This is a genomic window from Streptomyces sp. NRRL F-5135 (assembly GCF_000719775.1).
Taxonomy (GTDB): Bacteria; Actinomycetota; Actinomycetes; order Streptomycetales; family Streptomycetaceae; genus Streptomyces; species Streptomyces hebeiensis.
Genome location: NZ_JOHR01000014.1, coordinates 113,776 through 229,118, shown reverse-complemented (window position 1 = coordinate 229,118; position 115,343 = coordinate 113,776). Strand labels below are relative to the sequence as shown.

The window sequence follows — 115,343 nt, the reverse complement described above, 5'->3', positions numbered from 1 at the left end:
CTCGTCGCAATGACCCGTGGCGCCCACCGCGCGTTCGGTCGCCGTGTCGTCCGTCATGGCTGCCATCCTCCCGTCGCTCCTGGCAGGCGCCGGCTCCCTCCAGGTGCCCCCGTGCCTGCCATGTCCCCCCGCATACGGCGTAGTTCGGCCGTCCCCGGACCTTCTCCGGTGCGGTCAGGAGATGATCGCATCGAACGACATACATGTCTTTCCGAATGACGGCACGAGAGGTACCAGTGACAGAGCACGACGTGCGGGACGGCACCGACGAGTTCGGCGGGGAGCGACGGGCCTGGTGGCGGGAGTCCGTGGTGTACCAGATCTACGTCCCCAGCTTCGCCGACGCCGACGGCGACGGCATGGGCGATCTGCGCGGCATCACGGGCCGCCTCGGCCATGTCGCGGAGCTCGGAGCGGACGCGGTCTGGCTCACGCCGTTCTACCCCTCCCCGCTGGCCGACGGTGGTTACGACGTGGCCGACCACCGCGACGTCGACCCGCGCCACGGCACCCTCGACGACTTCCGGGCACTGCTGGCGCGGGCCCGCGCGCTGGGGCTCCGTACGATCGTCGACATCGTCCCCAACCACTGTTCCGAGCGGCACCGGTGGTTCCGGGAGGCGCTGGCCGCCCCTCCCGGATCGGAGGCGAGGGAGCGGTTCGTCTTCCGCGACGGCAGGGGACCGGACGGCGCCGAGCCGCCCGCCGACTGGCAGTCCAAGTTCGGCGGTCCGGCCTGGACCCGGGTGCCCGACGGCCAGTGGTACATGCATATCTTCGCCGCCGAACAGCCCGACCTGAACTGGGAACACCCCGACGTCCTCGCCGACTTCGAGCGGACCCTGCGGTTCTGGCTGGACCTGGGCGTGGACGGGTTCCGGATCGATGTGGCCCACGGGCTGCGCAAGGACCTCGTACCGCCGCTGCGCGACACCCGGGGCGGCGACAGCGCGTCCCTCAACGCCCCGCCCAGCGGCGAGAACCACCCCTTCTGGGACCGGGACGAGACCCACGAGATATACCGGGCCTGGCGCAAGATCACCGATTCCTACGCACCCGACCGGATCATGGTCGCGGAGGCCGGTGTCAGCGCGGCGCGGCTACCGCTCTACACCCGGCCCGACGAACTGCACCAGGCGTTCAACTTCTTCCATCTGCGCTGCCCGTGGGACGCCGCCGCCTTCCGGGACGTCATCGACACCTCGCTCGCGGGGGCCGCCGCCTTCGGCTCCCTGCCGACCTGGGTGCTCTCCAACCACGACGTGGTGCGCCACCGTACGCGCCACGCCCTGCCGCTCGGCACGGACCTGCCGGCCTGGCTGATGGCCGACGGCCGGGAACCGGCGCCGGACGAGGAACAGGGCGGCCGCCGCGCGCGGGCCGCCGCGCTGCTGACGCTCGCGCTGCCCGGCACGACCTACCTCTACCAGGGCGAGGAGCTGGGTCTTCCCGAGGTCGCCGATCTGCCGGCCGAGGCGCTGCGCGATCCGATGTGGGAACGCACCGGGCAGCGGCGCAAGGGGCGCGACGGCTGCCGGGTGCCGCTGCCGTGGACGAGGACCGGGCCGAGCCACGGCTTCGGCCCGGGCGGCAGCTGGCTGCCCCAGCCGGCCGGCTGGGGCGCGTACTCGGTCGAGGCGCAGACCGGCCGGCCGGGCTCCTTCCTGGAGCTGTACCGCACGGCGCTGCGCCTGCGACGCGACTTCGTCGGGGACGAGAGCTTCGCCTGGCTGCCGTCGGCCGAGGGCGAGCTGGCCTTCCGCAAGGGCGCGGGTCTGGTGTGCCGGGTCAACATCTCCGGGCGGACGCTGCCCTTGTCGCTTCCGGCGGGCGCCCGGCTGCTCCTCGCGAGCGAGGACCTGAGCGAGGACCTGGCGGACGGGAGCGCGCCGGGCGGGCCCGTCGTCCTGCCGGCGGACGCCGCCGTCTGGCTGGACACGCGCGGGTGAGCGGTGCCTGACGGGCCGGGCGGGCCGCGCCGTATCGCCGTGAGCCGTGAGCGGCCACCTGGGGGCCACCGGGCCGCCAGGCGGCGAAGGCCGTGGGCCCCGTCGGACATCGGCCGACGGGGCCCACGGGCCGGTGGCAGCGGTGCGCCTCCGCGACGGCGGCGCACCGGTACCGGCGTTACGCGTACTGCTGCGGCGCGTGCTTGGGGTTCGGGCCGTGCGCGTTCGGGTGCTGCTCGCCGTCGGTGGCCATGAAGACGATCAGGATGATCGAGCCGACGAGGGGGATCAGACCGATCAGCAGCCACCAGCCGGACCGGCCGGTGTCGTGCAGGCGCCGCACCGCCACCGCGAGGCTGGGGATGATGATGCCGATGGAGTAGATGGTGGCGATGACGCCGTTCGTCCCCGCCACGCCCTCGATGACACTCAGGGCGATGGTGATGACGAAGTTCGCCAGGACGTACATCCAGTACTCCTTGCGGCGCGCCCGGCCGCTGAAGACGGCGTACTTCTTGAGTACTTCGAGATACCAGTTCACTGTGTTCCCCCGAGGGTTTTACCGATAGATGACCTGTCCATGGCGAGCAGGCCGGACGCTGAAGATAGGTGGCTTGAACTGCGCAGGTCAAATCGACGCATCGTCACAGAAAATTGCCCGTTCCCGTGGTCGCCGGGACGCGGAGCGGGGCTGTTCCGGGGGAGCCGACGCGACGCCCCCGCGGACGCCCGACGCCCGACGCCCGACGCCCGTCAGTCCGTGAGCGGGCCCGTCTCGGAGGCCACCGGGCGGATCAGCTGGGAGAGTTCGGCCCGCCGCCGTACGGAGAGTTTGCGGTAGACGCGGGTGAGGTGCTGCTCGACCGTGCTCACGGTGATGTAGAGGTGGCGGGCGATCTGCCGGTTGGACTTGCCCTCCGAGGCGAGGGCCGCCACCCGCCATTCCGCCTCGGACAGCAGGCGTTCGTCGAGCGCGGCGGCAGCGGGCGCGGGCGCGCGGGCCGGGGCGGGAGGCCGGGCCACCTCGGCCGCCGGCGGGGTACGAGTGGTCCAGTGCGGGGTTCTGGCCCCGGCCTGACGGGCGAGACGCTGGGCTTCCCGCCACAGCGCCCGGGCGCGCTCGGTGCGGCCCGCGTCGAGGTGGACCTCGCTGAGGTCGGAGAGCACCCGGGCGAGACTGAGACGGCTGTCGCAGGCACGCAGGACATGGACGGCTTCGTCGAGCAGGAGCCGGCGCGCCGCCACGGGTCCGGTGGCGGCCAGCGTCCGCAGGGCGTCGCCCCGGGCGGCGCAGACAGCGGTGCCGATCTCGTCGAGTTGGCGTTCCGCGAGGTCACGGGCGCGGTCCCGCTCGCCGAGGGCGAGAAAGGCCTCGGCGGCACCGGTGCGCCAGTCGAAGAGGTGGCGGGACGGCGGGCGCCATCGTTCCGCGAGGGGGGCACAGGCCGTGAAATCCGAGAGGGCCGCGTACGGCCGTCCGGCGGCCAGGGCGTGGTAGCCGCGCCCGACGAGGTGGAACAGGCCGAAGACGGAACGGGACATCGCCTCCGGAACGGGGAGTTCGAGGTAGCGGGCGGCCTCGTCCAGCTGCCCCATGGCGGTGTGTCCGATCACCAGGCTGGACAGCGGGGAGCCGATGGCGACGCCCCAGCTGTGCGGGGGGAGTTCGTCCAGGGCGCCGCTCGCGTGCGCGACGGCGGTTCTCATGTCCCCGCGCTGCACCGCCGTCCAGGCATGGATCCCCCGGAGGAGCGCGTGCCGGGCGGGCGACCCGGCGGGGAACCGGGCCAGCAGCCCCCTGCCCAGCTGGTCCGCCATCGTCAGATGACCGTGCTGGGCCAGCCCCAGCAGCGCGGTGATCTCGCGCTCCCACAGCAACTGCCACTCCGGGAACGGCGCCGGCAGTTGGAGCATGGTCCCGGCCCGGGAGAGTTCCAGGCCGAACTGGACGAGTTCGGCCTGGCCGCCGGGGGCGCCGGCGTGATCGACGGACGGCGGCGCGGGCTGCTCCGGGCCGGTGCCCGTGGCGTCGGCGGTGACTGTGATGATCGGCGAGGCTGTGGTGACCGGAGAGGCTGTAGTGATTGACGAGGCCGTGGCGACCGGAGAGGCCGCGGTGCCCTGGGACATCCCGGCGACTTCGGCGTCGTCCGCCTGCCGTTCGGGTACCGGCAGGTCGGCGAGTGCGTCGGGGCGCAACTGCGCGACCATCGCCCGGGTGGCCGTCAGCCGGTACCCGCCGTGCGGGGCGTCGGGGTCGTACACCTTCCGCAGCCGGGCGATCGCCTCGGTGGCCTCCTCGGACCGGCCGAACCACAACAGCCAGTCGATGAGCCCGTGGAGCGTCCGTTCCTCCGCCGTGCCCGCCCGCACGGCCGCCATCAGCCGGGCGATCTCCGGTTCCGCCGCCGCGGGGTTGACGCACCACAGCGCGCTCACCAGCCCGAGCGTGACGTGCTCGCGTCGATCCGGGTCCAGCCCGGCCCGGTCGGCCAGCCGCAGACAGCGCGACGCCGCGTCGGCGCGGCCCTCCGCCAGCCACTGCCACGCCGCGCGCAGCAGCACGGCCACTCCCGTCTCGTCGGGCACCTCGCCCGCGGCCACCAGGTGTTCCGCCACCGTCGTCGGTGGCGCGCCGTCCGCGCGTAACAGCTGTGCCGCCCGCAGCCGCAGCCGCGCGCGCTCCGTGCCGCCCGGTCCCTCGAGCACCGCAGCCCGCGCGGCCGGATGCCGGAACCGGCCGCCCGTCAGCAGCAGCCCCGCTCCCGCCAGTTCGGCCAGCTCGCCGGCCACGGCTTCGGTGTCACGTGCCAGCAGCCGTGCCACTCTTTCCGTGGAGGCGTTCCGGTCCAGCAGGGCCGCCGCGCGCACACACGACAGCAGCGCGGGGTGGTTCGACAGACGGGACAGATACGCTCCCCGGAACCCGTTGCCCACCGTCATCTCCGCGGAGCCGGTACGTGCGGCCTCCGCCGGCCGGTGGTCCTGGATCAGGGCGAGAGCGAGCGCCGGGCTTCCCCCGCTCACCCGATGGCAGGACTCGTGCAGGCGCTCCGCGGCCTCCGCCCCCCACTCGGCCTCCAGCAGGAGCCGCACCTCTCCCGGGGACAACGGGCTCGCCTCGACCAGCCGGCACCCCGGTACGGTCTCGAACTCGGACCGTTCCACACTCCCCTCGTGCAGCACCCGACCATACGTCAACACCATGACGATTCCGCTGGCACACGCCCGCCGGGCCAGATGCAGCAGGCAGTCCCTGGACGCGTTGTCCGTGTAGTGCAGGTCGTCGACCAGGAGCACCAGCCGCCGTCTGTGCGCGGTCTCGCCCAGCGCGGCGGTCAACTCCCGCAGCCGGGCGACATGACCGTGGTCCCGCGGGTCCCGGGGCGCGCCGTGCGCCACCAGCCGCTCCAGGGCCGAGACCACGGGGCGGGGCGCTCCGGGGCAGTAGCCCAATTGCTCGACGACCGTGAAAGGAAGGCAGCTCTCGTTACGGAAACCCACGGCCGTCAGGCACAGCGCGTCCGCCGCGAGGGCCCGTTCCCTGAATTCCCTCAGCAATGTGGTCTTCCCGGTTCCCGGGCCGCCGTGCAGGACCAGTACCCCGCCATGGAGCCAGGCGTCCGCCAGGAGTTCGTCGAATTCCTTCTGATAAGCATTGCGACTCGCCGAAATCATCGTCCCGCCTCTGCGCTCGGGGGAAAACCTTCCCGGTTCTCGGGCAGCTCGGAATCGCTGAAAACACATCCTCCGGAGCGACAGTGTAGTAGTCGTGCCGCGACTCTCCGGAGTCGACGGGTCCATATCTGGCCATGTCCTGTGCGATTGCAACATCCCCGGTCATTCGCTAGGGTCCGCGCCGCGCCCCGCGGGGTGGGTGGCGCGCGGGCGGCCCTTTGGCCGCTGACGTTCGAGTGGGTCTTCCAAGGGATTCGTCCGGGCGGCGAGGGCGGCCGCGGTTTTGAACAGTCCATGAACATTGCGTAAGCAATGCCGCGTCAAGTGTCCGGCCCCAGGAAGGAGTCGCCGGAAAGTGAGCTCCTGTGCCTCCCGGGCAATTCCTGGTGATTCCTGTCTGTTTTTCGTGTAACTCGATTCCGTCTCGCGCCCGTTCCGCCCGAGGATTCATCGTGACAGTCGCCCGTCGCGTGATCCGCGACGGGCGACTGTTCCGCACCCTGCCGTGGCCGGGAGGCGGGACCGGTGGGGGCTGGTGGCCGGGCGGTCAGGGAGCGGGCGCGGCCGTCACCACGATGCCGGGAGGGAGGTCGGGCCGCGCACGATGGCCTCGGGCGGTCGCCAGCGCAGCGCACCGGGGTCCGCGTCCAGCGCCAGGTCCGGACACGCGTCAGCCAACTCCTCCAGCGCGACACGGAGTTGGAGCCGGGCCAATTGGGCGCCGAGACACACGTGCGGTCCGTGCCCGAATGTGAGATTCCGCGCGGTGCGGCGGTCGATACGGAGATCTTCGGGGCTCGCGTGCTCCTCCGGGTCGAAGTTGGCGTGCAGCAGGGAGACCAGGACGCTCTCGCCCGCCCTGATCCGCTGTCCGCCGAGCACGACGTCCTGCCGCGCCACCCGCGTGAAACTGATCGGGACGACGGGCGCGTACCGCAGCAGCTCCTCGACCGCGCCGGGGATCAGCTCCGGGCGGCGTGCCATCTCCCGCCACTGGTCAGGGCTTTCCAGCAGGGCGAGCACCGCGAGGCCGATCTGGCCGATCGTCGTCTCGTACCCCGCGTTGAGCAGCAGCTCGACCAGGGCCAGCAGTTCCTTCTCGTCCAGAGCGCCCTCCTGCTCATGGGCGAGTACCAGCGCACCGAGGAGGTGTTGCCCCGGCTCGCGCCGGGCGAGCTCCACCAGCGAGCCGACGTACGCGCGCAGCTCGTGCCGCGCCGACTCCGACTCCTCCGGTGAGCAGGGGGTGATGCCATGGGCCCGGTTCGCCAGCCGGACGAAGCGGTCCTGTTCCGCCTCGGGCACCCCCAGCATCTGGCAGATCGTCGACGCCGACAGCGGCTCCGCGTAGCCGGAGACCAGGTCGGCCGTGTGCCGGTCCGCCAGCAGCCCGCGGGCGGTCCGCCGGATCACGCCCTCCAGCGAGGCCACGGCGTCGGGCGCGAAGGCGCGGTTGACGAGCTTGCGCAGCCGGCCGTGCGCGGGCGGATCGAGACTGGTGAGGGCGGCCGGATCGGGCCGCATCGGATGGATGGCCGCCGCGGACTCGGCGACGGCCATGGCGCGGCTGAACCGGGTGCTGGTCAGCACCTCCCGGCCGAGGCCGAACCGGGTGACCAGCCAGAGCCGGTCACCGGTCGGCGCGAGGACGCGCACCACGTCCGGCGCCGGCCGCCGCGGCAGGTAGGACGGCAGCGGCCCCCGCTGTGCCGCGGTGGCGGGGTGGCCGGGCGCGGCGGGGCCGGGTGCGGCGTGGTCGGGTGCGGCGTGGTCGGGTGCGGCGTGGTCGGGTGCGGCGGCGGGCGCGCCGGGCGGTGTGCTCCCGGCGGCCGGCCAGGGGCAGCCGCCGGGAGGGGGCGGGGAGGACGTCTCCGCTTCGTGGGTCGTCATCTGTATCTGTCCGGAACCCTCTATTTGACGCCGACGATCATGTACTCCGGGCCGTCGAGCGGGCTGACCGAGATGTCCCGGAAACCGGCCGCGGCCAGCCAGCTCCGGCACTCGGCGCCCGTGTAACCGAGCCCGCCGGCGGAGACCAGTGAGACATTGAGGCTGGTCAGCATGGACAGGGTGTGGGTCCGCCGGTCGTCGTCGATGAGCGACTCGTAGATGAGCAGCGATCCGCCGGACGGCAGGGCCTCGTACGCCTTGCGGATGAGGGTCTGCTTGATGTCCAGGTTCCAGTCGTGCAGCACGTGGCCCAGCACGATCACGTCCCCGCTCGGCAGGGGATCGGTGAAGAAGTCACCGCCGGCGAACTCGGCGCGGCCGGTGATCCCGGCGTCGCGCAGGTGGGCGGCGAAGCGGTCGCCGACGGCGGGCAGGTCGAATCCGATGCCGCGCAGGTGCCCGTGAGCCCCCAGCACCTGGGCCAGGAGCGCGCCTTCGGAGCACCCCACGTCCACCACCGTACGCACCGGCCGCCAGTCGAACGCCCGGGCAATGGCCAGATTCGCGCCCATGCTGTAGCCGGTCATGGCCCGGACGAAGCCCGTGACCTGCTCGGGGGTGGCGAACGCCTCGCCGAAGGTGTCGCTGCCGGCATCGGCCTCCACCAGGGTGCCGTCGCCCGCGGTGCGGCCGTCGCCGCCGCCGGACTCCGCCAGGGCGTCGGAGAAGTCGAGCCGGTCGCCACTGCGCAGCCCTTCCGTGAGCCGGGACCACCAGCCGAAACCCGAATTCAGAAAGGCCAGATACCCGGAGATGTCCGTGCCGGGCTTGGCGGGGTCGAGATATTCCTCGGCCGCCGGGGAGTTCCGGTAGCGGCCGTCCGTACGCGCCAGCATTCCCAGCGAGACCAGGACGTCCAGGAAATCGGGGGCGCCCCGGCCTTTGATCCCGAGCCGTGCGCACAATTCCTCCCCGGTCAGGGAGCGTCCGGCCAACTCGGCGAAGACACCGAGTTCCACGGCGCTCAGGAGCACCTTCGAACTCCAGAAGGCGGTGGCGACGGAGATGATGGCGTGCGGGGATCCGGCGGCTCCGGAGGATCCGGCTCCGGCCGCGAGCGATCCGGCTTTGTCATGGGGCAGGGTCATGGGTGATTCCTCCCTGAACAAGCGGTTCATCTCTGAACAAGCGGTGCGTCTCTGAACAGCGGGTCCGTCCATGGACAAGGGTCCGTCCATGGCGACCGGGTCTTTCTTCGGGCAACGGCCTTTTCGGTGGAACGGCCTTTTTCGGTGGAACGGTCTTTTCCGGGCGAGCGGACAGAGGGCAGGCCCTCACGCCAGGCCGAGGTCGCGGTACACGGCGTCACCGATGGCGAGCATGCGCTCCTGGTGCTCGTTCTGCGACACCTTGCCGTTGAGGTGCAGGGCGACGGCCAGCCCGGCGTCCGGATCGGCGAAGGCCGCGGAGGTCCACAGCCCGTAGTGACCGAAGGTGCGGTGCGAGGCGTACCTGCTGAACGCCGTGTACGGCTCGCCCAGATAACGGGACTCCACCCGGAACCCCAGCCCCCAGTCGGCGTTGCCGAAGGCGTCCGTGAGCCCGACACGATGGCGTGCCGTCATCGCCATGACCGTCGCCGGCCGCAGCACCCGCCCGCCGGGGCCCCGGCCGTCGGCCAGCAGGGTCTCGAAGAAACGGCCGAGGTCCCGGATCGGCCCGCGCATGTTGAGCCCGTGGATGGGCCGGGTGCACGAGTCCTCGGTGGCGTACCACCGGGTCGGTGCCGTGGGGAAGCCGCCCCCGGCGATGTGGATGAGCGGCAGCCGGTCCGCCCGCTCCCGGTACTCGTCCGGGGAGAGCACCATCCGGGTGTCGGTCATCCGGCAGGGGGCGAGGACCTCTTCGGTCAGATAGCGCTCGTAGTCCCGGCCGTCGACGGCCCGGACCACCTCCGCCAGCAGGAACCAGGCCCACCACGGCGCGTAGTTGATACGGGCCCCCGGTTCGGCACCCGGGGGGAGCCGCATGGCCCTGACCTGCTCGCGGCGGACCTCGACGGGCGCGGCGAACGTGCCGTGCAGCGGGTCCAGCGCCATGGGCACGGGCGTGGTGTGGGTCAGCAGCTGGAAAAGGGTGATCTTCTCCCGGCCCGCACCGTCGAACCACGGCAGGTACGAGGCGACCGGCCGGAGCGGGTCCACCAGCCCCCGCTCCCAGAGCTGTCCGATGCCGACCGCGCCGACCGCCTTGGAGCAGCAGTACCAGATCGGCCAGGACTCGCGGGTGAAGGGGACCGAGGGGCGGCACTCCCCGAGGGCCGCGGACACGGCCGTGCCGGAGGGCGCGTGTGACACGTACAGCTGTGCCCCGGGGGTGGTCCGGCCGAGTTCACGGGTCAGGGCCGCCATGGTCCGGGGCAGCGCGTCATGAGCCGCCGCCACGGCCGACTCCTCCGACTCCTCCGCACCCTCCCCGTCGGCGGCCGTGCCGGGGACGGCGGCCGGCCGGGCGTGCGCGGGTCGCCCGTGCGCGGGCGGGCGGGGCGTCCACCGGGCGGGCGCGGTGTCCGCGCCCTCGGGCAGGCCGGAGGTACTCGCGCGCAGTTCGGCGAGCGCCCCCGACACGTCCTGGCTGAGGATGCGGTCGAGGAAGAACACGAACAGGAACGCGCCTTCCAGCCGCAGGCCGCCGTGCTCGAACAGCCGCGTCCGGTGCGCCTGGTCGCCGAACAGCAGGGTGCCCGCGTCCGCGTACGTGAGGGTGAACGCGAGAGTGGGCCGATCCGTGCCGTGGCCCGCCGTGAACCGGAGCGCGCCCGAGCCGAGGTCCACCAGGACGTCCAGCGCGGCGACCGTACGCTCCGGCGGGTCGACGACGTCCAGCCCGATCCGGATCGTGTCCGCCCCGTCGGCGGGGAGCGCGGCGAACGCGGACTCGGCGGCGCTCAGCCACTCCGCCGAGAACAGCGGGTGCCGGGCAGCGGCGCCCGGTACCCGGGCGCGGGGCTCCCGCGCCGTCGGCACCGGGGTGGCCGAGGCCGGCGCGGCGGCCGCCCGTTCGGTGTCCGGGGCGTCCGCGCCCGCCCTCGCTGCCGCGGCCTCCGAGGCAGCCGTGCCGGCGTGGACGTCCGTCCTGACGGGTGTCCGCCCCATCACTTGCTCCTGGCCACGGTGAACCGGACCTTGGAGACGCTGGTGAGGCTGGAGTCGGCTGCCTTGAGTCTGTCCAGTTCCGCGTTCACGGCCGCCACCGCGTCCTCGCGCGCCTCGTCGGGGACGCTCTCCCAGAACTGCCGGCCGGCGGTCGACCACACCCACGTCCACCACTGTTCGGCGTCGGCGAAGCGGGTGACGCAGTCCTCCTCGACCGTCTCCGCGTCGGCGAAGCCGGCGTCGGAGAGCATCGTGTGGAAGGCGTCGACCGAGCGGAACGGGCTGTTCGCGGGCAGGACGTGCGAGGACGGGCCGCGGCCGTACGGGGCACTGGCGGCGAAGACCGGGTCCCACCGCGGGTCCGGCCGCCCCCACCAGGACACCGCGAACCGTCCGCCCGGCTTGAGCAGTTCGTGGTAGCGGGCCGCGGCCGTCCGCGGACGGGGGAAGAAGAACAGGCTGATCCCGGCGAGGACGGTGTCGAACGAACCCGGTGCCACGGACACCCCGACCGCGCCGTTCGCGCCACTGGTGCCGTTCGTGCCGTCCGCCCCGTCCCCGCCGGCCGGTGTGACGCTCTCCGCGTCACCGACGAGGGCCCGCGCCCGGCGCAGCCCGTGCCGGGCGATCTCCTCCCTGGCCCGTGCCACCATCCCGGGGGACAGATCGACGCCGATGACCTCGCCCTCGGGGCCGGCCGCCCGCGCGGCGGGGACCAGTACGGCGCCCGTGCCGCAGCCGACGTCCAGCACCCGCTCCCCGGCCGTGACCCCGGCACGGGCCACCAGCCGGCGGCCGAGGTCGTCGAAGTGCTCCACCCCGACGCGCTCGTACGTCGGCGCGCTGCGGTCGAAGAGCAGGGCGAGGGCCGCCTTCCGGTCGGCCTCCCCGTCGCGTACGACGCCGCTCATGATGTGTCCTCCTCGTGATGCGTGCCGGTGCCGATGCCGGGGCTGTTGCCAGTGCCAGTGCCAGTGCCAGTGCCCGTGCCGGTGCCGGCACCCGTGTCGGTAGCGGTGCCGGCGCCGGTACGCGGCGGACCGGAGTCGACCCGTACGGGCCGTCCCGTGGCCGCCGAGGTGTAGACGGCGGTGACCACCGCCACCGCCCGCCGGCCGGCCTCCGCGTCCACCAGCGGGGCCCGGCCCTCCCGTACGGCGTCGACGAAGTCCAGCACCTGGTCGCGATGCGGCTGGTACAGCAGGCCGATCCGGTCCCGGCCGCCGTCGCGCTTCTGGGAGGGGGCGTGCTCGGCGGCCTGGTTCGCCGCGCCGAACGCCCCGTAGGCGGGCGCCCGTTCGCCCGCGCGCGCGGCATGGAAGTAGGCCAGTTCGTCGTTGTCGACGACCACCGAACCCCGGTCGCCGTGCACAGAGATCCGGGCGGTACGGCCCGGATAGGCGGCGGTGGTCGCCAGCAGCGCGCCGAGCGCACCGTCGCGGAACCGCAGACTCGCGGTGGCCACGTCCTCCACCGCCAGCCCGTCGTGGGCGAGCACGGCGGTGTGCGCGGCCACCTCCACCACCGGCCCGGCCAGCCACTGCGCCAGGTCCACGGCGTGCACGGCCTGGTTCATCAGGGCCCCGCCGCCGTCCAGGGCGCGGGTGCCGCGCCAGCCGCCCGAGTCGTAGTACGACTGCTCGCGCCACCAGGGCAGCTCGACCAGGACGGAGGTGACGCGCCCCAGCTCCCCGGCCTCGATCGCGGTGCGGGCCAGCCGCACCGCCGGGTCGAAGCGGCGCTGCGACACCACCCCGAGCGTCCTGCCCTCCCGTCGCGCGACGGAGATCAGCCGGGCCGCGGCGGCGGGCGTCACCTCCAGCGGTTTCTCGACGAGGAGGTGCTTGCCGGCGCGCAGCACGGCCGTCCCGAGGTCGGCGTGCGTACCGCTCGGCGTGCACAGCAGGACGGCGTCCACGTCCGGGCGGGCGAGCAGTTCGGGTACGCCGACCGCGTCGCGGTTCAGTTCGGCCGCCAGCTCGCGGGCCCGCGCCGGGTCCCGGCCGGCGACCGCGGTCAGCCGCGCCCGGCCGCGCAGCTCCGGGTCGTCCCGGGTCAGCAGCCGCCCCAGGAATCCGCCGATGGATCCGCAGCCGACGATCCCGAACCTCAGCTCCCCGCGCGGCCGCCCGGGTTTCTCCGGCGGCTTCCCGGACGTACCCGGGCGGGCCGGGGGTCCCTCGACCGGCTCCACGGGCTCAGGCGACCGGGACAATGGCGTTGCCCAGGTAGTTCGACAGCGAGGTGAGGCGCCGCTCCTGACCGTCCAGGTCGGCCGGGTACGCCTCGCGGTAGCGCCGGGTCACCGCCTGGATCTCCTGCCAACTGCCGGGTGCGGCACCGTCGTTGTAGCGTGGCGCCAGCTGGTCGTAGAGGCTCGTCCCGGGCCGCAGGAACAACTGGTTGATGCCGAACCACGCGGGGATCTCCGACGCCCAGTCGACCAGCCAGTCGGCCATGCAGGCGTCGTCGTCGGGCAGACCGAGCAGGATGAACGCGAACGGGACGATCCCGGCGTCCTTGAGCTTGAGCACGGCATCGCGGATCTGCTGCTCGGTGACCCGCTTGTGCACGCCCGTGGTCGCCACGGCGGGCGACTCGGCGCCCAGCCACATGCCCTGGCAGCCGGCCTTGGCCCACTCGGTCACATCGCTCTTGAGCACGATCTCGGCCCGGGTCTGGCCGACCCAGCCCACGCCCTGGCCGCGCAGCCGCCGGCAGATGTCGTTGTAGAAGGTCTTGTTGATCCCGAAGACGTAGTCGAGGAAGAACTGGAACTCCAGGCCCGCCGCCTGCTGCGCCTCCACCTCGGCGATCACCCGGTCCACCGGCTGGGTCCGCATCCGGTTGCCGAACGGGAGATGGCAGAACGTGCAGCCGTACGTGCAGCCGCGGGCGGCCAGCACCATGCCGCAGGGGCCGGGCTGGGGCAGCCCGTCGACGATGACCTCGGCCGTGTAGTCGGCCATGGGGGCCAGGTCGTAGGCCGGCAGCGCGAACTCCTCCAGGGGGATGTTCGGATACGGTTTCGGCCGGGCCCCGATGATCGAGAGCGGGGAGGCGGGCGCGACGTCGCCGGACAGCACCGTGGCCGTGGCGCCCGCGGCCAGGCTCCGGACCGCCCCCACGGCCGCCGAGTCCGCCTCGCCGATCGCGACGTGCTCCACTCCGAGGTCCAGCCGGGTGGCTTCCGGAAGATGGGTGCCGTGCGGTCCGATGGCCACGGTACGGGCGCCCGGGAAGCGCGCCTTCGCCCGGTCCACGGCGGCCTTGACCGGCCCCAGGTCGAGCGGATAGCACTGGGCCCGGTCGGCGATGGCGGAGGAGACGATCAGGATGTCGGCCTCGGAGCCACCGGGGGGCGCGTCCTGGAGACGCTGGTCCCAGAGGGCGACCTCATGCCCCTCGGCCCGCAGCTGACCGGCGGCCATCAGGACGTCCAGGGGCACCTGGATGAAGTACTGGTCGAATTTGTTGCTGGGTATCACCAGGCAGATTCGGCTCATGAGCGCATGACCTCACAGGGACGCGGTGGGGGTGGCGTGTCGGTGTGCGCCGGACGGCGGTCCTTCGAGGGACCGGGCCGTCCGTGCCAGCCGGCCGATGCGGGCGATGGGCCGCAGGTCGACGGCGGGCCGGGCGGGGTCGGTGAGCAGGGCGCCCATCGACCAGCGCAGCGCGTTGTCCATCGGGGAGTCGTGGAACAGCCAGTCGTGCCGCACACCGGGCCCCTCGACGAGGAGCCGGTGCGTGTTGCGCGGCAGCGGGGTGCCGTTCTTCAGGACCACGGGGTCCAGTTCCAGGGTGAAGCGCACCGGTCCGGCGGCGATCTCGACCAGCCGCTGCCGGCTCTCGCCGCCCTCGTGGGCCGGCCCGAGCCATTTGGGCGCGGGCACCAGCGCGTGGGACCCGGCGCCCACGACGGTCGAGTACAGCTCGACCGCGATGCCGTCGACCAGGGTGATCTCATGGGCGGCGGTGCTGGTCAGCGCCGGGTCGAGAGCCACCCGCACGTCGTGCTCGGCCGGGTCGGTGGCCAGATACCGGTCGTACACCCCGGCCGGCAGGACGCCGCTCACCAGCGCCAGCATGTGCAGCCACTCGTAGCCGAAAACCCCGTAGTCGTGGTCCACGAACCGGCCCGCCGCGATGTCCTCCCTGCGGTCCTTGCCGAATCCCACCCGCACCCCGCTCACCGGCTGCCCGGGTGCGAACTCCTGCCGCACCGAGCGCAGGACGGCGACCGCCTGGGCGTGCCGGTACTGGTTCATCACCACCAGCCGGGCGTGTTCGTGGCGGGCCAGCAGCGCGGTGAGGGCGGGACCCTCGTCGGACCGGCACACCGGCTTCTCCACCAGCAGCCGCGCGGCGGGGTCGCGGTCGAGCACCTCCGCCACCGCCGTCAGGTGGTGCGCGGTCGGCGAGCACACCGACCACACGTCGACCGCCGGCCGGCGCGGCACGTCCGCCGTCCGGCGGTACACGGGCACTCCCGGGGGCAGCGTGTCGACGGCCGGGTCCACCACACTGACGTGGAATCCGAGGGCCCTCAGCAACCGCTCGTGCAGCCGGCCCGCGACGCCGTAGCCGATCACGCACACATGTGTCCTGGACATGCGCGGCGTCACCGGACGGTGGCCGGTACGGGTCCGGCCGCGTCGCCCGCGCGCCGCCGCGCGCCCGCCAGGTATTCCTCGTAGTAGGCGTCGAAGAGCCCCGCCTCGTCGACGGCCCGGTCCACCGGCTCCAGGTGGAGGCCCGGTCCGAGCGCGTCGAGGTCGCGGCAGACGGTCCTGGCGGCGATCAGCGTGCCGGCCCGGTAGGCGTCGTAGCCGCGGTTGGCGATGCCCTCGTACTCGAAGAGGTTGAGCGAGCGGCCGTCGCCCAGGAGGGTGGCAGCGGCGCCGGAGGGCAGGAGGTAGCGCACTCCCACGTACGGCACCACCGTCGACTCGACGCCCGGGTATCCCTCGCTCAGGAGGCTGAAGTCCTTGGTGGCGAAACCGGCGAGATACACGCCGTCGGGCAGCAGCGGCAGGTTCTCCTCGGTGACGGCGAGCTCCCCGGTGCCGCCGATGATCAGGAACGGGGAGTGGTCGCGCAGCGCCTCGGTGGCGGTCCGGTACGTCTCGAAGCCGTGCTCCGCGGCCGTGATCAGCGCGAGGACGTCGGTGTCGACGACGCTCACCCGGCAGCCGAGCGACCGCAGCGCGTGCGCGACCCGGGCGCCCAGCGTGCCGTAGCCGAGGACCAGCACGTGCCGGCCGATGAACTTCTCGCCGGGCAGGACGGCCCGCAGCCGCCGGACGCAGGAGTCGGCTATCTCGTTGTAGCCGAGCATCGTCTTCAGCCGCGACCTGGCCATGTTCAGCACCGGGATGGACAGTTCGCCCGGCGCGCCCGCGATCCGCTTCAGGCCGCTCACCGTCAGCTCGACGGCCGCGTCGATGTGCTCGGTGAGGGCGCCGCGCGACCCGTAGCCCTGGGCCAGCAGCCCGCCGTCGTCGATCACCAGCACCTTCCGGCCGGCGGCGTGCGCGCGCCAGATGAAGGCGTTGACGCGCTCGTTGACACCGAGCGCGTACGCCTGGGCCGTCGCGTCGGCGGAGCCGTTGATGACCGAGTTGTCCAGCACGTCGCTGAGGTAGCCGTGCTGGAGGAACCACGAGTGGACCCGGCTGCGGTGCAGGGTCCGGTCCCCCTTGGACAGGGCGAACACCCAGTCCGGGTCGAGCCCGGCGCGCTCCATGCCGAGCAGGAAGCCCACGCTGTTCTCGACGTAGTGGTCCCGGAAGATCAGCGCCCAGTCGGCCAGCGCGGGCTCCTTGGTGGCGTACCGGTCGACCAGGGGCATGGCCCGGACGATGGACTCGATCTCCGCCTCGGTGTAGCACTGGCCGCGCAGGGTCAGCTTCTCCACGAGGCGCCGGAAGACGGCGCGGGCCCCGTCCGACACCGGCGCCGACGTGGTGAGCAGCACCTGGCGGCTGCCCGCGGCCGGGAGGATGTGGTCAAGGGTGTCGGGGGCGACGTCGGGCAGGGGCCTGCTGCGGATCTCCAGGCACGTGCCGTCCACGCAGGTCCGGTAGGTGCCGGGTTTGAGGACCTCGAGCTCCGGCTCGCCCGGCGGCACGCCCTCGCCGCGGAGCACGGACCGTACGACGTCCTGGAGCTGGTCGGGGGTCATCCGGCCGTCGAGCACCTCGTACAGGCCGTCGGTGGTGTCGGCGGACTCGGGGGACCCGGCGGGTCGGCCGTTCAACGCGTCACGCACCGATTCGGTTTCGGAGACTGACACTTTCAACCTCTTCTCAGGCATGGTCAATCGATCGCGTGGGGGCAGGGATGCCAAGGGCAGGGCAGGGCAGGGCAGGGGCCAAAGGCGGCAAGGGGGCCAAGGGGCGGGGCCGCAGGGGCAGCGGGGAGAAGCGGGACGCGGATGCCGGCCGAACGGGAGTCAATACCACGTCAGCACCGTTCCCGCGGCCGTCATGCCACCCCCCACGGCCGCGAGAAGGATTCGCTCACCGCGCCGGAAAGGGCGGCGCATCTGCGCGTCCCGCATGGTGATGGGAATGGAGGCCGCTCCGGTGTTCCCATAAGCGGGAGCGGTCATCGGAACCCGGTCCGGGTCCAGCTTCATTTCGGCCGTCATTCTTTCCAGCAGCCGCACATTGGCCTGGTGGAAAATGAACCGGTCGATGTCCTCGACCGAGAGCCCGCAGTCCGACAGGGTTTCCCCGACGACTTCCGGAAGAACCTTCAGCGCGTATGCGGCGACGGCCCGGCCGTCCATCTTGAACAGATGTTCCCCCGCGGCCCGCGCCTCAGGGGTCAGCGGCTTCCTGGTGCCGCCGGCCGGCACCTCGACCAGGCGGCGCAGACCGCCGTGCGCCACCATTCGTGACGCGCCGATGCCGTAACCCTCCGGTACGGGGCCGAGCAGGGCGGCTCCGGCGCCGTCCCCGAAGAGGCTGACGGTCCGCCGGTCGGTGCGGTCCATGACGGTGGAGAACATGTCGGCGCCCACGACCAGCGCGTACGTGCCGTGGGCGGATCCGGAGGCGAGCAGCGCCGCGGCGGTCGTCACGCCGTAGAGGAACCCGGAGCAGACGGCGTTGATGTCGAACGCCGCCGCGGCCTCCAGGCCCAGTCCACTCTGGAGCGCCACGGCCGTCGCCGGCTGCGGCTGGTCCGGAGTGGCGGTGGCGACGATCACCAGGCCGATGTCCCGCTCGATCCCGGGATTCCTCGCCAGGAGATCGACGACCGCCTCATGGGCCAGATCGGAGGTCGCCGTTCCGGCGGGTGTGTAACGCCGCTCGATTATCCCGGTACGCCGCTCGACCCACTCCTCCGGAATATCGGCCCACTCGCTGATACGCGCATTGTCGACGACGGTTTCCGGAACATGGAATCCGACCCCCAAGATACCGATTGGCACGCCACACTCCCTCGTTCCTCCGAGCCCGGGCGAATTCACCTTACGAAAACCGGAGGCGGGACTTCATACCCTTACCACCCCTATCAGCCCCTACCCGGGTCCGCCGGGGCGGGCGGAGGAACAGGGGGGAGCGGGGGAGAGGACCGGCCGGGACGACAGGGGCACGAGGGGGGCTTCCGCACCCGTGAGCGACGGCCCTCCGGGGGAGACCGGGGCGGCGGGGACGGGGCGGCTTCCCTATCGGACGTGTACGGCCGCGAGCGGCTGGGCCCCTCCTTGGGGGTGTCTGGAGGGGTGGGGCACGGAGACGGCCCTCGGCGGAGAACCGGCTGCTCGGCTGTGTGGTGCCGGCCTTCTCCCTCCCCGCCGTCTCGGTGATCTCCGGCGCCGGGGCACTGGCACTGGGCGCGGCCTGGTACGGGCTGCGGCGAACCGTCACCGGCCGGTAGCCACCAGGCCGGCTCCGGCCCGCAACGCGCGCCGCGGGCCGGCGTGTGGTGCCCTGGGTAGGGAGCACACCAGCCTTCGGGTGCCCCGCCTGACCCTTTCCGGGAGGACCCTATGGCCCGCGGAAAAGCGCCCCGGCTCCCCGCTGTCGCCGCCGCGGCCCTTGCCACCGCGCTCACGCTCACCCCGGGCACCGCCTCCGGCGCCCGCCTGTACTACCTGCACTTCTGGAAGACCGGCGACGCCACCGAACTCGCCCACGCCCTGCGCGCGGGCCTCGACCAGGTCCACGCGCCCCGCGGCTGACCGGATCAGGCCGGGCGACCACACGGCCGGTGCCCCGTCAGCGGAGCTTTCCGGCTCCCGCCCCGGCGTCGACGACACGGGGCACCACGCGCGGGGCGTCGACCGCCGTGCGCAGGACGGGGGTCCAGCCGGCGTCGGGCCGCAGGGTCTCCTCGGGGAGCTCCGCGTTGTGCACGGCGAGCAGGTCGACGTACCGGCCGTTCACGTAGTTGTCCGCCGTGGTGACCGGCGCGTCCTTCCACTTCTTGAGGACCCTGGCCGGGCTCACCCCGGACGGCAGTGTGAACGCGTTCTTCTCCGCGACCAGCTGGGACTCGATGCCGATGCCGAACGAGTACACGTAGCCCGAGGCGGGGACCACGTAGTGGTTGTTGTACGTGTCGACCTTGCCGAAGCGCACCCGGGGCGCCCGCTCCACGATGTTCGTGAACTGGTTGTGGTGCAGGGTCACCCGGAGCCTGCCGCGGTCGTCCGCCCCGGCGCTGTCGCTGTTGCCGATCATCAGTGTCTTGTCGTGGTCGGCGAACACGTTCCAGGAGACGGTGACCAGGTCCGCGCCCCGGACGATGTCCAGCTCGCCGTCGTGCTGCTGGTACAACTGGCCGTAGTAGTAAGGCTGTTCAGTGTCCGGTCGGCGTCCGTCGGTGAAGGTGTTGTGGTCCACCCACACATGCGTGGAGCCGTACACCACCAGGTTGTCGTACTCGCTGTTCCAGGCGCCCAGGTCACCGTCCGTCGGGTCCCACTGCGGGAAGCAGTCGAAGGCGTCCTCGAAGGTGAGATTGCGGACCACGACGTTGTCGACGTCCTTGACCTGGAGACTGCCGCCGAGGATGCGGGCGTTCCGGCCCACGCCCACGATCGTGGTGTTCGCCGGGACGTACGCCTTGACCTGTTCGGCCTGGCGCGCGGCGGACGCGGCCCGCAGATCCTCCTGTTCGCCGCTCACCGGGTTCTCGTACCCCCAGACCGCCGGGTCGTACGTGGCGAGGTACGTGGCGAACGAATAACCGTCGGCGGCGAAGTCGTCGCAGGCCAGCGGGGCGCCCTGGGCGTCGGAGAGCGCGTCCAGCGTGCCCTTGACCCGGATGACCGACGGGGCGCCCGCGGCGGCGGCGAGCGCGGCCCTGAGCTCCGCCCAGGTGGTCACCGTGTAGACGTGCCGGGCATCGGCCGCCCGGCCGCCCGTGGTGCCGCCGTCGGCGGCCGCCCAGCCGTCGTTCGCGGGCAGCGCGGCCCGCTCGAACCCGCCGGACTGCCCCGTCCCGCCGGAGCGGGCCTGGGCGGGGGCGGCGAGTCCGGCCAGGCCCAGGGCCGCGGCGACCGCGCCCGCCGCCACGGCACGCGCCGCGGTGCCGCCGCGCGCCCGGCGCCCCGCGGTGCTCGCGGCAGCCGCCGGGGCGCCGGGCGTGGTCGTGTCGTTCGTGGTCGTCGTACCGGTCGTGACTAATTGATCTCTTCGCATGGGACAGCGACTCCTCAGTCGTCGAGCCAGGTCGGCCGGTGTGCGCGGGACACGGGAAGGGGGAGTGGTGGGGCGGCGGCGGGTGCGGACCCGGCGGGGCCGGCACGGCCCCGCCGGCGACGACGTGGCCGACGGTCCCGGGGGTCCGCCGGCGGGCGCCCCGTCAGCTCTTGGTCTGCTCCTTCCACTCCGCCTGTGCCTCGTTCAGCTCCTTGGCGAGCTTGTCCGCGAACTCCTTCGCGGTCATGTCGCCCAGCAGCACCTTCTGGAAGTTGGGCTCGTTGCCGCTCTTGCTGATGGTGTTCCAGTCGGGCAGGTAGTACGGCAGGTTGACGATCTTCGTCGTGCCGTCGCTGAGCGCCTTCATCGCGGTGGCCGTCGGCACCGCCTTCCGCACCCAGCCGTCCGTCGCCGCGTCCGTGTTCGCGGGGATGGAGCCCGCCGACTCGTTCCACGCGCTGTTGGACTTGTGCGAGGCCGCGAACTCGATGAGCTTCCAGGCCGCCGCCTTGTTCTTGCCGCCCTTGAACAGCCCCAGGCCGTCCACCGGGTTGGACACCTGCACCCGGGTGCCGTTCTCCTGCGCCGGGTAGGGCAGGCCCTTGAACTTCTCCGGGCCGAGCGCCTTCACATGGTCCTGGTAGGAGGCCAGATTGTGGGTCAGCATGCCGATCGAGCCGTTGTCGAACTGCGCGACCATCTTGATGAAGTCGTTGTTGACGTCGGCGGACGGCGTCACCTTCTTGTACAGGGCGACGTACTTCTCCAGGGCCGCCACGTTCCTGGGGTCGTTGACGGTCGTCTTGTCGCCGTCCCAGAACGACGTGATGCCGGACTGCCCGTACATCGCGTCCATGGCCGGCGCGATGGAGCCCGCGCCGCCCCGGATGGTGTAACCGAACTGGTTGCTGCCCGGCTTGGTCAGCTTCTCGGCCGCCTCGTAGAACGTCGACCAGGTCGCGGGCGGTTCGAGACCCGCGTCGGCGAACATGTCGCTGCGGTACCAGAGGGTGCCGTTGTTGGTGGAGGTCGGTACGGAGTACATCTCGTCGCCGCGTCCGCCGGCCGCCTTGACGCTGTCGACCAGCGCGGGCACGAGCTTGCCCTTGAGCGCGCCGTCCTGGACGCGGTCGCCGACCGGGTCCAGGACGTCCCGTACGACCAGGTTGGACAGGTACGCGGTGCCCACGCCGCCGACGTCCGGCAGCCCGCCGCCGTCGATGGCCGTGTCGTACTTCGCCTGGACCTGGTCGATGGGGATGCCGACGTACTTGACCTTGATGTCCGGGTTCTCCTTCTCGAAGTCCTTGATGATCTGAGCCCAGATCTCCCGGCGCTCACCCGTGTTGTTGTCCCACAGTGTGATCTCGCCCTTGCCGGACCCCTCGCTGCCGCTCCCGCCGCTCCCGTCGTCACCGCAGGCGGTCGCCGTCAGGGCGAGCACCGCGGACAGGGAGACGGCGGTGACCGTCCGTGCTCTGTACGTCCTGGAGATCTTCATGGCCGGCTCTCTTCTCTCGTGTCACTGTTGCTGTTGCCGTAGCTGTTGCCGTAGCTGTCGTTGTCACTGTCGAAGCCGACGGAGAGGCGCGCGTCGGGCGCCGCCGCCCTCATGACGCCACCGCTTTCCGTGCCAGCGCGCCCGCCGCCGCCCGGTCCAGCCGGCCGTCCGCGACCACGGTGACGATCCGCCGGGCCACGGTCCCGCCCGCCGGCAGCGGCAGCCGTTCCCGCCAGGCGAGCGACGAACCCACGCCGGGGTAGTCCGCCGTCCGTACGAACCACGGGTCCCGGCGCGTCTCCTCGTTGGCCCCGGCGAAGATCAGCGTCCACTCGCGTCCGGCGAGCGCCAGCCAGCGCGCCCTGCGCCCGTGCACCGTGCCCTCGCCCGAGGCGGCCTCGGTGAAGACCTCCGCCGCCGGCGGACCGGGCTCGGCCGACGCGGGCGCGCGCCAGAAGAAACCGCCGTACCCCGCCCCCTCACGGCCGTTGGTGGCGGGGCTGCCGAAGGACAGCTCCCCGCCCGACACGTTGGTCAGCGCCGAGGTGATGTCGAGGGCCCAGGCGTCACGGGAGAGCGCGAGCACACTGACCGTGCGCCGCTCCCGGAGGAGTTCGCGGCCGGCCCGCCGCCACGACAGCTCCTCTACACAGCCGTCCGGGTCCCGCAGCAGCCAGCCCGTGTGCTCCTGCGTACCGTGGTTGTCCAGCTCGACGGGGCCCCGGCCGCGGACGTAGGTGCGCCCGCCCCAGAAGTTGGCCCCCGAGACGTCCGGCACCGCCACCGACACGCCCAGGTGGTGAGCGTGGTCGGCGGGACGCAGCTCCGTGACCGTGACCCCGCCGAGTGTCCGTACGGGGTGCAGGTACGGACGCGGGGACAGCGCGGCCGGTACCCGGGGCCGGTGGACGTACGTGGCCACCACCCGGCCCTCGCACCGGAGGTCCGTGGCTCCGTCACCGCGCCTCCCGTCCCGGACCCGGGCCCGGGACGCGGCCGGCCGGGCCGCGCCGGGGCCGGTCGGCCCGTTCGCCCCGCCCGCCCCGTTCACTCCCCTCAGTCGTGAGTCGCTCATCGCCGCCGCGTCTCCCCGGGCGGCACGGCCCAGTCCGCGCCCAGTTCGGAGAACGTGGCCAGCGTGCGCGCGCTCGCCTCGACCAGGGCGTCGACGCCCTTGACGACCCGGCGCGGCGCCCGTTCGCCCGGCTCGGCGTACCAGGCGTCGGCGGGCAGCCGGGTGGGCACCGGGGCGGTCCTGACGGCCTCGACGACCCGCATGAAGGCGCCCGTACGTTCCGGCGGTACGAGCAGCGGCTCACCCGCGCGCACATGCCCGACCAGGTTCTCCAGCAGATCCGTCCGGCCGTGGACCACCTCCTGGTCCTGGCCCCGCCCCTGGCGCCGGTCCCGTTCCTGGTACCGGTCCCGTTCCTGGTACCGGTCCCGTTCCTGGTCCCGCCCCGGGGCCGGGCCTTCCTCCTGCGCCCGGTCCGTGCGCCGTACCACCACCCGGTCCTGCTTGTACCAGAAGGTGATCCGGCCACACTCGCCGTGCACCACGACGTACGGCTCGCCCGCCCGCTCCGCGCACAGCGTCACCGCGACCGTGACGGGCGTGCCCCGACGGGTCGTCAGCTTCAGGCACGTGGTGTCGTCCGCCTCGATGTCGTTGGCCCGGAACTGCTCCAGTACGATGCCGCCGACATCGCCCGCCAGGTCGCTGCCGTCGATGCGCAGGGCGGTGGCGAGCGCGTGGGCCAGCGGGTTGGTGAGCACGCCGTCCATGACGTCCCGCCCGTCCAGGGTGCGCCGTCCCGCCCAGGGGGCCCGCGCGTAGTACGCCTCGTCCCGTGCCCAGGCCCCGGCGGCGCCGACGCCGCGCACGGCCCCGATCGCGCCGCTCGCCACCAGCTCCCGTATCGCCTCCACCGCGTGGGAGCCGAGCGACTGGAAGCCGACCTGGCAGGCCGTACCGTGTCCGGCGAGCCCGGCCAGCAGCCGCTCGTACTCCGCGTACGAGGGCGTCGTCGGCTTCTCCAGCAGTGTGTGCACACCGCGTTCGGCGGCGGTGAGGGCCAGTTCGGTGTGCGTGTGGATCGGTGTGCAGATCACGGCGATCCGCGCACCCGTGCGCTCCAGGAGGCCGCCGAGGTCGGTGGACTGCTCGGGCTCCCCGAAGCCGGCCAGCTCGGCCGGGCTCAGCGGGGACAGCTCGCAGACACCGGCGAGCCGTACCAGCCCGGCCTCCTGGAGCCGGCGGATGTTCACCAGGTGCGACCGGCCGTGGCCGCGCGCCCCGGCCAGCACGACCGGCAGCGGCGCGGTCTCCCGCTCGCCCGTGCCCTCGGTGCGGCCGGTCATCCCTTCACCGCCCCCGCGCTGAAGCCCGTGATCAGCCACTTCTGGATGAAGGCGAAGACGATGACGACCGGCACGGCCGAGATCACACCGCCCGCCGCCAGCGCGCCGAAGTCCACACTGTCCGCCCCGATCAGCGTGGACAGCCCGACCGGGATCGTCTGCTTGTCCTGCTCCATCAGGAACATCAGGGCGAACAGGAAGTGGTTCCAGCTGTTGACGAACGCGAAGGACGCCACCGCGATCAGCCCGGGCCGCAGCATCGGCAGTACGACGATGCGGAACGCCTGGAAGCGCGAGCAGCCGTCCACCCAGGCCGCCTCCTCCAGGGAGTACGGCACGTTCCGGATGAAGCCGCTGATCAGGATGACCGACAGCGGCAGCTGGAAGACGGTCTCCGCGATGACCACGCTCCCCAGGGAGTTGATCATCTGGAGGTTCTTGAAGATCTGGAACAGCGGCACCAGCATCAGCGCGCCCGGGATGAACTGCGAGCACAGCAACGCCAGCATGAAGGTCTGCTTGAGGCGGAAGTTGAACCGGGCCAGCGCGTACCCGCCGGCCAGCGCCACCAGCGTCGTACAGATCAGGGTGCAGACCCCGACCAGGGCGCTGTTCTGGAAGAAGACGGAGAAGCTCCGCGCGTTCCAGACCTTGTCGAAGTGGTCGAAGGTCATCGGCCAGGGCACCAGCGAGGTCGAGCCCGCGGGCCGCAGCGCGAACAACAGCATCCAGTAGAAGGGCACGAGGGTGAAGAGCAGGTACAGACCGAGCGGCAGGTAGATCTGCCAGCGCGGCACCTCGTCGAAGGCGCGCTCGCGGCGCCGGCGCCGCACGGGCGGTGTCGCCGGGCCGTCCGGGGCGAGCGGTGCGGAGGTGCCCTTCTCGGCGATGGCAGCGGTCATTTGTCGTCGCCTCCGAACTTGCTCAGGCGCAGATAGAGGATCGAGCAGAAGAGGAGGATCACGAAGGCGACCGTGGTCAGCGCGGTGGCGTAGCCGAAGTCGTGCGCCTCGAACCCGGTGACCGCGACATACAGCGGCAGTGTGGTCGTGACGCCCGCCGGCCCGCCCTCGGTGAGGGTGAGCAGTAGATCCACGTTGTTGAACTCCCAGACCGCGCGCAGCAGCGTGGACAGGATGATCGCGTCCTTGAGGTGGGGCAGTGTGATGTGGACGAACTGCCGGAACCTGTTCGCCCCGTCCACGGACGCGGCCTCGTACAGGTCCCCGGGGATGGACTGGAGGTCGGCGAGGATCAGGATGGCGAAGAACGGTACGCCGCGCCAGAGTTCGGCCAGCACCGCCGCCCAGAACACGGTGCCGGTGTCGGACAGCACGGACGATCCGTACGTCCCGATGCCCGCGTCGGCGAGGTAGCGGCCGACGCCCGTCGACGGGTTGTAGAGAAGCAGCCAGATGGTGGTCGTCAGCACGCCGGAGACGGCCCAGGGCGAGAAGACGAGGGCCCGGGCGATCGCGCGGCCCACGAAGGTCTGGTTGACGATCAGCGCCAGCCCCAGCCCGAGGGCCAGTTGCAGCGAGACCTCGGTGACGACCCACTTGCCGCTGAAGACGAGGCTGTCCCAGAACAGCGGGTCATCGGTGAAGATCTTGGTGAAGTTGTCCAGGCCCGCGAAACCGTTCCGCCAGGGCTTGGTGGCGTTGTAGTTCTGCAAGCTGTAGTAGAAGACGCTGAGCATCGGATAGGCGATGAAGCCCAGCATCAGCAGCCCGGCGGGGGCGATCAGCAGATACGGGAGTCGGCGTGGCGTCGCCCCCGTGCGACGCCTCGGCTTCCCGGGGGCACGGGGCGGGGCTCCGGATGATTTCTGCGCCACAGCTGAAGCCATGACTGCTTCTCCGTTCCTTGGGTGAAGCGCGCGATGCGTGGTGCAGCGGTGTGTGTCTGATGCGGTGTGCGTGCGGTGTGCGTGCGCTGCGTCGTGCGGTGTGCGTGCGGCGTGCGTGCGGTGCGCGTGCGGTGTGGTGCGCCGTGCGGTGTGCGTTGTGTCAGGTGGGCCCGGGAGCGCGGTTCGGAACCGGCGGTCCGGACGGAGCCGGTGGGCCCCGGCCCGGCTCAGCCCACGTACGGGTCCGGAACCTCGCCCGGTCGCGCCAGGAAGGCGAAGTCGCAGCCGGTGTCGGCCTGGGTGATCTGCTCGTTGTAGAGGGCGCCGTACCCCCGCCCGTACCGCTCCGGCGGGACGGACCACTCGCCCCTTCGCCGTGTCAACTCCTCGTCCTCCACGTGCAGATGGAGACTGCGGGCCTCGACGTCCAGGGTGATGAGATCGCCGGTGCGGACCAGGGCGAGCGGCCCGCCGACGTACGACTCGGGCGCGACGTGCAGCACGCACGCCCCGTAACTCGTCCCGCTCATCCGGGCGTCGGAGATCCGGACCATGTCCCGCACCCCCTGCTTGAGGAGGTGGTCGGGGATCGGCAGCATCCCGTACTCCGGCATGCCCGGACCGCCCTTGGGGCCCGCGTTGCGCAGCACCAGCACATGGTCGGCCGTGATCCCGAGCGCCGGGTCGTTGATGGTCCGCTGCATGGTCCGGTAGTCGTCGAAGACCACGGCCGGGCCGGTGTGCTTCAGCAGGTGCCGCTCCGCCGCGATGTGCTTGATGACCGCGCCGTCCGGGCAGAGGTTGCCGCGCAGCACGGCCACCCCGCCCTCCCTGGCGAGCGGCCGGTCGCGCGGCCGGATCACCTCCGGGTTGTGCACGAGCGCGTCGGCGAGCTGGTCCCGCAGGGAGGAGTGTGCGACGGTCGGCCGGTCCAGGTGCAGGACATCGGTGAGCCGGGTCAGGAAGCCCGGCAGGCCGCCGGCCCGGTGGAAGTCCTCCATCAGGTACTGCCCGCCCGGACGCAGATTCGCCAGCACCGGCACGGTCCGGGCGATCCGGTCGAAGTCGTCGAGCGTGAGCCGCACGCCCGACCGGCCCGCCATCGCGATCAGATGGATCACCGCGTTGGTCGAACCGCCCAGCGCGAGCACGGTGGCGACGGCGTCCTCGTACGCGTCCGCCGTCAGCACCGTCGACAGCCGCAGCCCTTCCCGTACCAGGCCGACGATCCGCCGACCGGCGGCGGACGCCATCCGGTCGTGTCCGGAGTCGACCGCCGGGATCGAGGAGGCACCCGGCATGGTGACACCGAGCGCCTCGGCGGCGGCGGTGAGCGTGGAGGCGGTACCCATGGTCATGCAGTGACCGGGGGAGCGGGCCAGGCCGTTCTCCAGCTCGGCCAGCTCGGCGTCTCCGATCAGACCGGCCCGCTTGTCGTCCCAGTACTTCCACATGTCGGTCCCCGAGCCGAGGACCTCGGTGCGCCAGTGTCCCGGCAGCATGGGCCCGGCGGGTACGAACACGGCCGGCAGGTCCACACTGGCCGCGCCCATCAGCAGGGCGGGGGTGGTCTTGTCGCAGCCGCCCATCAGGACCGCGCCGTCGACGGGGTAGGAGCGCAGCAACTCCTCCGTCTCCATCGCCAGCATGTTGCGGTACAGCATGGGGGTCGGCTTCTGGAACGTCTCGGAGAGCGTGGAGACGGGGAACTCCAGCGGGAAGCCGCCGGCCTGCCAGACCCCCCGCTTCACCGCCTGCGCGCGCTCGCGCAGGTGGACGTGGCAGGGGTTGATGTCGGACCAGGTGTTGAGGATCGCGATGACCGGCTTGCCCAGGTGCTCCTCGGGCAGGTAGCCGAGCTGACGGGTGCGGGCGCGGTGGCTGAAGGACCGCAGTCCGTCCGTGCCGTACCACTGGTGACTGCGCAGCTCCTCGGGCCGTACCGGGCCCGGCGCCGTGTCCTCGGGCCGTACGGCTGTCATATCGCCCACCCCGTCACGAGCGCCGCCACCGCGGACCGCTGCTCCTCGGGCAGTTCGCGGCTCGGCGGACGGATGGCGCGGCGGCACAGCCCGAGCGCGGCCAGCGCCTCCTTGACCACCGTCACGTTGTCGGCCGACTGCCGTGCGGCCCGCAGCTCCTCGAAGGGGCGGATCTGCTCCCACACCTTCATGGCCGCCGCGTAGTCGCCGGCCCGCAGCGCCTCCAGCATGCCGAGCGAGACGCCCGGCGCGACATTGACCAGCCCCGAGGTGAATCCGGTGGCACCGCCGGCGAAGTACGACGGCGCGTACAGCTCCGCCAGTCCCGCGACCCAGACGAAACGTTCCAGCCCCGCGTCCCGTGCGAAGGCCGCGAAGCGCGCCGCGTCCGCCACGGCGTACTTCGCGCCGATGACATTGGGGCACAGCTCCCCGAGCGTGGCCAGCGTCTCGCCGCCGAGCAGCGGATTGCGGATGTACGGGACGACGCCCAGCTCCGGTACCGCCTCGGCGATCGAGCGGTGGTAGTCGATCCAGCCGCCCTGCGAGACGTACGGATGCACCGGCTGGTGGACCATCACCATGCCGGCCCCGGCGTCCCGGGCGTGCCGCGCCGCCGCCACCGCCGTCGGCACCTCCAGGCCGACCCCGGCCAGGACCACCGCCCGGCCGCGGGCCTCCTCGACGGTCAGCTCCGTGACCGTGCGGCGCTCCTCGGGGCTCAGGGCGTAGAACTCGCCGGTGTTGCCGTTCGGCGTGAGGGTGCGCACCCCGCCGTCCAGCAGTCTGCGCAGCAGCGCGCGGTGGGCATCGGTGTCGACGGTGTCCTCGGCGGTGAACGGTGTCACGGGAATCGCCACGACATCGGCGAGCGCGTCGCGCATCGATGTCAGATCGGTGCTGTTCATGCGTGGTCTCCCTCGGGGAACGCCCGCTGTACGAACGAGGCGATGTGATCGTGCAGTGCGGTGGCGGCGCCGTCGGCGTCGCCGTCGAGCGCACGGCGCAGGATCTCCCGGTGCTCACCGGCCTCCCGTTCCCAGGACGGTTCGGCGGCCCACGCGACGGTGGAGACCAGGGCCGCCTGGTCGCGTACGTCGTCGAGCATCCGCGCCAGCAGCGGATTGCCGCACGGCAGGTACAGGGCCCGGTGGAACTCCCGGTTGGCCAGTGACCGTTCCGCCCGGTCCTCGGCCGCGTCCGCCCTGATGAGGGCGGCCCGCGCGGGCTCCAGGGAGGCGCCGCGGGCGAGCGTGCGCCGCAGCGCCGCCGGCTCCAGCAGCAGCCGCACGTCGTAGACCTCGTGCGCCATGGCGGCGTCGACCGTGCGCACCGTGGCGCCTTTGTACTGGCTCATCACGACGAGCCCGGTGCCCGCCAGGGTCTTCAGCGCCTCCCGTACCGGGGTCTTCGACACCCCGAACCGGGCGGCGAGTTCGGTCTCCACCAGGGCCTGGCCGGGGCTCAGCCCTCCGGTGAGGATGCCGTGCTTGACCGCTTCCAGCACATACTGGGTGCGGGAAGGGATGGGACTCGGAGCGAAAGCCATGCGCTCTCATCTCTCACGATGGGCGTCATGCGGTACGCGCCGCGTCGTGCCGCGCGTCTCGCGTATGACGTCTCATATATGACGTACGACCGACGACGCGATGAAGCTAGGTCCGCGGCCACGTTTCGTCAATGCTTCGCGCAGAAGTCGTGGGGCGGCCGCGCGTGGCGCGAGTGAAGCGTTTCGATCGATGTCGTCCGAACCGTTGACGTACTCCGCCGGGGTCCTTAACTTCTAGCGGCAAGCGCTTACCTAAAACGATTCAACGAGATCGCCGAGGTGCGCCGAGATTCGATGAACCTTTCGATGGATGACTCTGAGGGGTGAACTGTGCCTGGAACCGACGGCGTTGACCGGCGCGGCCTGCTCAAGATCGCGGGCGGCACGCTGGCCGCCCTCGGCCTGACGGCGGCGGGGTGCGGGGGCGGCAGCGGATCGGCGGACGGGACCGTCACCCTCCGGTACGCGTGGTGGGGGTCGGAGGACCGCGCGAAACGGATCAACGAAACCATCGCGCTCTTCGAGAAGAAGCATCCGAAGATCAAGGTGAAGACGGATTTCCAGCCCTACCTGGACTTCTGGAAGAAGTTCAACACGCAGGCGTCGGGCGGAAATCCGCCGGACGTCTTCCAGAACGCGATCGGCTTCCTGCGCAAGTACGACGCGAAGAACGTGCTTCTCGACCTGAACCAGCAGGTGAAGGCCGGCAATCTGAGCATGGGCAACTTCCGGGCGGGCCTGGAGAAGTTCGGTGAGGTCGACGGCAAACTGCTCGGCGTCCCCGTCGGCAGCAACTCGATGGCCCTGGTCATCGACAAGAAGGTGTTCGCGCGGGCGGGCGTCACGCCCGAGCCCGGCTGGACGTGGGACGACTTCCACCGGGCGATGCGTACGATCCGGCAGACCCAGGGCCGGTCGGGCGACACCGGCTACTACGGCGTGATGTACCTCTACGACCTCTACCTCCGCCAGCAGGGCAAGGCGTTCTTCACCGAGGACGGACTCGGCTTCACCGAAGCCGATCTCACGGACTGGTGGACCACGGGGTACGAGGGCGTGAAGGCGGGCGTCTACGCGGACCCGAAGAAGATCGCGCAGGTCAGACCCAAGTCCGGGGTCACCGCCGAGATCGGGGCCTGTGAGTTCACCTGGGACAACTTCACCGTGCGCTACTCATCGGAGGGGACGAGCGACTACGGACTCGCCCCGATCCCCACCATGGACGGCAGGAAGACGGGCCAGTACCTCGGCTCCCTGATGCTCAGCGCCTCCCGCCGCACCAAGCACCCCGAGGAAGCCGCCCGGTTCATCGACTTCATGGTCCACGACCCGGAGGTCGGCAGAATCATGGGCTACGACCGGGGTGTGCTCACGACCACCGAGCAGTACGCGGCGTTCGAGCCGGCCGACGACGTCAACAAGGAGATCGCCGCGTACGAGAAGCGGCTCGTCGACTCCGGGGTCCTGGAGAAGATCACCCCGCACCCGGCGGGCGCGGACGTCGCGGAGTCGGCCTTCCTGCGCATCGCGGAGGAGATGGCCATGGGCAAGCGGTCCGTGGGCGACGCGGTGGAGCAGTTCTTCACCGAGTCCAAGACGGCACTCGGCGCGTGAGCGGCTGATGGGGACGACTGCGGTGGGCGACGGGAGCGCCGTGGCCCGGCCCGGCGCGGGGCACGGCCCCGTGCCGGGGGCGGGCCGGGCCTTGGAGAAGACCGCACGGGGCGGGGGCACCCGGGGCGGCGGTGGCACCCGGCGCGGTCCTGGCGGCCGGGGCAGCCGGGGCGGCCTCGGGAATCGTGGCGGACTGGGCGGCCGCGGCGGCCGCGGCGGCCGCCGCGGCCGCGGCGGCCGGGGCAGCTGGAGCAGCCGGGAGAACCTGGCCGGCTACCTCTTCATGTCACCCTGGCTCGCGGGTTTCCTGCTGCTCACGGCCGGGCCGATGGTGGCCTCCCTCTACTTCGCCTTCACCGACTACAACCTCTTCGACGCCCCCCGGTGGATCGGACTGGCGAACTTCACCGAGATGTTCGGCGACGAACGCTGGCGCCACTCGGTCTCGCTGACGCTCTGGTACGTGGTGATCGGCACCCCGCTCAAGCTCGCCGCCGCGCTCGGCGTGGCGCTGCTGCTCAGCCGGTCACGGCGCGGCCAGGCGTTCTACCGGGCCGCGTTCTACGCGCCGTCCCTGATCGGCGCCAGTGTGTCCATCGCCATCGTCTGGAAGGCGATCTTCTCCGACGACGCCGTCGTGGACCGTACCCAGCGGCTGTTCGGTGTGGACGCCGGCGGCTGGATCGGCGACCCGGACCTGATCGTCTACAGCCTGGTCGCGCTCACCGTCTGGCAGTTCGGCGCACCCATGGTGATCTTCCTCGCGGGGCTGAAGCAGGTGCCGGTGTCGCTGTACGAGGCGGCGGAGGTCGACGGCGCCGGCCCGCTGCGCCGGTTCTGGAACATCACACTGCCGATGATCTCCCCGGTGCTGTTCTTCAACGTCCTGCTGGAGACCATCCACTCCTTCCAGATCTTCGGCTCCGCCTACATCCTCGGCGGCGCCGGCGGCACGTGCGGTCCCGCCGACGGCACCCTCGTCTACACCTGTTACCTCTACATCCAGGGCTTCGAGAACAGCCGTATGGGGCTCGCCTCGGCCATGGCCTGGATGCTGCTGCTCGCGGTCGGCCTGGTGACGGCGGTGCTGTTCTGGTCCCAGCGGCGCTGGGTGCACTACGAGGAGGCCGCCCGATGAGCTCCGTTTCCCACCTGGCCCCGGCTCAGGCTCCGGCCCCGGCCTCCGCCCGGGCTCCCCGCCGCCGGCGTACCGTGGGGTCCGTCGCCTGGCACATGGGCTCCCTCGCCGTCCTCGCGGTGGTGCTCTACCCGGTGGTGTGGGTGATCGGCGGTTCCTTCAAGCCGAACGACCGGATCGTGGGCAGCCTGGACCTGTTCCCCACCTCGCCGATCACCGAGAACTACAGCCGCCTCGCCGACGGCATCGCGGACATCCCGATCTCCACCTTCTTCGTCAACTCCGCCGCGCTGGCGATCGGTTCCGTGGTGGGAGTGCTGATCTCCTGCTCGCTGGCCGCCTATGCCTTCGCGCGGATCAGGTTCGCGGGGCGGAATCTGCTCTTCACGCTCATGATCGGCACCCTGCTGCTGCCGTACCACGTACTGCTGATCCCGCAGTACGTCCTCTTCCAGAAGCTGGAGCTGATCAACACCTACACCCCGCTGCTGCTGGGGAAGTACCTGGCGACGGACGCCTTCTTCGTCTTCCTGATGATGCAGTTCATGCGGAACCTGCCGCGGGAACTGGACGAGGCGGCGCGGCTGGACGGCTGCGGTCACCCGCGGATCTTCTGGTCGATCGTGCTGCCGCTGTGCCGGCCGGCCCTGATCACCAGCGCGATCTTCACGTTCATCAACGCGTGGAACGACTTCATGGGCCCGCTGATCTACCTCAACGAGCCCGACAAGTACACCGTCTCCCTGGCGCTGAAGATGTTCGTCGACCAGGACGGCGTCGCCAACTACGGCGGGATGATCGCGATGTCCCTGATCGCACTGCTGCCCGTGCTGCTGTTCTTCCTCGCCTTCCAGCGGTACCTGATCGACGGAATGGCCACCTCCGGACTGAAGGGCTGAGCCCGGTATGAGCGCCGGCACCACCACGAGTTCTGGCAGGAGGGACGGGCCCGGGGCGGTCACCGGCGCCCGGCCGGAGTCCGCCCTGGCGCGGGGGTTCGCGGTCTTCGCCGAGTGTCTGCTCACCGGCGTGTGGATCGCGGTGGCCGCGCTGCCCCTGATGACCCTGCCCGCCGCCGTCGCCGCGGGGGCCGCGCATCTGCGCCGGGTGCTGGGCCACGAAGCCTCGGGGTGGCGGCTGTTCACGGCGGACCTGCGGGACGCCGCCCGGCGCGGCTGGCTCGTGGGGCTGGCCGGCTGGGCGGCGGCCTGGCTGCTGTGGGCGGACCTCGTGATCGTACGGGCCGGAGTGCCCGGCGGCGCGTTCGCCGGCACCGTCGGTGTGCTCGCCATGCTGGGGCTGCTCGTCGCGGGGGCGCGGGCGGCCGCCCACTGGGAACGCGGCGCCTCCTGGCGGACGCTGCTGCGGTCGGCGGCCCGCAGGACCGTCCGGGATCCGGCCGGATCGCTGCTGCTGATCTGCGGCCTGGCGGTGGTCGCGGCCTCGGCGTGGTTCGCCCTGCCCCTGGCGGCGCCCGCGCTCGGCGTGGTCACGGCGGGGGCCCTGGCCGTGGAGCGCCGGTACGGAGGGGGCAGCGGCTTGTACCGGGAGGACCGCGCTCCTGGCGACGACTGTCGCCCGGGGCGCTGACCTCCCGCCCGTCCCCGGGCTCACCCGTCCTCCCGTCAGCCGCACCCGTCCGACCGCTCCACCCGCTCGACCCGTTCCACCCGCTCGACCCGTTCCGCCCATTCCGCCCGTTCGGCCGGTTCAGCCGGGTCCGGCGGTTCCACCGTGTCCTTGCGTATGTCATGTGCATGAAAGGAACACGCATGTCTCCGATCCTCCGCAGATCCGTGCTCAAGGCCGCGGCCGTCGCCGGCGCCGCCACCCAGTTCAGCTGGGCCCTCGGCGGGAAAGACGCCTCGGCGGCCGACGGAACCGGCCGGGCCGGCGCGGCCGCCACCGGCGAACCGGTCTCCGTCGAATGGCTCGAGGACGGCGGCCTCGGCGCCGCGCCCGGCAGCACCTTCGGCGTGCCCTGGCCCAAGGGCGTCCACCCGGCGGACACGACGTTCGCCCTGGCCGCACCGGACGGCGAGGACGTCCCCGTACAGAGCTGGCCCACCGCCTACTGGCCGGACGGCACCCTGAAATGGACGGCCCACGCGGTCGGCGGCGCGGCCCGCGGCGCCGACCGCTTCTCGCTCACCGCCGGCACCCCCGCCGCCCCCGCGAAGGGGATCACGGTCACCGAGACCCGTCGGGACATCACCGTCGACACCGGTGTGATCAAGGCCGTCATCGGCAAGGACGGCCACCGGCTCGTCCGTTCCGTGAGCCGTGGCCGCACGGAGATCGCCACCGACGGCCGGCTCGTTCTGCTGCGCCAGGGCGACCTGGACGAGGGCGACCGGGGCGCCGCCCGCTGGGAACGGTTCGACGGGGAGATCCGCGGCACCAAGGTCGAACAGGACGGCCCCGTCCGCGCGGTGGTACGCGTCGACGGCAAACACCGCAAGGACGGCCGTCGCTGGCTGCCGTTCAGCATCCGGCTCTACTTCTACGCGGGTGCCGAGTCCTTCCGCATGGTCCACACGATCACCTTCGACGGCGACCAGCGGCCCGGCCGGGACAAGGGCGACTTCATCCGCGGGCTCGGCGTCCGCTTCACCGTACCCATGCGTGACGCCGCGTACGACCGCCACATCCGCATCGCCGGCGAGGGCAAGGGCTTCCTCACCGAGGCGGTCAAGGGCATCACGGGCCTGCGCCGCGACCCGGGCGCCGCCGTCCGGGCCGCCCAGGTCAGGGGCGAGAAGCTGCCCGACCCCGCCACCTGGGACCAGCGGGTCACCACCCGCCTGTCGTACGTCCCCGAATGGGGCGACCACACCCTCGCCCAGCTCTCCGCCGACGGCTTCACCCTGCGCAAGCGCACCAAGCCCGGCCACGGCTGGATCACCTCGGGCGGCGGCGGCCGGGCCACCGGCTTCGGCTACGTCGGCGGGGTCAGCGGCGGACTCTCCTTCGGTCTCCGCGACTTCTGGCAGAAACACCCCGCCCAGCTCGACATCCGGGGCGCCGCCGGCAGTGAGGCCGAGGTCACCCTCTGGCTCTGGTCGCCCGAGGCCCAGCCCATGGACCTGCGCTTCTACCACGACGGCATGGGCCAGGACACCTACGCCGAGCAGCTCGAAGGGCTCAACATCACCTACGAGGACACCGAGCCCGGCTTCGGCACCCCCTACGGCATCGCGCGCACCAGCGAGTTGCTCTTCTGGGCCAACGAGGCCACTCCCACCGCCGACACCCTCGTCGCACAGGCCGCCGCCGTCCGCACCCCGCCCCAACTGGCAGCGGGGGCGGGCACCCTCAGTCGCGCGGGGGTCTTCGGCGGACTGTTCGCGCCCGTCGACCGCTCCACCGAGGCCAGGGCGAGGATCGAGGACCAGCTCGACTTCCTCTTCACGTACTACCAGGACCAGGTCGAGCAGCGCCGCTGGTACGGCTTCTGGGACTACGGCGACTTCATGCACAGCTACGACCCGGACCGGCACCAGTGGCGCTACGACGTCGGCGGCTACGCCTGGGACAACTCCGAACTCTCACCCGACCTGTGGCTCTGGTTCGCCTATCTGCGCTCCGGCCGCGCCGACATCTTCCGCTTCGCCGAGGCGCTCACCCGGCACACCGGCGAGGTGGACGTCTACCACCTCGGCCAGTGGGCCGGACTCGGCACCCGGCACGGCGTCCAGCACTACGCGGACAGCGCCAAGCAGCAACGTATCTCCACCGCCGTCTACCGCCGCCCGTACTACTACCTCACGGCGGACGAGCGCGTCGGCGACCTGATGCGCGACCAGGTCGACTCGGACGAGACGTTCCTCGTGATCGACCCGCAGCGCAAGGTCCGCACCGATCCCTACGAGCCCGACCGCAACGCCCTCTCGGTCGGCTTCGGCACCGACTGGAGCGGGCTCGCCGCCGGCTGGCTCACCGAGTGGGAGCGCCAGGGGCCGCAGGCCGCGAAGGCGGAGGCCCGGCTGCGCTCCACCATGGAGACCATCGCGGCCCAGCCCAACGGATTCGTCCAGGGCTCCGGCCTCTACGACCTCGACACGGGCAGGTTCGCGGTCGCCGACCGGCCGGTCGTCAGCGTCTCCCACCTCTCGTCGATGTTCGGCCTGGTCGAGATGTGCGCCGAGCTGATCGGCCTGATCGACATGCCGGAGTTCAAGGAGGCGTGGCTGGACTACTGCCGCTACTTCAACGCCACCAAGGCCGAGCAGAAGGCGCGGTACGGATCCGACTTCGGCAGCCTGCTGCTGTTCCAGGGCCACTCGCGCCAGGACGCGTACGCCGCGGCACAACTGGACGACGACGCGCTGGCCGAGCGCGCCTGGCAGAAGTTCTACGACAGCGACGCCTACACCTCGGACATGGACTGGGGCAGAACCCGGATCGAGGGCCCGGACGTCCTCGAACCCGGCTGGGAGAACGTGCGCGTCAACAGCAACGAGACCGCGCTCTTCGGCCTCGCCGCCATCCAGAATCTGGCGCTCGTCGGCGACCGGATGCCCGACAGGACGCCGAAGTGAACCGCCGCGCGCGCGGCGGGCTCGCGCGCCGGGTCCGGACCGCGCTGCTGATGGCGCTCACCGCCGCCACCGGTCTGTCCGCCTTACCGGCCCAGGCCCACGGCGACGCGGCCGGGCCGGCCTCCCGGTCCGGCCCCGCTCCGGGCGTCGACGTCGGAGCCGCCCCGAGCGTCGGTGCCGGACTCGGAGCCCGCGTCGGGGCCGGCCTCGGGACCGAGCTCCGGACCGACCTCGGCCCCGGAGGCGGTCTCGGCCCCGGCCCCGGCTCTGGTCCCGGTCCCATCCACGGGACGGTGCGCGGCGACTGTGCCGGCACGGCCCCCGTGGTCTGCCACTTCGCCCTCCCGCCGGGGACGTACGAGGTGACGGCCCTGCTCGGCGGGGCCACGGCGGGCCGTACCGCCGTCACGGCCGAGAGCCGCCGGACCGTGCTCGCCGAAACGGCCACCGCGCCCGGCCGGACCGTACGGCGCGGCTTCACCGTGGACGTACGGGATCCGGAGGGGGAGCCGACAGGACCCGTCGGGAGCCCCGGCCTCGATCTGCGCTTCGGCGGCGCGGCGCCGCTGCTCGCGGCGCTGCGGGTGACCCCCGCGCCCCGCGCACCGCGCCTGTTCCTGGCCGGTGACTCCACGGTCTGCGACCAGGCGGCGGAGCCCTACTCGGGCTGGGGCCAGCAGCTTCCGCGATATCTGAGGCAGGGCATCTCGGTCGCCAACTACGCCGACTCAGGGGAGGGATCGCAGTCCTTCCTGGACAACCCGGCACTCTTCCCGGCGATCGAGGCACGGGTGCGCCCGGGCGATCTCGTCCTCGTCCAGCTCGCGCACAACGACAAACAGACTCCGGCGGACGTCTACCGCGCGAACCTGACGGCCATGGCCGAGCGCGTACGTGAGCGAGGCGGCCGGCCCGTCCTGGTGACCCCGGTCGTCCGGCGCTGGTTCAACACCGACGGCACGCTCGCCAACGGCACCGCGCTCCACGTCAACGGCCTGGGCGTGGACCTCCCCGCCGAGATGCGCGCCCTGGCGGCGCGCCTGGACGCACCGCTCGTGGACCTCACCGCGCTCACCCGCAGCCGGGTGGAGGAATGGGGACCCGAGGCGTCCAAGGCACTGTTCCTCTACGACGAGAAGCGCGACAACACGCACACCTCGGAGCGCGGGGCCACGGAATTCGCGGCCCTGGTCCTGGGCGAACTGCGCGCCCAGGGACTGGTACGCGCGTCGATGGTGCGCGGGGCGCCCTGATGTGACGCGCGGCGTGCGGCCGCTGTCTGTCGGCCACGCCCTCCGGTTCGCCCGCCCCTCCCGCGCATACCTTGCGGGGAGGGGCCCTCCGCGCCGGGACGGTTCCTCCCTACGATGCGATCATGACGATCACGTACGAGTGGCGCGGTGACTTCGACAACGCGGCCGTCAACGCGCTGCACGCGGAGGCGTTCGGCCCCGCCGGGACGGCCGTCGACTGGCATACGCAACTGCGTCGGCACAGTCTCGGCTGGGTCTGCGCACGAAAGGAAGGCAGACTGATCGGATTCGTCAACGTCGCCTGGGACGGGGGCGCCCACGCCTTCCTCCTCGACACGATGGTCGCTCAGGACCTGCGCGAGTCCGGCGTCGGGACCGCCTTGGTGACCGCCGCCGCCAGAGGAGCCCGCTCGGCGAACTGCGAATGGCTCCACGTCGATTTCGAAGAGCACCTGCGCCCCTTCTATCTCGACGCCTGCGGCTTCAGACCGACCGACGCGGGACTCATCGCCCTGCGGTGAACCCGAACCGGCTTCGCCCGGGCCGCCTCGTCAGCCGCGGCGGGCGCGAGGAGCGGCGGCCTCCAGGTCGGTGATGCTGCCCGACATGATCGTTCGCACATGCTCGGTGATGTGCTCCGCGGGCCAGTCCCACCAGGCGAGTTCCAGCAGCCGGGCGACGTCCCGGCCGCTGTAGCGGGTTCGGATGAGACGGGCTGGGTTGCCACCGACGATCCCGTAGTCCGGCACGTCCGCGGTCACCACGGCGTCGGCGCCGATGATCGCGCCGTGCCCGATCCGGACGCCGGGCATCACCGTCGTGCCGTAGCCGAACCACACGTCGTTGCCGACGACGGTGTCCCCCCGGTTCGGCAGACCGGTGAGCAGATCGAAGTGCTCGGCCCACGAGCCGCCCATGGTGGGGAAGGGGAAGGTCGAGGGGCCGTCCATACGGTGGTTGGCGCCGTTCATGAGGAAGCGCACCCCCGTGCCCAGCGCGCAGAACTTGCCGATGACCAGCTTCTCCGGGCCGTAGTGATAGAGCACGTTGCGCGTCTCGAACGCGGTCGGGTCGTCCGGGTCGTCGTAGTAGGAGTACTCCCCGACCTCGATCAACGGGGACTTCACCAGCGGCTTGAGCAGGACCACCCGCGGCTGCTCCGGCAGCGGGTGGACCACCGCCGGGTCGGCAGGCACGGGCTTCGCGGGAACAGGCATGGTGGCGCTCGCTTCCTCGGGGTTCGGGTCTCGGCGACCGGTATCCGGCTCGTGATGGTCCGTCACCGGGCCACCAGGAACAACCGATTTACGGCTGTGGGGTGTGGGCGGGCGTTGCGGGTTGATGCGGGGGTGCGGGTTTGTGGGTTTGTGGGTGGGGTGCGCGGTTGTGGTGCGGGTTGGTTCGGCGTTGTGTGACCGGCGGGGCATGAGTCCCGGCCGCCCGCCGCTGCACCAGCCCGTCACCGCCCCACACAACTCTCGCGCCCCCACCCCACACACCACCGGCCCACCCCGACTACCCCTCGGGGCGACCGCGACCAGGGAGCCTGGCGGCGGATCGCCGCACGCGGCCTCGCCCACCAGACCAGGACCGTCGTGGACCGTGCCGGCGGCACCATGGTGATCCGCACGGTGGTGGACACGATGGAAGCCAACGCCGTCATCACCGCCACCCCGAAGCCCAGCCGGACAGACCGATCCAAGACCAGCCGGACGGACCGGTCGAAGACCGGCCCCACCCGGCCGCGAACCAACCACCTCACGCCCAGGCGACGTGAGGTTCCCTCCCCGGTACGGCCTCCGGGCCGCGCCGGCCGGCGTCCGGAGGGACACACACCAACGGACCGGACCCGGCTGCCCCGCGCAGCCCACCGGCACCAGAGTGTGACCACGATCAGCACACCCACCACCAGCCGACACCGGCCACGCGGAGCAGCACTCGGCGCGGGATTCCATCTCCACGCTCACGCTGCCCCACCACGGTGGGCAGAACCCATACCGGACCCTACGGTCCGCGCGACCTCTTAGCTGATCAGAGACAATCTGAGGTCTGGTTCTATGAGGGGTGTCAGGGCGGCGTCGGGCTCAGGAAGGGAGAAGGGCGAATGCCCACCTTGGGTGGTATATGTGGCGAGTCCGATTTCTGCCTGCGGTTGGCTTTCGGGCCGCGGGCCGCAGCTGACCGGGGGGTGGATTCCGTACGGGTGCTGACCGGGACGGCGTGGAGCGCCGACCGGCTCGGAGACCTGCGGGACGTGCTCGTGGTGATCGGCGTACCGGGGGCGCGACCCGGGCGGCAGCCCGTCTCCTCCGCGATCGAGGGGCTGCTGCGTGAGATGTCCCGGCAGCGGGCCGCCGGCCTCGCCGTGGCGGTCGAGAGGCAGGGCGCCCGGTCCGTACCGGCGGTGATCCGCAGCTCGGCGGCGAGGCTGAACGTACCGCTGCTGACCACGACGAAGAGCCTGGGGGCATGGAAGGAACTGGCTCCCCGCCTGCGCGAGTACCGCTACCAGCACGCCGAATGGCATGCCGAGCAGCTCACCGCGCTGCTGAACCGGCTCCCGTCCCGGCTCGCCGACGCGGACGGTGACGCGATGCAGCGCGTCACCGACTGGCTGGCCGCCGCGCTGGACGGCGAGGTACTGGTCAGCGACCCGTTGCGGGGCGTTCTCGCCGCGTCGCCGGAGAGCGCACCCGGCACGCTGGCTCCCTTGCTGGCCGGGCATCTCGTGCGTGCGGAACTCCCCGCGTCCGTACCGTCCGTCATACCCCTTCCTTCTGCCACGTCGGGTACGGCGGCCAGGTCCCCGGCCCCCTCCGCACCGCCCGCCTCGACCACGCTGCCGACGCCGTCCATGCCGTCGACGGCCGAATCCGCGTCCATTCCGGACACCACGCCGCACACGCGTTTCCAGACGCTCGCGGCGATGGGCTCGCCTTCGATGCTGTCGGTCGCCTCGCGACGCCCGTTCGACGACGCGGGCGTCGATCTCCTGCGGCACGCGGGCAAGGTGCTGGGCCTCATCGACCAGATCGACCGGCGCCACAGCCAGGTGGCCGAGGCCGAGCACGCCGTGCGCCTGGGGGCGTTCCAATTCCTCATGGTCGGTGAGGAGATCGCCGCCCAGCGGGCGATGGCCGCGCTGACGCCCTGGCTGTTGGCCACGGAGAAGGTCCGCGTCTACGTGATCGACTGCGGAGAGGCGGACCGGGAGATCGCCGCCCGGCGCAGCGACCGTGCCATCGCGGACCGTGCGATGCTGGTGCGCTGCCCGGCGTTCAATCACCTCATCGTGCTCGACCCCGTGCGCGATCAGGACAACGACCCGGCCGGCGTGCGCGATTCGATGCGCCAGGTCGTCGTCTCGCTGCCCGAGCACCGGATGGGCGGCAGCCGTGCGTATGCGCTGAGCGAAGTCGCCGACGCCTACGCGGAGGCGGCCGACGCCCTGTCGGTGGCGCGGCAGCTCCCCGACCGCGTCGCTCTGTCCAACGAACGGGCCGACCTGCTGAGCGCCCTGCCTCCGGTAGCGGCCCGGCGCTGGGCCGCGACAGTCCTGCGCCCCTTGTTGGCGCTCCCCATGGGACAGCGCGATCAGCTCCTGCGAACCCTGGACCTGGGCCTCGAACTCCACCACGCGTCCGCCGCGCGCCTGGTCGGCATCCACCGCAACACCGTGACCCAGCGGATCAGCCGGGCGTTCGGCCTGCTCGGCCTCGACCGGGGCCGGGTCCTGAGCCAGGTGGTCGTCTCGACGGCCGTCAAGGTCGTCATCGCGCACGGGCACGACGAGCCGTCGCCCGACGCCACCGCCGACTTCGTGACGATGCTGGCCACGCCCGAGGTCCATGCCTGGGCGGAGTCCTTCCTCGAGCCGTTGCGGTCCGACCGGCGCGATCTGATACGCACCCTCGCCGCCTGGCTGGAGAACGACACCCACACACAACGGACGGCCACGGCACTCGGCCTGTCACCGGTCACCGTCCGGAGCCGTCTCCGGGCCTGCGCACCGCTGATCGGGCGCGAGCCCGCCGTCAGCCCGAACCCGCACGTCGGCCGGACCCCGCACGCCGAGCCGAAGGGGGACGAGCAGCCTCCCGGAAAGGACGGTCCGGACGGGGGCGGGCACGCGTGGGGTGGCGTTCGCCCGCTCGCGTTCGCTCTCTACGTGACCACGGGCCGCCCTCCGCTGCCCGCCGCGTGGCGCCCGCACCCGTAGGGGCGGGCAGCGGTGAGGGGTCGGTACGTCCCGGCTGTGCGCCGTGACGGTCCGGCGTGCGGTGCGGATGTCCGGGGCCGGTACACCGTGCACGCGTGACCTGGTTCCCATGGGCAGGGCTGCCTAGAGTGTTGTTCGAACGCAGGGGCGGATACGCATCCGCAGGCTGTGTGAGCAGGGCGTCCGTAGCCGAGGGGGAGGGCGGCGGGCGCCCTGCCGAGTTTCGTGCGACGCGCCCGCCGCCGTGCTTCGCGGCCTCCGCCCCCGGCCCGCTTCGCCGTTACCGGAGGTGGCGTTACCGGAGGCGGCCGCGCTTGGCCTCCATCGCCGCGCGGCCCTCGGCGCCCTTGCGCTTCCAGTCCCGTCGGATCTCGCCGCGCAGCCGCGCGTCGGTCTTGGCGACGATGCGCCGGTTCTCGCGCAGCAGTTTGCGGTAGCTCTCCAGCCGCCGGACCGGCAGCACGCCGTCCTCCACCGCGCGCAGCACGGCGCAGCCCGGTTCCGTCTCGTGCGCGCAGTCGTGGAAGCGGCAGTTCCCGGACAGTTCCTCGATCTCCGTGAAGACCTGGCCGACGCCGGACTCGGCATCCCACAGGCCGACGCCGCGCAGTCCCGGAGTGTCGATCAGTACGCCACCACCGGGCATCGCGAACAGGTTCCGGGTCGTGGTGGTGTGGCGGCCCTTTCCGTCCATGTCCCGGACGGCCCGGACCTCCATCGCCTCCTCCCCGAGGAGCGCGTTGGCGAGGGTCGATTTGCCGGCGCCGGAGACGCCCAGCAGCACACTGGTGCCACCGGACAGCACGGCGGAGAGCACTTCGATCCCGTCGCCCGTCGCCGCGCTGACGGCCAGCACCTGCACACCGGGCGCGGCCGCCGTCACGTCCTCGACGAGATGGCCGAGCACGCCGGGGTCGGTCACCAGGTCGGTCTTGGTGAGCACGATGAGCGGCAGGGCCCCGCTCTCCCAGGCCAGGGTGAGGAACCGTTCGACACGGCCCAGGTCGAGTTCGGCGGCGAGCGAGACCGCGATGACCGCGTGGTCGACGTTGGCCGCGAGGATCTGTCCCTCCGACCGCTTGGAGGAGGTGGACCGTACGAAGGCGGTGCGCCGGGGCAGGTACGCCCGAACGTACCGGGGGTCTCCGGCCGGCTCGACGGCCGCCCAGTCCCCGGTGCAGATCACCCGCAGCGGGTCGTGCGGCGTGACGAAGGAGGTGTCGGCGCGGACGGTGCCGTCGCCGGTGAGGACATCGCATTGGCCACGGTCGACCCGTACGACCCGGCCGGCCACCAGACCCCGCGTGGCGTACGGTGCGAACTCGGCGTCCCAGCCCACGTCCCAGCCGTACGGAGCGAGCGGGTGCGGAGCGGACGGGTGAGAAACGAACTGATCCGAGGCGGAGGAAGCCTGCGGAGAAGAGGAAGACAAGGGGGAACCCTTCACAAGGGTGGCCCCGGCGCACGCACACGGGCGCGAAGAAGGGAAAGGTCAGCCGGAGGCCACAGGGGCGGGAACGATGAGCTTCTGAACCTGGGCGGCGCCCAGCGCAATGACAGTCATCAATGTCCTCACCCCCTTGCTTTCTCAACAGACCGACAACGCCCCGGCGGTGAGGTGTCACGCCCACCGCTCCGGCACGCGGACAACCATAGCCACACCCGGTGCGGCGCCGCCACGCGTTTTCCTCGTCCTCGTGGTCCCCCTCGTCCTCCCCTCGTCCTCCTCGTCGTGGCACGCCGGTGGTGACGGCAGTGCGCGCACCCGGGCGGATCCGGTCCGGAAGCGGACCGACATGTCGTACGGTGAATCTCGTACTACAGGGGGCGAGGTGGACGACGTGGACGAGGAGGTCTCCATGGGTACCAGCGAAGACACCGGCGCACCCGCCGGACGCAGCCTGGCCCACCCGGGGCTGGAAGAGATCAGGCTGGAGGCCGTGCTGCACGCCTTGGCGGACCCCGTCCGGCTGCGCATCGTGCGGGACCTGGCCGAGGGCCACACCGACATGTCCTGCATCGCCTTCCAGCTGCCGGTGAGCAAGTCCACCAGTACCCATCACTTCCGGGTGCTGCGCGAGGCCGGCGTCATCCGTCAGCGGTACGAGGGCACCTCCCGCATCAACCGACTGCGGACCGAGGACCTGGAGGCCCGCTTCCCCGGTCTGTTGACCGCCGTCGTCACGGCCGCCCGCCGGACCGTGCCCCGCGCGTGAAGCACGACTCCCACGCCTGAACACGACTCCCACGCCTGAACACGACTCCCACGCCTGAACACGACTCCCACGCCTGAACACGACTCCCACGCCTGAACACGGTTCCCCCGTGTGAACGCAGCTCCTCGAGCCCGTCCTGGGACGCCCTCAGCCCGCCACCACCACGCCCAGCCACGCACCCACCACCAGCAGGCAGGCGAACAGCTCGACCAGCAGTGAGTACCCCGCGGTGCGCATGACCGTACGGGTGGCGGCCAGGCCCGCCCGGTGGCTGCCGAGCCGTACCCGCTCCGCGCCGTAGACGCCCCCGACGAAGCCCAGGATCCCGCCCAGCACCGGCACCACGAAGAAGCCCACGATCGCGGCGATACCGCCGGTCAGCACCGTGCGGCGCGGAGCACCGGTGCCGCGGGCGCGGCGGGCCGGGAGCAGCGGCCGCAGCGCCTGGTTCAGCAGCGACAGAGCCGTCGCTCCGATCAGTACGCCCCAGGCCGGACGGGTGGTGTCGGTCAGCGCCCACCACAGCACGCCGGCCCAGACGATCGCCTGGCCCGGTACGCCGGGCACCAGCACCCCGAGCAGGCCGAGCAGCAGCACCAGCCCCACCAGTACCAGCTGCCACACGTCCATCTGCCAACTGTGCAGGACCCCGCTCGGTCACGCAGATCGCGTGCGGCGTGCGCGTGCCGTGTCAGCGCGTGCCATGTCAGGGACGCGCAGGGGCGGGCGCCTCCCGTGCCACCCAGCCCTTCTCGTACGCGTACCAACCCAGCTGGAGCCGGGTGCTCACGCCACTCAGCTCCATCATCCTCTTCACCCGGCGCTGTACGGTCCGCAGACCCAGGTCCAGTTGTCTGGCGACGCTCGCGTCCGTCAGCCCGGCGAGCAGCAGCGACAGCACCTGGAGGTCGGTGGCGTCGGGGCGGGGCCGGCCGTCCTCCGCGACGGTGCCGTCCCCTCCGAACCGCAGTGGTGAGCCTTCCCGCCACACCGCCTCGAACAGGCCCAGCAGGGGTTCCAGCAGCCCGCCGCCGTGCACCACGAGCGCCGCGGGCTCCGTGCCGCGGCCCGTCAGCGGCACCATCGCCGCCGCACGGTCCGCGATCACCAGCTCGGTGGCGACACGCGCCGTGACCCTCGCCCGGTCCTCCCGGCCGAGCGCGGCGCCGAGACCGGTGACCGCGGCGGGCGACGCGAGGATCTCGCGCCCGATCACGACCCGGAGGCGGACCCCGCGCGCCGCGCGCTCCTCGGCCTCGCCGTCCGCCCTGCCGACGGCCAGGCTCTCGCCCGCGATCAGTGCGCGGACCTCCTCGGCGGCGCCCCGCCGGAGCCGGCGCAGCCGGTCGGCCACCGCGTCCGCACCCGACACGACCTCGACCAGATCGTGTACGGCGGGCTCGACGGCCTCCGCGCGGTACTCCCGGGCCAGGGTGACGGCGGTGAGTTCGGCCCGTTCCAGCTCATGGCGGCGGTGGGCCAGCAGCGCGCCGAGCGCGGCGCCGGGGGGTGCCGCGATCCAGTGGCCCGACCGGGACGCGGGCGACGCGACCAGGCCCTGCCCTTCCAGCACGCGCAGGGCCCGTTCGGTGTCCGGCTCGGTCAGGGACAGCCGGCGGGCCAGCTCCGTGACGTCCGCGCCACCGGTCGCCACCAGCGCCCGGTACGCGGACTCCTGTCTCTCGTCGAGACCTATCGCTGCCAGCACCCCTGCCACACCCCTCCCTGAACGCCGCGCGGCCACCGGACGCACGCCTCCCGGCCCGCGCCGTGGCGGATAGCGGCCACGGCGCAAACCCGCCGCCCACATCATCCCCGTATGAGTCGTCACTCTGCCAAAGTGGGCGCCACCACAGCGGAAACAGTCCTGGGGCATATGCCCCTCGACTGTCCTGGGCCTGGGATGCCCCAGGAGAGCGACATGTCCGGCCGGGCGCCGGCGTTACGCCTCCGCATCCGCCTGTGAGGGCCCGCCGGGCGTCCTTCCCGTGGGGGGTGGGGTCGCCCGGCGGACCGGGCCCTGTCGGAGAAAACGACGCGGGGACGGCACTGCCGGCCGTGGCCGGTGGCCGTGCCCGGGCGCTTTGTGATGGCCGAATTTCGCGAGCGCGGTGTTCTGGCCGCCCCCTGTGTCGACAATGGGGCCATGAGCCAGCAGCGGGACGAGCCGCCCACCGAGGACTGGTGGAACCGGCTGTACGACGAGTCCGCCCCCGACACCGGGCCCACACGGGGGGCGGGGGACACGCTCGACGACCGCTTCGACTCGGCGGCGGACGCGATGGCGGAGGGAAGAGCGGAAGGAAGGGCGGAAGGAAGAGCGGAAGCGAGAGCGGAAGGTCCCGCGGAGGCACCGCGGGCGGACGGGGCCGGCCGGCCATCGCTCGCCTGGTGGGAGCAGGCGCCGCCGTCCACCGTCACGGAGTCGGTCTTTCCGGTGCCGACGACCTCGCCCCCGAACACCCCGGAACCAGCCATTCCGGAGGCAATCGCCCCGGAGACAACCGCCTCGCGGCCCGCCGTTCCGGACCCGCCCGTACCGGAACCGGCCGCTCCGGAACCGGCCGGGCACCCGTCGGCCCGGGCGCCCGCGCCCCGCCGACCGTACGAACCCACCGACGCGCGCCCCTCGCCGGGCACCGTGCCACAGAAGGAAGAATCCCGCTTGGAACGCCAGACACCCGGCTCGACCCTCCCGCAGCGCACGGAGCCCACCCAGCGCACCGAGAACACGGAGCGCACGGAAAGCACGCAGCGCACGCAGCGCACGCAGCGCACCGAGCGCGCAGACGCGCGAGGGCCGCGGCCGAAGCGGCAGCAGAAATCCCCGACGTCCGCCGACGCGTCCCCGGCCACCTCCCCCGAGCCCTCGCCCGCACCGTCCCCCTCGCCCCCGGCCATGACGCCCCGCGGGCCCGTCGTCCCCGTCGCCCGCGCCGGAGACGAGCCGCCCGGTTCCGACCTGGAGCCGGAGCCGGAGCCCACCACCCTGCCCCTCGCCGACGCCGAGCACCTGGACGAACTCGTCCCCGACACCGTCCTGGACGGCGCGCGCTACGGTTCGTACACGCTGCGCGCCGCTTCCGTACGGGGCGACTCGGCCAGGCACCGGGGCGAGCCGCGCGCGGACGTCCTCCTGACCGCCCGTTTCGGGGAGGGGACGGACGCGCTCCTGCTCGTCGCCATCGCCACCGGCACCCCCGGCAGCGGGAGCGCGCAGCGCGCCGCCGCCGACGCCTGCCACTGGATCGGCGGGGCCGTCGGACACAACCACCGCCGCCTGTCGGAGGACATCCGGGCGGGTCGCAGGGGCGATCTGAAGTCCGGGCTGCACCGCCTCACCTACCGGGGTCTCGGCAGGCTGCGCGCCCGTGCCGCCGTACTCGGCCAGGAACCGGGGGAGTACACGGCCGGCCTGCGCTGCCTGCTGCTCCCCGCCGATCCCACCTGCCGGACGCGGGTGTTCTTCGGGGTCGGCGACGGCGGCCTGTTCCGGCTCAGGGACGGTGTCTGGCAGGACCTGGAACCGGCCGTGCCGGGGCCCGCCGCGCTCACCGGCGCCCCCGTCGTCGGCTTCGGCTCGCCACCGGCCGGCACGGCGGCGCCGGACCGTCCCGTACCGGATCGCCCCGCCGCGCCGGACCGCCCCGCACCCGATGGCTCCGCCGCGCCGGACCGCCCCGCGGCACCGGGCGTGCCGCGCCATCCCGGTGACGGGATCACGCACCCGGGGAAGCCGGCGGACGGCCCGGCCCGTGCGGCGGGTGACCCTGCCGGTTCGGCCGCCCGGCCGGCCGAACCGGCCAGGGGGTCCGAAGTCCCGCCCCCGCCGCCGTCCGAGCCGTTCCGTTTCCGGGCCTCGGTCGCCCGCCCGGGGGACACGCTCCTGCTGTGCAGCGCCGGGCTCGCGGACCCGGTGCGCGGCGAGCCCGTCCTGGCGGGTGAACTGGCCGAGCGCTGGAAAGCCGTGGAGCCGCCTGGCCTGGCCGAATACCTCTCGGACGTCCAGCTCCGGGTGAAGGGGTACGCCGCCGATCGCACGGCCGTCGGAGTCTGGGAGGCGTAACCGCGCCCGGCATGGGTTGATGGACACCGGGTACCCGTGGCACTCCGGTTCCGTCCATCGGGTCCGTTCCGCGGGTCCCTTCCGCGGGTCCGCCCCAACGGTCCGCCCCGCGGTTCCCCGGGGGGACCCGTCCGGGCGGGCCTGTCCGGGGGACCCGTTCATACGGGCTCGTCCGCGCGGGCCCGCAGTCGGGACCCGCGCGGGCCCGCGTCGGACCCGTGCCGGACCCGCCGGGCGGACCCGGCGTCCCCCGAGACTCCGGAAAGGGTGCGCTCCCATGGCCAAACAGAACGTCGCGGAACAGTTCGTCGACATCCTCGCCAGGGCCGGTGTGCAGCGGTTGTACGGTGTCGTCGGCGACAGCCTCAACCCCGTCGTCGACGCCGTTCGCCGTAACGCCGCCATCGACTGGGTGCAGGTCAGGCACGAGGAGGCCGCGGCCTTCGCGGCCGGTGCCGAGGCCCAGATCACCGGCAAGCTCGCCGCCTGCGCGGGCTCCTGCGGACCGGGCAACCTGCATCTGATCAACGGCCTGTACGACGCCCACCGCTCCATGGCGCCCGTCCTCGCCCTCGCCTCCCACATCCCGTCGAGCGAGATCGGGCTCAACTACTTCCAGGAGACCCATCCCGACCGGCTGTTCGCCGAGTGCAGCCACTACAGCGAGATGATCTCCAGCCCGCGGCAGATGCCCCGGCTGCTCCAGACGGCGATCCAGCACGCGGTCGGACAGGGCGGTGTCAGCGTGGTCACCCTCCCCGGCGACATCGCCGCGGCGCCCGCCCCGGAGCGGGCGGCGGAGCACGCGATGGTCACCTCCCGGCCGTCGGTGCGCCCCGGGGACGGCGAGATCGACCGGCTCGCCCGGATGATCGACGAGGCGGACCGGGTCACTCTCTTCTGCGGAAGCGGCACGGCGGGCGCGCACGCCGAGGTGATGGAGTTCGCCGAGCGGGTCAAGTCCCCGGTCGGGCACGCGCTGCGGGGCAAGGAATGGATTCAGTACGACAATCCGTTCGACGTGGGAATGAGTGGACTGCTCGGCTACGGTGCCGCGTACGAGGCCACCCACGAGTGCGACCTGCTGATCCTGCTCGGCACGGACTTCCCGTACAACGCCTTCCTGCCCGACGACGTGAAGATCGCGCAGGTCGACGTGCGGCCCGAGCACCTCGGCCGCCGCACCAAGCTGGACCTCGCCGTGTGGGGCGATGTCCGCGAGACGCTCACCTGCCTGATTCCCAAGGTGCGCGCCAAGACGGACCGCCGCTTCCTCGACAGGATGCTCAAGAAGCACGCCGACGCCCTGGAGGGTGTGGTCAAGGCGTACACCCGCAAGGTGGACCGGCACATCCCGATCCACCCCGAGTACGTCGCCGCCGTGCTGGACGACGTCGCCGACGACGACGCCGTGTTCACGGTGGACACCGGCATGTGCAACGTCTGGGCCGCGCGCTACCTCTCGCCGAACGGCCGCCGCCGCGTCATCGGCTCGTTCAGCCACGGATCGATGGCCAACGCGCTGCCGCAGGCGATCGGCGCGCAGTTCACCGACCGGCGCCGGCAGGTCGTCTCGATGTCGGGGGACGGCGGATTCGCCATGCTCATGGGCGACTTCCTCACGCTCGTCCAGTACGACCTGCCGGTGAAGATCGTCCTGTTCAACAACTCCTCGCTCGGCATGGTGGAGCTGGAGATGATGGTGGCGGGACTGCCGGCGTACGGCACCGGCAACCACAATCCCGACTTCGCCGCCATCGCCCGCGCCGCCGGAGCGCACGGCGTACGGGTGGAGAAGCCCAAGCAGCTCGCGGCCGCGCTCAAGGACGCCTTCAGGCACCCGGGCCCGGCCCTCGTGGACGTGGTCACGGACCCGAACGCCCTGTCCATCCCGCCGAAGATCAGCGCCGAGATGGTGACGGGCTTCGCCCTCTCCGCGAGCAAGATCGTGCTGGACGGCGGGGTGGGCCGCATGGTCCAGATGGCCCGTTCCAACCTGCGCAACGTGCCGCGCCCGTAGTCGTCGGGGCACGCTGCGCCTCCGCGACACGCCCCGGGCCGGCGGACGTGGGCACCCGGGACGTACCGGGTGCCAAGCCCGTCGGCTACGCCGGGGTGAGCCGGAGAGTGAGGATGCGGAAGACCGTACCTAGCACAGCGAACCGTTCCTAGAGACTGAGTGGGGGTGAGCCCTGTTGTCAGGGCTCGTGCTCAGCCGAACGCCCCGGACGGTGTTGGGCGTTCTGGTCGACCGCGTTCGCTCCATGTCCGGGCGGCATGGATCGTGTCCGTGGTCCGGGGATACGGGGGCGGTTTCCCTCACGCCCCGGGCTGTCCGGTCGGGCCTGGACGGTCCGATGCCTCGCACGATCGCTCTGGTCGTGTGGGGGCGGTGCCGTCCGACGCCGGATCGGGTGTCCCAGGGCGCGCCTTCCGATCGCCACGGCTGCCGCGTCGTGGCGAGTGGTCCTCCTGATCTTGCCGGTGAGGGGTTTCTGCCAGTGCTGGGCGCCCATCGGCTGGTGTAGGCCGGGTCGACGACGATGACGGGGATGCCGAGTTGGGCCGCCATGCTCACCAGCCGTGACCGCAGCCTGGAGACGGGCATGCCCGAGATCAGGTTCCGGAAGCTTTTACGGCGGCCGTGCTTCTCGCGGGTCTTCTCCCTCTGGAAGTCGAGGTCCTCGACCGCGATGGCCAGGCCGTGGCGTGCGGCCCAGTGCAGCAGCCGAATCAGGGCGTGTCTGACCTGCGCGTCGCGGTGGTCGGCGGTGCCGGTCAGGTCGTAGCCGAAGCGGAGTGGTTCGCCGGTGGGGTTGCCGTGCCGGTCCAGACGCCAGGCGGCAAGGTGGTCGGCGTTGGTGTCGACACCGACCAGACCGTTCTCGCGGGCCGCCTCCAGCGGCATCGTCCTGGCCGGGGAGAGGGTCCAGGACGCGGTCAGATACCAGCGGCCCCGGCCCACGTCCTGGTGGATGCGGTACGCCACGGCCCTGTGAGCGGCGACGCGGTCGGCCCACTGCTCGCCCCGGTGCGCGAACAACACCCTCACGGCCAGGACGTACCGGCCGTGGGGCGCGTTGGCCAGGTGCGCCAGCGGGGCAGGGAGCTTGAGCGAGACCTCGCCGTCAGGCGTGACGCGGATGGTCTCGTTGCCGTGGCGCTTGCCGGACTCGCCGTCAGCCTGCAGAAACCGGCGTCCGGCCTGCCACCGGGCGCGCCACTCGGTCTCGGTGAGCTGGGCGGCCTGAAGGTGGTGGCGGGTGTTCAGCAGCCGTTTACCGCCGCGCACCACATGCACGATGCCGGCCTGCCAGTCGGCCCGTGCCGCTCGGAGCCGGTCTTCGAGGACGTGCAGACGGCGGGACTTGGCGAACCACTCCTGCCTGCCGCGATATCCACCGGGCGCCCGCTTGGTGCCTTTCTCGCCGAGGGGCAGGGACAACCGGTGCCTGAGCATGTCCACACCCGCCTGGAGGCTGTGGATGTGGGCCAACAGGCCGCGCCGGGCGAGCGCCCACTGATCGCGGGTGGCCTTCGTGACCGACCCCGCCCAGGGCGAGGAGGACTCCCCAGTGAGAACACGCTTGCGTTCGGCCCACTGCCCGCTGTCGTGCTTCAGCCCGGACGCACACCGCGCCTTGAGATCACGGGAGGCCAGCGCGCCGAGAAGATCGCCGACCAGGCACAGCACACTCTCGTCCTCGCCGGTCAAATGCTTGAGCCGGGTACGGACCGCGACACCCGAAGGGCCGGGCGCCACGTACGGCGCCGCCACCTCCCGCAGCCCAGCCACCCCCAGACCCATGCCGCAGAAAACCGTCACCACGCCCAACGACCACCACCAGCAAAAGTCACGCATTCGACCCAAGAACTCTCGTTCCCCGCAGGCGGGAGCACACCCGCCACCGTCACGAGACTCACTCGTACGTCTCAGAACGCACTCAAGTACCGCCAACCGGCACCTGTTCGCAACCCCCACCGGTGAGCCGGCGGGGGTTGCGTGCGTTCCGGGGTCAGGCCGCGGCCACGGGTCGGCCGTCCTTCCACAAGGCAGCTACGTGGCCGTCGAAGCGGTCGTACAGCCCGTTGTCTCCCAGTCGTCGAAGATGCAACATGGGCGACTCGTGGCCGAGCAGACTGGACAAGTGCGGGGTGACGAGCATTTCGTCATCGAATGAGAAGACGGACAGGGCAATGTGGTCGTCGGAGAACCGGGTTTCGATGCCGGGAACTTCCCCGAGACGCTTCAGCGCGTCCAGGGTGATCCTGATGCGCGTCCCCACGGTGAGCGGCACACCTTCGATCTCCTCCCGGCGCCGCGTGACGTCGGAGTCAGGATCCCCGATCAGGAAGCGCACCGAACACCCTGACGCCGCCTTCGCCTTCAGCCTTTCGGACAACCGCGGGTGCTCTTGCCAGATGAAGTAGTTGGTGTAGCCGGCGAAGGTGATGGACGACGACGCACCGTCGATCAGCCGCGCCCATACCGCAGTCGGGCACGCGTTCCGGTACGGATAGGCGGAGACGATCTCTCGTTCGGGCCCTACCTTGATAGCGCTACGGATGGCGTTCGGCCATAGCACGTCTGTACTCACTCCCAACGCCTCCGATACATCCCGACGTGTCCCAGGATGGGGGACCCGGGTGGGATCGGAGATCAATCGCTCCACTGAATCACACGTCGATGTGCAAGAACTGCCGCGAGTACGGCACGGACTGCCCAACTGCGCGAAGTCTCCGCCAGGTCTGGAAGCGGGCGGCCGTCGCAGCGGACGCGAAGACGGGGGAGGGCGCGTGACGACGTCGATTGTGGGGTTCCCCGCCGATGGCTTCCGGCTGTCGCGGCCGGCGGCTCGTCCGGGCGCCTGGAGGCCCCTGTGCACGTGTCCCGGGCTCCGGGTCCGCGTCTACCGTCGCGCCCGTCGGGAGGCGGCTTCGTGAGCATGACGATTGGCGTCTACACCCGGCACGCCGACGGCAACCGGACCATCAGGGTTCCGACGTACACCGTCACCGGCGATGAGACAGAGACGATGGACGTGGGGCACCCCTGCTACCGCGACTGCCCGGCGCACAAGGGCGAAGAAATGGGCGACAAGCGCAGAGGGGCTGAGTTCCTGTGATCCGACGTCGCGTCGGCCTTCCGGAGCCTCGTCGGGCGCCCGACTCCGTGGCGGCCTTGCCGGTGTGCTCGGCGGTGGCGGCGCTCCCGACAGACGTCGCGCTGAACCTCCGGGTCGTCGAGTTGCGGCCGGTCCTTGACGGGTTGCTTCTGGCCTGTGCCAACCGGGAGCCGGCACCGCATCCCCATTACGGCCACATCCCCCGTTCCCGCGCGATGTACGTGTGGGACGACTGACAGACTGCCCGGCGTGAACGACACGTTCGGGCCGGACGCACACAGCGCCTTTCCGCGCTGACGGGTCGCTCAAGTGCTTTGCCTGTGGAGCCGCTTGGCCCTGCCCCCGTAGCCCCCCCCGTGTGGCGGAGCGCTCAGCCAACCGCACGGGATGAGGGCGGAAGCGCCAACCTGCGCAACGTGCCGCGGCCATAGTTTTCGAGGCTCGGTTCGCCTCCGGGGCACGGGTGGCGGCTGCGCCGGCGAACGTGGGCCGCCGCGGGCGCCACGGACGCCCGGGACGCAGAACGTACCCGGGTTCTGTGGACATTGTCCGTTGCAATTCGACTTTGCGGGTGTGCCCCGTGACTACCTTGGTGACGAACCTTCGGGCCGCGCATGGCCGGGATCTTGTGTGAAATTCGATCTTGCGTTTCCGGCCTCGGGAGCACCGGTACAACCGTGGTGCTGAGAGCGATCATGGTCGGCCAGTGCACCGGCTGGGGCCCGCTGGGATTTTCGGAGAGCTCGTTGGGCGGGTCTTGGTGCTGGCTACGGTCCGCTTCCTGCCGGTAAGAGTTCTGACTGGTGTTCAGATGCTGACCTGCGGGTGTGCGGGGCTGAGGTAGTGGACGGTGCTCTGAGCGGCGTGGTCGGCGAGCAGGCCGAGCAGTTCGCCGGCGGCTGTCTTCAGGAGGCGGCCGTCGCGGGTGTTGTGGAGGGTTTCGAGGACGAAGGCGACGTGGGTGGAGTCTTCGGTGACGCGGGTGCGGTGGGCGTCGCGGTGGTTCCAGTGGCGGGTCAGTACGTCGGTGGTGTCGGTGTAGATGATCTCGCCGGGCTTGGGGTGTTCGACGGTGTCGGGTTCGCCGAGCGGGGTGAAGGTCTCGGTGCCGTCGGCGTGGCGGATTTCGACGTCGCCGGTGACGTGGTCGAGGTCGAAGGCTCCGGCGGGCAGGCCGTGGCGGACGGAGACGGCGTTGTAGGAGTCGACGGCCGGGTTGATCCGAGGCAGGGCGCCCTTCTTGGCGAGGCGGCGGCCGAGGGCGTCGACGCTGGGGCGGATGCGGCGGGGGTTGGTGCCGAAGCAGCGGTAGGCGGTGTGCCATGCCTCGATGCGCGGGTCGGCCTCGTCGGCGGGGGCCCAGGTGTTGTCCGCGAGCTGCCGTTCCAGGTCCTCCAGGGCGGTCGTGGTGGCTGGCCAGGGTTCGTGGCCGCGCAGGCCGGTGGCGGTGACGACGGCGATGAGGGCGCCGGGGAAGGCGTCCGCGACGGCGGGGCTGATGCGGAAAGTGGTCATCGAAGGGTCCGTTCAGGCAGTACGGGGCGGTGAGGGGTCAGGCCTTCCAGGGGCCGATGCGGTCCAGTCGGCGCAGCTGCTGGGCGGCGGTGGGTGCGTCCAGGACGGTGCCGCGCTCGGTGAGCCGGCGGGCGGTGTCGGCGCGCTGCTCGACGGGCTTGTGGTCGTCGTACTTGAACTTCGCGCGAACGTCGGTGACGTCCAGGCGCAGGCCCCGGATGCCCGGCAGCATCCGCCCGTACGGCGGCTGGTCGGGGTCGATGGGGGCGTGGTCGCCGTCGGGCTGGAAGTGGGCCATCTGCTGGCGCAGCAGCTCGGCCTTGTCCGCCGGATCATCGACGACGGTGGCCCGGCAGGTGAACTGGACGGCGGCGTAGTAGCTGGTGGGGACGCCGTCGGTGGGCGGGATGCCCGGCTTGGCGCGCCAGGTGCCGGGGATGAAGGCGTAGTCGCTGGTGACGGTGAACGTGACGTTCGGATCGGCTTCGATCGCCTTCCACACGGGGTTGGGGCGGGCGAGGTGGACCAGCAGGGCGGCGCCGTCGATGGTGAAGTGGGTGGGCACGACGACGGGCGCGTGCCCGGGGAGGCCGTTGACGCTGAGGAGGCCGAAGTCGTGGCCGTCGGCGATCCAGGTCTGCCATTCGGCGTCGTCCAGGGCGGCGTCCCAGGGCTGGATGAACATCGCGGAGTCCTTCCGGTGCGGGGTGGGGGGATCAGGCGAGGGCGAGGAGGCTGACGGCGACGGCGGCGGTGCCCAGGCCGATCAGCTGGCCGCGGTGGATGCGCTCGGCCAGGACGCTGCGGGCCAGCAGGACGGTGCCGGCCGGATACAGGGCGGTGATCACGGCGACGACGGCCAGGTCGCCGCTGCGGGCGGCGAGCAGGAACAGCAGGTTGGCGACCGAGTCCAGCACCCCGGCCGTCGCCGAGATCGCGTAGGCGGGCTTCTCGGGGCCCAGCCGCCGGAACATCACACCGGCGGCGGCCAGGGTGACGGCGGAGGAGACGGCGCGGCCGATGATCAGCGGGCCGACGCCGCTGTCCGCGGGCGCCTGGTGCAGGAAGATCAGTTGCAGGGCGATGGCCGCGCCGGCGCCGAAGGCCAGCAGCAGCGCGGTGCGCGAGGGCCGGGCGGACTTCGCGCCGTGTCCGGCGCTGACCAGCACCACCGCCGCCAGCGCCAGCGGCAGGCCGATCAGCCCGGCCAGGCCCAGGTGCTCGCCCCGCATCAGTCCGACCCCGACCGGCAGCGTGGCGGAGATCAGCGCGGTGACGGGCGACAGGACGTTCATCGGGCCGATCGCGAGCGTGCGGTAGAGCAGGGCGAACGCGGCGGCCGACGCGACGCCGGAGGCGGCGCCCCAGGCGAGGGTGGCGGGGGCGAAGGAGGCGCCGAGGATGGGCCACAGCAGCAGCTCGACGGTGAGCGAGGCCGGAGCGGCGATCATCACGGTGCGCAGGACGTGGGCCTTGCGGGCGCCGAGACCGCCGAGGAAGTCGGCGCACCCGTAGGCCAGGGAGCTGCCCAGGGCCAGCAGCAGAGCGATCACGGTACATCCCTTACTATCAATGGAGCGACTACACCGTACAACGCACCGACCGGGAGTCGTCAACCGAACGACCGCACGGTGCAGTGCACTGATCCACTGCCTGGAGAGGATGACGCGATGGCCGAGACCGAGGCGGCACTGCGGACGCTCGCGCACAACGTCCGCGCGGCCCGCACCCGCGCCGGACTGTCCCTGGACGAACTCGGCCGCCGCGCCAAGGTCAGCAAGGGAGCCCTCGTCGCCCTGGAGAAGGCCCAGAGCAACCCGAACTTCGCCACCCTGGTCCGCCTCGCCGACACCCTGGGCATCTCGGTGTCCGCGCTGATGGAGGGGCCGGCCGAAGGGCGGGTCCGGGTCGCGTCCGCCGATGCCGTCATGCCCCTGTGGGCCGGAGAGAAAGGCAGCGAGGCGCGGCTCATGCTGACCACCTCGGGGCCGGCCCCGGTCGAGGTCTGGCGCTGGAAACTGGAGCCGGGCGAGGAGTACCCCAGCCACCCGCACCAGAGCGGCGTCGTGGAGACCGTCAGCGTCACCGCCGGACAGATGGTGCTCGTCGTCGACGGCACCGAGCACGTGGTCGAGGCCGGACAGACCGCCACGTTCGACGGCGACGCCCCCCACACCTACCGCGGCTCAGGCACCGACACCTGCCGCCTGATCATGACCGTCCACCTGCCCCCCGGCCCCGCGTAACACCCGCGCGAGACAGGGGGCCGGGCCGGACCAGGTCCTGTTCCCGTATGGCCACGGTCAGGGTGGCGAGTGACGCCGTGCGACGTTCGGGGTGTGGTCGCGCTGCCGTGCCGTGCGGATCAGGCCGTGGGATTTTCCGCCCTGTCCGCGGCTTCCGGGGTCACGGACCGTGCTGTGCCGGTGGTGGCGAAGCGGTGGCGGTAGGCGGTGGGGGTGATGCCGAGGTGGCGGTCGAAGGCGCGACGGAGGGTTTCGTCGCTGCCGAAGCCGCTGTGCCGGGCGGCCGAGGTGACACTGTGCCCATCGAGGAGAAGCTGTTGGGCACGGTCGAGACGGACCCGCTCGACCCAGCGGGCGGGGGTGGTGCCCAATTCCGTATGGAACAGCCGGGTCAGGTGCCGGGGGCTGACGGCCGCGGCGCGGGCCATGGACGGCAGACCGTGGTCGGCGGCCGGGTCGGCCAGCACCGAGTCGATCAGGGTGCGCAGCAGGTCGTTGCGGGCGGGCGGCGTGGCAGCCGTGGTGAATTGTGACTGCCCGCCTGGACGCTGCAGGAAGACCACCAGTTCCCGTGCGATGTGGCGGACCGCATCGGCACCGTGGTCGTCCTCGACAAGGGCCAGGGCCAGATCAATGCCCGCGCTGACACCCGCAGAGGTGATGTACCGGCCGTCCCGGACATGGATCGCGTCCGGCTCGACGTGCACCTGGGGGTGCCGGCGCGCGAGTGCGCCGGCATGCCGCCAGTGCGTGGCCGCCCGGCGTCCGTCGAGCAGGCCGAGGCCGGCCAGGGCGAAAGCGCCGGTGCACACCGAGGCGACCCGCGTCGCTCGCGCGGCCACAGTGCGGACCGTCGCGAGCAGCTCCGCATCCACCGGCCGCTCGGCGAGGCAGTCGCCTCCGGCCACGAGCACCGTATCGATCCGCCGGGCTTCGGCCGCCGTGACGGTGCCGCTCAGCGGCATCCCGGTCGAGGTGGTGACTTCACCACCGTGCGCGGAAATCAGAATCAGGTCGTAGGGGTGGCCGAGTCTGCCCGCTTGGTGCAGGACCTCCGCGGGGCCACTGACGTCCAGCATGGTCACACCGTCGAACACCACGAAGCCCACACGCTGTGTCATGTCCGTATCTGTGGTTTCTTTGTCAGGAAGGACATGGCGCCATGGTACGTGCCGGACCATTCTGGGAGTCGAACCGCCAAGACGAGGAGGGGGACAGACAACATGAGTGAGACAATCGCGGACGTGCAGATCCCGGACAGCGCTCTGGCGCGGGAGGCGACCGAGCTGGTCCGTGAGGCGGCCTCACCGCTGCTGTTCGACCACTCCCGGCGAGTGTTCCTCTGGGGATCGCTGCGCGGGCGTGAACAGGGGCTCCGGTTCGATCCGGAACTGCTGTATGTCGGGGCGATGTTCCATGACCTGGGGCTGACCGAGCGGTTCCGCCGCACCGATCAGCGTTTCGAGATCGACGGCGCCGACGAGGCGCGGCGGTTCCTGCACGCCCACGGTATCACCGGTGAGGCGGCCGACCAGGTCTGGACGGCGATCGCCCTGCACACCACACCGGAGATCCCGCTCCATATGGCACCCGAGATCGCCCTGGTCACCCGGGGAGTGGAACTGGACGTGCTGGGCATCGGCTACCACACCGTCTCGGACGAACAGCGCGCAGCCGTGGTGGATGCCCATCCCCGCCCGGACTTCAAGGATGGGATTCTGGCCGCGTTCACCGAAGGCATCAAGGACCGCCCCGATACGACGTTCGGTAACGTCAAGGCCGACGTACTCGCCCACTGCGTGCCCGGATTCGTCCGCGGCGACTTCGTCGAGGTCATCAAGAACTCCGCCTGGCCCGAATAGTGCCCAGGCCCCTGGCCGACGAGGACCGGCCAGCACCGCGAGCACGGTGACAGCGCCGTCATCCAGCTTGACGTCAGCCAGTCCAACCCCCGCGCACCCGGCCTGCCGCGAGTACGAAAACCGCATCAGCGCGCTCGCACCGACAACCCGGGCGCCCGGTCCCGTCGGCTACGCCGGGGTGAGCCGGAGGGTGAGGATCTGGAACGGCCGCAGCCGCAGCCGCAGCCCCTCCTCGTCCGTCTCCGCGTCGTGCAGCGGCCGTTCCAGCAGGTCCGTCACGCGCGCGCCGGTGATCGGGAAGCCCACGCGCAGCGTGGTCTCCGCCCGGCCGCCGGCCGACTCGTAGAGCCGTACGATCACGTCCCCGCCGCGGTCCTCCGCGAGCTTCACCGCCTCGACGGTCACCGCCGGATGGTCCACCCGGACCACCGGCGGCTGCTCGGGCGCGGGCGACACGCGCAGCGGGAGATTGAGCGCCAGCCCCTCCCGCACGGCGTCCTCGACCCCGGCCCCGGGCAGCAGCGCGTAGGTGAACCGGTGCGTGCCCAGATCCGTCTCCGGGTCCGGGCTGTGCGGGGCGCGCAGCAGAGTCAGCCGCACGGTCGTACCGAGCCCGTCGGGATGCGGGGTGCGCGCCACGTCGTGGCCGTATGTCGAATCGTTCAGCACCGCGACGCCGTAGCCGGGCTCCGTCACCCGCAGCCAGCGGTGCGCGCAGATCTCGAAGCGGGCCGCGTCCCAGCCGGTGTTCTCGTGCGTCGGCCGGTGGACGTGGCCGAACTGGATCTCCGCCGTGGACCGTTCGGCGTGGACGTCCAGCGGGAACGCCGCCTTGAGGACCTTCTCCGACTCCTGCCAGTCGACCTCCGTGACGATGTCGACCCGGCGGCTGTCGGCGGTCAGCCGGATCTCCTGGGTGATGCGGGACTCCCGCCGCGCCCCGAAGGTCCGCACCACACGCACCGCCGCCCTGAGCGGACCCTCCTCGACCAGCTCGACGGAGTCGGCCTCGGTGAGATCGGTGTGCCGGCGCCGGTAGTGCCGGTCGAGGTCCCAGGCGTCCCAGTTGTTGGGGTGGTCGGGATGCAGTTGCAGCAGATTTCCCCGGCCGCCCGGCGTCAGCACCTCACGGCCCGCCTTCCGGTCCCGTACGGACACCAGCAGTCCGTCCGCCGCGCCGACGACCACGTCCAGGTACGCGTTGCTCAGGATGTGGGTGCCCGATCCGGACACGGCCGAGACGGGGTCGGGCGCGAGCGGGGTGAACGTGCCCGGCGCGAGCGCCCGTACGAGCGCCGGGACGAGCACACCGCCGTCGGCCGTCGGCTGCGTCATGACGCCTTCCGCCACGTCCTGGGGCCGGGCGGTGACCACGTCGCGGCGCGCGTACGGCGCCGCGTTCCACACGCCGACGGCGCTGTCCCCGGGCGTCAGCGCCGCCACCGCGTCCGCGACGATGCCCGTCAGCTCGTCCCGTACCGCCTCGTACGTCGCACGGGCCTCACGGTGCACCCAGGCGATCGACGACCCCGGCAGGATGTCGTGGAACTGGTGGAGCAGGACGGTCTTCCACAGCCGGTCGAGAGCGTCGTAGGGGTACGCGTACGAGCCGGAGCCGGAGCCGGAGCCGGAGTCCGGGACGGCGCCGGAGCCAGGGCCGGATCCGGGGCCGGGCGTGGTGCCGGGCGCGGCCGGCGGGTTCCCCTCCGTCGGGCCCGACCGCAGCGCGGCCGCCGTCGCCCACAACTCGGCCTCCCGCAAAAGGTGTTCACTGCGCCGGTTGCCCTGCTTGGTCTTGGCCTGGGTGGTGTACGTCGCCCGGTGCAGCTCCAGATACAGCTCGCCCGACCAGACGGGCGCCTGCGCCCCGTACTCCTCCTCGGCCGCCGCGAAGAACGCCGACGGCCGTTCGATCTCCACCCGGGGCGAGCCCTCCAGGGACCGCAGCCGCCGCGCCTTCTCCAGCATCTCCCGCGTCGGACCGCCGCCCCCGTCGCCCCAGCCGAACGGCACCAGCGACCGGGAGGACCGGCCCTTCTCCGTGAAATTCCGCTCGGCGTGGGCCAGTTCGGACGCGTGGAACTGGGCGTTGTAGGTGTCGACCGGAGGGAAGTGCGTGAAGACGCGGGTGCCGTCGATGCCCTCCCACCAGAAGGTGTGGTGGGGCATCTTGTTGAACTGGTTCCAGGAGAGCTTCTGGGTGAGGAACCACCTGACCCCCGCCAGCCGCGCGAGCTGGGGGAAGGCGGCCGTGTAGCCGAACGAGTCCGGCAGCCAGATCTCCTCCGTCTCCACCCCCAGCTCCTCCTGGAAGAAGCGCTTCCCGTGCACGATCTGCCGGGCCAGCGCCTCCCCGCCCGGCATGTTGGCGTCCGACTCCACCCACATGGAGCCCACCGGTGCCCAGTTCCCCTCCGCCACAGCCCGTTTGATCCGCTCCCAGATGTGCGGCTGGTGATCGCGCACCCAGGCGTACTGCTGCGCCTGTGAGCAGGCGAAGACCAGCTCCGGGTAGTCCGCGGCGAGCGCCGTGACGTTGGCGAAGGTCCGGGACGCCTTCCGGACGGTCTCGCGCAGGGGCCACAGCCACGCCGAGTCGATGTGGGCGTGGCCGGTCGCCGAGACCCGGTGGGCGCTCGCGGCGGCCGGGCGGTCGAGGACGCCGGCCAGCCGGGCCCGTGCCGCCGTGGCCGTGCCGGGCACGTCGTGCAGGTCCAGCGCGTCCAGCATGTCCTCCAGCGCGCGCAGGATCTCGTGTCGCCTGGCCCGGTCGGCGGGCAGCTCGCGCATCAGCTCCGAGAGCACCTCGATGTCCAGCACCAGGTGCCAGACCTCCTCGTCCAGGACCGCCAGGTCGGCGGAGCGGAAGCGGTAGAGCGGCCGGTCACCGGCGGTCAGGACGTCGCCCAGCGGGGTCGGCTCGCCGCCCTGCGGCACGGCCGGGTTGGCCGCGGCCTCCAGCAGGAGGTGGACCGCCTCGCCGCCGGCCGCGGGCGCGGCGACCGGGACGTGCCGGTTGCGTGGGTGGATGCCCTTGAGCGGTACGCCGGCGGCGTCGTGGACCAGTCCCTCGGCCTGGAAGCCCGGCCCTTCGCCGCTGAACCCGGGGTCGATGACGGCCTCCACCCGGCGGCCGGCCCACTCCTCCGGAACGACGCCCTCCAGCCGGAACCAGCTCGTGGACCAGGGCGCGCCCCATTCCGTACCGGCCACGAAGGGCTCGTAACCGCCCTGGAGGGCCTGCTCCACCGGCACCGGCTCGCCCGGCACGTGCCAGACCGAGAGGGCGAGCGGTTCGCGCGCCGTGTACTGCGCCGGGCGGATGAACTGGCGCAGCGCGCGCTCCAAGCGCCCCTCCACCAGTGAGCGGTCGTCATGCATCGGTGACTCCTCGCGTCGGCACTTCGCGTCGGCAGTTCGCATCGGCTCTTCGCCGGAACCCGGCTCTGACGGAAGCTTCCCCGGACGGCCCCGGCGCACCCTCCGGGATACGGGAGGTACGGCGGTACGGATGAGGCAGGCGGCGTGACGAACCCCATGCGTGGCGCTTCCGGGCCGGGGGCATGCATTCCGTGTACGCGTTCGATGGCAGGGGAAACCGTCGGCACGAACTGGGGGGACGGACGTGAAGACCGGGTTACGGCGCAGAGTGGGCGGCGCCGATCTCGCGGCGGTTCCGGAGGTGCGGCACGCGTTACGCGAGATGCTGCGGCACTGGCCGGAGCCGGATTCCGCGGCGGTGGCGGAGCTGTTGATGAGCGAGCTCGTCACCAACGCGCTGGTGCACACGGAGAGCGGAGCGGTGGTGACGGCCACGGTCGCGGACTGGCGGCTGCGGGTGGAGGTGCGGGACTTCAAGGCAGGGCTGCCGAGGCCGGCTGAGCCGGCCCGGCCGGCACCCGAGGAGGCCACGCACGGCAGGGGACTGGCGTTGGTGCGGAGCCTGGCGGACGACTGGGGGATACGCGCGCGGCCGCTGGGGAAGCTGGTGTGGTTCGAGCTGAACGGCGAGAGACCGAAGGCGGCGTAGCCGGCGACCGGACAGGGCCTGGTGTGGCCCGGTGTGGCCTGGTGTTTCCTTCGGCACCGGCGGCCGGGCGCGGGGCGTGGCGGGAGCGCGTCGGCACGGCGGGAGCGCGTCGGCACGGCGGATGTTCGGCGGCGCCCGGAGGGCGGGGTGCAACGGCGGACCGGCGTGACGGTCTTCCGTCACGCCGGTCCGAGTGCCCGGCCCGAAAGCGCCGGGGACGTGCCATGAGCGGCTGTCAGTACGGTCCCGCGTCCGGTGCGGTGTTGTGCCGCTTTCCGCCCGGGCTCCGGGATCCGGGGGCGTCCCGCTCACGCGGCCCGGCCGAGGCGGCGTCAGCCGTACTGCCGCTCCAGGTCCTTCAGCTTGCGCTCCAGGGAGTCCAGCCGGGGCAGCGCCTGCGTGTCGTCCTCGGCCGTGAGGTCCACGGTGCGGGTCTCAGGACCGGACGCGGGCTGGAGCGAGAGGCGGGAGCGCTGGGGGAGCTGCGCCTTCTCCGGTATGGCGGGCTCCGCGGCGGCTTCCACGGCCGCGGGGCTTCCTCCGGCGGCCGCGCCGACGGCGGGCAGCGGCACCTGACGGCCGCCGCGCCTGCCCCAGTTCCGGTGCTGCCGGTTGAGCGCCTTGAGCTGCGCGCGCTCCAGCTTCGCCTGCTCGCGGCGGCGCCGCTGGGTCTCCTCCTTCTGCCGGCGGTCGTCGCGCACCTCGTCCACGGCCTCGTCCAGCGTCCGTACGCCTTCGAGGAGCATCAGCGACCAGGCGGCGAAGGTCTCGCGGGGGGCCCGCAGCCACCGTACGATCCGGATCTGCGGCAGCGGGCGCGGGACGAGGCCCTGCTCGCGCAGCGCCGCCCGGCGGGTCTGCTTGAGCGCGCGGTCGAACAGCACGGCCGCCGAGAGCGACATGCCCGCGAAGAACTGCGGGGCGCCCTCGTGGCCGAGACCCCGGGGCGCGTGCACCCAGTTGAACCAGGCCGCGGCGCCGGCGAAGGTCCACACCAGCAGGCGGGAACCGAGCGCCGCGTCACCGTGGCTGGCCTCGCGCACGGCGAGCACGGAGCAGAACATGGCCGCTCCGTCGAGCCCGAACGGGACCAGGTACTCCCAGCCGCCGCTCAGGTTCAGGTTCTCCTGGCCGAAGCCGACGAGACCCCGGAAGGAGAGGGCGGCGGCGACGGCCGCGCAGCAGAAGAGGAGCGCGTAGGAGGCCATCCCGTAGATCGCTTCCTTGCGCCGGCGGCGCTCCTCGCTGCGCTCCCAGGAGTCCTCGGTCTTGGCCTTGTCACCCGCGCGCTTGCCGCGGGTGATCACTGCCACCGCCACCAGGACACCGACGATCAACACGCCGATGGGTAGCAGCCAGTTCAGCGATATGTCGGTCAGTCGCATGCGGTGTTCCTTGCATCGCAGTAGGGCGTTTCGGGCGCCATAGTGGCGGAAGCACGCTGCCCCTCAGTGGGTTTTGGGACAAGAGAACACCAACGGGGCGGTGAGGCCCACACATTAGCGTGTTTCGCCGGCGCAGCCGTACGGCCGGCCCCTGTCATGTTCGATTAATATCACCCTCGGAGGCGGCACGCGGGCCCCAGGGTGACAGAGGGTCAGATGGGACGGAAGCAGCGTCAGTCGCTTGCGCTCAGCTTCCGTTTACGCTCAGCTTCCGCTCAACTTCCGGATCCGCTCCGCGTCGCACGTACGCGGACAGGTGACACACGTGTCCTCGGGGCGCACCGTGTAGAAGAGGCAGCAGCCGGCCCGGTCCCGGGTGGGCAGGGATGTGCCGTCCGGCCCGGTCAGCTCGCGGAAGCCCGCCGTGCCGACGTACGGGGCGGTGGTCCCCGGCAGCAGCCGTCCCAGCTCGGCCATCGCGCGCCGTTCCTCGTCCATCAGGTGCGCGACGTACCAGAGCCCCTCGACGACCTCGTCGGTGGCCATGCCCCACAGCGCCCGGCGCCCGCGCCGCATCCGCGGGGCGAACCCGTCGAGGACGGGGCCGAGGTGTTCGGCGACGGCCGCCCGCGCGGCGGCGTCGAGGGCGGCCACGTCCGGTACGACCCGGGCGCCGGGCAGCGCCGCCGCCGGGTCGTCCGGCAGACACGCGAACTCCCGTACCCGCACGGTCATCCGGCCGAGCGCCCGGTGGAAGGAGACGTCGGGGACGGGGATCCGGGGCACCCGGCGGTGCAGGAACCAGGGCATGGTGATCAGCAGACAGGCGGGCCAGGCGTACCGGTGCAGTCCGAAGCCCGCGATCACGTCGGGACGGGCCCGCCGGCCGTAGTCCCGCGCCACCTGCTCCACGTCCCAGGCCAGGAACGTGTCCAGGGCGTCACCGCCGGCGGCGAGCTCGGCCGCGGTCACCCAGCCCGCACCGTGCGGTGGGCGCTCGTCTTCGGCGAGCTGGTCGACGCGCAGCGCGGGGAACACCTCGGCCAGCCGGGCGTACGCGTCCGCCAGAACGGCCTCCGGAACGGAGGAGCCCGTCACGGGCGGGTCCGTCCTGGAGAAGTCCGTCACGGTCAGGTCCGTCACGGGGGAAGCGGGAAGGCCGGGCAGCAAGGCGGGCACGGTCATGCGGGGCCACCGAATCGCGATCGTTTGCAGGTAAGCCTTACCTTATCCGATTCGGGGTGTGTGGGAACCGGTCGCCGGTCGGCCTATGGTGCAGGGGTGAAAGGGCTCTCGCGAGCCGGCGGACCGGACCTGATGGGTGGGGTGGACCCGAGTGGAGCAGCGCGGAGCGCCGGGGGCCGCCGGAGGGGGCCCGTACGCGACGGGGCCGTCCGGAACGCCGGCGCCCGGGGCCGGCCGCGTACCCGGGCAGCCCGGGCCGGCGAGCAGCGCGGAGGCGGCGGCGCGGTGGCCCACGGGCGTCGCGGCACGGCCTGCGGAGCGGACCCGCGAGGCGCCGGACGGTCCGGCCCGCCCGGTGCGGCGGCACACCGTACGCGGACAGATCCTCGACGCCCTGCGCGCGGCGCTCGTCAGCGGTGAACTGGCCCCGGGGGAGGTCTACTCGGCGCCCGCGCTGGGCGAACGGTTCGGGGTCTCCGCCACACCCGTGCGCGAGGCCATGCACCAGCTGACGCTGGAGGGCGCGGTCGAGGTGGTGCCCAACCGCGGCTTCCGGGTCACCGAGCGCGGTGCGCGGGACCGCGCCGAACTGGCGGAGATCCGGGCGTTGATCGAGGTGCCGGTCCTGCTCCGGCTGGCCCGTACCGTGCCTCCCGAGCGGTTCGCGGAGCTGCGCCCGCTGGCGGACGCCGCCGGCGCGGCGGCGGCGTGCGGCGACCGGACCGGCTACGCCGAGCGCGACCGGGCCTTCCACCGCGCGTTGCTCACCCTGGCGGGAAACCGGCAACTGGTCCTGGTCGCCGACGAGATGCACCGCCGATCCCAGTGGCCGTCACCCGGATCCACCGCCGCCCGCCGGGCGGCTCTCCGCGCGGACGCGGCCGAACACACCGCGTTGCTCGACGCGTTGACGGCGGGGGACCGGGCGACGGCCGAGGCGCTGATACGGCAGCACTTCGCGGACGCGGACGGCGGCCGAAACACATTTATGTAGTTGACCCTGCCGCCAATTCCGCCCGTGTTGAAGCGCGGCTATAGCCGGGCCAAGGCGATGGGGACTCCGCGCGGAGCACCGGGCCGGATGTCCCCCGAAGTGCGGCCCGCGTTCCTGGTAAGCGTGCCCGCACGAGGTGACCGTCGAGCCACCGTTACCCATTCCGGGACGGCAGACCTCATCCGAGACCCCACGGATGAAAGGAACACATTTATTCCCATGGGTGGACTCATCTAATCCTCGGCATGTTAACGAGCGTTGTGATGTTCAGCTCAAAAAAATCCCCCGGAAGTCCCTGGCTAAAAGTCGCCCCTTGGCATTCAATCGTGTGAGACCTTCCTTGCCAGTGCTAGGTTTCGTATGGAGTTGTTTACCGCCATGCTGACATTTCGGGACAAGGTTCCCTTCTGGAGGGCTGCGAGGACGCAGAACCTCGCGGATAAGGGTCATGAGGCAGCCGATCCTTTTGTGCTGGACCTCACTCACTCACTCTTCGACGGGGCCGATCAGGGACGGATTCACGGGCCCTGGAGAAAACTGCTGGGCACGGAGGAGTTCAGATATCGTCCGGGACTTTCCAGTGAGGAACGAGCGGCACTCTCTTATTCGCGGCTGCGTTCCGTGAATAAGACCCTGGACTCTCCGGAAGAGCTGCCCCTGGACATACAGAGGCTGGCGGCCCTGCACGAGTGGGCGGGGGTGGCGGACGGCGGACTGGGTACCCTCGCGAGCATCCACTACAACCTGTTCATGGGAAGTCTGCTGGACCACAGGGCCGGCAGCCCGAAAGGGCATGACCTGTCCGACTACGTCTCGATGCGCAGGACGGGCACCTTCCTCTGCACCGAGCTGGATCACGGCAACGACGCGGCCGCGCTGCGGACGACGGCGGAATTCGACAGGGAAACGGGCGGGTTCGTCCTGCACACCCCCGCCCCGGGCGCCCAGAAATTCATGCCGAACACCTCGCTGCTCGGCGGACCGAAGACCGCGGTCGTGATGGCACGGCTGGTCGTCGACGGTGAGGACCACGGGTGCTTCCTGTTTCTGACGCCGCTGAGCGATGAAACCGGACATCTGCCCGGAATCCACGTCAGGCAACTCCCGGATCGCACCGGTACCCCGATGGACCACTGTCTCACCTCTTTCGACCGGGTACGGCTTCCTCGCGAGGCGCTGTTGGAAGGAGAGCACGGGCGGCTCGGACGGGACGGCAGCTTCCGCAGCACCCTGGGCAGCGCGCGGCAGAGATTCCTGAGCTCCATCAGCAGGGTGACCAGCGGGAAACTGTGCATGAGCGCGGGCGCTGTCGGAATGGCCCGAGCAGCCCTGGCCATCGCCGTGAAGCATGCGCACGCACGGCACATAAGCGGACCGAAAGCCGGTGAGCGGGTCGCGCTGGTGGCTCACCGCAGCCATGCCGGCAGTCTCCTGGACGGGATCGCGACCGCCTACGCGGCCACCTTCCTGCAGCGTGACATCGTTGCCCAGTGGGCAGGGCACACACCGGAGAACCAGGCCGAGGTCGAACGTCTTGTCGCAGTGGCCAAAGGCTGGATCACGTGGCGGGCCCGCGAGATCACCGTGAACGCGCGAGAGCGGTGCGGCGCACAGGGCCTTTTCCCGGTCAACGGAATATCCGACCTGACATCGACCGTAGAGGGCACGATTACCGCAGAGGGTGACAACTTGGTCATCTGGGTAAAGGCTGCCTCGGAAATGCTCTTCGAGCCCCGCCCCGTCCGCCTCCAGCCGGATCCGCCGGCCGGCGAACAACTGCTGACCAACGTGACGTATCTGCGTGATCTGCTCGTCGAGGTCGAGCTCGACGCGCAGCGCAGGGCGAGCAAGGCCCTGCGCCGAGGTCCCATGGGCGACCCCCTGGGCCGCTGGAACGAGGCGTCCCCCGCGGCCCTGGAGATGGTGTCGGCGCACGCCGGCCGGAAGGCCGCCGATGCGTTCATCGCCGCGGCGGCCCGTGCGGTCGACCCGACGGCACGGATGCTCCTGGAGCACTTGTGCCGGCTCTTCCTGCTCCGTCAGCTCGAGCCCCACACCGGGGTGCTGCTCGCGGACGGCCATCTGACCCCCGACCATGTCCGCGGCGTCCCCGATGCCGTCAATGAGGTCATCGCGGTCCTCGTACCGCACATGAGCGGCCTGGTTGAAGCCTTCTGCCTGCCCAGTGAGTACCTTTCCTCGCTTCCGATCGCCGGCGGTGGCCTGATCGGAGACCAAGAGAGCGGCTGGTCGGCCTGGGGCCCGTAGACCCCCGTCGTGCGCCCGCCGGGGATTACGGGACAGCCCTGAGGGAACGTCGGCGCGGACCCGGCTCGTGTGCTCCCTTCTTATCCCTTCCACCAGGAAAGGAACCCGCTCCAGAATCCCTTCTGCTGGGGAGCGGCGGACGTTTGCTCCCGCTGCGGACCTGAGGAGCCGGGCGCTGCCGCCGCGCGGGGTGTGGGACGGGCTTCCTCGCGAACGGGACGAGTGAATCGGGCGGGCAGTTCCGTGACCGCCACGTGGAAGGGCCCGGGGGTGAACACCAGCTTGTCCTGGTCCACCGCCAGCTCCAGGTCCGGCAGCTGGTTGAGGAGGATTTCAATGGCTCGCGCGGTGATCAGCCGCGCGGGGTCCTTGGCCGGGCAGGCGTGCGGGCCCGCGCCCCAGGCGAGGTGGGCGCGCCTGCTGAGCGTCTGACGGCTCGTGGACAGGCTCGGATCGCTGTTGGCCGCGGCGAAGCTGATGAGCACGGGGTCTCCGGCGTCCAGCTTGCTTCCTCCCAGGTCGACATCCTGGACGGGGTAATGCGCCGCGTAGTTGGCGATGGGAGGGTTGTTCCACAACACGCTGTCGATGGCGTCTTCGACCAGAAGTTCACCGCCGTTCTGGTCATCAGGGCGCAGGATGACCAACAACGCGCTTGCGATGAGATCCGCGAGTGGCTGCATTCCCGCACCCATGAGCTGGATGAGCTGCGGGATCATTTCCTCGTCGGTGAGCGCGGCCGGGTGCTCCAACAGCCAGGAAGTGATGTCGTCCCCCGGCTTGCTGTGCTTCAATTGCACAAGCTCGGCCAGTGCCCCGATCAGGATCTGCTTTGCTTCGTCGGCGTTGGCCCCGTCGAACATTCCTGAGATGCCGTACACCACTCGGTCGCCGATTTCGCCCGGGCAGCCGAAGAGTTCGTTGAAAACCAGGAGCGGCACGAGTTGAGCGTAATCGCCGACCAGGTCGACCCTGCCCTGTGCTTCGAATTGGCTGATCAGGAATTTGGTGGACCTGTCCACCAGGCGAGTCAGCCGGTGGGTGTCGACTCGCGCCAGGCTGTCCGTCATCGCCTGGCGCAGCCTGAGGTGCTCCGCCCCGTCGGCCATCAGCGGGCCGGGCAGGTATTCCATCATGGGCCGCACCGGGCTGTCGGCCGGCACGCGGCCTTCATTGAGGGCGCGCCAGCGTCGTGCGTCACGCGGAAACATGTCGGGGTTCTGCAGCACATGGAGCGCTGCCGCGTAGTCCGTGACCAGCGACGCCTCCACTCCGGGGGCGAGTTCGACCGGCGCGGCCGGGCCGAACTTCCTCAAACGGTCGTAAACGCCTGCCGAATCGGCTGAAAGGGCTCCCGTGTACAGCGGGGTGCGATGGTTCTGTCCGTTTTCGTGAGCGGGGCATCCCGGGGGCGGAGTGGGGCGATCGGCTGGGGACTGCATGAGTCAGGCTCCTATGTCAGGGCGTGCCAAAAGAGAGAATCGGAGGATTTGCGAATGTCGGAGCTGTGCCCGAGCCGCCACGACTCCCACGTGGCCGGCCGCTCCGCGACCGTCGGCCGGAATGACGAGCTCGGGACGCGACCCGGGGTGTGTACGCGGAAAGTGCCTTCCCGCTGTGGTGACAGAAGCCCTGGACAAGCCTCATCATCCCAGTTCAGAAGGCACTTTCGCGTTGCAGCTCAAGATCCGGACACCGGCGTGGGTGAAACGTGCCGGCTAGTTGAGGCGAGACTGGAGATAACGGACAAGGGTGATCAGCGAGTTCGCCGACGAGCGCTGATCGCGAGCGTCACAGTTGACGAGCGGCGTCTCGGGCAGCAGGTCGAGCGCTTCCCGGATCTCCTTGTCGGAGTGGTGTGACGTGTCACCGAACCTGTTGACGGCGATGGCGTAGGGGATGCCGTAGTGCTCGACCAGGTCCATCACCGGGAACGACTCCTCCAGCCGGTCCGGGTCGACCAGCACCAGTGCGCCGAGCGCGCCCCGGGACATGTCCTCCCACACCTGGACGAAGCGCTGCTGTCCGGGCGTTCCGAACAGGTACAGGACGAGCTTCTCGCTCAGGGTGAGCCGGCCGAAGTCCATGGCGACCGTGGTCGTGGTCTTCCCCGGCGTGCCCTTGAGGTCGTCGACGCCGGCGCTCGCCTGGGTCATGACCTCTTCGGTACGCAGCGGCGGGATCTCCGACATGGTGCTGATGAAGGTCGTCTTGCCCACCGCGAAATGCCCCACCACCAGGATCTTGGCAGCGGTCTGCACCGAGTCGCGCAAATAGACGCCGTTATCCAAAACGGGCTTGAAGGCCATGCAGCACCTCCTCGAGTATGCGTCTGTCGACCAGCTTCGCAGGGGGTACGGGAGCCCGGGTGTAGAGGTATCCCGCCTGCGTGAGGTCCGACAGCAGAAGTTTGACGACGCCGACCGGCAGCTCGGTGTGCCCGGCGATCTCGGCGACCGCGAGATAGCCTCCGGAACACAGGTCCAGAAGGCGTCTTTTCTCGGGGTCGAGTTGACCGGTCGGGGGCATGTCCTGAGCCGCCGTCACCAGAGTGATCAGCGAGAACTCGTCGTCCGCCGGAAGGCTTCTGCCATTGGTGATGACATACGCGCGTACTAACGGAGCGGCTTCGAGTTCCAGTTCCGGATCATCTGGTGTTGTCATGCCTTGGTGTCAGCAATCTCTCGAGGGGGGCTGGTCAGGGACTTGCCGAGCTGGCCGACGAGCTGCTGCATACGGAAGGTGATCTCGGCCATGTCGACCTCGGGCGATGCCGAGACGCCGAGATAGGCGCCTTCACCCGCCGATATGAGGAAGACGTAGCCGTGGTCGAATTCCACCAGCGTCTGCCGCCACTGCGGCCGGTTGTGCGGGACCTTGCCGACGAACTCCGAGACGGTACGGCTGAGTGACTGCATTCCGCTCATCGCGGCGGCGACGGTGTCCGCGTGGTCCTTGCCGACGTCCCGCGAACGCGCCATGAGCAGACCGTCGGCCGAAACGAGGATCGCGTGCCGGGCCTCGGGCACTTCAAGAGCGCTGTCAAGCATCCATGACAGGTCGTAATTCACTGAGTCTCATGCCCTTCGGTGAATGCGTTGGGGGAACGTCGGCCCGACCGCGTTCCGCGCTGGAAAGCCCCCATGACGGACGCGGCCTGCTCGCTGGAGCGCCGGGGCACGTCCTCTGTGTCGCCGTCCGTGCCCTGCGCGGACTCCTCCGCCGACGGCACGATGGAGATCGCGCCGCGCCGGCGCCGCTTCGGCAGACCGCCCATCGTGGTCGGGGCCGGCGCCGCGTGGCCCTGGCCGCCGAACGAGATCGGGTCGGGATCCGGGCTCTGGCCGCCGAACGCGGTCGATGTCGTCGGGGCGGGAGCCGCCGGGCCCTGATCGGGCGGCATCGGGGAGGACGCGGCCACGGCAGGGGTCTCCTTCAGCTGGGGGTCCGGCCTGAGTTCCGGTTCCGGCATGGCGGTGAGGAGTTCGTCGGGCAGCAGGACGACCGCGCGTACACCACCGTAGGGGGAGGTGGAGTCCACGGAGACGGTGAAGCCGTAGCGGGCGGCGAGCACGCCGATGACGGTGAAGCCGAACTGCGGAGGATTGCCGAGTCCGGAGACACCGGGCGACCGCTCGCTCGAGAGCAGCTTCGCGGCCCTGTTCTTCTCTTCCTCGTTCATGCCGACACCGGCGTCGTCGACGATGATGCAGACGCCCTTGGGCACCGGCCGGATGTTGATCTCGATCATCGTCTCGGGCGCCGAATAACTGGTGGCATTGTCCAGTAGTTCGGCGAGCGTGAGCGCGACGGGCTCGACCGCGCGGCTGACGATGGCGAAATTACTCTGGGCGCGGATCTCGACCCGGGTGAAGTGGCGGATGCGGCCCTTCGCGCTGCGGACCACGTCGTAGAGGGACGCGGCGGAACGCTGCCGGCCCAGCCAGCCGTCGCAGAGCACGGCGATGGACTGAGCACGCCGGGCGAACTGCGAATTCATGTGGTCGATGTCGAGGAGATCCTGGAGGATCTGTTGATCTCCGTATTTCTCCTGAAGCTTGGTGATCACCAGCTGCTGCTCGCCGGCGAGGCCCTGGAGCGTGCGCATGGCGGACTTCAGGGCGGTCTTCGTGTCCTCTTCCGCCCGGTCCTTGGCCTCTTCCACGGACTCCGTGTAGTGCTCTTCCAGGCTGGTGTAATGAGCCTTGAGTTCCTGTTTTTCCTTCCGTAGTTCGGCGATCGTCTTTCTCCCGCGAATGATCGCGGTCGCGGCCACAGGAGTTCCAGCGGCGATCAGGCCCCAAAGCGCTGGATCCTGGAAGTATTGCGTCATAAGTCTCTCTTAGGCGACTGGGCCACCACGGACTGAATGTCTGCGAAGGGCGGGGCGTTCGAGTCAGCTCGCCGTAATTGACATCTCGCGGTCACAGACATATGGAACGGTCGCGCATACTCGCCTGCCGTGCTGCCTGGAAAGGCCCGGCTAATGGCATAGTTCTCCCCGGGGTGGCGGAATTCTGGGCCGATGCGCTGACTTTTCGTATGCCATAGCGGGTTTGGTGCCGCTTGGCAAGCTCCGCGATCTTATCACCACACGATCGAGTGACGGGCGTATGGTTTGTTCCGATTTTCTCGTATCTGACTGGTACTCAGCGGCCTTCCCAATTTGCGCGCGTTGATGGCCGTTTCTCGCCTGCGGTGAGGCGCTTTCCGCGTACCCCATTGTCTGCCCACGGGTGCTGTGCCCGTCTTTGTTCCCGTCGATGGATCATGCCAAGGGCAAGGTCGTGACGAGTGCGTAACGGGGTTGTGGGGAGCCCGTGGTGAGGGGCGGGGTGGGTGGTATTCGGCCGGAGTGACGCGTGGGACGTCCGGGTGTCCCGCCTCGGACGCGGCGTCGAGCTGGTCCGTCGGGGCGGTGGCGACCAGGGCGTGTCCACGCCGGGGCGCCGCAGCCGGCTCCGGCTCGTTGAGCGCCCGGACGGCGGGCATCCCCGAGGGCCTGTGCGGTCGGAGCGGAAAATAGGCCGGTTCCTGTCCCCGGCCGGCCGGGTCGACGCGCGCCTCCCGATGTCCGCCGAGGAGGTCGACGAGGCCGGCCGGCGCGACTGACGTACGTACGCGCGGAGGCGGTTGACGTGCGGACATGACGCCGTGCCGCGCGTGCCGGGGTGAACGGTCGCGCGGGCGCTTCGGACCGCGGTGCGAGTGGTCAGGCCGCGGGTGCGGGCGGCGGTGCGAGCTGGTCCGCCAGCCAGGTCGGTACGCCGCCCAGCAGCCGGAACAGTCGCCCGGCCTCCGCGCGTAACCGCCCCGCCTCCGGTTCCGGCTCGACGTCCGCGAGCGCGGCGAGCGCGGGTGCCGTCCCCACCAGGTAGCCCAGCTCCTCCCGGATCCTCAAGGACTCCCCGAATCCGTGCCGGGCCTCGGCCAATTCGCCTTCCCGCAGGGCCAGTCCGGCCAGATGGCGCCAGGTGAAGGAGAGCAGCAGAGTCTCCCCGGCCGCCGCGGCGGCCGCGTGGGCGCGGCGGTACGCGGCGCGTGCCGACTGCGGGGAGTCCGAGAGGTGCTCGGCGATCAGCCCCCGGCGGAAGTCGAGAAGGGCGCGGCCGGGGGTGTCCGGGCCGAGCAGGGCCGCCGCCCGGCCGAGCGCGGCGCGGGCCTCGTCGGCCCGGTCGCGGACGCCGAGGACCGTCGAGGCGTACGCGAGATGGCCGCGCTCGCAGGCGGCGGCGCCGCGTTCGTGGTCCTCGCGCGCCGTGGCCTCCGCCGTACGGAGGGCTTCCTCCGCCTCGGACCAGCCGGCGCCGGTGAACAGACAGCGTTCGGTGAGGAGGGCGGCCCGCTGCAGCGCGGCCGCCGGTGCGGTGGCGTGCGGGGCCAGCAGTGCCGCCGCGTCGGTCCAGCAGCCGCGTGAGCGCAGCCGCCACACCGCTGTCTGGAGAGGGTCGTCACCTGTGGTGGTTTCGGTGCCAGACATGGCGGAATACGCCACATTGCCCTCCCCGAGCGCGCCATCGTGCCGTTGGGTGTGGGACGCATCTCAGCATGGATGGGCATGCCGGGCCAATAGGTCAGGTGAAAGATTTCACAAACCCATGACCGACGCCGGTGGTACAGGGGCGTGAGACGGGGGCGCGTGCGGGGTCCGCGTGGGGCGCGTGGTTTCGGGGGGCGGACCCGGCCGGGACTGGGGCGCCCGCGCTGACGTGGGGGTGAGGCGGTGGTGGCGGATGTTCCGGTCTCTCCGGTGTGCTCAATGGACCGTTGATCGTTCCCTCGTGACCGTTTCGGGTGACGGTGGTCAACTGCCGGTCGAGCGCCCCCTTTTTTTCGCGGCCGGACCCCTCCTCCGCGGTCGGGTGACAGCTCGAACGCGTCGCCGCGCCGAGCGGGCGAGTGTCAACGACGGGTTGACGCTCGCCGGGTGTCAACCTAGGGTTGCCTCTATGACGCAACCCACTCGCGTGAATCATCCCGTGCGCCTCGACGACCTGATCGAGGCCATCAAGAAGGCCCGTCCCGACGCTCTCGACCAGCTCTCCGACGCGGTGATCGCCGCCGATCACCTCGGGGAGCTGGCGGACCACCTGATCGGCCACTTCGTGGACCAGGCCCGGCGCTCCGGTGCCTCGTGGACGGAGATCGGCCACAGCATGGGGGTCACCCGGCAGGCGGCGCAGAAGCGCTTCGTGCCGAAGGACCCCGGCGCGACCTCGGACCTCGATCCCAACCAGGGCTTCGGCCGCTACACCCCGCGGGCCAGGAACGTCGTGATCGCCTCGCAGAACGAGGCGCGCGCCGCGGGCAACGACACGATCACCCCAGCCCACCTGGTGCTGGGGCTGCTGAGCGAGCCGGAGGGGATCGCCGTGAAGGTGATCGCCGAGCAGGGGGTGACGGCGGAGGACGTGCGGACGGCGGCCACGGCCGCGCTGCCGGCGGCGGCCGAGCAGGTCCCCGAACTCGTCCCGTACGACGCGGGCGGCAAGAAGGTCCTGGAACTGACCTTCCGGGAGGCCCTGCGGCTCGGCCACAACTACGTCGGCACCGAGCACATCCTGCTCGCGCTCCTGGAATTCGAGGACGGCGGCGGCGTGCTCACCGGCCTCGGCATCGGCAAGGCGGCCGTCGAGGCCCGGATCGTCGAGGCTCTCGAGGTGGTGACGGCGGCGCTCGGCGCGGAGGCCGCCGGGGCGGCGGAGGAGAAGTGACCCCGACCGGGCGGTGACGGGGCGGCCCGGCCCGGCACGGGGGTACGGCCGGGAACCGGCGGGCCGCCGGGGGTGCCGGTGACCGGGGGCTGCCGGGCACGGGGGTACGGCCGGGAACCGGCGGACTGCCGGGGTGCCGGTGGCCGGGGCTGCCGGGCACGGGGGCTGCCGTACCCCCGTGCCCACCGTCGTGCCCGCTCAGCGCATGCGCAACGCCAGGAAGAAGTCCAGCTTGTCCTCCAGGCGGGACAGCTCGCGGCCCGTCAGCTGTTCGATCCTGCCGACGCGGTACCGCAACGTGTTCACGTGCAGATGCAATCTGGCCGCACACCGCGTCCACGAGCCGTCGCAGTCGAGGAACGCCTCCAGAGTGGGGATCAACTCCGCGCGGTGGCGCCGGTCGTAGTCGCGCAGGGGGTCCAGCAGCCGGGCCGTGAAGGCGAGCCGTACGTCGTCGGGGACGAAGGGCAGCAGCAGGACGTGCGACGCCAGTTCGTGGTGGCCCGCCGCGCAGACCGGGCCCGGGCGGGCGGCGGCCACCCGGCGGGCGTGCCGGGCCTCCTCCAGCGCGCCGCGCAGGCCCTCCGCCGAGTGCACGGCCGCGCTGACGCCCAGCGTCAGGCGTCCGTCGTCCCCGAGCCCCGAGGACAGCGGTCCCGCCACGGCCGCGAGCAACGTGTCCGCGTGCAGCGCCGCATCCGTGTCGGCACCGAGCCCGGTGCCGGACGCCGTACCGGCGGCTCCCGTCTCCGGCGCGGTCCCGGTTTCCGTGCGCGATTCGCCGGGAAGCGGCCGGCCGCTTCCCGGCGGAGGCAGGGGGACCAGCGCGATCGCCTCGTCCCCCGACCGTGCCACCGCGATCCGGTCGGCGCCGTCCGTCCCCACCGCCGCCGGGTCGACCAGGATCTCTTCGAGGAGCGCCCGCGCCACCTCGCCGTGGGCGCTCGACGGGCCGCCGCCGGATGCCGACGTGCCGCCGGTCGCGGTCGTCGGGGAGTCGCCCGGGCCGGTGCCGCTCGTGCCTGCCGCCGGCTCCGCCTCGTCGCCGGGCGGGGCCCACTCCGCCCGGGCCACCACGACCTGCCAGCGCGGTGCCGTCGGGAGTCCGGGCAGCAGGACCGGCGCCGCGACCCGGAGGCGGGCGGCGATCTCGGCGGCCGGCGCGCCCGCCTGGACCAGTTCCAGGACCTCCTGGGCGAGCCGGCGGCGTACGGTACGGGCAGCGTCCCGCCGGTCGCGCTCCACCGCGATCAACTGGGTCACCCCCTGGAGCAGGTCGAGCCGCGCCGCCGGCCAGTCGCTCGTGTCCGCCTCGACGGCGAGCAGCCAGTCGGACAGCGCCGTGCGCCGCGTGTCGCGCGCGTCGTGCGGGCCGTGCCGCTCGTGGGGGCGGTGCGCGTCGTGCGGAGGAGGCGCGGTGGCGGCGCCCGGCGCGGCGGCGGCGGCGCGCCGGGCGTCCGTCGCGCGGAAGAGGGCGTACGCCGTTCCCTCCACCACCGTCCGGTACGGTCCGGGGCGGCCCGTGCGCACGGCGGCCAGGTGCTCCCCCGCGAGCGCCGCCGCCCGTGCCGGGGGCAGCGCCTCGGGGGTGCCCGCGATCCGCCGGCCGGTCGGGGAGAGCACCCACGCCCGCAGGTCGAGGTCGGATCCGAGGAGGTCGAGCACGGCGTCGGGGCCGCCGCCGGCCGGGCCGGAGGCCATCAGCCTGCGGTGCCGGTCCACGACCGCCGCCAGGTCCCCGGCCCGTTCACCGGAGACCTGCCGCACCACATGCTCGGTGATCGTCGCGAAGGCGACCTCCTCGCTGACCGCGAAGAGCGGCAGCCGGTGCCGGGCACAGGCCGCGACGAGGTCGTCGGGGACCGGGCCCAGCTCGGCCTCGCCCGCCGCCAGCCCGGCGACCCCGGCGGACGTGAGGATGCGGACGAACGGTTCGGAGTCCTCGGCGCGGTGCCGCCAGGCGAGACCGGTGAGGACCAGCTCGCCCCCGGAGAGGTAGCGGCTCGGGTCACGCAGGTCGGTGGTCATCACCCCGCGTACGGAACGGTCCAGCTCCTCCTCCCCGCCGAGCAGCCGCAGGCCCAGCGCGTCGGTCCCCAGCAGTGCGCGCAGCCGCATCTCGTCGCCGCCGATCTCTCTCGTTCGATGGTGTGGGTGCCGGAGCCGCCCGGTCCCGCAGCACCCCGATCGTTCTCGATCAAGGTTGCCCAGAGCCGCTCGTTCCTGCCCTTGTTGTCGCCCCATATGGGCGCGTCTTGTTTCAAGAGGGAAGCCGCACGGTTACCAGACCCCGTCATTCGTTCGAATCTACAAGACCGGTCGGCCGGCCAGTCAATTCCTTCATGGTTTCGGTGACTGCACCGGGTGGAGCGCGGGCTTGTGTACTGGTGCCGTACGTCTCACACGTCGAGGACCGGCCGTCGCCGCGGGTGGGTGTCGCGGGCGATCCGTACACGGGAGACCCGGTCGCGGAAGATCAAAATGATCAGAAGAGGGCCGCTCATGGACTTCCTTCGCCCCGTCGGCTGGGAGGACGCGCTCGCAGCCAAGGCCGAACATCCCGAGGCCGTACCCATAGCGGGGGGCACCGACATCATGGTCGAGATCAACTTCGATCAGCGACGGCCGCGGTGCCTGCTCGACCTCAACCGCGTTTCCGAGCTGTACGAGTGGAGCGTCGGCCCCGAGAGCGTGGCACTGGGCGCGTCCGTGCCGTACGCCCACGTCATGGCGCATCTGAGGACCGAGCTGCCCGGTCTCGCGCTCGCCTCCCACACCGTCGCCTCCCCGCAGATCCGCAACCGCGGCGGGGTCGGCGGCAACCTCGGGACCGCCTCCCCGGCCGGTGACGCGCACCCGGCGCTGCTGGCCGCGGGCGCCGAGGTCGAGGTCGAGTCGGTACGCGGCTCCCGCCGCATTCCGATCGACGCGTTCTACACGGGAGTGAAACGCAACGCCCTTGAGGCCGACGAACTGATCAAAACCGTGCACATCCAAAAGGCGGACGGTCCTCAGCAGTTCTCGAAGGTGGGCACCCGCAACGCGATGGTCATCGCCGTGTGCGCCTTCGGCCTGGCCCTGCACCCCACGACGCGTACGGTACGGACCGGCATCGGCTCCGCGGCCCCCACCCCGGTACGGGCGAAGGACGCGGAGACGTTCCTGACCGCGGTACTGGACGAGGGGGGCTTCTGGGAGAGCCGGCAGCCCCTCCCGCCGTCGGCCGCCCGGCAGTTCGCGGCCCTGGCCGCGGGCGCCTGCGACCCGATCGACGACGTACGCGGCACCGCCGGCTACCGGAGGCACGCCGTCGGCGTCATGGCGCGCCGGCAACTCGCCTGGACCTGGGAACGCTACCGGGCCGACGACGGCCGTGGCACCCGGCGGACCGCGGAAGGGGCGGCGTGACCATGCGCGTGAACTTCACCGTCAACGGCCGGGAGCAGAGCGCCGACGACGTCTGGGAGGGCGAGAGCCTGCTGTACGTGCTGCGCGAACGGCTGGGCCTGCCCGGCTCCAAGAACGCCTGCGAACAAGGTGAATGCGGTTCGTGCACCGTTCGTCTGGACGGCGTGCCGGTCTGCGCCTGCCTGGTCGCGGCGGGCCAGGTGGAGGGACGCGAGGTCCTGACCGTCGAGGGGCTCGCCGACCACGCGAGGCGCCGGGAGTCCGGCGCGAGGGGCCCGGCACGGACCGCAGCCGGCCCCGGCGACCCGGCGACCGGTGACCCACCGGCCGGCGCCCCGTGGGCCGACGACTCGCCGGCCGGTGACGGCGGCGCGCTGTCGCCCGTCCAGCGGGCCTTCCTCGACGCGGGCGCCGTGCAGTGCGGCTTCTGCACCCCCGGCCTGCTCGTCGCGGCCGACGAGATGCTGGAGCGCAACCCGTCCCCGACGGACGCGGACATCCGCGAAGCGCTCTCGGGCAACCTGTGCCGTTGCACGGGCTACGAGAAGATCCTCGACGCCGTCCGCCTCGCCGCCGCCCGCCAGGAGCGCGGCCGTGCCGCCCCGCACACCACCGGTACGACGCGGGAGGGCGCCGACGGTCCCGGCGGCCCCGACGCTCCGGGCGGCCTTGACGCTACCGGCGGTCCCGACGGCCCTGACCGTCCCAACGGTTTCGACGGTCCCAGGGAAGGCGGTCGCTGACCATGGTCCCCGACCGGCTCCCGACCCGCCTCACCCAGGACTCCCGCACCGCCGCCGGCACCGGCCCGACCTCCGGCACCGGCGGCATCGGCGAGTCCACCCCGCGACCCGACGGCACCCTCAAGGTCACCGGCGAGTTCGCGTACTCCTCCGACCTGTGGCACGAGGACATGCTGTGGGGCCACACGGTGCGCTCCACCGTCGCCCACGCCACCCTCGTCTCCATCGACACGGCCGAGGCCCTCGCCATCCCCGGCGTGCACGCCGTCCTCACCCACGACGACCTCCCCGCCCCGGTGACCCACTACGGGCTGGAGATCCGGGACACCCCGGCCCTGGCCACCGGCAAGGTCCGGCACCACGGCGAGCCGGTCGCCCTCGTCGCCGCGGACCACCCCGAGACCGCGCGCCGCGCCGCCGCCAGGATCCGCGTCGAGTACGCCGAACTGCCCCTGGTCACCGACGAGGACTCGGCCACCGCCCCCGGCGCGCCCCTGGTCCACGAGCACCGCACGGACCACCACAGCGGCCACGTCCCGCATCCCAACGTCGTCCACCGCCAGCCGATCGTGCGCGGCGACGTGGCCGCCGCGGCGGCCCGCGCCGAGGTGACCGTCACCGGCGAGTACGTCTTCGGCATGCAGGACCAGGCGTTCCTCGGCCCGGAGTCCGGTCTCGCCGTACCCGCCGAGGACGGCGGCGTCGACCTCTACGTGGCCACCCAGTGGCTCCACTCCGACCTGCGCCAGATCGCCCCCGTCCTCGGGCTGCCCGAGGAGAAGGTCCGTATGACGCTGTCCGGCGTCGGCGGCGCCTTCGGCGGCCGCGAGGACCTGTCGATGCAGATCCACGCCTGCCTGCTGGCGCTGCGCACCGGCCGGCCGGTCAAGATGGTCTACAACCGCTTCGAGTCCTTCTTCGGCCACGTGCACCGCCACCCGGCGCGGCTGTGGTACGAGCACGGCGCGACCCGCGACGGCAGGCTCACGCACATGAGGTGCCGCATCGTGCTGGACGGCGGCGCCTACGCCTCCTCGTCCCCGGCCGTCGTCGGCAACGCCGCCTCCCTCTCCGTCGGCCCGTACGTCGTCGACCACGTCGACATCGAGGCATTGGCGCTCTACACCAACAATCCGCCCTGCGGTGCGATGCGCGGCTTCGGCGCGGTGCAGGCGTGCTTCGCCTACGAGGCGCAGATGGACCGGCTGGCGGCCCGGCTGGGGCTGGACCCGGTGGAGTTCCGGCGGCTCAACGCCATGGAGCAGGGCTCGGTCATGCCCACGGGGCAGCGGATCGACTCCCCGGCGCCGGTCGCCGAACTGCTGCGCCGGGTCAAGGCCAGGCCGCTGCCGCCGGAGCGGCAGTGGCTCACGGCGGGCGAGGAGCCGGACGTCCGGGCGCTGCCCGGCGGCCTGTCCAACACCACGCACGGCGAGGGAGTCGTCCGGGGCGTGGGCTACGCGGTCGGTATCAAGAACGTCGGCTTCTCCGAGGGCTTCGACGACTACTCCACCGCGCGCGTACGACTCGACGTGCTGGGCGGCGAGCCGGTGGCCGTCGTCCACACCGCGATGGCCGAGGTCGGCCAGGGCGGGGTGACGGTGCACGCGCAGATCGCGCGGACCGAACTGGGCGTCACCCAGGTCACGATCGTCCCGGCGGACACGCGCGTCGGCTCGGCCGGTTCGACCTCGGCCTCCCGCCAGACGTACGTCACCGGCGGCGCGGTGAAACACGCCTGCGAGGCCGTACGGGAGCGGGTACTGGAGCTGGGCAGGCGCCGGTTCGGCACGTACCACCCGGCCTGGGCCACCGCCGGACTGCTGCTGGAGGACGGCAAGGTCGTCACCGACGCCGGGGAGGTGCTGGCGGCCCTGGCGGACGTCCTGGCGGGCGAGGCGGTGGAGGTGGAACGGGTCTGGCGGCACCGCCCGACGCGGCCGTTCGACCGGCGGACGGGGCAGGGCGACGGGCATGTCCAGTACTCCTTCGCCGCACACCGCGCCGTCGTGGAGGTGGACACCGAGCTCGGCCTGGTCAAGGTCGTGGAACTGGCCGTCGCCCAGGACGTCGGCAAGGCGCTCAACCCGCTCTCCGTGCTCGGCCAGATCCACGGCGGCAGCATCCAGGGGCTGGGCGTGGCGGTGATGGAGGAGATCCTCGTCGACCCGGCGACGGCGAAGGTCCGCAACCCCTCCTTCACGGACTACCTGATCCCCACCATCCTGGACACCCCGACCATGCCGGCCGATGTCCTCGAACTGGCCGACACCCACGCGCCGTACGGGCTGCGCGGCGTCGGCGAGGCGCCGACCCTCTCCGCCACGCCGGCGATCCTCGCGGCGATCAGGGACGCGACGGGGCTGGAGCTGAACAGGACGCCCGTACGGCCGGAGCACCTCACCGCGCACCTCACGGGGACGGCGGGAGCAGCGGGGACAGCCGGGACAGCCGGAAACGGTGGGTGCGGAAGAACTCGGTGATGTCCTGGGCCGGCGGGCCGGGTTCCTCATGGGCGGCGCAGTGGCCGCCGCGGGGCTCGCGGTGCTGAGGGGCCCGGCGGGGCCCGCCCGCGCCGTTCCGTGCCGTGTCCCCCACGGATCCGGCACGGAACGGCGCTCTCGCCTGCCGCGCGGCAGGGGGTGCGCTCCCGCTCCGGGATGGGCAGCCCATTGCGGGGCGGCGAGAGAGGAGGCCGCCTCCTCCGATGTGGGAGCGCTCCCATGAGCCTTGTCGAGGCACGGGCACTTGTCAAGGCCGGGTGTACCGGGTGTGCCAGGGGTGCCGGGGCGTCAACCGGACGCCCGCAACGCGAGACCCGGGCGGAAGGGGAGAGGGGGAGCGGCCCGAACGGGTGTCGCGGGCGCGCGACGGTCGGAGGCACGGGCCGGCGGCGACGCCCGTCAGTCGCCCTCCTCGGCGGGGTGGACGGCCGGCGCCAGGGCGGCCACGATCAGGGCGAACGAGACGGCTCCCGCGTCGGGTGTGCCGAGGCTGCGGTCGCCGTGGGTACGGGCCCGGCCCAGGCGGGCCGCGAAGGCGGCCGTGGCCTCCGCGGCCTCGCCCGCGATCAGGGCGGCCTCCGTCCAGGCGGCGGCGAACCCGGCCACCGGCAGCGCCGCCTCCAGCCGCTCCACGAACGGCACGGCCGAGTCCACGAGCGTCTTGTCCCCGGGCCTGGCACCACCGATCCGCACCACCGCGTCGACGGCGGCGCGTACGGCACGGACCAATCGGGCGGCATGGGCGGCTTCCGCGCCGGTTCCGGGACGCGTCGTTCCGGCGACGAGCTCCCGCCCGCCGGCCACGAACTCCCGCTCGCCGGCTCCGAGCTCCCGCCCGCCGGCTCCGAGATCCCGCCCCGCGACTCCCGGGCCCTCCCCGTCAGTCGCCGAGTCCGCCGCACCGGCCGCGGGATCCTCCTCTCCGTCTCCCAGCTCCACGCCGAACGCCGCCAGCGCCGCGCCCCACAGGGCCCCCGACGTGCCGCCGGCGTGGTCGGCCCAGGCGGCCCCCGCCCGGGACAGGAGCGTCCGGGCGCCCGCGCCCAGCGCCACCGCCTCGTCGGCCGCCCGCACGGCGGCCTCCGCGCCGCGTCGCATGCCGATGCCGTGGTCGCCGTCGCCCGCCACGGCGTCGATGTCGCCGAGGCGCCGTTCGTGCGTGACGACCGTGTCCCGCACCGTACGCAGTGCCCGCGCGATCCGTGCCGCCAGCTCCCGCGAGGCCGCCGTGCCCGGGACGACGGGCGGGACCTGGTGGGCCGCGGTGAGGTCGTCCGTACGGGGCGGCCTCGGCCCGAGGCTGCCGCGCCGGAAGGCGGGGGCGGCGGCCGGGGCCCTCCACAGCGCCTCCAACTCGTCGTCCAGGAAGGTCAGGGTGAGGGAGAGCCCCGCCATGCCGAGGCTCGTGACCTGTTCGCCGACGACGGGGGCGACGACCGTGATGCCCTCGGCGGCGAGCCGTTCGCCGACGCGGCGGTGCACGACGTACAGCTCCTCGTAGGTGATCGCGCCCAGCCCGTTGAGCAGGACCGCCGCGCGCTCCGGGCGGCCGGCGGGCGATCCGTCGTGCGGTCCGGCCGCCGCCGCGCGATCCGCCAGCACCCGGTCCACCAGCAGGTCGGCCGTCGCGTCGGCGGTGGGCAGCGGCCCTTCCTCGGTGCCGGTCTCCCCGTGGATGCCGAGGCCCACACCCATCCGCCCGGCCGCCACGGTGAACAGCGGCTTCTCGGCACCCGGCAGCGCACAGCCGCCGAAGGCGACACCGAGGGACCGGGTGGCCGCGTTCGCCGCGCGGCCCACCCGTACGGTCTCGTCCATGCCGTAGCCCGCCTCCGCCGCCGCGCACAGGATCTTCAGCACGGCCAGGCCGCCCGCGATGCCCCGCCGGACGGCGGTCGCGTCCGGCGGCCCCGACACGATGTCGTCGCTGACGGCCAGGGTCCGGGCGTCGAAGCCCTCCGCGCGCAGCCGCTCGGCGGCGTGTCCGAAGTGCAGGACGTCACCCGCGTAGTTGCCGAAGCCGAGGAGCACACCGCCCCCGTTCTCGGCGGCCCGCGCCACCGAGCAGATCCGGTCTGCCGAGGGGGAGGCGAAGACATTGCCGCAGGCCGCCCCGTGCGCGAACCCGGGGCCCACCCAGCCCGCGAAGGCGGGATAGTGGCCGGTGCCGCCGCCGAGGACGACGGCGACCTGGCCGGGCGGCGTGGCCGAGGCGCGGACGACCCCGCCGGGGACCGCGCGGACCTCGTCGGCGTGGGCGGCGGCGAAACCCGCCAGGGCCTCGTCGGCGAACGCGCGCGGATCGTTGACCAGGAACGTCATGGCCGGGCCTGCGGGGTGGGACACATCGTCGTCTCCACGTCTGTCGTGGGAGGGGAGAGGAGTGGGTGTGCGCGGGGGAGAAGGACGTACGCCGGACGTCGGACGCTACAGCGGCAGGGCACAGGCCGCGACCGGGGAGGCGAACGGGTCGCCCATCGGGCGCAGTTCACCGGTGGCCCGGTCGACACGGAAGACCGTCACCGAGTTCGACCGCTGGTTGGCCGCGAACAGCAGATCGCCGGCCGGCGAGAGCGACAGCTGACGCGGCCAGTCGCCGCCCACCGGGACCGTGTCCAGCAGCCGGAGCGCCGCGCCGGACGACTCGATCGCGTAGCGCGTCAGACTGTTGTGCCCCCGGTTGGCGAGGTAGGCGAAGGCGCCGTCGTCCGTGACCACGAACTGGGCCGGGAAGCTGCGGGCCGTGCCGGTGGTCCCCGTGGGGCGCGGTTCGCCGGGGGTGAGACGGCCGGTCCCGGGGTCGTACGCGCAGACCACGACCGTGTTGTCCAACTCGTTGGCCAGATACGCGAACGTACCCGACGGGTGGAACGTGAGGTGGCGCGGACCCGCGCCGGGACGAGTCGTCGTGCGCGCGACCTCGGTCAGGGTGCCGGCCGAGGTGTCGAGCCGGTAGCTGTACACCGTGTCGTTGCCCAGGTCCACGGCGAGCACATGGCCGCGGTCCGGCGAGGTGACGACCTGGTGGGCGTGCGGTCCGCTCCGGCCCGGGCCCGGGGGCGGGGCCGCGTGCGTGACCAGATCCGTACGCCGGCCGAGCGCTCCCGACGGTTCGATGGGGTGGACGGCCACGCTGCCGGACGTGTAGTTGGCGCTCAGCAGCCACTGGCCGCCCGGGTGCACCGACAGGTGCGTGGGGGCCGCGCCGCCCGTGCCGCGAGAGCCCAGGACGGTGGGGCCGCCGGTCCCGGCGCCGCCGGTCGCGATCGCCGTGACCCGGCCGTCCTCCTGCTCGTCGACCGCGTAGAGCGTACGGCCGTTCGGATGGAGGGCGAGGTACGACGGGTTCTCGACGCCCGTGAGCGTGCCGGCGGACGAGATCGCGCCCGTGTCCGGGTCGTACGCCGCCAGGCCGATCCCGGTCCCGGCGCCCGGTCCGGAGGTGTACGTGCCGAGGTAGAGCGGCCGGAGCCCGCCCGGCGGGTACGCCCCGGGGATGCTCCCGTCCGGGCCACGGCCCTCGTACCGCGCGCCGACGGCCCCGTAGCCGCTCGTTCCGCTGCCCGTGCCGTCGCCCATCCTGGCCACCTCTGCTCGTCTCGTATGCCCAATTGACGGCCGGTCAGTGTGTTTTGGCCTCGTCAGCCGATTCTCACTATCATCCGTCGATGATCATACGTAGACGGTCCGCACTCGCCCTGTGCGGCGTGCTGACCACCCTGGCCGTGGGGCTCCTGCCACCCGCCGCGTCCGCCGCCCCCACCGCGGACGAGCCCGCCGGAGCAGCCGCTCCGAAGGTCGACCTCGTCCTCGACGTCAGCGGTTCGATGCGGACCCGCGACATCGACGGGAAGAGCCGGATGGCCGCGGCGAAGCAGGCGTTCAACGAGGTGCTCGACGCCGTGCCGGAGGAGGTGGAGCTGGGCATCCGCACCCTCGGCGCCACCTACCCGGGCAAGGACACCAAGGTCGGGTGCAAGGACACCGAGCAGCTCTACCCCGTCGGGCCACTGGACCGTACGGAGGCCAAGACCGCCGTCGCCACCCTCGTCCCCACCGGCTGGACACCCATCGGCCCCGCCCTCCTCGGCGCGGCCGACGACCTCGAGGGCGGGGACGCCACCCGCCGGATCGTCCTCATCACCGACGGCGAGGACACCTGCGCCCCGCTCGACCCCTGCGAGGTCGCGCGGGAGATCGCGGCCAAGGGAATCCACCTCACCATCGACACCCTCGGCCTGGTGCCGGACGACAAGACCCGACGCCAGCTGACCTGCATCGCCGAGGCGACCGGCGGCACCTACACCTCCGTGCGGCACACCGACGAACTCTCCGGCCGCGTCAAGCAGCTGGTCGACCGGGCGGCCGATCCCGTCGTCACCCCGGTGGCCACGGAGGGCGCCGCCCGCTGCGCCGACGCGCCGCGGATCAAGCCCGGCCTCTACAGCGACCGTGAGAAGTTCTCCGAGCACCGCTGGTACCGCGTGGACGTCCTGCCCGGTCAGGAGCTGCGCGCCTCGGTGAGCGTCGCCGCGGACCGCGCGGTCGACAAGGACTACGGCGTGCTGCTGCGGGCCGTGACCGTCCACGGCCGCGAGATCGTGCGCGGCTCCGAAGCGGGTGACGGACGCACCGACGTGATGTCGACGGGCCTGCGCTACCCGAAGCCCGAGAACGACGACGCCGACACCGACACCGGCGGTGAGGAGAAGCCGGCCGCCGAGACCGTCTGCCTCCAGGTGAGCAACGCGTTCTCCGCGCCCGACTCCGTCAAGACCACCCCGGGTCTGCCCGTCGAGCTCTCCGTCGACCTGGTCGACGCGCCCGACGAGGCGTCCGACGCCGCCGCGTTCGGGCTCGGCCGCGGCTGGTGGCTGCTCGCCACCCTGGTCCTCACCGGTCTGGTGGCCGGGCTGCTGTGGGGCTGGATCTCCCGCCTGCGTGTCGTCTGGGAGGCCAACTGATGCGTACCGTAACCGACGTCACCCGGTTCGCCGGACTCTTCGCCCGCTCCCTGCTGGCGGGGCTGCTGTTGGTGCTCGGCACGGCGGGGGCGGCCCTGGCCGACGAGTCCCCGGCGGCCACGGCGTCCGAGGATTCCGACAGCGCCGAGGCGCCGACCGAGGCGGGCACGTCGTTCCGTACGGCGACGGCCTTCCGGCCCGGCCAGCGCGCGACGGCCGAGGCGTCCTCGGGCGACTACCTCTACTGGGTCTTCCCGGCGGACACGGGGCAGCGTGCCACCGTCTCCGCGAAGGTCGAGTTCCCCGAGTCCGCCGCCGCCCGGAGGGGCGCCCTCACCTGGCGGATCGACGTCTACGACGGCCTGCGCCGCCGGCAGCCGTGCGTCTACGGCGCGCAGACCCGCGCCCTGGCGGCCGACGCCCGGGCGGTGGAGCTGCGCTGCACGCTGCGGACGGTACGGGCCTGGGCCGAGCCGTGGTCCGACGACCCACTGCCCGGCAGCTACTTCGTACGGCTCACCGTCGTCAGCGGGCAGCAGGTGGACCTGGGCCTGCCCGTCCGCGCGGAGGTCGAGGCGGCCATGAAGGACGTGGGCGGCTCGGCGGCCGTCGACGGCACGCTGTCCGTACCGCTGACGCCTGGCCGTACCACCGTCTCGCAGAGCGAGAACGGAGGCGCGTCGAGCGAGGGCGCGCGGCTGGCCGCCTCCGGGGTCGAGCCCGAGGACGGCTGGTCCTCCGGCTGGTGGACGGACCGCTGGCTGTGGACCGTGGCCGGTGGCGTGCTCGGCGCGCTCGCCGGCATCGGCGGCTACACACTGGCACGGCCCGCGAGGCGATGAGGCGGGGGTCGTCATGACCGGGCGGGCGGTGTTCCGGGCTTTCCCCGGAACACCGCCCGCCCGGACGACGGCCGGTCGTGAAGCTGGCTCGCTCGGAACACCGCCCGCCCGGGCACCCGCCCCTCCGGGCACCCGCCCCTCCGGGCACCCGGCATTCACCCGGTGTCCCGGTGCCGGCCCCGCCCGGCTCGCTCGGCCGGCCCCGCTCCTTCGGCCCGCTCGACAGCCCACGGCCCCGCGTGGCTCAGTCGGCCCGGCCCGTCGCCGCGACCGTGACCCCGAGACCGATCATCGCGAATCCGCCCGCGCCGCCCACCAGCGACAGCCGCCGCTCGGACCGGGCGAACCAGCTCCGCGCGGCCGCCGCGCCCAGGCCCCACAGGGTGTCGGTGACCAGGCCGATAGCGATGGGCACCAGTCCGAGGACCAGCATCTGCGCGGCGAGACGGCCCGCCGAGTGGTCCACGAACTGCGGCAGCACGGCCGCGAAGAACACGATCCCCTTGGGATTGGTGATCCCCACGACGAAGCCGTCCACCACGGTACGGAGATCGCTCCGCGCCGGTCCGGCGGGTCCCTCCATGGCGGATGCCCGCAGGTCCCCGCGGTGCCGGAACGCCTGTACTCCTAGGAAGACCAGGTAGGCGGCGCCCGCGAGCTTGACGGCCAGGAAGACGGTGACCGACGCCTCGACCAGTGTGCCCACCCCCAGCGCGACCGCCACGATCAGGGCGTACGAGCCGACCACATTGCCGAACACGGACGCGAGCGCCGTCCGGCGGCCGTGGGCCAGGGCCCGCCCGATCACGAAGAGCACGCTCGGCCCCGGGATCACGATCACCACCAACGACATCGCGGCGAACGCCAGGAACCGTTCCAAGGACACCATGTGCAACCTCTCCCGTGGCCCGGCCGCACCGAGACGCCTCCCGTACGGGGGGCTGGTGCGACGCACCGACTGATTACACGATGCAGGGGAAGGGTCCCGCAACGAGGCAGGACAGAGGAGGACACACATGAGGGCACGGGCGTCGACGGGCTCGACAGGCGCGGCGGGTGGTCCGACCGAGGAGTTCCGGGCGGCCCGGGACTTCCTGCTGGCGCACCGGGAGGACTACGCGCGGGCGTACGAGGGCTTCGTCTGGCCGCGCCCCGAACGCTTCAACTGGGCGCTGGACTGGTTCGACCGGATCGCGGAGGGCAACGACCGGGTCGCGCTGCACATCGTCGAGGAGGACGGCCGCCGCGTCCGCCTCAGCTTCGCCGACATGTCGGCCCGCTCCAACAGCGCGGCGAACTGGCTGCGCGAGCAGGGCGTGCGGCCGGGGGACCGCGTCGTGGTCATGCTCGACAACCAGGTCGAGCTGTGGGAGACGGCCCTCGCCGCGATGAAGCTCCGGGCCGTCGTGATTCCCGCGACGCCGCTGCTCGGCCCGGCGGACCTGCGGGACCGCGTCGAACGCGGCCGGGCCGCCCATGTGATCGCCAGGGCGGAGGACACGGAGAAGTTCACGGGGATCGAGGGGGACTTCACCCGGATCGTGGTCGGGTCCACGGAGGGACTCGGGCCGGGACCGGCGGCGGGGGCGGAGACGCGACCGGCGGCCGGAACGGAGACGCGACCGGCGACAGGACCGGGGCCGGAGTCCGCACCGGAACCGCGAGCGGGACTGGTACCGGGGGCGGGGACCGGATCCCCGACCGGCGGCGGCGCGGCGTACCCGGGCCCGGCCGCCGGCTGGCTGCCGTACGAGGAGGCGTACACCCGCCCGGAGACCTTCGAGCCGCTCGGCATCACCCATGCGGACGACCCGCTGCTGCTGTACTTCACCTCCGGTACGACCGCCCGGCCCAAGCTCGTGGAGCACACGCACGCCTCGTACCCGATCGGCCACCTCGCGACCATGTACTGGATCGGGCTGCGACCCGGCGACGTACACCTGAACATCGCCTCGCCCGGCTGGGCCAAGCACGCCTGGTCGAACCTCTTCGCCCCGTGGAACGCGGAGGCGACCGTCTTCATCCACCACTACACCCGCTTCGACCCGGCCCGGCTCATGGCGGCGATGGACGAGGCGGGCGTCACCAGCTTCTGCGCCCCGCCCACCGTGTGGCGCATGCTCATCCAGGCCGACCTGTCCCAGCTGCGCACCCCGCCGCGCGAGGCCGTGGCGGCGGGCGAACCGCTCAACCCCGAGGTGATCGAGACGGTCCGGCGGGCGTGGGGCGTGACGATCAGGGACGGCTTCGGGCAGACCGAGACCGCCGTCCAGGTCGCCAACCCCCCGGGGCAGCCGCTCAAGACGGGCTCCATGGGCCGCCCGACCCCCGGTTTCGCGGTCGAGCTGCTCGACCCGGTCACCGGCGCGCCCGGCGCGGCGGAGGGGGAGATCGCGCTCGACCTCGCCGACCGCCCGGTCGGCCTGATGACCGGCTACCACGGCGACCCCGCCAGGACCGCCGAGGCGATGGCGGGCGGCTACTACCGCACCGGTGACATCGGCGCGCGCGATGCCGACGGCTACATCACGTACATCGGCCGGAGCGATGACGTCTTCAAGGCCTCCGACTACAAGATCTCGCCCTTCGAGCTGGAGAGCGCGCTGCTGGAGCACGAGGCGGTGGCGGAGGCCGCGGTCGTCCCGGCGCCGGATCCGGTGCGGCTGGCGGTGCCGAAGGCGTACGTCGTCCTCGCCGAGGGCTGGGAGCCCGGTCCCGACACGGCGAAGATGATCTTCGCCCACTCGCGTGCGGTCCTGGCACCGTACAAGCGCGTCAGGCGCCTCGAGTTCGCGGAGCTGCCGAAGACCGTGTCCGGGAAGATCCGCCGGATCGAGCTCCGGGAGCGGACTGCCGGCGGGCGGACCGAGCACGAGTACGACGAGGGGGACGTGCGCTGACGGCTACGCCTACGGCGCCGGCTACGGCTGTGGCTGTGGCTGTGGCTGTGGCCCGCCTCGCCCGGCCGGACGGCGGCGGGCGGGGAGGCGCCGGGACACACCGGGAGACACTCGGGTGCCCGGCGGACCCGTACGGGCCTCGCGCTCGCGCCGCGCGTCGGCGGGCGGCCGGAGCCCGTCCGCGACCGCCGGGCGCACCGGGTGGCGCGCTCCTCCCGCCTGACCGCTCCGGCGGCACCCGCCGCTTGCCTGACAAGTCGGCCGGATCCCGGTCGAACCGGCGGTCGCGCGCTCGCCGTCGTGCACAATGCGGTGCGTGAGCTCTCGCTACGAAGTCGTCTTCACCTGTTTCCTCCGCGACGACACGCCCGCCTCCGTCCTGGCCGCGCTGCGCTGGCATCTGGGCAAGGCGCGGGAGCGGCCCACAGAGCTCGACGGGGAGACGCACGCGTACCCGCTGCTCGAGCCCGACGCGGACAGCCGCCTGCCCGGAGGAGACTTCGCTTCGCTGACGCGGCAGGCGCGCTTCGTCACGGGGGAGGGGGAGGAGCATCACGCGTGGGGGCTGTTCACCCGCAACTACTGGCTGGACGACGACATGGAGGAACTCGTCACCGTCCTCGATCTGCTCGCCCCGCACGTCGAGGACCCCGGCTACGGCGGGTACTTCCGCGAGGAGGACGAGGCCGAGCCGACCGCCTTCACCTTCCACGACCGGACGTACGGGCCGCTCGGCGGCTGACCGTCCCCGCTCACGAGCCGCAACGGTGAGCAGCCGGGAACGGAACGGTACGGGCGGGATGCCGCGGCGGGACCCGGGGGGCTGCTACGCGCCCGCCGAGACCAGTTCGTACGCCGGGCCGTTGACCGGCTGGGGGGCGCCGGTGAGGTCGATGACGAAGAGCGGGAGACCGAGGTCGTCCGCGCGCGCCCGGGCGTCCTCCGCGTAACCGGCCAGCGCGAAGAACACCCCCACCGCCGACGCGCTCAGCCCGTTGAGCCAGAGGCATTCGACGGAGCGCAGTGAGGCCGGGCTGGTGGTGGGATCGACCTGGGCGACGACGTCCGTGCCGCGCAGATCGACGCCGGAGTCAGCCTCGTCCGCCGCCCGGACGACGCTCTTGAAGCCCAGCCAGCGAAGGTAGAGCGCCGCGGCGGTCACGGCGTCCTCGCTCGTACGGATCGTGGGCGGCCGGAAGGACGGACGCGGGGAGGCGGCCGTACGCGGCAACGGGATGTGCGCGGGGTGGCGGGGCTGAGGCCGGTCCGTCGGCCGGTCGGTGAACGGGCCTTCGCCCGACGGGAGTTCGGGGGCGGATCGCCTGCCTCCCGCTTCCGAGCCGCCTCCCCGTTCCGAGGCGCGGTCCGGTCCCGAGCGGTGATCGGGCCCCGAGCGGTGATCGGGCCCCGAGCGGTGGTCCGGTCCCGAGTGGTGATCCGGCCCCGAGCGGTGATCCGGTGCCGGACTCCCGCCCGGCCGGGGGGACGTGTCCGGCGTGCCGCGCCCGTCCGGTACGGCTCCCGTGTCCTCCACGGCTCCCGGGCCCCGTACGCCCTCCGCGCCCGGTGCGAAGCCCGCGTCCGTCCAGTCCTGCGGGCCGCCCGCCGGCCGTACCGGGATCCGCAGCACCGTGCCGCACGGGCAGCCCAGCTCCGGTTGCGGCCAGTGGCCGTGCCGGCCGCACGCCGTGCAGCGCACCACCACCCACTCGTCCACCCACGAGCGGTGGGTGACCGGCTCCGCCGGTATGTCGCGCGCCAGCGGCGGTGCGACCGGCGCCCCGCAGGCGCAGGGGTAGACCGACGCCATGAAGGCGTGATCGACACCGCAGTCCGGGCAGCGCACCGACACGCTCTCTCCCATCACGACCCCTTCATCCCCTCGGGCCTCTTCGGCCGCCTCGTCATCTCCAGTGGCGCGCCGTCGCGCTCCGTGTCCTATCGTCCACCAAGAGCGAGGCTATGGGGAGGGGCTGAGGGTCCCTCGTCCGGACTCCCGTGGTGGGGCCTGGTGATGAGCGACCCGACGAGCGGGAGCGGGCCGGCCCTCATAGGGAGCCGGCCCGCTCGGGGTCACCTCGGCGCCGGTCCGGGCGATCCCGCGTGACTGGCGTGAACAGGCATGAACTGGCCATCAGCAGCCCGCGATCGACGTCCCCGGGGCGAGACCGGCCGGGGGCTACGCCATGGCGGGTTCCGGCGCCGTCGCGGCGGTGGCTTCCGTCGCCTCCCGCGTACGGGCCGCCTTCGCACCGGCCTTCACCGGGCTCCGTTCCGAAGCCGTCTCCTCCGTGGTCCCGCCGGGCTCCTCGGCGCCGTCGGTGCCGTCGGTGCCGTCCGCACCGCCCTCGACGAGCCGCAGGTAACCGCGGACCGTGTCGACGGGCAGTCCGAGCTCCTCCGAGGCGCCCAGATCGCTCCCGAAGACCTCCACCGCTTCCGCCACGGCCTCGGCCAGCTCCGCCTCGGCCTTCCTCAGCTTGGCCTCCGCCTTGTCGACGGCGTCGACGACCGCCAGCTGGCGCTTCTGCTTCTCCTGGAGTCGCTGCTTGCGGGACGGGCTCTTTTCGGGGCTCTGCGAAGTCATGACCAAGATCATAAGCGACCACCGGTGATGCGCGGAATCACCAACTGGCACGTCGGGAGCGGTGGTTGACGGGCCGTCGTTCGAGCGGTGGGCGAGGCCCTGGAGCCGTCCGGCGGACGCGTCGCCGTCAATGCGCCTCGGGGCCGAACCGCCGCCTGTACTCCGACGGGGTGATGCCGGTCTCGCGGCGCATCAGCGCCCGGAGGCTGGCGGCGGTGCCGAGCCCGCTGCGCCGCGCGACCACCTCGAAGCGTGACTCGCCTCGCTCGATCAACCGGCACGCCAGGGCGAGCCGTTCCCCGCCCTCGGCGCGTGAGCCGGTACGGGCCACGGAGCGCGGCGGCGACGGGCGGTGGGGCCGGTCGTGCTCTGTACAACGATGTAAAAAGCCTTCGCACGCCTGTGTACATCGATGTACAAGCGGCTCTACTGTGACGCTCGCGGTCAGCGCGGTCAGCGCGACGCGTCGGCGCCCGTGCGCCTGGCCGGGTTACGGCACGCCGACGGCGCGCGGACGGCGCTGTCCTGCCGTACCGCCCCGTTGTGCACTCAGGAAGGACCCCCGCCTTGCGTCTTCGCCGACCACGTCTCCTCGGACTTCGCCGATCCCCCTCGTACGGCCCGTCCGCCGCTCAGCCGGCCCGCCCCGACACCGGCGGCCGCTTCCGGCGGCGGGCGGGCCGGGCCCTGCTGCTGGGGCTGGCGGGGACGCTGAGCCTCGCGCTGGCCGTGCCCGCCGCGTCCGCCCGGCCCACAGACGCGGCGAGTGCCGCGGTGAAGAGCGCCGCCCCCGCCGCCACGGGAACGCCGCTGCGGAACGGCACGGGGCTGTACCCCCGGGCCATCCGGCTGGCTCACAACGGCGCCGCGAACGGACGCGTGCTCGCGAGCGTGACCACGTTCGACGGCAACAGCGGGATCGGCGCCATCCACGAGAGCACGGACAACGGCTCGGTCTTCCGGGAAGTGGGCAGGATCGCCGACCCGGAGTCGTCCGGGGGCCAAGGCCAGTGCTGCGGCACCCTGTTCGAACTTCCGCGGCAGGTGGGCGCGTTGCCGGCCGGCACCCTGCTGTGGTCGGCGTCCGCCGGGCAGGACGAGCCGGACCGGCGCATGGCCCTGCGTGTCTGGCGCAGCAACGACGTGGGCCGCACCTGGTCCTACCTGTCGTCCTGCGCCACCGCGAGCGGTACGGGCGGGCTGTGGGAACCGGAGTTCTCCGTAGCGGCCGACGGGGCGCTCGTCTGCCACTACGCCGACGAGACCGACCCCGGTCACAGCCAGAAGCTGTCCGCCTCCCGCAGCTACGACGGTGTGCGCTGGCAGGACCGCCGGGACACGGTGGCGAGCACCTGGCAGCCCGACCGGCCCGGGATGCCGGTGGTGCGCACGCTGCCCAACGGCACGTACTTCATGAGCTACGAGATCTGCAACCCCGGCGGTCAGTACCAGTGCGTGGTGCACCACCGGACGTCGGCGGACGGCTGGAACTGGGGCGACCCGGCCTCGCTCGGGTTCCGGCCGGAGACGGTCGACGGCAAGTACTTCAGGGCCGCGCCCACCATCGCCTGGGCGCCCGCGCCGGACGGCGGACCGAACGGCAGGCTCCTGCTGATCGGGCAGATGCTGCTCAACCGGGACGGCACCCCCGCGGCGGACAGCGGGCGCACCATCCTCGCCAACACGGAGAACGGCTCCGGACCCTGGTACGAGATCGAGTCGCCGGTACGGGTCGCGAACCCGAGCGCCAACTACTGCCAGAACTACAGTTCCCCGCTGCTGCCCTCGGCCGACGGGAGGCAGGTCTTCCAGATAGCCACCGACTGGGACGGCGGTGTCTGCACGCCGTACTACGCCACGGGCGGGATCACCGGCAGCGGTGACGCGGCCGGTGTGGCGGACGGTGCCCTGTACCGGCTCACGAACGCGAACAGCGGGCACTGCCTGGACGTGGACAAGGACTCGCGGGAGCCGGGCGGCAACGTGCAGCAGTGGACCTGCAACGGCCTGGGGCCGCAGGACTGGACCCTGCGCGCCCGCGGCGGTGCCCACTTCACCCTCACCGGGCGCAACAGCGGGTACTGCCTGGACGTGAAGGACGGTTCGCAGGCGCCGGGCGCGAACGTCCGGCAGTGGTACTGCAACGGCGCCGCCGCGCAGGACTGGCGGCTGGAGAACGCCAGCCGCGGCTACTACCGGCTCATCGCCAGGTCCAGCGGTCAGTGCCTGGATGTCGCCGAGGGCTCGCGGGAAGCGGGCGCCAATGTACGGCAGTGGACGTGCAACGGCCTCCAGCCCCAGCTCTGGCGGCTGCAACGGGCCTGACGGTTCTCCCGAGGCCCGAAGCGCGACGTGCGACGCGCGATGCGCGATGCGCAAGCTCCGAGGCCCAGGAGACCGGACCCGGCCGACGTGGTACGGCGCCTCCCCCGGCATCCGCCGGGGAGGCGCCGTACCGCTGTCCGCGTGCGGCGGAGAGGCGTCCCTACGCGGGGTCCTGCTCCTCGATCGCGGCCGGACGCGCCTGCGCGGCGCGGATCCGCTCGACGTCCATCTTGGTGCCGCGGTCGAAACGGTAGATGCCGTTGCGCTCCTGGAACACGTCGGTCAGCTGGGTGTAGCAGTAGCCGAACATGGCCGGGTCGTCCAGCAGGACGCCCGTGAGCCCCGCGAACCGCGTCTGGAGCTCCTCCTCGTCGCGCACCCGTTCCCCGTATCCCCAGGACTCCGTCCGGTCCTCGCCGGACTGCGCGGCGGCCGCGGCGGGGTCCCACCAGATGCCGCCGAACTCGCTGACGAAGTAGGGCTGGCCGCGGTACGGCTGTGAGTAGGCGGCGCCGTTCTCGTACGCGTTGACGAACGGGTCGTCCTTGGCGAGGCCGGACATCTGGCGCCGGAAGGCGGCCGGGTCCTGCTCGTAGCTGTGGGAGTCGTAGATGTCGGTCTCGGCGACCCGGTGGGCGTAGCCGGACGCGTCGATCACCGGCCTGGTCGTGTCCATGGCCTTCGTGGCCAGGAACATCGCCCGGGTCACGGCGTCGAGCTGGGTGATGCGGTCGTGCAGCTTCTGGTACGTCTCGTTGAGCGGGCACCACCCGATGATCGACGGGTGCGAGTAGTCGCGCTCCAGCGCTTCGAGCCACTGGCCGGTGTAGGAGGCGTCCGGCTGCTGGTTGTCTCCCGACGAACCGCCGGTCTCGCAGCCCCAGTCGCCGAACTCGCCCCAGACCAGGTAGCCGAGGCGGTCCGCGTGGTAGAGGAAGCGCTCTTCGAAGACCTTCTGGTGCAGCCGCGCCCCGTTGAAGCCCGCCGCCAGGGCGAGTTCGATGTCGCGGCGCAGGGCCTCGTCGGTCGGCGCGGTCATCAGGCCGTCCGGGTACCAGCCCTGGTCGAGCACCAGCCGCTGGAAGAGGGGCCGCCCGTTGAGCGTGACGGCCTTGCCCCGGATGCCGACCGCCCGGAGACCGGCGTAGCTCTCCGCGCTGTCGGTCACCTCGCCCGCCGCGTCGACGAGTTCGATCCGCAGGTCGTACAGGTGCGGGTCCGCCGGTCCCCACTCGCGCCGACGCTCCTCGGGTACCGGCAGGTGCAGGCGCGGTGCGAGGTCGAGGTCGGCGCGGGCCTCCGCGCGGGCGACCTCGCCGTCGGCGTCGAAGAGCACGGCGCGCACCCGGTACCCCGGGCGGTTGCCGGAGAGGGGCAGTTCCAGGTGGAAGGCCGAGCCCGCCAGGTCGGGCGTGATGCGGGGGCGCCGCAGGTGGAGATCGGGGACGGGCTCCAGCCACACGGTCTGCCAGATGCCGGTGACCCGGGTGTAGTTGCAGTCGTGGTTGGCGTACTGGACGGCCTGCTTGCCCCGGGCCTGCGGGCCCGACCGCGGGTCGCGGGCGCGGACGGTGAGGGTGACCTCGCCACCGCCGCCGGCGATGTCACCGAGGTCGGCGGTGAACGGTGTGAACCCGCCCCGGTGGCGGGCCACCTCGACGCCGTCGGCCCACACGGTGGTGTCGTAGTCGACGGCGCCGAAGTGCAGCAGCACGCTGCGTCCCGCCCACTCGGGGGGCAGGGTGAGCACCCGCCGGTACCACACGGCCTCCAGGAAGTCCGTGTCACCGATGCCGGACAGCTCCGACTCGGGCGGGAAGGGGACCAGGATCTCGCGGGTCAGCGGCCGGTCCGTCAGCCCCCGCTCGAGGCCGCTGTCGCCCCGGTCGGTCTCGAACTGCCAGGTGCCGTTGAGATTGAGCCAGTCCTTGCGGACGAACTGCGGGCGGGGGTACTCCGGGCGCGGTACGGCGGGGGTGGGCACACATGCTCCAGTCGGTGTGTGGGCGGGCGGGGCGGCGCGGTGACCGGGCCCCGTGATGTACATCGATGTAAATATGACTCGGACTGATCTGTCGCGCAATGGGGGCGGGGCGGCGGAGACCGCGACGCCCCGCGCTCCCGGCCGCGTGGGACGGACCGGGAGCGCGCGTGCGGAGCCGAGGCCGGAAGCGGCTGTTCCGAGCCGGGTCCGGAGCCGAGCCCGGATCCGGGTTCGGAAGCGGGCCGGGGCCGCGTCCGGCCGGGACATGGTCAGGTGCCGCCGAAGCCCGTGGTGGCCACGGACTTGACGATGCGGCGCTGGAAGAGGAGGAACATGACGATCAGCGGCAGCGAGGCCAGCAGCGCGGAGGCCATGGACTGCGCGTACAGGATGCCGAAGGAGTCCCTGACGGTGGCCAGGCCCACCGGGAGCGTCATGAGGTCGGGGTCGTTGGTGACGATGAACGGCCACATGAAGTTGTTCCAGGCGCCGATGAAGACGAAGATCGCGACGGAGGCCACGATCGGCCGGGACAACGGCAGCACGACCGACAGGAACACCCTGAGCTCGGACGCGCCGTCGATCCTGGCGGCGTCCTCCAGTTCCCGGGGCAGCCCCTCGAAGAACCTCTTGAGGATGAACACCATCATCGGCGCCACCACTTGGGGCAGGATGACCGCGGCGTAGGTGTCGACCAGGTGGAACAGCAGCATCTGTTTGAAGAGGGGGACGACGAGCAGCTGCGGCGGCACCATGATGGCGGCGACGGTGACGGCCAGGAGGGTCCGGCGGCCCCGGAACGTACCCCGCGCGAAACCGTAGGCGGCCAGTGTGGAGAGGGCCACGGTGATCAGGGTGACCAGACCGGCTATGAGAAAGCTGTTGAAGGCCCAGGTCGGAACGTTTCCGCGGGAAAGGATCCGCTCGTAGGACTCCAGCGTGAGCGCGCCCTTGAACGGGAACAGACCGGGCTTCGCCACGTCCTGCTCGCTCTGGAACGAGGTGGCGACCGCCCAGACGAACGGCAGCAGCCAGACGGCCGCGAGGACGACCAGGGCGGACCCGGCCAGCACGCGCGGCAGCCGGCCGTGGCCGAGGAGCATCGGTGAACCGTCGGATGCGCGGGGTGCGCGGCGCCGCGGGCGCACAGCGGTTGCGGTAGCGGACACGTTCAGTCCTCCGTGCGGAAGAAGCGGAGCTGCGCGATGGAGATGACGATCACCAGCGCGAAGAAGACGTATGAGACGGCCGAGGCGTAACCCAGCCGGTACCCGGTGAACCCGACGTCGTAGACGTACTCGAGGATCGGGCGGGTGGTGCCGTTCGGGCCGCCCTTGGTGAGGATGTAGATCTGGTCGAAGACCTTGAGCGACGCCAGGACCTGGAGCATGGCCACCAGCACCGTGGTGTGGCGCAGCTGGGGCAGGGTGATGGACCACAGCCGCCGCCAGGCGCCCGCGCCGTCGAGCACGGCGGCCTCGTCGAGGGCCTCCGGCAGGGACTGGAGCGCGGCCAGGTAGAGCAGGAAGTTGAAGCCGATCGTCCACCAGACGGTCAGGGCGGCGATGGACCACATGGCGACCGACTCGTCCGACAGCCAGCCGACGGGTTCCATGCCGAGCGCGGCGAGCAACTGGTTGCCGAAGCCGAGTTCGGGCTGGTAGAGCCAGGCCCAGATGAGGGTCACCACGGTGACGGGCAGCAGATAGGGCGCGAAGAACGCCAGCCGCCACGCCCACTGGCCGGCCAGCCCGCTGTGGACCAGCAGCGCCATCGCGAGTGCGAGCAGTACCAGGGGGACGCATGTGATGAGGGTGAAGAAGACCGTGTTGCCCAGACTGCGCCAGACGTCCGGGTCACCGAAGGCCTCGGCGTAGTTGGCGAAACCGACGAAGGCCGTGTCGCGCAGCGCGAGCGAGCTGTCGGTGAGGCTCATCCACAGGCCATGGGCGACGGGCCAGATCAGGAAGAGGCCGAAGAACACCAGGAAGGGCAGGACGAAGAGCAGGCCGCTGCTCCCGCCCGCGGTGTCCTTCTTCCGGAAGGGGCCCCGGCCGCGGGGGGTGGTGGACGGTGGCGTGCCGGTGGGCGCGGCGCCACCCGTGGGCGCGGTGGGTGCGGTGGTTGTCACGTCTGTGGCTCCTTGTGCTCCGGTCAGGCCACCGGGTTGGGCTGCTGAAGCAGCGTGTTCGCCTCGCGGACCATCTGCCGCACCGCCTTCTCGGCCGGAATGTTGCCGAGCAGCGCCGCCTGGAGGGGCTGGCACATGCGGTTCTGGAAGTTCGAGGCCGCGCCGGCGAACCAGTTCGGCGGATCGAGGACCGCCACCTCGCCCGCGTCCGCGTAGGACGACTGGGGGCGCAGCTTCCCGTACTCGGGGCGGGACAGGACGGGCTGGTACGCGGGGATGTGCCCGGCGCTCGCCCAGGTGAGGCTCTGCGACAGCATCCGGGCGATGTAGCGGTGGGCCTCGCGCCGCCGTGCGGGGTCCGGGTCGGCCTGGTGGGGCAGGACGAAGCTGTGGGAGTCGGTGTAGACGGCGGGGCGGTCGAAGACCTGCGGGAAGGGAGCGGCACCCAGGGGGATGCCCGACTTCCGCAGGGTCGGCAGCTCCCACTCGCCGAGCATGGCCATGCCGCCGCGGCCGCCGATGAACGTGGCCACCGAACCGTAGTAGTCGAGGTTGTTGGGGTTGGTCTTCCCGTCGAACAGTTGCTGCATGAACGTCACGACGCGGTTCGCGGCGTCGATGTCGATCCGGGCCGTGCCGCCTTCCGGCAGGGTGAAGGCGGAGCCGGTCTGGGCGTAGAGGGCGGCGAACAGCCGCCAGGTCTGGGCCGGGTCGTTGACATGGCCGAAGAGGATGCCCGCGCCGCCGTTGGCCTTCGCGAGCGCCTTGCCCGCGTCCAGCAGCGCCTCGGGGGAGCCCATCGGGGCGAGTTCGCCGGAGGAGTCCAGGAGTCCGGCCTTGTCCGCGGCGTCACGGTCGTAGAAGACGATGAAGGGGTGGACGTCCAGGGGGATCGCGTAGACGGTCCCCTGGTGCTGGGTCCGCTTCCAGACGGCCGGGGTGAAGTCCGCCTCGGTGCAGCCGAATTCGGCGAGCAGGTCCAGGTCGAAGGGGTCCAGCAAGCCGCCGGGCGCGTATCCGGCCAGCCGGGAGAGGTGGAGGACGGCCACGTCGGACGCCCGGCCTCCGGCGGCCGACATGGCGAGCTTGGTGTAGTACGACGGACCCCATTCGAGGATCGTGCGATCGACGGTGAAGGCGTCACGGCCGGTGGAGACGGCCTTGATCATGTCGTCCATCAGCATGCCGTCCCCGCCCTGGAAGGGGTCCCAGACGCTCAGGGCCGAGGGCTCCGCGGACGCGGCCGGTGACGCGCAGCCGGTCAGCGGGCCGGAGGCGAGCAGCGCGGCGCCGGCCCCGGCCATGCCGTAGCGCAGGAGCCCGCGGCGGCTGACACTCGCCGTCGGCGGGGGCGGGGGCGTGAACGCGGGCCGCGGCCGGGGGGCCGGTGGGGAAGAACTCATCATGGACCTTTCGAACGGCCGGTCGACCGGGTCGGTTGACGGCGGACACCGGCATGGCGACCGGTGGCGGCCCACTCCGTGCGACGGGCGGGCACCGCTGGCGGCGACCGGCGCGGTGCCATGTTTTTACAACGATGTACAACGCCTGTAAAGAGGTGGGACTCCGGCTGTTGTACGGATCGCGGATCGTCGCGTCGGGCGCCCGCGAGGATGCCGGACGGCCCCGGACCGGCGACGGCATAGACTCGGCGCACCGTGACGACAGGGGGAGATGGTGGTGGCGCGACCCAGGATCAAGGACGTCGCACGGCATGCGGGCGTGTCGGAGAAGACCGTCTCGAACGTGATCAACGACTACGTCCATGTCTCCGACCGGACCCGGCGCGCGGTCCGCGAGGCCATCGACCACCTCGGCTACCGGGTGAACCTGGCGGGCCGCCACCTGCGCACCGGGCGCAGCGGGGTCATCGCCCTGGTCGTACCGGAGCTGGACGTGCCGTACTTCGCCGAACTCGCCCGGCACGTCATCCGCGCCGCCGAGCAGTGCTCGCTGACCGTGCTGGTGCACCAGTCGGGCGGGGACCGCGGGCACGAGCTGGCCGCGCTGTCGGGCTTCGGTTCCGACTTCGTCGACGGGATCATCCTCAGCCCGCTCGCCCTGACCTCCGACGACCTGCGCGAACGCGCGGGAGCGCCGCCGACCGTCCTGCTGGGCGAACTGCTGGAGGAGGGGGCGGACCATGTGGCGATCGACAACGAACAGGCCGCGCGGGAGGCCACCGAGCACCTGATCGCCCTCGGACGCCGGAACATCCTGGTCATCGGGGGCCGGGACGCGCCGGGTCTGGGCACCGCCGAGGCGCGCACCCGCGGCTACCGTGCGGCCCTGTCGGCGGCGGGCATCGCCTACGACGCGGCGGCGCTGCTGCCCGTGGCGGCCTTCCGGATGCCCGACGGCGCCGACGCGGTGACCCGCGCGCTGCGCGACGGCGCGCGCCCCGACGCGCTGCTCTGCCTCAACGACCAGCTGGCCCTGGGCGCGCTGCGCGCGCTGTACGAGCACGGTGTACGGGTGCCCGAGGACGTCGCCGTGATGGGCTTCGACGACGTGGAGGGCGGGCGGTACAGCGTGCCGACCCTGAGTACCGTGGCCCCCGACAAGGCGGCGGTCGCCACGTCCGCCGTGCACCTGCTGCGGCACCGCATCGACGAGGCCAACAGGCCCCCGGACGGCGGTGACGTGACGGCGGCGGCCCCCCTGTCGCCACAGGACCGCGTCGTGGCGCACCGGCTCGTCCTGCGGGAGAGCACCGAGGGCGCGCGGCACTGACCGGTGCCCGGAGCGGACGGTTCCCCGGAGCGGACCGGTGCCCGGAGCCTGCGGGTTCCGCCGGGTGGCGTGCCCGGCGCGGGACGCGGCCGGTTCGTATACGGGATTCTCAACAAACTGTTGACCCGCATCTCGCCGGGGCGTTAGCTGGGCGCAGCCCGTACCGCACAGCCACGGAGGACCCGTGACGTCGATACCGGAACCGGGACTGGCCCGCTTCAACGCCTTCGCCGACAGCGTCGCCCTGGCGGCCCTGCACGAGGTGTGCGCAGGGCGGGCGTGGGGCGGGGCGGTCCTCGCGGGGCGCCCCTATGCCACCGTGGACGATCTCCTCGCCGCCGGCGACCGCGCGACGGCCGGCCTGACCGACACCGGCCTGGCCGAGGCCCTGGCCGGACATCCGCCCATCGGCAGGCCCACGCCCGGCGATCCGGTCTCCGCCCGGGAACAGCGCGGTCTGGCCGGCGCCTCCGAGCGGCTCACGGCGGAGCTCGCCGAACTGAACCTGGCGTACGAGGAGAAGTTCGGGCACGTGTTCCTCATCTGCGCCACCGGGATGACCGGGGAGCGGATGCGCGACGCGCTCGAGGAGCGGCTGCGCCACACGCCCGAACGGGAGCGCGCGACCGCGCGCGCCGAACTCGGCAGGATCAACCGCATCAGACTGAGCCGGCTCGTGACGGGTACGGGTACCCGGGCACGGACCCGGGCGGCCGCACCCGGCCAGGCGCCGTGACGGAGCGATGACCGGGGCGTAAGAGGTGGATGTCCGTACGCGACGGAAAGGAGCCGGCACCCTGAGCACCGACCGCGACACCCCCGCCACATCCTCGGTGTCCACACACATCCTGGACACCAGCGCCGGACGCCCCGCCGCCGGTGTCGCCGTGCGCCTGGCCGCCCGTGCCGGATCCACCGCCCCCTGGACCGAACTCGGCGGCGCGACGACCGACACCGACGGACGCTGCACGGACCTGCCGACACCGCCGCCGGGCACCACCCAGGTACGGCTCGGCTTCGGGACCGAGGCGTACTTCGCCGGCGGACGAGCCGCCGCGCGGCGGGACGGCGCACCCCCCGGGGACGGCGGCGCGCCGTTCTTCCCGGAGGTGGCGGTCACCTTCGCCGTCGCCCCGGGCGAGCACTATCACGTGCCGCTGCTGCTCAACCCGTTCGGCTACTCCGTATACCGAGGGAGCTAGGGTCATGCCCACGACGCTCGGCTTCAACCAGTACGGCAAGGCGGAGAACCGCGTCGTCAGGATCACCCGCGACGGCGGCACCCACCACATCAAGGACCTGAACGTCTCCGTCTCCCTGTCCGGGGACATGGCCGATGTCCACTACTCCGGCTCCAACGCCCATGTCCTGCCGACGGACACCATGAAGAACACGGTGTACGTCTTCGCCAAGGAGCACGGCACCGCCTCCGCCGAGGAGTTCGGGATCCGGCTGGCGCGGCACTTCGTGACGGGCCGGGACGCGATCCACCGGGCGCGTGTCCGGATCGAGGAGTACGCCTGGGAGCGCATCGCCGCGGCCGGTGAGGGCGAGCACTCCTTCGTCCGCCGGGGGCAGGAGACCCGCGTCGCCCAGATCACCTTCGACGGGGCGGGCGGAGCCTGGGAGGTCATCTCCGGGCTGACGGACCTGACGGTCCTGAACTCGACGGGCTCCGAGTTCCGCGGGTTCGCCAGGGACGCGTACACCACGCTCGCGGAGACGCGCGACCGGATCCTCGCGACGGACGTGTCCGCCCGCTGGCGCCACCGGTGGACGGGAGGCGGCGTGCCGCCGGAATCGGTCGGCAGGACCGTCGGCGGCCGTGCGGCCGCCGACGGCGCCGGCGGCGGCGTGGGGAGCCCCGCGGGGGAGCGCGAGGCGATGCCGGACTGGAACGAGTCGTACGAGCAGACCAAGAGCCATCTGCTCCGGGCCTTCGCCGAGACGTACTCGCTCTCGCTTCAGCAGACCCTGTACCGGATGGGCGCGCGGGTCATCGACCACCGCGCCGAGATCGACGAGATACGGTTCGCGCTGCCGAACAAACACCACTTCCTGGTCGACCTCGGTCCGTTCGGCCTCGAGAACGACAACGAGGTCTACGTCGCCGCCGACCGCCCCTACGGCCTGATCGAGGCCACGGTCCTGCGTGACGGGGCCGAACAGCGGATTCCGCCGGACCTGACCGCGGTGTAGCGCGCGACGGCGGGCCGTGGGCGGGAACCGGGAGCGGGAAGAGCCGGAGACAGGAACGAGGAAGGGAGACCCTCACCCATGGCGGCCTCGCGCATCGTCATCGAGAACTGCGCCATCGCGACCGTGGACGCGCACGACACCGTGTACGCGTCCGGACATGTCGTCGTCGAGGACGACCGGATCGTGTCGGTGGGCGCGGGCCCCGCGCCGGCCGCGCCTCGAACGGCAACGGGACCGGTCGAACGGGCCGGGTCGGGCGAACGGAACGGATCCGGCGGCCGGGACGGCGCGGTCCGCCGGATCGACGGCACCGGGCACCTCGTCACGCCGGGCCTGGTCAACACGCACCACCACTTCTACCAGTGGATCACCCGTGGGCTGGCCACCGACCACAACCTCTTCGACTGGCTGGTCGCCCTCTACCCGGTCTGGGCGCGGCTCGACGAGCCCATGGTCCGCGCGGCGGCCCGGGGCTCCCTCGCGATGATGGCCCGCGGCGGTGTCACCACCGCCGTGGACCACCACTACGTCTACCCGCGCGGCGCCGGCGATCTGACCGGCGCGATCGTCGGGGCGGCGGCCGAGACCGGCGTACGGTTCACCCTCGCCCGGGGCTCCATGGACCTGGGGACCTCGGAAGGCGGCCTGCCCCCGGACTTCGCGGTCGAGCCGCTGGACACCGCGCTCGCCGGCACCGAGGAGGCCATCGACCGGTACCACGACCCCGCGTTCGACGCGATGACACAGGTCGCCGTCGCGCCCTGCTCGCCGTTCTCCGTCTCCACCGAACTGCTGAAGCAGGGGGCGGAACTGGCGCGGCGCAGGGGCGTACGGCTGCACACGCACGGCAGCGAGACGGCGGAGGAGGTGCGGTTCTGCGAGGAGCGGTTCGGCATGGGCCCGACCGACTACCTCCAGTCGGTGGACTGGCTCGGCCCGGACGTCTGGATGGCCCACTGCGTCCACATGAACGACGAGGACATCGCCGCCTTCGCCCGTACGGGCACGGGAGTGGCCCACTGCCCGTCCTCCAACGCGCGGCTGGCAGCCGGGATCGCCCGGGTGCCGGACCTGCTGGCCGCCGGCGTGCCGGTCGGGCTGGGCGTCGACGGTACGGCCTCCAACGAGTCGGGCGAACTCCACACCGAACTGCGGAACGCGCTGCTCGTGGGCCGCCTCGGCCCGCACGGCGAGAAGGCCCTGAACGCCCGGCAGGCGCTGCGCCTCGGTACGTACGGCGGCGCCCGGGTGCTGGGCCGGGCCGAGCAGATCGGCTCGGTCGAGGAGGGCAAGCTGGCCGACCTGGTGCTGTGGAAGATGGACACACTGGCGCACGCCTCCATCGCCGACCCGGTGGTGGCGCTGGTCTTCGGCGCCCCCGCGCCCGTCACGCTCTCCCTCGTCGGCGGCCGGCCGGTGGTCGAGGACGGCCGGCTGACCACCGTCGACGAGGACGCGGTCGCCCGTGCCACGCGCGACGAGGCCCGGCGGCTGGCCCGCATCGCCGAACAGAACTGACCCGGTGCCGGGACCGACCCGGCCCCCGGGCCCACGACACCGGCCCGGGACCGGCCCGGACCCGTGGGCCCACGGCACCCCGCGTCAGGGCGGCGGAAGGCCCCCGGTGCCCGCCGCGGAGGGGGCACCAGGGGCGTCGCCTCACCGGTAGGTGAGGTCGGAGGCGCTGTACTTGCAGTACGTGCCGTCCGGGCCCGAGCCGTTCTTGCTCGGCTCGGCTCCCGTGTTGTTCCCGATGTACTTCTGGCACGGCACGATCTTCTTGCCGCTGTCGCCGACGATCGTGATGCCGCGCAGGGTCAGCGAGTCACCGTAGTTGGTGTTGATACCGCCGATGACACTGCCCGGCGCGGTGATCTCGGTGTTCGTGACGTTGATCGTCCGCTTGTACTGGCTGGAGCAGTTGCCGCAGGAGCGGACGAAGGTCTTGAAGTCCTGGCCGGCGAAGTTGGAGATGTTGAGCGTGCCGCCGCCGTTGAACTGGAAGATCTTGTCCGCGGCCTTGCGCGCGCCGCCGCCGATCACGTTGAACGTCTTGCCGGTGCCGCGGAAGGTGGCCGCGTCCTCGCCGACGTCCTCCCACCACACGTTCTGCAGCGTGCAACTGCCCGAGCAGTGGATGCCGTCGGCGGCGGGCGCGCCGAGGATGACGTTCTTCAGGGTCGCGCCGTCGGCCAGCTTGAAGAGCGGGTCCTGGTCCTCGTTCTGGCCGCCGCTGCCCAGGTCGCCGGTGCCGTAGTAGCGCTTCATGCCGCCGTCGACGGATCCGCTGACGGGCTTGGTCGCGCCGACGGCCTCGCTGCCGTTGGCGGACGGCCAGGTGGCGGCCGTGGCGGTGGGCAGGGTCAGGCCGGAGGCCAGGGCGGAGACGGTGAGGGCGACGGCACCGAGGCCGCCGACGATCATCCGCCGTTTCCCGCTCGCGTGGGTGCGGTGCAGGTCGGTCATGGAGTGCGACTCCTTCGTGGGGGTGTGGGGCGTGAGGGGACAGTGCGGGTGGTGCCGTGTGAGGCGGGCCTCACGGGGTGGTGATGTCCGGCCGGGGAGGCGTGGGCATCTTGTCGCCGATGAAGAAGCTGGGGTGCGGCGGCTGGTTGTACGCCGTGTTCTGCCAGGCCAGCGCCGTCCGGTACTGCCGGTCGTGCAGCAGCGTGGTGATCTTCCGGTCGGTCAGGTGCGGTGTGGAGTAGATCCGCAGCGCCGTGTTGTCGGACGTGGGCCAGATGACCTCCTCGCGCCAGTCGCCGAGGATGTCGCCGGAGAGCGAAGGGGTCGCCTTCGTACCGTTGTTGGAGTGCACGCCGGAGGCGGTCAGCAGCCGGGTGTCGGAGGACGTGCCGTACTTGTCGACGCGCGTTCCGTCGAGCAGTTCGCGCACCGGGTCCCCGTCCCACCAGGACAGGAAGTTGGCCGAGGAGGGCTTGCGGCCCTTCGTCGCGCCGGTGCTGTCACGGATGGATCCGTCCGCGGCCGACCACATCTCCGCGCCGGGGCTCCCCGCCCAGATGTCGCCCGCGACGCCCCGGCCGTTGTCGCCGCTCGCCGGCGTCTGCCACAGCACCTGTCCCGTTCTGGCGTCGGCGAAGTACGAGGACGGCTTGGACGAATCCTCGTCCACCTTGAAGTATTCGAGACCCGGCCGCGACGGGTCGAGGTCGCCCAGATGGGCCGCGTCGCCATGGCCGTTCTTCGTGGTCCACAGGCCGTACCCGTTGTCGTCCACGGCCATCGAGCCGTAGACGATCTCGTCCCGTCCGTCGCCGTCCACATCGCCGATCGTCAGGGCGTGGTTGCCCTGGCCGTCGTAGCCCTTGCCGCTGTTGGTGGAGCTGTTGGTGTCGAAGGTCCACTTGCGGGTGAGCTGTCCGCCGGTGAAGTCCCAGGCGGAGACGACCGTACGGGTGTAGTAGCCACGGGCCATGATCAGGGAGGGCCTGGTGCCGTCCAGATAGGCGGTCCCGGCCAGGAACCGGTCCACGCGGTTGCCGTACGAGTCGCCCCAGGACGAGACCGTGCCGCGCGGCGGGACGTAGTCGACCGTGCTGCGCGCCGCGCCCGTCCGCCCGTTGAACACGGTCAGGAACTCGGGGCCCGCGAGCACGTAGCCGGCGGAGTTGCGGTGGTCGGCCGAGGCGCTGCCGATCACCTTGCCAACCCCGTCGACCGTGCCGTCGGCGGTCTTCATGGCGACCTCGGCGGTTCCGTCGCCGTCGTAATCGAAGACCTGGAACTGGGTGTAGTGCGCCCCGGAGCGGATGTTGCGGCCGAGGTCGATGCGCCACAGCCGCTGCCCCTGGAGGGTGTAGCCGTCGACAACGGTGTTGCCGGTGGTGCCGGACTGGGAGTTGTCCTTGGCGTCGGTGGGCTGCCACTTGAGGACGATGTCGAGGTCGCCGTCGCCGTCGAGGTCGCCGACGGAGGCGTCATTGGCCTCGTACGTGTAGCCGGAGCCGCCGGCCGGGGGCGAGACCGGCACGTCGAGGTAGCCCGGCCGGAACTGGATCGCACTGGGCGAGGCGGCCTGCTCCGTTCCGCCCACGACGGCGCGCACGGTGTAGTCCGCCGAGTTGGGCGCGTCCTTGTGCAGATAGTTTGTGGTGGTGATCGGCTCGGAATTGACCTTGATCGAGCCGCGATAGAGATTGAACGAGACGTTGTCGTCGTCGGTGGCCAGCCAGCGCCAGCTGACCAGGTTGTCATTGCCGGTGTGCACGCTCACCAGCCCCCGGTCGAGCCGCTCCATCCGGGCCGCGGCGGCCGTGCCGGTCGCGGCGGAGGCGTCGGCCGTGCCCGTCGCGGCAGCCGGCGCGGACCGCCCGCTCTGCGCCGCGCTCGGCACCGGGGCCATCAGCCCGGCGACGACCGCACAGGCCGGAACGACGACGCCGAGAACCGTCCGGCTCCGGCCGGACCGGCGCTGTGGCGGCGGGTGGCCCGGCCGTCCGACGTACCAACTGCCGTTGAACCGCACGGAATCCTCCAGAGGGGCGAGGGGGGGAAGGTGAGCCCCTGTGCCCCCTAGTCGCCACTCGGGGAGAAAGGGTTGTCACCCCCGTACGACGAATTCCGCCCGCCCCCGAGGCCCGTTCCCCGCCCCGCCCGGTGCGCGTGGGCCGGACGGCCGCCGCCCGCCGGTTCCGGAAAGGCGGAACGGGCGGGCGGCGGACAGGACCTGGGAAGTGCGGGTCAGCCGCGCAGCCGCTCGTACGCCGGGAGTGTGAGGAAGTCCGCGTAGTCGGCGTCCAGCGCCACCGTCAGCAACAGGTCGTGGGCCTCCTGCCAGCGACCGGCGGCGAAGACCTTCTCGCCCGCCTCGGCGCGGATCGCGGCGAGTTCCTCGGCGGCGAGCGTCCGGGCCAGCTCCGGCGTGGCCCTGACCGTGCGGCCGTCGTGGTCGAACTCGACGCCCGCGTCGATCCACTGCCAGATCTGCGAGCGCGAGATCTCCGCCGTCGCCGCGTCCTCCATCAGATGGAAGATCGCGACCGCCCCCGTGCCGCGCAGCCAGGACTCGATGTAGCGGATGCCCACCGCCACGGCGTTGCGCAGGCCCTCGTACGTGGGCCTCGCGTCCAGGGAGTCGACGGCGGTCAGTTCGCCCGCCGTCACGGACACGTCCTCGCGCAGCCGGTCCTTCTGGTGCGGCCGGTCGCCGAGGACCGCGTCGAAGGAGGCCCGCGCGATGGGCACCAGGTCGGGGTGCGCGACCCACGAGCCGTCGAAGCCGTCCCGCGCCTCGCGGTCCTTGTCGGCCTTGACCTTCTCGAAGGCGACCCTGTTGACCTCGGCGTCGTGCCGGGAGGGGATGAAGGCCGCCATCCCGCCGATCGCGTGCGCGCCGCGCCGGTGGCAGGTACGGACGAGGAGTTCGGTGTACGCGCGCATGAAGGGGGCCGTCATCGTCACCGCGTTGCGGTCCGGCAGCACGAACGCGGCGCCCGCGTCACGGAAATTCTTGACGATCGAGAAGAGGTAGTCCCAGCGGCCCGCGTTGAGTCCGGAGGCGTGGTCGCGCAGCTCGTAGAGGATCTCGTCCATCTCGTACGCCGCGGTGATCGTCTCGATCAGCACGGTCGCCCGGACCGTCCCCCGGGGAATCCCGAGGTAGTCCTGGGCGAAGACGAAGACGTCGTTCCACAGGCGCGCCTCCAGGTGGGACTCCAGCTTCGGGAGGTAGAAGTAGGGTCCCTTGCCCAGCTCGATCAGCCGCTTGGCGTTGTGGAAGAAGTACAGCCCGAAGTCCACCAGCGCGCCGGGCACCTGCTCGCCGTTCCACCGCAGGTGACGCTCCGGCAGGTGCCAGCCGCGCGGGCGCATCACGACGGTCGCCAGCTCGTCCGCGTCCTTGAGCGCGTAACTCTTGCCCGAGCGAGGGTCGGTGAAGTCGATCCGACGGGCGTAGGCGTCGATCAGGCTGAGCTGGCCGAGGACCACGTTCTCCCAGGTCGGGGCCGAGGCGTCCTCGAAGTCCGCGAGCCAGATCCGGGCCCCCGAGTTGAGCGCGTTGACGGTCATCCTGCGGTCCGTGGGGCCGGTGATCTCCACCCGTCGGTCCTCCAGCGCGGCCGGCGCCGGGGCGACCCGCCAGCTGTCGTCCTCCCGTACGGCCGCTGTCTCCGGCAGGAAGTCCAGGGTCGCCGTACGGGCGATCTCGGCGCGCCGCTCCGCTCGGCGGGCGAGGAGCTCGTCCCGGCGGGGGGTGAACCGGCGGTGCAGCTCCGCCACGAAGACGAGGGCCGCTTCGGAGAGCACCTCGTCCTGCCGGGGGAGGGGCTCGGCTTCGGCGATGGCCAGCGGGATCGGCGCCGGTGCGGACATGAGCGGTCACTCCTTCGCGCGCGCTTCTGTTTGGTGGATAGTAGTTTCCTCATTGTGGAAGCTCAAGGCTGCCGTGGCGCTCCGGGCGCCCCGGACGGGCGCGGCGGCGGTCCCTGTTCCAAGTGCCTGAGATCGTCCGCCGTGTCGATGTCGTACGCCTGCGCGACGTCCCCGCACTCGACCGTGCGGATCGAGTCCCCCCGGGCCCGCAGATAGTCGCGTGCCCCGCGATCGCCCCGCGCACCCGCCGCCACGCCCGCCCAATGGCGGGCGCCGAACAGCACAGGGTGGCCGCGCCTCCCCTCGTACGCGGCCGACACGATCGAGTCCGGGGTCCGGTACGCGGCCACGACCCTGGCCACCGCCCGCGCGTCGATGCCCGGCTGGTCCACCAGCAGGACGACCACCGCCTCGGCCGTCGTACCGGCGGCGGTGAGCGAGGCGAGCCCGGCGCGCAGCGAGGAGCCCATGCCCTCGGCCCAGCGGGGGTTGTCGACCAGTACGCAGCCGGACAGGCCGGCCCGGTCCCGCACCTCGGCGGCCGCCGCTCCCAGCACCACGTGCACGGGGCCGCAGCCCCCGGCGCGCAAGGCGTGGGCGGCGTGCTCCACGAGCGGCCGGCCCCGGTGCTCCAGCAGCGCCTTGGGTCGCCCGCCGAGCCGCCGCCCGCCGCCGGCGGCGAGCAGCAGTCCGGCGACGGCGGCGGGCCCGGGGCTGCCGGACGCGTTGGGTGTTTCGGATGTGACCGATGCGTTGGGTGTGGCTGTCATGCGTCCTGCATACTCCCTCGCCGCCGCGTCCCGGGGACGGGCGGGCGTACCGCCGGTCACCCGCCCGCGCGCGTGGCCACGGGCATGTGCCGGTGGCAATGGACACGACTGCGCAGGGTGCCAGGTGGATTTACCCACCGTAATGCCGTTAACTTGCCCGCGGACCTTGGCGCTTGACCACCGTCAGGGAACCGGCATACGAGCTCGCGGGGCGAGCGTGGACATGCCCGCACGACGATGCGGCGGGCGGAAGCAGGGGGAAAGGCATTGTTGCGGAGCGTGGAGCAGACGTCGGCGACGGAGAACGGCACGGACCCGAGGGTGGCGCGACTGCACGCGGCCGTCTCCCGGCTCCGGCGCGAGCTGGCGGGACACCCGGCCGAATTCCCGGACCGGGCCATCGCGGAGGACGAGCTGGCCGCCCTGGCCGCGATGGCCGCGAGCGGTGTCCCCGAGGTCTCCCGGATGAGGCGTTCACTGCTGTTGATCGTGGGGTCGATCGGGTCCGTCAGCGCGCTCGGAGCGGCGCTGATGGGGGTACGGAGCGCGGTCGACCTCTTCGGAGAGCTGCCCGGCGGGCCGCGCTGAGCCGGCCGGGAGCGGTGGCCCGCCGGGGAGCGGGCGTGCCGGGAGCGACGGGTCGGGTGACTGCCGTACCACCGCTGACCGCCGTACGGCCGGACGTCACGCCTGCGCTGCCGTGTTCGCCAGCGCCTGCGACAGCTGCCGCGCGACCTCCTGGAGTACGGGGACGATCCGCTCCGTGGCCTCCTCCGTCACCCGGCCCGACGGGCCCGAGATGGAGATGGCGGCGGCCGTGGGGGAGTCGGGCACCGGCACCGCCAGGCAGCGGACCCCGATCTCCTGCTCGTTGTCGTCCATCGCGTACCCCGCGGCGCGCACCTGTTCCAGAGCGGAGAGGAAGGCGTCGGGCGTGGTGATCGTCTTCTCGGTGGCGGCCGGCATCCCCGTACGGGCCAGCAGGGCGCGGACCTCCTCCGGCGGGGTACGCGCCAGCAGGGCCTTGCCCACCCCCGTGGAGTGCGGCAGCACCCGGCGGCCGACCTCCGTGAACATCCGCATCGAGTGCTTCGAGGGAACCTGGGCCACATAGACGACCTCGTCGCCGTCCAGCAGCGCCATGTTCGCCGTCTCGCCGGTCTCCTCGACCAGCCGCGCCAGATACGGCCGCGCCCAGGTGCCGAGCAGCCGGGACGCCGACTCCCCCAGACGGATCAGGCGCGGCCCGAGCGCGTACCGCCGGTTGGCCTGCTGGCGTACGTAACCGCAGGACACGAGCGTGCGCATCAGCCGGTGGATGGTCGGCAGCGGCAGCCCGCTGCTCACCGACAACTCGCTCAGCCCGACCTCGCCCCCGGCGTCCGCCATTCGTTCGAGCAGGTCGAAGGCGCGCTCCAGGGACTGGACACCACCACTGCCACCGCCGGCCGAGGCGGACTTGGTGGCGTCGGTGGTGCTGGCGCGGGACGACGGCACGGCATGGGTCCTTTCGGGCAGGCGGAGCGGACGGGACCGGGCGGTGCGCACGGGGCCGGACGGGCGTGGCTCTCGCGGCACGCCCGTCCGGCAGCCTAGCGGTCCGTACGGCCGGACACCGGGGCAGCGGTAGGCGATCTCCGCCGGTCAGGCCCGTTTGTCCGTGTCCGGCCGGCCGGGGAGCGGCGGGGCGACCTTGACCCGGTCCGGGCGCCGGGGAAGACTCCTTCAACGGCGCCGGTGACGTCCGGGGCGCCCACGCCCACCGAGGCCGACTTGGCCGGTGTACCCGCAACGCCCCGGTCAGGCCCGTTCGCCGGCGGGTGAGCCGAAGGCCGGGGCGCCCGCCACTTTCCGGCCGGGCACGTCCGCCGGCGAGTGAGCCGAAGGGGCACGCCGCTGTCGAAAGGGAGAGCGCGCGGAGGCTCCGAGGAACGAGGAGCCGAGCACGGTCGACCGTCGACAGTGGCATAGAGCGCCCCGGAGGCGAACCGAGCCCTCAAAAAGAGGCCGCGCGCGGCGGTCACCGAACGCCCCGGCCCCTGTCGGGGGTTTTCCAGCCGCCTCCCGGGCCCGCGCCCCCGGAGGCGAACCGAGCCCTCAAAAAAAGGGGTGTGTGCGCTGTGAACCTGGTCCTGCGGTCGACCCGCGTCGTCACCCCTGCGGGCACACGCCCCCTCTCGATCGCCGTCGCCGACGGCCGCATCGCCGCGCTCCTGCCGTACGGCGCCGAAGTCCCGCCCGGCGCCCGGCTGGAGGACGTGGGGGACGACGTCGTGCTCCCCGGCCTCGTCGACACCCACGTCCATGTGAACGACCCGGGCCGTTCCGAGTGGGAGGGTTTCCGTACCGCCACCCGGGCCGCGGCGGCGGGCGGGATCACCACGTTGGTCGACATGCCGCTCAATTCGCTGCCGCCCACCACCACGACCGCTCATCTGCGCGCCAAACAGGCGGTCGCCCGGCGGGCGG

Annotated in this window: 89 protein-coding genes and 2 pseudogenes (2 of these 91 only partly in view); 35 read left to right on the top strand and 56 right to left on the bottom strand. The window is 72.1% G+C overall.

Going from position 1 to position 115,343, the window contains the following annotated elements; genetic code table 11:
* Nucleotides 1-57, bottom strand: partial view of a serine hydrolase domain-containing protein gene (locus tag IG02_RS0125005; protein ID WP_051765694.1) — the start only. The gene continues 1,134 nt to the left of window position 1, outside the view; the window shows 57 of its 1,191 coding nt (coding positions 1-57); it begins with the start codon at nt 55-57; the stop codon falls past the left edge of the window.
* Nucleotides 58-215: 158 nt separating this feature from the next.
* Here IG02_RS0125005 and IG02_RS0125000 point away from each other — a divergent pair, with 158 nt between their 5' ends.
* Entirely contained in the window at nt 216-1,949 is a 1,734-nt protein-coding gene (locus tag IG02_RS0125000) for a glycoside hydrolase family 13 protein (protein WP_107055690.1), read from the top strand.
* Nucleotides 1,950-2,127: 178 nt separating this feature from the next.
* On the opposite strand, the gene IG02_RS0124995 is transcribed toward IG02_RS0125000, so the two are convergent.
* The 11 genes from IG02_RS0124995 to IG02_RS0124940 all read right to left on the bottom strand — a co-directional run bounded on the left by IG02_RS0124995 (nt 2,128) and on the right by IG02_RS0124940 (nt 18,116).
* Nucleotides 2,128-2,490, bottom strand: coding sequence for a DUF805 domain-containing protein (locus IG02_RS0124995; RefSeq protein WP_030752359.1), 363 nt, complete (start codon nt 2,488-2,490; stop codon nt 2,128-2,130).
* Between the two features lie 212 nt (nt 2,491-2,702).
* Nucleotides 2,703-5,627 (bottom strand): helix-turn-helix transcriptional regulator, encoded by a 2,925-nt coding sequence (locus IG02_RS0124990; RefSeq protein ID WP_030752356.1) that lies wholly within the window; start codon nt 5,625-5,627, stop codon nt 2,703-2,705.
* 567 nt (nt 5,628-6,194) lie between these two features.
* Complete coding sequence (locus tag IG02_RS0124985; RefSeq protein WP_051765692.1) at nt 6,195-7,517, bottom strand: cytochrome P450; 1,323 nt, start codon at nt 7,515-7,517, stop codon at nt 6,195-6,197.
* Nucleotides 7,518-7,537: 20 nt separating this feature from the next.
* Complete coding sequence (locus IG02_RS0124975) at nt 7,538-8,665, bottom strand: methyltransferase (RefSeq protein ID WP_051765690.1); 1,128 nt, start codon at nt 8,663-8,665, stop codon at nt 7,538-7,540.
* Between the two features lie 186 nt (nt 8,666-8,851).
* Nucleotides 8,852-10,672, bottom strand: coding sequence for a serine hydrolase domain-containing protein (locus IG02_RS0124970; protein ID WP_078854788.1), 1,821 nt, complete (start codon nt 10,670-10,672; stop codon nt 8,852-8,854).
* Nucleotides 10,672-11,583: a class I SAM-dependent methyltransferase gene (locus IG02_RS0124965; protein WP_030752342.1), complete on the bottom strand. Its 912-nt coding sequence runs from the start codon at nt 11,581-11,583 to the stop codon at nt 10,672-10,674. The genes IG02_RS0124970 and IG02_RS0124965 overlap by 1 nt, the downstream gene beginning before the upstream one ends.
* Nucleotides 11,580-12,866, bottom strand: a complete 1,287-nt coding sequence (locus tag IG02_RS0124960) for a Gfo/Idh/MocA family protein (RefSeq protein ID WP_234314899.1) — start codon at nt 12,864-12,866, stop codon at nt 11,580-11,582. The genes IG02_RS0124965 and IG02_RS0124960 overlap by 4 nt, the downstream gene beginning before the upstream one ends.
* Before the next feature lie 4 nt (nt 12,867-12,870).
* Nucleotides 12,871-14,178 (bottom strand): B12-binding domain-containing radical SAM protein, encoded by a 1,308-nt coding sequence (locus IG02_RS0124955; protein ID WP_030752337.1) that lies wholly within the window; start codon nt 14,176-14,178, stop codon nt 12,871-12,873.
* Nucleotides 14,179-14,190: 12 nt separating this feature from the next.
* Nucleotides 14,191-15,288 (bottom strand): Gfo/Idh/MocA family oxidoreductase, encoded by a 1,098-nt coding sequence (locus IG02_RS0124950; protein WP_107055689.1) that lies wholly within the window; start codon nt 15,286-15,288, stop codon nt 14,191-14,193.
* A gap of 8 nt (nt 15,289-15,296) precedes the next feature.
* A complete protein-coding gene (locus IG02_RS0124945) occupies nt 15,297-16,970 on the bottom strand; it encodes an NAD-binding protein (protein ID WP_051765688.1) in 1,674 nt (557 codons plus the stop codon).
* Between the two features lie 159 nt (nt 16,971-17,129).
* Nucleotides 17,130-18,116 (bottom strand): 3-oxoacyl-ACP synthase III family protein, encoded by a 987-nt coding sequence (locus IG02_RS0124940; RefSeq protein WP_030752330.1) that lies wholly within the window; start codon nt 18,114-18,116, stop codon nt 17,130-17,132.
* Between the two features lie 561 nt (nt 18,117-18,677).
* Here IG02_RS0124940 and IG02_RS0124930 point away from each other — a divergent pair.
* Nucleotides 18,678-18,869: a hypothetical protein gene (locus IG02_RS0124930; protein ID WP_030752328.1), complete on the top strand. Its 192-nt coding sequence runs from the start codon at nt 18,678-18,680 to the stop codon at nt 18,867-18,869.
* A 37-nt stretch (nt 18,870-18,906) separates the two neighbouring features.
* On the opposite strand, the gene IG02_RS0124925 is transcribed toward IG02_RS0124930, so the two are convergent.
* The 9 genes from IG02_RS0124925 to IG02_RS0124880 all read right to left on the bottom strand — a co-directional run bounded on the left by IG02_RS0124925 (nt 18,907) and on the right by IG02_RS0124880 (nt 29,576).
* Nucleotides 18,907-20,334 (bottom strand): pectate lyase family protein, encoded by a 1,428-nt coding sequence (locus IG02_RS0124925; RefSeq protein WP_078854787.1) that lies wholly within the window; start codon nt 20,332-20,334, stop codon nt 18,907-18,909.
* 163 nt (nt 20,335-20,497) lie between these two features.
* Nucleotides 20,498-21,835 (bottom strand): ABC transporter substrate-binding protein, encoded by a 1,338-nt coding sequence (locus tag IG02_RS0124920; protein WP_030752321.1) that lies wholly within the window; start codon nt 21,833-21,835, stop codon nt 20,498-20,500.
* Nucleotides 21,836-21,944: 109 nt separating this feature from the next.
* The gene (locus IG02_RS0124910; protein WP_078854786.1) at nt 21,945-22,910 is read right to left on the bottom strand and encodes a PmoA family protein; all 966 of its coding nucleotides are present in this window, start codon (nt 22,908-22,910) and stop codon (nt 21,945-21,947) included.
* On the bottom strand, nt 22,907-24,196 hold the full coding sequence (locus IG02_RS0124905) for a Gfo/Idh/MocA family protein (protein WP_030752316.1): 1,290 nt from the start codon (nt 24,194-24,196) through the stop codon (nt 22,907-22,909). Before IG02_RS0124905 ends, IG02_RS0124910 begins: the two co-directional genes overlap by 4 nt.
* A complete protein-coding gene (locus tag IG02_RS0124900) occupies nt 24,193-25,098 on the bottom strand; it encodes a carbohydrate ABC transporter permease (RefSeq protein ID WP_030752313.1) in 906 nt (301 codons plus the stop codon). Before IG02_RS0124900 ends, IG02_RS0124905 begins: the two co-directional genes overlap by 4 nt.
* Nucleotides 25,095-26,045 (bottom strand): carbohydrate ABC transporter permease, encoded by a 951-nt coding sequence (locus IG02_RS0124895; RefSeq protein ID WP_063756849.1) that lies wholly within the window; start codon nt 26,043-26,045, stop codon nt 25,095-25,097. The genes IG02_RS0124900 and IG02_RS0124895 overlap by 4 nt, the downstream gene beginning before the upstream one ends.
* Nucleotides 26,046-26,272: 227 nt before the next feature.
* Nucleotides 26,273-28,027 carry an L-arabinonate dehydratase gene (gene araD / locus IG02_RS0124890; protein WP_030752307.1) on the bottom strand — a complete coding sequence of 585 codons (1,755 nt, stop codon included), beginning with the start codon at nt 28,025-28,027 and terminating at the stop codon, nt 26,273-26,275.
* Nucleotides 28,024-28,935, bottom strand: coding sequence for a dihydrodipicolinate synthase family protein (locus tag IG02_RS0124885; RefSeq protein ID WP_030752304.1), 912 nt, complete (start codon nt 28,933-28,935; stop codon nt 28,024-28,026). The genes araD and IG02_RS0124885 overlap by 4 nt, the downstream gene beginning before the upstream one ends.
* Entirely contained in the window at nt 28,932-29,576 is a 645-nt protein-coding gene (locus tag IG02_RS0124880) for a GntR family transcriptional regulator (RefSeq protein ID WP_030752300.1), read from the bottom strand. Before IG02_RS0124880 ends, IG02_RS0124885 begins: the two co-directional genes overlap by 4 nt.
* Before the next feature lie 330 nt (nt 29,577-29,906).
* Between IG02_RS0124880 and IG02_RS0124875 the strand changes: the two genes are divergently transcribed.
* From IG02_RS0124875 to IG02_RS0124840, 7 genes are all read left to right on the top strand, one after another.
* Nucleotides 29,907-31,190: an ABC transporter substrate-binding protein gene (locus IG02_RS0124875; RefSeq protein WP_030752297.1), complete on the top strand. Its 1,284-nt coding sequence runs from the start codon at nt 29,907-29,909 to the stop codon at nt 31,188-31,190.
* Between the two features lie 7 nt (nt 31,191-31,197).
* The gene (locus tag IG02_RS36950) at nt 31,198-32,328 is read left to right on the top strand and encodes a sugar ABC transporter permease (protein WP_324604748.1); all 1,131 of its coding nucleotides are present in this window, start codon (nt 31,198-31,200) and stop codon (nt 32,326-32,328) included.
* Nucleotides 32,325-33,227 carry a carbohydrate ABC transporter permease gene (locus tag IG02_RS0124865; RefSeq protein ID WP_030752294.1) on the top strand — a complete coding sequence of 301 codons (903 nt, stop codon included), beginning with the start codon at nt 32,325-32,327 and terminating at the stop codon, nt 33,225-33,227. Before IG02_RS36950 ends, IG02_RS0124865 begins: the two co-directional genes overlap by 4 nt.
* A gap of 7 nt (nt 33,228-33,234) precedes the next feature.
* On the top strand, nt 33,235-33,918 hold the full coding sequence (locus IG02_RS0124860) for a hypothetical protein (protein ID WP_063756848.1): 684 nt from the start codon (nt 33,235-33,237) through the stop codon (nt 33,916-33,918).
* Nucleotides 33,919-34,100: 182 nt separating this feature from the next.
* Nucleotides 34,101-36,869, top strand: a complete 2,769-nt coding sequence (locus tag IG02_RS0124850) for a hypothetical protein (RefSeq protein WP_030752289.1) — start codon at nt 34,101-34,103, stop codon at nt 36,867-36,869.
* Nucleotides 36,866-38,122, top strand: a complete 1,257-nt coding sequence (locus tag IG02_RS36945; protein WP_063756847.1) for a rhamnogalacturonan acetylesterase — start codon at nt 36,866-36,868, stop codon at nt 38,120-38,122. The genes IG02_RS0124850 and IG02_RS36945 overlap by 4 nt, the downstream gene beginning before the upstream one ends.
* A 122-nt stretch (nt 38,123-38,244) precedes the next feature.
* Complete coding sequence (locus tag IG02_RS0124840; RefSeq protein ID WP_030752283.1) at nt 38,245-38,643, top strand: GNAT family N-acetyltransferase; 399 nt, start codon at nt 38,245-38,247, stop codon at nt 38,641-38,643.
* Between the two features lie 30 nt (nt 38,644-38,673).
* On the opposite strand, the gene IG02_RS0124835 is transcribed toward IG02_RS0124840, so the two are convergent.
* Nucleotides 38,674-39,339: a CatB-related O-acetyltransferase gene (locus IG02_RS0124835; RefSeq protein ID WP_030752280.1), complete on the bottom strand. Its 666-nt coding sequence runs from the start codon at nt 39,337-39,339 to the stop codon at nt 38,674-38,676.
* 887 nt (nt 39,340-40,226) lie between these two features.
* Between IG02_RS0124835 and IG02_RS41760 the strand changes: the two genes are divergently transcribed.
* Nucleotides 40,227-42,341, top strand: coding sequence for a helix-turn-helix domain-containing protein (locus tag IG02_RS41760; RefSeq protein WP_158712380.1), 2,115 nt, complete (start codon nt 40,227-40,229; stop codon nt 42,339-42,341).
* Between the two features lie 295 nt (nt 42,342-42,636).
* On the opposite strand, the gene rsgA is transcribed toward IG02_RS41760, so the two are convergent.
* A complete protein-coding gene (gene rsgA, locus IG02_RS0124820; RefSeq protein WP_037804138.1) occupies nt 42,637-43,773 on the bottom strand; it encodes a ribosome small subunit-dependent GTPase A in 1,137 nt (378 codons plus the stop codon).
* Nucleotides 43,774-44,200: 427 nt separating this feature from the next.
* On the opposite strand from rsgA, the gene IG02_RS0124815 reads away from it, so the two are divergent.
* On the top strand, nt 44,201-44,557 hold the full coding sequence (locus tag IG02_RS0124815) for an ArsR/SmtB family transcription factor (RefSeq protein WP_030752270.1): 357 nt from the start codon (nt 44,201-44,203) through the stop codon (nt 44,555-44,557).
* Between the two features lie 147 nt (nt 44,558-44,704).
* On the opposite strand, the gene IG02_RS0124810 is transcribed toward IG02_RS0124815, so the two are convergent.
* Both IG02_RS0124810 and IG02_RS0124805 read right to left on the bottom strand, forming a co-directional pair.
* Nucleotides 44,705-45,187: a DUF456 domain-containing protein gene (locus IG02_RS0124810; protein ID WP_030752268.1), complete on the bottom strand. Its 483-nt coding sequence runs from the start codon at nt 45,185-45,187 to the stop codon at nt 44,705-44,707.
* Nucleotides 45,188-45,263: 76 nt separating this feature from the next.
* Entirely contained in the window at nt 45,264-46,265 is a 1,002-nt protein-coding gene (locus IG02_RS0124805) for a helix-turn-helix transcriptional regulator (protein ID WP_030752265.1), read from the bottom strand.
* A gap of 438 nt (nt 46,266-46,703) precedes the next feature.
* On the opposite strand from IG02_RS0124805, the gene IG02_RS0124800 reads away from it, so the two are divergent.
* On the top strand, nt 46,704-48,623 hold the full coding sequence (locus tag IG02_RS0124800; protein WP_051765684.1) for a protein phosphatase 2C domain-containing protein: 1,920 nt from the start codon (nt 46,704-46,706) through the stop codon (nt 48,621-48,623).
* A 277-nt stretch (nt 48,624-48,900) separates the two neighbouring features.
* Nucleotides 48,901-50,643: a pyruvate dehydrogenase gene (locus IG02_RS0124795; RefSeq protein ID WP_030752258.1), complete on the top strand. Its 1,743-nt coding sequence runs from the start codon at nt 48,901-48,903 to the stop codon at nt 50,641-50,643.
* Nucleotides 50,644-50,821: 178 nt separating this feature from the next.
* Here the strand turns inward: IG02_RS0124795 and IG02_RS36940 are convergent.
* A pseudogene (locus tag IG02_RS36940) lies at nt 50,822-52,419 on the bottom strand (IS200/IS605 family accessory protein TnpB-related protein).
* Between the two features lie 220 nt (nt 52,420-52,639).
* Nucleotides 52,640-53,221 carry a DUF5919 domain-containing protein gene (locus IG02_RS0124785; protein WP_199814082.1) on the bottom strand — a complete coding sequence of 194 codons (582 nt, stop codon included), beginning with the start codon at nt 53,219-53,221 and terminating at the stop codon, nt 52,640-52,642.
* Nucleotides 53,222-53,563: 342 nt separating this feature from the next.
* On the opposite strand from IG02_RS0124785, the gene IG02_RS0124780 reads away from it, so the two are divergent.
* Nucleotides 53,564-53,749 carry a hypothetical protein gene (locus tag IG02_RS0124780; protein ID WP_030752255.1) on the top strand — a complete coding sequence of 62 codons (186 nt, stop codon included), beginning with the start codon at nt 53,564-53,566 and terminating at the stop codon, nt 53,747-53,749.
* A gap of 807 nt (nt 53,750-54,556) precedes the next feature.
* On the opposite strand, the gene IG02_RS0124770 is transcribed toward IG02_RS0124780, so the two are convergent.
* From IG02_RS0124770 to IG02_RS0124760, 3 genes are read right to left on the bottom strand one after another with little or no spacing between them, the layout of a single operon-like run.
* Complete coding sequence (locus IG02_RS0124770; protein WP_030752251.1) at nt 54,557-55,264, bottom strand: B3/4 domain-containing protein; 708 nt, start codon at nt 55,262-55,264, stop codon at nt 54,557-54,559.
* A gap of 37 nt (nt 55,265-55,301) precedes the next feature.
* Nucleotides 55,302-55,949 carry an FMN-binding negative transcriptional regulator gene (locus IG02_RS0124765; RefSeq protein WP_030752248.1) on the bottom strand — a complete coding sequence of 216 codons (648 nt, stop codon included), beginning with the start codon at nt 55,947-55,949 and terminating at the stop codon, nt 55,302-55,304.
* Nucleotides 55,950-55,980: 31 nt separating this feature from the next.
* A complete protein-coding gene (locus tag IG02_RS0124760; protein WP_030752245.1) occupies nt 55,981-56,817 on the bottom strand; it encodes a DMT family transporter in 837 nt (278 codons plus the stop codon).
* A 117-nt stretch (nt 56,818-56,934) separates the two neighbouring features.
* Here IG02_RS0124760 and IG02_RS0124755 point away from each other — a divergent pair, with 117 nt between their 5' ends.
* Nucleotides 56,935-57,510 carry a helix-turn-helix domain-containing protein gene (locus IG02_RS0124755; RefSeq protein WP_030752242.1) on the top strand — a complete coding sequence of 192 codons (576 nt, stop codon included), beginning with the start codon at nt 56,935-56,937 and terminating at the stop codon, nt 57,508-57,510.
* Nucleotides 57,511-57,629: 119 nt separating this feature from the next.
* On the opposite strand, the gene IG02_RS0124750 is transcribed toward IG02_RS0124755, so the two are convergent.
* The gene (locus IG02_RS0124750; RefSeq protein ID WP_037804136.1) at nt 57,630-58,631 is read right to left on the bottom strand and encodes a GlxA family transcriptional regulator; all 1,002 of its coding nucleotides are present in this window, start codon (nt 58,629-58,631) and stop codon (nt 57,630-57,632) included.
* Between the two features lie 102 nt (nt 58,632-58,733).
* On the opposite strand from IG02_RS0124750, the gene IG02_RS0124745 reads away from it, so the two are divergent.
* Complete coding sequence (locus IG02_RS0124745) at nt 58,734-59,372, top strand: HD domain-containing protein (RefSeq protein ID WP_030752236.1); 639 nt, start codon at nt 58,734-58,736, stop codon at nt 59,370-59,372.
* Between the two features lie 168 nt (nt 59,373-59,540).
* On the opposite strand, the gene IG02_RS0124740 is transcribed toward IG02_RS0124745, so the two are convergent.
* Nucleotides 59,541-62,753 (bottom strand): alpha-mannosidase, encoded by a 3,213-nt coding sequence (locus IG02_RS0124740; RefSeq protein WP_030752233.1) that lies wholly within the window; start codon nt 62,751-62,753, stop codon nt 59,541-59,543.
* Between the two features lie 244 nt (nt 62,754-62,997).
* On the opposite strand from IG02_RS0124740, the gene IG02_RS0124735 reads away from it, so the two are divergent.
* Entirely contained in the window at nt 62,998-63,402 is a 405-nt protein-coding gene (locus IG02_RS0124735) for an ATP-binding protein (protein ID WP_030752230.1), read from the top strand.
* A gap of 332 nt (nt 63,403-63,734) precedes the next feature.
* On the opposite strand, the gene IG02_RS0124730 is transcribed toward IG02_RS0124735, so the two are convergent.
* Both IG02_RS0124730 and IG02_RS0124725 read right to left on the bottom strand, forming a co-directional pair.
* Nucleotides 63,735-64,787, bottom strand: a complete 1,053-nt coding sequence (locus IG02_RS0124730; protein ID WP_030752227.1) for a DUF2637 domain-containing protein — start codon at nt 64,785-64,787, stop codon at nt 63,735-63,737.
* Nucleotides 64,788-65,051: 264 nt separating this feature from the next.
* Entirely contained in the window at nt 65,052-65,972 is a 921-nt protein-coding gene (locus IG02_RS0124725; protein ID WP_078854784.1) for a (2Fe-2S)-binding protein, read from the bottom strand.
* Between the two features lie 151 nt (nt 65,973-66,123).
* On the opposite strand from IG02_RS0124725, the gene IG02_RS0124720 reads away from it, so the two are divergent.
* Nucleotides 66,124-66,966, top strand: a complete 843-nt coding sequence (locus IG02_RS0124720) for a GntR family transcriptional regulator (RefSeq protein ID WP_030752222.1) — start codon at nt 66,124-66,126, stop codon at nt 66,964-66,966.
* 360 nt (nt 66,967-67,326) lie between these two features.
* The gene (locus tag IG02_RS0124715) at nt 67,327-69,234 is read left to right on the top strand and encodes an acyl-CoA dehydrogenase (protein ID WP_234314898.1); all 1,908 of its coding nucleotides are present in this window, start codon (nt 67,327-67,329) and stop codon (nt 69,232-69,234) included.
* An 80-nt stretch (nt 69,235-69,314) separates the two neighbouring features.
* On the opposite strand, the gene IG02_RS0124710 is transcribed toward IG02_RS0124715, so the two are convergent.
* From IG02_RS0124710 to IG02_RS0124680, 6 genes are all read right to left on the bottom strand, one after another.
* Entirely contained in the window at nt 69,315-70,676 is a 1,362-nt protein-coding gene (locus IG02_RS0124710; protein WP_030752219.1) for a cytochrome P450, read from the bottom strand.
* Between the two features lie 276 nt (nt 70,677-70,952).
* Nucleotides 70,953-71,543, bottom strand: coding sequence for a GTP-binding protein (locus IG02_RS0124705; RefSeq protein ID WP_030752216.1), 591 nt, complete (start codon nt 71,541-71,543; stop codon nt 70,953-70,955).
* On the bottom strand, nt 71,518-71,898 hold the full coding sequence (locus IG02_RS39800; protein ID WP_078854783.1) for a DUF742 domain-containing protein: 381 nt from the start codon (nt 71,896-71,898) through the stop codon (nt 71,518-71,520). The genes IG02_RS0124705 and IG02_RS39800 overlap by 26 nt, the downstream gene beginning before the upstream one ends.
* On the bottom strand, nt 71,895-72,305 hold the full coding sequence (locus IG02_RS0124695) for a roadblock/LC7 domain-containing protein (RefSeq protein WP_030752210.1): 411 nt from the start codon (nt 72,303-72,305) through the stop codon (nt 71,895-71,897). Before IG02_RS0124695 ends, IG02_RS39800 begins: the two co-directional genes overlap by 4 nt.
* Nucleotides 72,302-73,567 carry an ATP-binding protein gene (locus tag IG02_RS0124690; protein ID WP_030752206.1) on the bottom strand — a complete coding sequence of 422 codons (1,266 nt, stop codon included), beginning with the start codon at nt 73,565-73,567 and terminating at the stop codon, nt 72,302-72,304. Before IG02_RS0124690 ends, IG02_RS0124695 begins: the two co-directional genes overlap by 4 nt.
* A gap of 879 nt (nt 73,568-74,446) precedes the next feature.
* Nucleotides 74,447-75,214, bottom strand: coding sequence for a hypothetical protein (locus tag IG02_RS0124680; RefSeq protein ID WP_030752199.1), 768 nt, complete (start codon nt 75,212-75,214; stop codon nt 74,447-74,449).
* 469 nt (nt 75,215-75,683) lie between these two features.
* Here IG02_RS0124680 and IG02_RS0124675 point away from each other — a divergent pair, with 469 nt between their 5' ends.
* The gene (locus tag IG02_RS0124675; protein WP_030752195.1) at nt 75,684-76,448 is read left to right on the top strand and encodes a Clp protease N-terminal domain-containing protein; all 765 of its coding nucleotides are present in this window, start codon (nt 75,684-75,686) and stop codon (nt 76,446-76,448) included.
* A gap of 198 nt (nt 76,449-76,646) precedes the next feature.
* On the opposite strand, the gene IG02_RS0124670 is transcribed toward IG02_RS0124675, so the two are convergent.
* The gene (locus IG02_RS0124670) at nt 76,647-78,566 is read right to left on the bottom strand and encodes a PucR family transcriptional regulator (protein ID WP_030752188.1); all 1,920 of its coding nucleotides are present in this window, start codon (nt 78,564-78,566) and stop codon (nt 76,647-76,649) included.
* A gap of 384 nt (nt 78,567-78,950) precedes the next feature.
* Between IG02_RS0124670 and IG02_RS0124660 the strand changes: the two genes are divergently transcribed.
* From IG02_RS0124660 to pucD, 3 genes are read left to right on the top strand one after another with little or no spacing between them, the layout of a single operon-like run.
* On the top strand, nt 78,951-79,856 hold the full coding sequence (locus IG02_RS0124660; RefSeq protein ID WP_030752185.1) for an FAD binding domain-containing protein: 906 nt from the start codon (nt 78,951-78,953) through the stop codon (nt 79,854-79,856).
* Nucleotides 79,857-79,858: 2 nt separating this feature from the next.
* Complete coding sequence (locus IG02_RS0124655) at nt 79,859-80,599, top strand: (2Fe-2S)-binding protein (protein WP_078854782.1); 741 nt, start codon at nt 79,859-79,861, stop codon at nt 80,597-80,599.
* Between the two features lie 2 nt (nt 80,600-80,601).
* Nucleotides 80,602-83,082 (top strand): xanthine dehydrogenase subunit D, encoded by a 2,481-nt coding sequence (gene pucD, locus IG02_RS0124650; protein WP_051765677.1) that lies wholly within the window; start codon nt 80,602-80,604, stop codon nt 83,080-83,082.
* Between the two features lie 420 nt (nt 83,083-83,502).
* Here the strand turns inward: pucD and IG02_RS0124645 are convergent, their stop codons facing one another.
* The gene (locus tag IG02_RS0124645) at nt 83,503-85,449 is read right to left on the bottom strand and encodes a dihydroxyacetone kinase family protein (RefSeq protein ID WP_234314897.1); all 1,947 of its coding nucleotides are present in this window, start codon (nt 85,447-85,449) and stop codon (nt 83,503-83,505) included.
* Between the two features lie 81 nt (nt 85,450-85,530).
* A complete protein-coding gene (locus tag IG02_RS0124640) occupies nt 85,531-86,682 on the bottom strand; it encodes a lactonase family protein (protein ID WP_030752172.1) in 1,152 nt (383 codons plus the stop codon).
* Between the two features lie 89 nt (nt 86,683-86,771).
* On the opposite strand from IG02_RS0124640, the gene IG02_RS0124635 reads away from it, so the two are divergent.
* Together IG02_RS0124635 and IG02_RS0124630 are read left to right on the top strand one after the other, a co-directional pair.
* Nucleotides 86,772-88,067: a VWA domain-containing protein gene (locus IG02_RS0124635; RefSeq protein WP_030752169.1), complete on the top strand. Its 1,296-nt coding sequence runs from the start codon at nt 86,772-86,774 to the stop codon at nt 88,065-88,067.
* Entirely contained in the window at nt 88,067-88,909 is an 843-nt protein-coding gene (locus IG02_RS0124630) for a hypothetical protein (RefSeq protein ID WP_030752166.1), read from the top strand. The genes IG02_RS0124635 and IG02_RS0124630 overlap by 1 nt, the downstream gene beginning before the upstream one ends.
* Before the next feature lie 244 nt (nt 88,910-89,153).
* Here the strand turns inward: IG02_RS0124630 and IG02_RS0124625 are convergent, their stop codons facing one another.
* Nucleotides 89,154-89,798, bottom strand: coding sequence for a LysE family translocator (locus IG02_RS0124625; protein WP_030752164.1), 645 nt, complete (start codon nt 89,796-89,798; stop codon nt 89,154-89,156).
* Nucleotides 89,799-89,925: 127 nt separating this feature from the next.
* Here IG02_RS0124625 and IG02_RS0124620 point away from each other — a divergent pair, with 127 nt between their 5' ends.
* Together IG02_RS0124620 and IG02_RS0124615 are read left to right on the top strand one after the other, a co-directional pair.
* Nucleotides 89,926-91,809, top strand: coding sequence for an AMP-binding protein (locus IG02_RS0124620; RefSeq protein ID WP_030752163.1), 1,884 nt, complete (start codon nt 89,926-89,928; stop codon nt 91,807-91,809).
* A gap of 316 nt (nt 91,810-92,125) precedes the next feature.
* Nucleotides 92,126-92,551: a hypothetical protein gene (locus IG02_RS0124615; RefSeq protein ID WP_030752160.1), complete on the top strand. Its 426-nt coding sequence runs from the start codon at nt 92,126-92,128 to the stop codon at nt 92,549-92,551.
* An 84-nt stretch (nt 92,552-92,635) separates the two neighbouring features.
* On the opposite strand, the gene IG02_RS0124610 is transcribed toward IG02_RS0124615, so the two are convergent.
* The 3 genes and pseudogenes from IG02_RS0124610 to IG02_RS0124600 all read right to left on the bottom strand — a co-directional run.
* Nucleotides 92,636-93,673, bottom strand: coding sequence for a hypothetical protein (locus IG02_RS0124610; RefSeq protein WP_030752157.1), 1,038 nt, complete (start codon nt 93,671-93,673; stop codon nt 92,636-92,638).
* Nucleotides 93,674-93,988: 315 nt separating this feature from the next.
* Nucleotides 93,989-94,396, bottom strand: coding sequence for a hypothetical protein (locus tag IG02_RS43095; RefSeq protein WP_234314896.1), 408 nt, complete (start codon nt 94,394-94,396; stop codon nt 93,989-93,991).
* A gap of 127 nt (nt 94,397-94,523) precedes the next feature.
* Nucleotides 94,524-94,697, bottom strand: a pseudogene (locus tag IG02_RS0124600) (AraC family transcriptional regulator); the annotation flags it as partial.
* A 266-nt stretch (nt 94,698-94,963) separates the two neighbouring features.
* Here IG02_RS0124600 and IG02_RS0124595 point away from each other — a divergent pair.
* Nucleotides 94,964-96,721, top strand: a complete 1,758-nt coding sequence (locus IG02_RS0124595) for an RICIN domain-containing protein (RefSeq protein WP_030752142.1) — start codon at nt 94,964-94,966, stop codon at nt 96,719-96,721.
* A gap of 160 nt (nt 96,722-96,881) precedes the next feature.
* Here the strand turns inward: IG02_RS0124595 and IG02_RS0124590 are convergent, their stop codons facing one another.
* The 4 genes from IG02_RS0124590 to IG02_RS0124575 all read right to left on the bottom strand — a co-directional run bounded on the left by IG02_RS0124590 (nt 96,882) and on the right by IG02_RS0124575 (nt 102,239).
* Nucleotides 96,882-98,705, bottom strand: coding sequence for a glycoside hydrolase family 2 protein (locus IG02_RS0124590; RefSeq protein ID WP_030752139.1), 1,824 nt, complete (start codon nt 98,703-98,705; stop codon nt 96,882-96,884).
* Nucleotides 98,706-98,974: 269 nt separating this feature from the next.
* On the bottom strand, nt 98,975-99,874 hold the full coding sequence (locus IG02_RS0124585; protein ID WP_030752136.1) for a carbohydrate ABC transporter permease: 900 nt from the start codon (nt 99,872-99,874) through the stop codon (nt 98,975-98,977).
* Between the two features lie 2 nt (nt 99,875-99,876).
* Complete coding sequence (locus IG02_RS0124580; RefSeq protein ID WP_030752133.1) at nt 99,877-100,836, bottom strand: carbohydrate ABC transporter permease; 960 nt, start codon at nt 100,834-100,836, stop codon at nt 99,877-99,879.
* Between the two features lie 23 nt (nt 100,837-100,859).
* Entirely contained in the window at nt 100,860-102,239 is a 1,380-nt protein-coding gene (locus IG02_RS0124575; protein ID WP_030752130.1) for an extracellular solute-binding protein, read from the bottom strand.
* 277 nt (nt 102,240-102,516) lie between these two features.
* Here IG02_RS0124575 and IG02_RS0124570 point away from each other — a divergent pair, with 277 nt between their 5' ends.
* From IG02_RS0124570 to IG02_RS0124550, 5 genes are all read left to right on the top strand, one after another.
* The gene (locus IG02_RS0124570) at nt 102,517-103,569 is read left to right on the top strand and encodes a LacI family DNA-binding transcriptional regulator (RefSeq protein WP_030752126.1); all 1,053 of its coding nucleotides are present in this window, start codon (nt 102,517-102,519) and stop codon (nt 103,567-103,569) included.
* Nucleotides 103,570-103,753: 184 nt separating this feature from the next.
* Nucleotides 103,754-104,305 carry a 2-oxo-4-hydroxy-4-carboxy-5-ureidoimidazoline decarboxylase gene (gene uraD / locus IG02_RS0124565; protein ID WP_051765675.1) on the top strand — a complete coding sequence of 184 codons (552 nt, stop codon included), beginning with the start codon at nt 103,754-103,756 and terminating at the stop codon, nt 104,303-104,305.
* 61 nt (nt 104,306-104,366) lie between these two features.
* Nucleotides 104,367-104,771: a hydroxyisourate hydrolase gene (uraH, locus tag IG02_RS0124560; protein WP_030752121.1), complete on the top strand. Its 405-nt coding sequence runs from the start codon at nt 104,367-104,369 to the stop codon at nt 104,769-104,771.
* A gap of 4 nt (nt 104,772-104,775) precedes the next feature.
* Nucleotides 104,776-105,768, top strand: a complete 993-nt coding sequence (gene pucL, locus IG02_RS0124555) for a factor-independent urate hydroxylase (RefSeq protein WP_030752118.1) — start codon at nt 104,776-104,778, stop codon at nt 105,766-105,768.
* Between the two features lie 78 nt (nt 105,769-105,846).
* Nucleotides 105,847-107,286: an 8-oxoguanine deaminase gene (locus IG02_RS0124550; protein ID WP_030752115.1), complete on the top strand. Its 1,440-nt coding sequence runs from the start codon at nt 105,847-105,849 to the stop codon at nt 107,284-107,286.
* Between the two features lie 141 nt (nt 107,287-107,427).
* On the opposite strand, the gene IG02_RS0124545 is transcribed toward IG02_RS0124550, so the two are convergent.
* The 4 genes from IG02_RS0124545 to IG02_RS0124530 form a co-directional block, all read right to left on the bottom strand.
* Nucleotides 107,428-108,234, bottom strand: coding sequence for a pectate lyase (locus tag IG02_RS0124545; RefSeq protein ID WP_030752112.1), 807 nt, complete (start codon nt 108,232-108,234; stop codon nt 107,428-107,430).
* Between the two features lie 70 nt (nt 108,235-108,304).
* The gene (locus IG02_RS0124540; protein ID WP_030752110.1) at nt 108,305-110,134 is read right to left on the bottom strand and encodes a rhamnogalacturonan lyase; all 1,830 of its coding nucleotides are present in this window, start codon (nt 110,132-110,134) and stop codon (nt 108,305-108,307) included.
* 338 nt (nt 110,135-110,472) lie between these two features.
* On the bottom strand, nt 110,473-112,104 hold the full coding sequence (aceB, locus tag IG02_RS0124535; RefSeq protein ID WP_030752107.1) for a malate synthase A: 1,632 nt from the start codon (nt 112,102-112,104) through the stop codon (nt 110,473-110,475).
* Nucleotides 112,105-112,166: 62 nt separating this feature from the next.
* Nucleotides 112,167-112,874, bottom strand: a complete 708-nt coding sequence (locus tag IG02_RS0124530) for a nucleotidyltransferase family protein (protein WP_078854781.1) — start codon at nt 112,872-112,874, stop codon at nt 112,167-112,169.
* 267 nt (nt 112,875-113,141) lie between these two features.
* Between IG02_RS0124530 and IG02_RS0124525 the strand changes: the two genes are divergently transcribed.
* Nucleotides 113,142-113,462: a DUF5955 family protein gene (locus tag IG02_RS0124525; protein ID WP_030752103.1), complete on the top strand. Its 321-nt coding sequence runs from the start codon at nt 113,142-113,144 to the stop codon at nt 113,460-113,462.
* 96 nt (nt 113,463-113,558) lie between these two features.
* On the opposite strand, the gene IG02_RS0124520 is transcribed toward IG02_RS0124525, so the two are convergent.
* Complete coding sequence (locus IG02_RS0124520) at nt 113,559-114,371, bottom strand: IclR family transcriptional regulator (RefSeq protein WP_030752100.1); 813 nt, start codon at nt 114,369-114,371, stop codon at nt 113,559-113,561.
* A gap of 614 nt (nt 114,372-114,985) precedes the next feature.
* Here IG02_RS0124520 and allB point away from each other — a divergent pair.
* Nucleotides 114,986-115,343, top strand: the start of a protein-coding gene (allB, locus tag IG02_RS0124515) for an allantoinase AllB (RefSeq protein ID WP_030752097.1). It continues 1,013 nt past the right edge of the window; the window shows 358 of its 1,371 coding nt (coding positions 1-358); the start codon lies at nt 114,986-114,988; its stop codon lies beyond the right edge, outside the window.

Excerpts from the sequence above, each read along its gene's own strand:
- IG02_RS0124625 (WP_030752164.1), bottom strand. The coding sequence starts at position 89,798 with ATGGTGTCCTTGGAACGGTTCCTGGCGTTCGCCGCGATGTCGTTGGTG.
- IG02_RS41760 (WP_158712380.1), top strand. The coding sequence starts at position 40,227 with ATGCCCACCTTGGGTGGTATATGTGGCGAGTCCGATTTCTGCCTGCGG.
- IG02_RS0124850 (WP_030752289.1), top strand. The coding sequence starts at position 34,101 with ATGTCTCCGATCCTCCGCAGATCCGTGCTCAAGGCCGCGGCCGTCGCC.
- IG02_RS0124770 (WP_030752251.1), bottom strand. The coding sequence starts at position 55,264 with ATGACCACTTTCCGCATCAGCCCCGCCGTCGCGGACGCCTTCCCCGGC.
- IG02_RS0124755 (WP_030752242.1), top strand. The coding sequence starts at position 56,935 with ATGGCCGAGACCGAGGCGGCACTGCGGACGCTCGCGCACAACGTCCGC.
- IG02_RS0124745 (WP_030752236.1), top strand. The coding sequence starts at position 58,734 with ATGAGTGAGACAATCGCGGACGTGCAGATCCCGGACAGCGCTCTGGCG.
- IG02_RS0124660 (WP_030752185.1), top strand. The coding sequence starts at position 78,951 with ATGGACTTCCTTCGCCCCGTCGGCTGGGAGGACGCGCTCGCAGCCAAG.
- IG02_RS0124640 (WP_030752172.1), bottom strand. The coding sequence starts at position 86,682 with ATGGGCGACGGCACGGGCAGCGGAACGAGCGGCTACGGGGCCGTCGGC.
- IG02_RS0124905 (WP_030752316.1), bottom strand. The coding sequence starts at position 24,196 with ATGACCGGCCGCACCGAGGGCACGGGCGAGCGGGAGACCGCGCCGCTG.
- IG02_RS0124815 (WP_030752270.1), top strand. The coding sequence starts at position 44,201 with ATGGGTACCAGCGAAGACACCGGCGCACCCGCCGGACGCAGCCTGGCC.
- IG02_RS0124965 (WP_030752342.1), bottom strand. The coding sequence starts at position 11,583 with ATGAGCGGCGTCGTACGCGACGGGGAGGCCGACCGGAAGGCGGCCCTC.
- IG02_RS0124575 (WP_030752130.1), bottom strand. The coding sequence starts at position 102,239 with ATGAGTTCTTCCCCACCGGCCCCCCGGCCGCGGCCCGCGTTCACGCCC.
- IG02_RS0124900 (WP_030752313.1), bottom strand. The coding sequence starts at position 25,098 with ATGACCGCTGCCATCGCCGAGAAGGGCACCTCCGCACCGCTCGCCCCG.
- IG02_RS0124610 (WP_030752157.1), bottom strand. The coding sequence starts at position 93,673 with ATGGGAGAGAGCGTGTCGGTGCGCTGCCCGGACTGCGGTGTCGATCAC.
- IG02_RS0124795 (WP_030752258.1), top strand. The coding sequence starts at position 48,901 with ATGGCCAAACAGAACGTCGCGGAACAGTTCGTCGACATCCTCGCCAGG.
- IG02_RS0124920 (WP_030752321.1), bottom strand. The coding sequence starts at position 21,835 with ATGAAGATCTCCAGGACGTACAGAGCACGGACGGTCACCGCCGTCTCC.
- IG02_RS0124895 (WP_063756849.1), bottom strand. The coding sequence starts at position 26,045 with ATGGCTTCAGCTGTGGCGCAGAAATCATCCGGAGCCCCGCCCCGTGCC.
- IG02_RS0124675 (WP_030752195.1), top strand. The coding sequence starts at position 75,684 with ATGACGCAACCCACTCGCGTGAATCATCCCGTGCGCCTCGACGACCTG.
- IG02_RS0124710 (WP_030752219.1), bottom strand. The coding sequence starts at position 70,676 with ATGCAGTCCCCAGCCGATCGCCCCACTCCGCCCCCGGGATGCCCCGCT.
- IG02_RS0124880 (WP_030752300.1), bottom strand. The coding sequence starts at position 29,576 with ATGGCTTTCGCTCCGAGTCCCATCCCTTCCCGCACCCAGTATGTGCTG.
- IG02_RS0124925 (WP_078854787.1), bottom strand. The coding sequence starts at position 20,334 with ATGCGAAGAGATCAATTAGTCACGACCGGTACGACGACCACGAACGAC.
- IG02_RS0124800 (WP_051765684.1), top strand. The coding sequence starts at position 46,704 with ATGAGCCAGCAGCGGGACGAGCCGCCCACCGAGGACTGGTGGAACCGG.
- IG02_RS0124955 (WP_030752337.1), bottom strand. The coding sequence starts at position 14,178 with ATGAGCCGAATCTGCCTGGTGATACCCAGCAACAAATTCGACCAGTAC.
- IG02_RS0124865 (WP_030752294.1), top strand. The coding sequence starts at position 32,325 with ATGAGCTCCGTTTCCCACCTGGCCCCGGCTCAGGCTCCGGCCCCGGCC.
- IG02_RS0125000 (WP_107055690.1), top strand. The coding sequence starts at position 216 with ATGACGGCACGAGAGGTACCAGTGACAGAGCACGACGTGCGGGACGGC.
- IG02_RS0124810 (WP_030752268.1), bottom strand. The coding sequence starts at position 45,187 with ATGGACGTGTGGCAGCTGGTACTGGTGGGGCTGGTGCTGCTGCTCGGC.
- IG02_RS0124680 (WP_030752199.1), bottom strand. The coding sequence starts at position 75,214 with ATGTCTGGCACCGAAACCACCACAGGTGACGACCCTCTCCAGACAGCG.
- aceB (WP_030752107.1), bottom strand. The coding sequence starts at position 112,104 with ATGTCCGCACCGGCGCCGATCCCGCTGGCCATCGCCGAAGCCGAGCCC.
- IG02_RS0124840 (WP_030752283.1), top strand. The coding sequence starts at position 38,245 with ATGACGATCACGTACGAGTGGCGCGGTGACTTCGACAACGCGGCCGTC.
- IG02_RS0124985 (WP_051765692.1), bottom strand. The coding sequence starts at position 7,517 with ATGACGACCCACGAAGCGGAGACGTCCTCCCCGCCCCCTCCCGGCGGC.
- IG02_RS0124970 (WP_078854788.1), bottom strand. The coding sequence starts at position 10,672 with ATGGGGCGGACACCCGTCAGGACGGACGTCCACGCCGGCACGGCTGCC.
- IG02_RS0124740 (WP_030752233.1), bottom strand. The coding sequence starts at position 62,753 with ATGCATGACGACCGCTCACTGGTGGAGGGGCGCTTGGAGCGCGCGCTG.
- IG02_RS0124990 (WP_030752356.1), bottom strand. The coding sequence starts at position 5,627 with ATGATTTCGGCGAGTCGCAATGCTTATCAGAAGGAATTCGACGAACTC.
- IG02_RS0124930 (WP_030752328.1), top strand. The coding sequence starts at position 18,678 with ATGGCCCGCGGAAAAGCGCCCCGGCTCCCCGCTGTCGCCGCCGCGGCC.
- IG02_RS0124530 (WP_078854781.1), bottom strand. The coding sequence starts at position 112,874 with ATGACAGCCACACCCAACGCATCGGTCACATCCGAAACACCCAACGCG.
- IG02_RS0124655 (WP_078854782.1), top strand. The coding sequence starts at position 79,859 with ATGCGCGTGAACTTCACCGTCAACGGCCGGGAGCAGAGCGCCGACGAC.
- araD (WP_030752307.1), bottom strand. The coding sequence starts at position 28,027 with ATGACAGCCGTACGGCCCGAGGACACGGCGCCGGGCCCGGTACGGCCC.
- IG02_RS0124630 (WP_030752166.1), top strand. The coding sequence starts at position 88,067 with ATGCGTACCGTAACCGACGTCACCCGGTTCGCCGGACTCTTCGCCCGC.
- IG02_RS0124545 (WP_030752112.1), bottom strand. The coding sequence starts at position 108,234 with ATGACCGACCTGCACCGCACCCACGCGAGCGGGAAACGGCGGATGATC.
- IG02_RS0124705 (WP_030752216.1), bottom strand. The coding sequence starts at position 71,543 with ATGGCCTTCAAGCCCGTTTTGGATAACGGCGTCTATTTGCGCGACTCG.
- IG02_RS0124835 (WP_030752280.1), bottom strand. The coding sequence starts at position 39,339 with ATGCCTGTTCCCGCGAAGCCCGTGCCTGCCGACCCGGCGGTGGTCCAC.
- IG02_RS0124620 (WP_030752163.1), top strand. The coding sequence starts at position 89,926 with ATGAGGGCACGGGCGTCGACGGGCTCGACAGGCGCGGCGGGTGGTCCG.
- pucL (WP_030752118.1), top strand. The coding sequence starts at position 104,776 with ATGCCCACGACGCTCGGCTTCAACCAGTACGGCAAGGCGGAGAACCGC.
- IG02_RS0124885 (WP_030752304.1), bottom strand. The coding sequence starts at position 28,935 with ATGAACAGCACCGATCTGACATCGATGCGCGACGCGCTCGCCGATGTC.
- IG02_RS0124975 (WP_051765690.1), bottom strand. The coding sequence starts at position 8,665 with ATGACCCTGCCCCATGACAAAGCCGGATCGCTCGCGGCCGGAGCCGGA.
- IG02_RS0124550 (WP_030752115.1), top strand. The coding sequence starts at position 105,847 with ATGGCGGCCTCGCGCATCGTCATCGAGAACTGCGCCATCGCGACCGTG.
- IG02_RS43095 (WP_234314896.1), bottom strand. The coding sequence starts at position 94,396 with ATGACTTCGCAGAGCCCCGAAAAGAGCCCGTCCCGCAAGCAGCGACTC.
- IG02_RS0124910 (WP_078854786.1), bottom strand. The coding sequence starts at position 22,910 with ATGAGCGACTCACGACTGAGGGGAGTGAACGGGGCGGGCGGGGCGAAC.
- IG02_RS0124765 (WP_030752248.1), bottom strand. The coding sequence starts at position 55,949 with ATGTTCATCCAGCCCTGGGACGCCGCCCTGGACGACGCCGAATGGCAG.
- IG02_RS0124860 (WP_063756848.1), top strand. The coding sequence starts at position 33,235 with ATGAGCGCCGGCACCACCACGAGTTCTGGCAGGAGGGACGGGCCCGGG.
- IG02_RS36950 (WP_324604748.1), top strand. The coding sequence starts at position 31,198 with ATGGGGACGACTGCGGTGGGCGACGGGAGCGCCGTGGCCCGGCCCGGC.
- IG02_RS0124670 (WP_030752188.1), bottom strand. The coding sequence starts at position 78,566 with ATGCGGCTGCGCGCACTGCTGGGGACCGACGCGCTGGGCCTGCGGCTG.
- IG02_RS0124715 (WP_234314898.1), top strand. The coding sequence starts at position 67,327 with ATGGAGTTGTTTACCGCCATGCTGACATTTCGGGACAAGGTTCCCTTC.
- IG02_RS0124690 (WP_030752206.1), bottom strand. The coding sequence starts at position 73,567 with ATGACGCAATACTTCCAGGATCCAGCGCTTTGGGGCCTGATCGCCGCT.
- IG02_RS39800 (WP_078854783.1), bottom strand. The coding sequence starts at position 71,898 with ATGACAACACCAGATGATCCGGAACTGGAACTCGAAGCCGCTCCGTTA.
- IG02_RS0124730 (WP_030752227.1), bottom strand. The coding sequence starts at position 64,787 with ATGCGACTGACCGACATATCGCTGAACTGGCTGCTACCCATCGGCGTG.
- IG02_RS0124950 (WP_107055689.1), bottom strand. The coding sequence starts at position 15,288 with ATGTCCAGGACACATGTGTGCGTGATCGGCTACGGCGTCGCGGGCCGG.
- IG02_RS0124725 (WP_078854784.1), bottom strand. The coding sequence starts at position 65,972 with ATGACCGTGCCCGCCTTGCTGCCCGGCCTTCCCGCTTCCCCCGTGACG.
- IG02_RS0124750 (WP_037804136.1), bottom strand. The coding sequence starts at position 58,631 with ATGACACAGCGTGTGGGCTTCGTGGTGTTCGACGGTGTGACCATGCTG.
- pucD (WP_051765677.1), top strand. The coding sequence starts at position 80,602 with ATGGTCCCCGACCGGCTCCCGACCCGCCTCACCCAGGACTCCCGCACC.
- IG02_RS0124635 (WP_030752169.1), top strand. The coding sequence starts at position 86,772 with ATGATCATACGTAGACGGTCCGCACTCGCCCTGTGCGGCGTGCTGACC.
- IG02_RS0124540 (WP_030752110.1), bottom strand. The coding sequence starts at position 110,134 with ATGGCCCCGGTGCCGAGCGCGGCGCAGAGCGGGCGGTCCGCGCCGGCT.